Annotated in this window: 91 protein-coding genes and 3 pseudogenes (2 of these 94 only partly in view); 33 read left to right on the plus strand and 61 right to left on the minus strand. The window is 68.3% G+C overall.

Annotation, left to right across the window (positions count from 1 at the left end):
* From ACRSBM_RS16525 to ACRSBM_RS16590, 14 genes are all read left to right on the plus strand, one after another.
* A protein-coding gene (locus ACRSBM_RS16525) for an HAD-IIA family hydrolase (protein WP_434444288.1) crosses the window boundary here: on the plus strand, positions 1-32 show its 3' portion. Its footprint begins 772 nt before the window's first position; the window shows 32 of its 804 coding nt (coding positions 773-804); its start codon lies off the left edge, out of view; its stop codon occupies positions 30-32.
* A gap of 90 nt (positions 33-122) precedes the next feature.
* Positions 123-1,199, plus strand: coding sequence for a saccharopine dehydrogenase NADP-binding domain-containing protein (locus tag ACRSBM_RS16530; protein WP_434444289.1), 1,077 nt, complete (start codon positions 123-125; stop codon positions 1,197-1,199).
* A 50-nt stretch (positions 1,200-1,249) separates the two neighbouring features.
* Positions 1,250-1,453 (plus strand): MbtH family protein, encoded by a 204-nt coding sequence (locus ACRSBM_RS16535; RefSeq protein WP_434444290.1) that lies wholly within the window; start codon positions 1,250-1,252, stop codon positions 1,451-1,453.
* A gap of 94 nt (positions 1,454-1,547) precedes the next feature.
* The gene (locus ACRSBM_RS16540; protein WP_434444291.1) at positions 1,548-6,443 is read left to right on the plus strand and encodes an amino acid adenylation domain-containing protein; all 4,896 of its coding nucleotides are present in this window, start codon (positions 1,548-1,550) and stop codon (positions 6,441-6,443) included.
* Between the two features lie 115 nt (positions 6,444-6,558).
* On the plus strand, positions 6,559-7,191 hold the full coding sequence (locus ACRSBM_RS16545) for a hypothetical protein (RefSeq protein ID WP_434444292.1): 633 nt from the start codon (positions 6,559-6,561) through the stop codon (positions 7,189-7,191).
* Positions 7,192-7,230: 39 nt separating this feature from the next.
* Entirely contained in the window at positions 7,231-8,391 is a 1,161-nt protein-coding gene (locus tag ACRSBM_RS16550; RefSeq protein WP_434444293.1) for a threonine synthase, read from the plus strand.
* A 70-nt stretch (positions 8,392-8,461) separates the two neighbouring features.
* A complete protein-coding gene (locus ACRSBM_RS16555; RefSeq protein ID WP_434444294.1) occupies positions 8,462-10,009 on the plus strand; it encodes an AMP-binding protein in 1,548 nt (515 codons plus the stop codon).
* A gap of 43 nt (positions 10,010-10,052) precedes the next feature.
* Complete coding sequence (locus ACRSBM_RS16560; RefSeq protein WP_434444295.1) at positions 10,053-12,398, plus strand: FAD-dependent oxidoreductase; 2,346 nt, start codon at positions 10,053-10,055, stop codon at positions 12,396-12,398.
* Positions 12,399-12,403: 5 nt separating this feature from the next.
* Entirely contained in the window at positions 12,404-12,742 is a 339-nt protein-coding gene (locus tag ACRSBM_RS16565; RefSeq protein WP_434444296.1) for a chorismate mutase family protein, read from the plus strand.
* A complete protein-coding gene (gene pabB, locus ACRSBM_RS16570; RefSeq protein ID WP_434444297.1) occupies positions 12,739-14,835 on the plus strand; it encodes an aminodeoxychorismate synthase component I in 2,097 nt (698 codons plus the stop codon). The genes ACRSBM_RS16565 and pabB overlap by 4 nt, the downstream gene beginning before the upstream one ends.
* Positions 14,822-15,754: a prephenate dehydrogenase dimerization domain-containing protein gene (locus tag ACRSBM_RS16575; RefSeq protein WP_434444298.1), complete on the plus strand. Its 933-nt coding sequence runs from the start codon at positions 14,822-14,824 to the stop codon at positions 15,752-15,754. Before pabB ends, ACRSBM_RS16575 begins: the two co-directional genes overlap by 14 nt.
* 67 nt (positions 15,755-15,821) lie before the next feature.
* Positions 15,822-17,069, plus strand: coding sequence for an MFS transporter (locus ACRSBM_RS16580; protein ID WP_434444299.1), 1,248 nt, complete (start codon positions 15,822-15,824; stop codon positions 17,067-17,069).
* A 62-nt stretch (positions 17,070-17,131) separates the two neighbouring features.
* A complete protein-coding gene (locus ACRSBM_RS16585) occupies positions 17,132-18,274 on the plus strand; it encodes a 3-deoxy-7-phosphoheptulonate synthase (protein ID WP_434444300.1) in 1,143 nt (380 codons plus the stop codon).
* Between the two features lie 133 nt (positions 18,275-18,407).
* Positions 18,408-20,807 (plus strand): condensation domain-containing protein, encoded by a 2,400-nt coding sequence (locus tag ACRSBM_RS16590; RefSeq protein WP_434444301.1) that lies wholly within the window; start codon positions 18,408-18,410, stop codon positions 20,805-20,807.
* A 248-nt stretch (positions 20,808-21,055) separates the two neighbouring features.
* Here the strand turns inward: ACRSBM_RS16590 and ACRSBM_RS16595 are convergent, their stop codons facing one another.
* The 3 genes from ACRSBM_RS16595 to ACRSBM_RS16605 all read right to left on the minus strand — a co-directional run bounded on the left by ACRSBM_RS16595 (position 21,056) and on the right by ACRSBM_RS16605 (position 24,176).
* A complete protein-coding gene (locus ACRSBM_RS16595) occupies positions 21,056-22,414 on the minus strand; it encodes a hypothetical protein (RefSeq protein ID WP_434444302.1) in 1,359 nt (452 codons plus the stop codon).
* Positions 22,415-22,493: 79 nt separating this feature from the next.
* Complete coding sequence (locus ACRSBM_RS16600) at positions 22,494-22,874, minus strand: PASTA domain-containing protein (RefSeq protein WP_434444303.1); 381 nt, start codon at positions 22,872-22,874, stop codon at positions 22,494-22,496.
* A gap of 144 nt (positions 22,875-23,018) precedes the next feature.
* Complete coding sequence (locus ACRSBM_RS16605; RefSeq protein ID WP_434444304.1) at positions 23,019-24,176, minus strand: mandelate racemase/muconate lactonizing enzyme family protein; 1,158 nt, start codon at positions 24,174-24,176, stop codon at positions 23,019-23,021.
* Positions 24,177-24,248: 72 nt separating this feature from the next.
* Here ACRSBM_RS16605 and ACRSBM_RS16610 point away from each other — a divergent pair, with 72 nt between their 5' ends.
* The 4 genes from ACRSBM_RS16610 (at position 24,249) to ACRSBM_RS16625 (ending at position 29,845) form a co-directional block, all read left to right on the plus strand.
* On the plus strand, positions 24,249-24,992 hold the full coding sequence (locus ACRSBM_RS16610; protein ID WP_434444305.1) for a FadR/GntR family transcriptional regulator: 744 nt from the start codon (positions 24,249-24,251) through the stop codon (positions 24,990-24,992).
* A gap of 187 nt (positions 24,993-25,179) precedes the next feature.
* Positions 25,180-26,562 carry an extracellular solute-binding protein gene (locus ACRSBM_RS16615; protein ID WP_434444306.1) on the plus strand — a complete coding sequence of 461 codons (1,383 nt, stop codon included), beginning with the start codon at positions 25,180-25,182 and terminating at the stop codon, positions 26,560-26,562.
* Positions 26,563-26,564: 2 nt separating this feature from the next.
* Positions 26,565-28,568 (plus strand): ABC transporter permease subunit, encoded by a 2,004-nt coding sequence (locus tag ACRSBM_RS16620; RefSeq protein ID WP_434444307.1) that lies wholly within the window; start codon positions 26,565-26,567, stop codon positions 28,566-28,568.
* A complete protein-coding gene (locus ACRSBM_RS16625; RefSeq protein WP_434444308.1) occupies positions 28,565-29,845 on the plus strand; it encodes a mandelate racemase/muconate lactonizing enzyme family protein in 1,281 nt (426 codons plus the stop codon). The genes ACRSBM_RS16620 and ACRSBM_RS16625 overlap by 4 nt, the downstream gene beginning before the upstream one ends.
* 161 nt (positions 29,846-30,006) lie before the next feature.
* Here the strand turns inward: ACRSBM_RS16625 and ACRSBM_RS16630 are convergent, their stop codons facing one another.
* Positions 30,007-30,747, minus strand: a complete 741-nt coding sequence (locus ACRSBM_RS16630) for a ribonuclease activity regulator RraA (protein WP_434444309.1) — start codon at positions 30,745-30,747, stop codon at positions 30,007-30,009.
* A gap of 122 nt (positions 30,748-30,869) precedes the next feature.
* Here ACRSBM_RS16630 and ACRSBM_RS16635 point away from each other — a divergent pair, with 122 nt between their 5' ends.
* Positions 30,870-33,353 carry a M12 family metallo-peptidase gene (locus ACRSBM_RS16635; protein WP_434444310.1) on the plus strand — a complete coding sequence of 828 codons (2,484 nt, stop codon included), beginning with the start codon at positions 30,870-30,872 and terminating at the stop codon, positions 33,351-33,353.
* A gap of 45 nt (positions 33,354-33,398) precedes the next feature.
* On the opposite strand, the gene ACRSBM_RS16640 is transcribed toward ACRSBM_RS16635, so the two are convergent.
* The gene (locus ACRSBM_RS16640; RefSeq protein ID WP_434444311.1) at positions 33,399-34,607 is read right to left on the minus strand and encodes a fumarylacetoacetate hydrolase family protein; all 1,209 of its coding nucleotides are present in this window, start codon (positions 34,605-34,607) and stop codon (positions 33,399-33,401) included.
* 402 nt (positions 34,608-35,009) lie between these two features.
* On the opposite strand from ACRSBM_RS16640, the gene ACRSBM_RS16645 reads away from it, so the two are divergent.
* The gene (locus ACRSBM_RS16645; RefSeq protein WP_434444312.1) at positions 35,010-35,708 is read left to right on the plus strand and encodes a glycoside hydrolase family 11 protein; all 699 of its coding nucleotides are present in this window, start codon (positions 35,010-35,012) and stop codon (positions 35,706-35,708) included.
* Positions 35,709-35,986: 278 nt separating this feature from the next.
* Here ACRSBM_RS16645 and ACRSBM_RS16650 read toward each other — a convergent pair whose 3' ends face one another.
* Together ACRSBM_RS16650 and ACRSBM_RS16655 are read right to left on the minus strand one after the other, a co-directional pair.
* Positions 35,987-36,445: a helix-turn-helix transcriptional regulator gene (locus ACRSBM_RS16650; protein WP_434444313.1), complete on the minus strand. Its 459-nt coding sequence runs from the start codon at positions 36,443-36,445 to the stop codon at positions 35,987-35,989.
* A 73-nt stretch (positions 36,446-36,518) separates the two neighbouring features.
* Entirely contained in the window at positions 36,519-36,716 is a 198-nt protein-coding gene (locus ACRSBM_RS16655; RefSeq protein WP_434444314.1) for an ATP-binding protein, read from the minus strand.
* A gap of 23 nt (positions 36,717-36,739) precedes the next feature.
* On the opposite strand from ACRSBM_RS16655, the pseudogene ACRSBM_RS16660 reads away from it, so the two are divergent.
* Positions 36,740-36,862: pseudogene (locus tag ACRSBM_RS16660) on the plus strand (hypothetical protein); the annotation flags it as partial.
* 101 nt (positions 36,863-36,963) lie between these two features.
* Here the strand turns inward: ACRSBM_RS16660 and nhaA are convergent.
* The 9 genes from nhaA to ACRSBM_RS16705 form a co-directional block, all read right to left on the minus strand.
* Positions 36,964-38,295: a Na+/H+ antiporter NhaA gene (gene nhaA, locus ACRSBM_RS16665; RefSeq protein WP_434444315.1), complete on the minus strand. Its 1,332-nt coding sequence runs from the start codon at positions 38,293-38,295 to the stop codon at positions 36,964-36,966.
* Positions 38,296-38,429: 134 nt separating this feature from the next.
* Positions 38,430-38,726 carry a DUF3040 domain-containing protein gene (locus ACRSBM_RS16670; RefSeq protein ID WP_434444316.1) on the minus strand — a complete coding sequence of 99 codons (297 nt, stop codon included), beginning with the start codon at positions 38,724-38,726 and terminating at the stop codon, positions 38,430-38,432.
* A 46-nt stretch (positions 38,727-38,772) separates the two neighbouring features.
* Entirely contained in the window at positions 38,773-39,819 is a 1,047-nt protein-coding gene (locus ACRSBM_RS16675) for an SPFH domain-containing protein (protein ID WP_434444317.1), read from the minus strand.
* A 4-nt stretch (positions 39,820-39,823) separates the two neighbouring features.
* On the minus strand, positions 39,824-40,255 hold the full coding sequence (locus tag ACRSBM_RS16680) for an NfeD family protein (protein ID WP_434444318.1): 432 nt from the start codon (positions 40,253-40,255) through the stop codon (positions 39,824-39,826).
* Between the two features lie 132 nt (positions 40,256-40,387).
* Positions 40,388-41,512, minus strand: coding sequence for a PucR family transcriptional regulator (locus ACRSBM_RS16685; RefSeq protein WP_434444319.1), 1,125 nt, complete (start codon positions 41,510-41,512; stop codon positions 40,388-40,390).
* A 335-nt stretch (positions 41,513-41,847) separates the two neighbouring features.
* Positions 41,848-42,225, minus strand: coding sequence for a hypothetical protein (locus ACRSBM_RS16690; RefSeq protein WP_434444320.1), 378 nt, complete (start codon positions 42,223-42,225; stop codon positions 41,848-41,850).
* A 114-nt stretch (positions 42,226-42,339) separates the two neighbouring features.
* A complete protein-coding gene (locus ACRSBM_RS16695; protein WP_434444321.1) occupies positions 42,340-42,729 on the minus strand; it encodes an ester cyclase in 390 nt (129 codons plus the stop codon).
* Positions 42,729-43,148, minus strand: coding sequence for a Dabb family protein (locus ACRSBM_RS16700; RefSeq protein WP_434444322.1), 420 nt, complete (start codon positions 43,146-43,148; stop codon positions 42,729-42,731). The genes ACRSBM_RS16695 and ACRSBM_RS16700 overlap by 1 nt, the downstream gene beginning before the upstream one ends.
* Positions 43,145-44,257, minus strand: coding sequence for an MFS transporter (locus ACRSBM_RS16705; protein ID WP_434444323.1), 1,113 nt, complete (start codon positions 44,255-44,257; stop codon positions 43,145-43,147). The genes ACRSBM_RS16700 and ACRSBM_RS16705 overlap by 4 nt, the downstream gene beginning before the upstream one ends.
* Positions 44,258-44,337: 80 nt before the next feature.
* Here ACRSBM_RS16705 and ACRSBM_RS16710 point away from each other — a divergent pair, with 80 nt between their 5' ends.
* Positions 44,338-46,878 (plus strand): AAA family ATPase, encoded by a 2,541-nt coding sequence (locus ACRSBM_RS16710; RefSeq protein ID WP_434444324.1) that lies wholly within the window; start codon positions 44,338-44,340, stop codon positions 46,876-46,878.
* 307 nt (positions 46,879-47,185) lie between these two features.
* On the opposite strand, the gene ACRSBM_RS16715 is transcribed toward ACRSBM_RS16710, so the two are convergent.
* The 5 genes from ACRSBM_RS16715 to ACRSBM_RS16735 form a co-directional block, all read right to left on the minus strand.
* A complete protein-coding gene (locus ACRSBM_RS16715) occupies positions 47,186-47,902 on the minus strand; it encodes a spermidine synthase (RefSeq protein ID WP_434444325.1) in 717 nt (238 codons plus the stop codon).
* Positions 47,899-48,864, minus strand: a complete 966-nt coding sequence (locus ACRSBM_RS16720) for an ADP-ribosylglycohydrolase family protein (protein WP_434444326.1) — start codon at positions 48,862-48,864, stop codon at positions 47,899-47,901. The genes ACRSBM_RS16715 and ACRSBM_RS16720 overlap by 4 nt, the downstream gene beginning before the upstream one ends.
* On the minus strand, positions 48,861-49,148 hold the full coding sequence (locus tag ACRSBM_RS16725) for a hypothetical protein (RefSeq protein WP_434444327.1): 288 nt from the start codon (positions 49,146-49,148) through the stop codon (positions 48,861-48,863). The genes ACRSBM_RS16720 and ACRSBM_RS16725 overlap by 4 nt, the downstream gene beginning before the upstream one ends.
* A 127-nt stretch (positions 49,149-49,275) precedes the next feature.
* Positions 49,276-50,760, minus strand: coding sequence for a SulP family inorganic anion transporter (locus tag ACRSBM_RS16730; RefSeq protein WP_434444328.1), 1,485 nt, complete (start codon positions 50,758-50,760; stop codon positions 49,276-49,278).
* A gap of 470 nt (positions 50,761-51,230) precedes the next feature.
* Positions 51,231-51,602: a MerR family transcriptional regulator gene (locus tag ACRSBM_RS16735; protein WP_434453094.1), complete on the minus strand. Its 372-nt coding sequence runs from the start codon at positions 51,600-51,602 to the stop codon at positions 51,231-51,233.
* Between the two features lie 157 nt (positions 51,603-51,759).
* Here ACRSBM_RS16735 and ACRSBM_RS16740 point away from each other — a divergent pair, with 157 nt between their 5' ends.
* Positions 51,760-53,373 (plus strand): peptide chain release factor 3, encoded by a 1,614-nt coding sequence (locus ACRSBM_RS16740; RefSeq protein WP_434444329.1) that lies wholly within the window; start codon positions 51,760-51,762, stop codon positions 53,371-53,373.
* Between the two features lie 408 nt (positions 53,374-53,781).
* On the opposite strand, the gene ACRSBM_RS16745 is transcribed toward ACRSBM_RS16740, so the two are convergent.
* The 10 genes from ACRSBM_RS16745 to ACRSBM_RS16790 all read right to left on the minus strand — a co-directional run bounded on the left by ACRSBM_RS16745 (position 53,782) and on the right by ACRSBM_RS16790 (position 65,608).
* Complete coding sequence (locus ACRSBM_RS16745; RefSeq protein ID WP_434444330.1) at positions 53,782-54,777, minus strand: WxL protein peptidoglycan domain-containing protein; 996 nt, start codon at positions 54,775-54,777, stop codon at positions 53,782-53,784.
* A gap of 61 nt (positions 54,778-54,838) precedes the next feature.
* Positions 54,839-56,254 carry a choice-of-anchor M domain-containing protein gene (locus ACRSBM_RS16750; RefSeq protein ID WP_434444331.1) on the minus strand — a complete coding sequence of 472 codons (1,416 nt, stop codon included), beginning with the start codon at positions 56,252-56,254 and terminating at the stop codon, positions 54,839-54,841.
* Positions 56,255-56,336: 82 nt separating this feature from the next.
* The gene (locus ACRSBM_RS16755; protein WP_434444332.1) at positions 56,337-58,535 is read right to left on the minus strand and encodes a choice-of-anchor M domain-containing protein; all 2,199 of its coding nucleotides are present in this window, start codon (positions 58,533-58,535) and stop codon (positions 56,337-56,339) included.
* A gap of 204 nt (positions 58,536-58,739) precedes the next feature.
* Positions 58,740-59,612 carry an anchored repeat-type ABC transporter permease subunit gene (locus ACRSBM_RS16760; RefSeq protein WP_434444333.1) on the minus strand — a complete coding sequence of 291 codons (873 nt, stop codon included), beginning with the start codon at positions 59,610-59,612 and terminating at the stop codon, positions 58,740-58,742.
* Entirely contained in the window at positions 59,613-60,356 is a 744-nt protein-coding gene (locus tag ACRSBM_RS16765; protein ID WP_434444334.1) for an anchored repeat-type ABC transporter ATP-binding subunit, read from the minus strand.
* The gene (locus ACRSBM_RS16770; protein ID WP_434444335.1) at positions 60,353-61,258 is read right to left on the minus strand and encodes a TIGR03773 family transporter-associated surface protein; all 906 of its coding nucleotides are present in this window, start codon (positions 61,256-61,258) and stop codon (positions 60,353-60,355) included. The genes ACRSBM_RS16765 and ACRSBM_RS16770 overlap by 4 nt, the downstream gene beginning before the upstream one ends.
* 14 nt (positions 61,259-61,272) lie before the next feature.
* Positions 61,273-62,805: an anchored repeat ABC transporter, substrate-binding protein gene (locus ACRSBM_RS16775; RefSeq protein ID WP_434444336.1), complete on the minus strand. Its 1,533-nt coding sequence runs from the start codon at positions 62,803-62,805 to the stop codon at positions 61,273-61,275.
* A gap of 133 nt (positions 62,806-62,938) precedes the next feature.
* Entirely contained in the window at positions 62,939-63,574 is a 636-nt protein-coding gene (locus tag ACRSBM_RS16780; protein ID WP_434444337.1) for a choice-of-anchor M domain-containing protein, read from the minus strand.
* A complete protein-coding gene (locus ACRSBM_RS16785; RefSeq protein ID WP_434444338.1) occupies positions 63,571-64,218 on the minus strand; it encodes a choice-of-anchor M domain-containing protein in 648 nt (215 codons plus the stop codon). The genes ACRSBM_RS16780 and ACRSBM_RS16785 overlap by 4 nt, the downstream gene beginning before the upstream one ends.
* Positions 64,219-64,396: 178 nt before the next feature.
* Positions 64,397-65,608, minus strand: coding sequence for an IS110 family transposase (locus ACRSBM_RS16790; RefSeq protein WP_434444339.1), 1,212 nt, complete (start codon positions 65,606-65,608; stop codon positions 64,397-64,399).
* A 227-nt stretch (positions 65,609-65,835) separates the two neighbouring features.
* Between ACRSBM_RS16790 and ACRSBM_RS16795 the strand changes: the two genes are divergently transcribed.
* Together ACRSBM_RS16795 and ACRSBM_RS16800 are read left to right on the plus strand one after the other, a co-directional pair.
* On the plus strand, positions 65,836-67,116 hold the full coding sequence (locus ACRSBM_RS16795; RefSeq protein ID WP_434444340.1) for a choice-of-anchor M domain-containing protein: 1,281 nt from the start codon (positions 65,836-65,838) through the stop codon (positions 67,114-67,116).
* Entirely contained in the window at positions 67,113-68,702 is a 1,590-nt protein-coding gene (locus ACRSBM_RS16800; RefSeq protein ID WP_434444341.1) for a TIGR03773 family transporter-associated surface protein, read from the plus strand. The genes ACRSBM_RS16795 and ACRSBM_RS16800 overlap by 4 nt, the downstream gene beginning before the upstream one ends.
* A 278-nt stretch (positions 68,703-68,980) precedes the next feature.
* On the opposite strand, the gene ACRSBM_RS16805 is transcribed toward ACRSBM_RS16800, so the two are convergent.
* From ACRSBM_RS16805 to ACRSBM_RS16865, 13 genes are all read right to left on the minus strand, one after another.
* Positions 68,981-69,385 (minus strand): Fur family transcriptional regulator, encoded by a 405-nt coding sequence (locus ACRSBM_RS16805; RefSeq protein WP_434444342.1) that lies wholly within the window; start codon positions 69,383-69,385, stop codon positions 68,981-68,983.
* A 167-nt stretch (positions 69,386-69,552) separates the two neighbouring features.
* A complete protein-coding gene (locus ACRSBM_RS16810; RefSeq protein ID WP_434444343.1) occupies positions 69,553-70,128 on the minus strand; it encodes a GNAT family N-acetyltransferase in 576 nt (191 codons plus the stop codon).
* On the minus strand, positions 70,125-71,543 hold the full coding sequence (locus ACRSBM_RS16815) for an ABC transporter ATP-binding protein (protein WP_434444344.1): 1,419 nt from the start codon (positions 71,541-71,543) through the stop codon (positions 70,125-70,127). The genes ACRSBM_RS16810 and ACRSBM_RS16815 overlap by 4 nt, the downstream gene beginning before the upstream one ends.
* Positions 71,540-72,313, minus strand: coding sequence for an ABC transporter permease (locus tag ACRSBM_RS16820; protein WP_434444345.1), 774 nt, complete (start codon positions 72,311-72,313; stop codon positions 71,540-71,542). Before ACRSBM_RS16820 ends, ACRSBM_RS16815 begins: the two co-directional genes overlap by 4 nt.
* Positions 72,310-73,254 (minus strand): ABC transporter permease, encoded by a 945-nt coding sequence (locus ACRSBM_RS16825; protein ID WP_434444346.1) that lies wholly within the window; start codon positions 73,252-73,254, stop codon positions 72,310-72,312. The genes ACRSBM_RS16820 and ACRSBM_RS16825 overlap by 4 nt, the downstream gene beginning before the upstream one ends.
* Positions 73,251-74,780: an ABC transporter substrate-binding protein gene (locus ACRSBM_RS16830; RefSeq protein ID WP_434444347.1), complete on the minus strand. Its 1,530-nt coding sequence runs from the start codon at positions 74,778-74,780 to the stop codon at positions 73,251-73,253. The genes ACRSBM_RS16825 and ACRSBM_RS16830 overlap by 4 nt, the downstream gene beginning before the upstream one ends.
* Positions 74,781-74,791: 11 nt before the next feature.
* Positions 74,792-75,577, minus strand: coding sequence for a class I SAM-dependent methyltransferase (locus tag ACRSBM_RS16835; RefSeq protein ID WP_434444348.1), 786 nt, complete (start codon positions 75,575-75,577; stop codon positions 74,792-74,794).
* Positions 75,574-76,749 (minus strand): MFS transporter, encoded by a 1,176-nt coding sequence (locus tag ACRSBM_RS16840; RefSeq protein WP_434444349.1) that lies wholly within the window; start codon positions 76,747-76,749, stop codon positions 75,574-75,576. Before ACRSBM_RS16840 ends, ACRSBM_RS16835 begins: the two co-directional genes overlap by 4 nt.
* Positions 76,746-77,774, minus strand: a complete 1,029-nt coding sequence (locus ACRSBM_RS16845; RefSeq protein WP_434444350.1) for a dipeptide epimerase — start codon at positions 77,772-77,774, stop codon at positions 76,746-76,748. Before ACRSBM_RS16845 ends, ACRSBM_RS16840 begins: the two co-directional genes overlap by 4 nt.
* Positions 77,771-78,829 (minus strand): PLP-dependent cysteine synthase family protein, encoded by a 1,059-nt coding sequence (locus ACRSBM_RS16850; protein WP_434444351.1) that lies wholly within the window; start codon positions 78,827-78,829, stop codon positions 77,771-77,773. The genes ACRSBM_RS16845 and ACRSBM_RS16850 overlap by 4 nt, the downstream gene beginning before the upstream one ends.
* The gene (locus ACRSBM_RS16855) at positions 78,826-79,620 is read right to left on the minus strand and encodes a Rossmann-like domain-containing protein (protein ID WP_434444352.1); all 795 of its coding nucleotides are present in this window, start codon (positions 79,618-79,620) and stop codon (positions 78,826-78,828) included. The genes ACRSBM_RS16850 and ACRSBM_RS16855 overlap by 4 nt, the downstream gene beginning before the upstream one ends.
* Complete coding sequence (locus ACRSBM_RS16860) at positions 79,617-80,867, minus strand: ATP-grasp domain-containing protein (protein ID WP_434444353.1); 1,251 nt, start codon at positions 80,865-80,867, stop codon at positions 79,617-79,619. The genes ACRSBM_RS16855 and ACRSBM_RS16860 overlap by 4 nt, the downstream gene beginning before the upstream one ends.
* On the minus strand, positions 80,852-81,295 hold the full coding sequence (locus tag ACRSBM_RS16865) for a hypothetical protein (protein ID WP_434444354.1): 444 nt from the start codon (positions 81,293-81,295) through the stop codon (positions 80,852-80,854). The genes ACRSBM_RS16860 and ACRSBM_RS16865 overlap by 16 nt, the downstream gene beginning before the upstream one ends.
* Positions 81,296-81,299: 4 nt before the next feature.
* Between ACRSBM_RS16865 and ACRSBM_RS16870 the strand changes: the two genes are divergently transcribed.
* Positions 81,300-81,650 carry a hypothetical protein gene (locus ACRSBM_RS16870; RefSeq protein ID WP_434444355.1) on the plus strand — a complete coding sequence of 117 codons (351 nt, stop codon included), beginning with the start codon at positions 81,300-81,302 and terminating at the stop codon, positions 81,648-81,650.
* A 354-nt stretch (positions 81,651-82,004) separates the two neighbouring features.
* On the opposite strand, the gene ACRSBM_RS16875 is transcribed toward ACRSBM_RS16870, so the two are convergent.
* The 4 genes from ACRSBM_RS16875 to ACRSBM_RS16890 all read right to left on the minus strand — a co-directional run bounded on the left by ACRSBM_RS16875 (position 82,005) and on the right by ACRSBM_RS16890 (position 86,936).
* Positions 82,005-84,257, minus strand: coding sequence for a xanthine dehydrogenase family protein molybdopterin-binding subunit (locus ACRSBM_RS16875; protein WP_434444356.1), 2,253 nt, complete (start codon positions 84,255-84,257; stop codon positions 82,005-82,007).
* Positions 84,258-84,288: 31 nt separating this feature from the next.
* Complete coding sequence (locus ACRSBM_RS16880; RefSeq protein WP_434444357.1) at positions 84,289-85,263, minus strand: FAD binding domain-containing protein; 975 nt, start codon at positions 85,261-85,263, stop codon at positions 84,289-84,291.
* Positions 85,263-85,739 (minus strand): (2Fe-2S)-binding protein, encoded by a 477-nt coding sequence (locus ACRSBM_RS16885; RefSeq protein ID WP_434444358.1) that lies wholly within the window; start codon positions 85,737-85,739, stop codon positions 85,263-85,265. The genes ACRSBM_RS16880 and ACRSBM_RS16885 overlap by 1 nt, the downstream gene beginning before the upstream one ends.
* Before the next feature lie 207 nt (positions 85,740-85,946).
* Positions 85,947-86,936 carry an SDR family oxidoreductase gene (locus ACRSBM_RS16890; protein WP_434444359.1) on the minus strand — a complete coding sequence of 330 codons (990 nt, stop codon included), beginning with the start codon at positions 86,934-86,936 and terminating at the stop codon, positions 85,947-85,949.
* A 193-nt stretch (positions 86,937-87,129) separates the two neighbouring features.
* Here ACRSBM_RS16890 and ACRSBM_RS16895 point away from each other — a divergent pair, with 193 nt between their 5' ends.
* Positions 87,130-87,990, plus strand: a complete 861-nt coding sequence (locus ACRSBM_RS16895; protein WP_434444360.1) for a helix-turn-helix transcriptional regulator — start codon at positions 87,130-87,132, stop codon at positions 87,988-87,990.
* Positions 87,991-88,725: 735 nt separating this feature from the next.
* On the opposite strand, the gene ACRSBM_RS16900 is transcribed toward ACRSBM_RS16895, so the two are convergent.
* From ACRSBM_RS16900 to ACRSBM_RS16940, 9 genes are all read right to left on the minus strand, one after another.
* Positions 88,726-89,136 carry a hotdog fold thioesterase gene (locus ACRSBM_RS16900; protein ID WP_434444361.1) on the minus strand — a complete coding sequence of 137 codons (411 nt, stop codon included), beginning with the start codon at positions 89,134-89,136 and terminating at the stop codon, positions 88,726-88,728.
* Positions 89,137-89,577: 441 nt separating this feature from the next.
* Complete coding sequence (locus ACRSBM_RS16905) at positions 89,578-90,960, minus strand: aldehyde dehydrogenase family protein (RefSeq protein ID WP_434444362.1); 1,383 nt, start codon at positions 90,958-90,960, stop codon at positions 89,578-89,580.
* Positions 90,960-92,054: a phenazine antibiotic biosynthesis protein gene (locus ACRSBM_RS16910; protein WP_434444363.1), complete on the minus strand. Its 1,095-nt coding sequence runs from the start codon at positions 92,052-92,054 to the stop codon at positions 90,960-90,962. The genes ACRSBM_RS16905 and ACRSBM_RS16910 overlap by 1 nt, the downstream gene beginning before the upstream one ends.
* 33 nt (positions 92,055-92,087) lie before the next feature.
* Positions 92,088-93,317, minus strand: coding sequence for a cytochrome P450 (locus tag ACRSBM_RS16915; protein WP_434444364.1), 1,230 nt, complete (start codon positions 93,315-93,317; stop codon positions 92,088-92,090).
* Positions 93,318-93,349: 32 nt separating this feature from the next.
* Complete coding sequence (locus ACRSBM_RS16920) at positions 93,350-96,451, minus strand: cytochrome P450 (protein WP_434444365.1); 3,102 nt, start codon at positions 96,449-96,451, stop codon at positions 93,350-93,352.
* A gap of 90 nt (positions 96,452-96,541) precedes the next feature.
* The gene (locus ACRSBM_RS16925) at positions 96,542-98,029 is read right to left on the minus strand and encodes an HAL/PAL/TAL family ammonia-lyase (protein ID WP_434444366.1); all 1,488 of its coding nucleotides are present in this window, start codon (positions 98,027-98,029) and stop codon (positions 96,542-96,544) included.
* Between the two features lie 197 nt (positions 98,030-98,226).
* Complete coding sequence (locus ACRSBM_RS16930; protein WP_434444367.1) at positions 98,227-99,198, minus strand: aldo/keto reductase; 972 nt, start codon at positions 99,196-99,198, stop codon at positions 98,227-98,229.
* A 146-nt stretch (positions 99,199-99,344) separates the two neighbouring features.
* The gene (locus tag ACRSBM_RS16935) at positions 99,345-100,040 is read right to left on the minus strand and encodes an O-methyltransferase (RefSeq protein WP_434444368.1); all 696 of its coding nucleotides are present in this window, start codon (positions 100,038-100,040) and stop codon (positions 99,345-99,347) included.
* Positions 100,037-100,861, minus strand: a complete 825-nt coding sequence (locus ACRSBM_RS16940; protein WP_434444369.1) for a hypothetical protein — start codon at positions 100,859-100,861, stop codon at positions 100,037-100,039. The genes ACRSBM_RS16935 and ACRSBM_RS16940 overlap by 4 nt, the downstream gene beginning before the upstream one ends.
* 1,223 nt (positions 100,862-102,084) lie before the next feature.
* Between ACRSBM_RS16940 and ACRSBM_RS16945 the strand changes: the two genes are divergently transcribed.
* Positions 102,085-102,873, plus strand: a complete 789-nt coding sequence (locus tag ACRSBM_RS16945; protein ID WP_434444370.1) for an IclR family transcriptional regulator — start codon at positions 102,085-102,087, stop codon at positions 102,871-102,873.
* A 136-nt stretch (positions 102,874-103,009) separates the two neighbouring features.
* Here ACRSBM_RS16945 and ACRSBM_RS16950 read toward each other — a convergent pair whose 3' ends face one another.
* The gene (locus ACRSBM_RS16950; protein WP_434444371.1) at positions 103,010-105,892 is read right to left on the minus strand and encodes an ATP-binding protein; all 2,883 of its coding nucleotides are present in this window, start codon (positions 105,890-105,892) and stop codon (positions 103,010-103,012) included.
* 624 nt (positions 105,893-106,516) lie between these two features.
* Here ACRSBM_RS16950 and ACRSBM_RS16955 point away from each other — a divergent pair.
* Entirely contained in the window at positions 106,517-107,131 is a 615-nt protein-coding gene (locus ACRSBM_RS16955; RefSeq protein WP_434444372.1) for a TetR/AcrR family transcriptional regulator, read from the plus strand.
* Here the strand turns inward: ACRSBM_RS16955 and ACRSBM_RS16960 are convergent.
* The 3 genes from ACRSBM_RS16960 to ACRSBM_RS16970 form a co-directional block, all read right to left on the minus strand.
* Positions 107,121-107,597, minus strand: a complete 477-nt coding sequence (locus tag ACRSBM_RS16960) for a hypothetical protein (protein WP_434444373.1) — start codon at positions 107,595-107,597, stop codon at positions 107,121-107,123. The two genes, ACRSBM_RS16955 and ACRSBM_RS16960, sit on opposite strands and share 11 nt — an antisense overlap.
* Positions 107,598-108,268: 671 nt before the next feature.
* Positions 108,269-111,421, minus strand: coding sequence for an acyltransferase domain-containing protein (locus tag ACRSBM_RS16965; RefSeq protein ID WP_434444374.1), 3,153 nt, complete (start codon positions 111,419-111,421; stop codon positions 108,269-108,271).
* Between the two features lie 26 nt (positions 111,422-111,447).
* Complete coding sequence (locus tag ACRSBM_RS16970) at positions 111,448-112,785, minus strand: nucleotide disphospho-sugar-binding domain-containing protein (RefSeq protein WP_434444375.1); 1,338 nt, start codon at positions 112,783-112,785, stop codon at positions 111,448-111,450.
* Positions 112,786-113,126: 341 nt separating this feature from the next.
* Here ACRSBM_RS16970 and ACRSBM_RS16975 point away from each other — a divergent pair, with 341 nt between their 5' ends.
* The 4 genes and pseudogenes from ACRSBM_RS16975 to ACRSBM_RS16990 form a co-directional block, all read left to right on the plus strand.
* Positions 113,127-114,563: a DHA2 family efflux MFS transporter permease subunit gene (locus ACRSBM_RS16975; protein WP_434444376.1), complete on the plus strand. Its 1,437-nt coding sequence runs from the start codon at positions 113,127-113,129 to the stop codon at positions 114,561-114,563.
* 111 nt (positions 114,564-114,674) lie between these two features.
* A pseudogene (locus ACRSBM_RS16980) lies at positions 114,675-114,866 on the plus strand (transposase); the annotation flags it as partial.
* A gap of 47 nt (positions 114,867-114,913) precedes the next feature.
* Positions 114,914-115,018: a hypothetical protein gene (locus tag ACRSBM_RS16985; RefSeq protein WP_434444377.1), complete on the plus strand. Its 105-nt coding sequence runs from the start codon at positions 114,914-114,916 to the stop codon at positions 115,016-115,018.
* A pseudogene (locus ACRSBM_RS16990) lies at positions 114,988-115,343 on the plus strand (Gfo/Idh/MocA family protein) (its annotated part continues 181 nt past the right edge of the window); the annotation flags it as partial. The gene ACRSBM_RS16985 and the pseudogene ACRSBM_RS16990, both read left to right, overlap by 31 nt.

A 115,343-nucleotide genomic window follows, 5' to 3' on the forward strand; every position in this document is an offset into this window, starting at 1 on the left:
CGCACCTGCTCGCTGAATCTGCGGTCTTGTGACTCAGCCGTGGTGAGGCGCTGAGTGCATCAATCCTCGTAGAGAACGGTGAATAATCCGTGGCATCGTCGAAACTCCCGAGTCCTGCTCCTATGGGCACTGTGCTGGTCATTGGAATGGGCAACATGGGGGAGCGGCTCGCGTACCGTTTGGCAGAGAGCGGACGCGTGCGGCGCCTTGTGGTGGCCGGGCGGTCCGCCGAGACGGTCGAGGCCATCGCCGGTACCGCCGCCAGCATTTCTGATCGCGCGGTCGAACCGGTCGTGGTGAACGCGACCCGGCAAGACGAAGTCGCCGACCTCCTCGCCCGCACACGGCCTGACCTGGTGGTGCAATGCGCGGCTGTGCGTGGGCCCTGGGCGCTGTCGGGGCGGGACGACGCGGCGGCGTCGGCCGTTCTCAGTGGTGGTCTGGCGCTGCAGCTGCCGTACCAGTTGCCGGTGCCGCTGGCTGTCATGCGAGCAACCAGGGATGCCGGCTACCTGGGGCCGGTCGCGAACCTCTCGTTTCCTGACGTGACCGGACCGGTCCTCGCCCGTCTCGGGCTGGCCCCGACACTCGGACTCGGCAACGCCGCGATGATCGGGCTTCGCGTTCGCGCCGCGCTGCGTGCCGCCGGGGCTGACGCTGAGGCATCGCTCATCCGCGTCATCTGTCACCACTCCCAGCTGCTCGACGCGATGCTGTCCCGTGAACCGGCCGATCCCGCCGACCGCTGCATGGTCTTCCTGGGCGAGGACGGACGACGTGCGGACGAACTCGCCTACCAGGCGCCATCGATCATGCGGTCTCAGCGCTACAACGAGGTCACGGCCGCCGCCGCGATCCCGGTGCTGCTCGCTCTCCTGCCCGGTGCGGCACCTCTGCGCTGGTCGACTGCCTCCCCCGGCGGACTTCCGGGTGGCTATCCCGTACGGATCGACAACCGCGTCGACAACGGCCCGGTCACCCTCGACCTGCCGCCCGGCGTCGATCGAGCCGAAGCTGTGGCGTTCAACGAGAAGCAGGCGCGCGGCGACGGTGTGGAGCGCATCGACGACGACGGCACCGTTCATTTCACCGCGGCGGCTCGTGCCGCGGTCGCCGATGTGGACCCCGGCATTGCCGATCCGCTTCCGGTCGCCGATCTGGAGAAGCGCGCCAGGCGCCTTGACGACTTACTGATGTGATCAATGTCAGACCATGTTCAAAGGCACTTGAACAATTGCAAGGAGTCACCATGCCGGTTGACGACGCTGACTTGACCGCGCCCTACCGCGTGGTCGTCAATGACGAGGAGCAGTACAGCATCTGGCCTGAGGGCAGGGAGGTCCCTGCCGGCTGGCGGGTCGTCCGGGAGGCCGCCCCCAAAGCGGACTGTCTCGAATACATAGAAGAAGTCTGGACTGATATGCGGCCGTTGAGCCTGCGCCGGGGCGCCTGAGCGGAAATCCGCTGTCCGGACATCTTTTGCCGTAATCCGATGGGGGCAAGTCTTGAGTAGCGTTGAGGATTCCACCGAGTTGTTCCAGGCTGCAGTGGATCACACTTCTCTCTACGAACTGTTCGAAGCCCAGGTGGACCGCACCCCCGAAGGCACCGCACTGGTCTTGGGAAACGAGGCGTGGACCTACCGGCAACTCGACGACCGCGCCAACCAGATCGCATGGAGCCTGCTCGCGAAGGGGGTCGGACCGGAGCACATCGTCGCTCTGCACACCCGCCGCTCGCTGGCGGCGTTCGCGGGGATGCTCGGCGTCCTGAAAGCCGGTGCCGCCTACCTGCCCATCGATCCGGCGCTTCCCGCCGCCCGCATCAGCTACATGCTCGAGGACTCCGGCGCCGCGGTCAGGCTCGCGGACCACACCACCTCACAGCTGAGCAGCCACCTGGACTCCCTCGTCCTGGACGACGCGCAGACCTGGACCCGGCACCCCTCCAGCCGCCCGAGCGTCGCGGTCGGCCCCGGCTGTCTCGCCTACCTCATCTACACCTCGGGTTCCACCGGTCAACCCAAGGCCGTCATGGTTCCGCACAGCGCCATCGTCAACCACACCGTCTGGGCCGTTTCGGACGTGTGGCGCGGCAAGCAGCTGAAGTTCCTGCACCGCATGTCACTCAGCTTCGACGCCTCGAACCTGGAGATCTACGGTCCGTTGACGTCCGGCGGCACGGTCGTGCTCACACCGAGCCAGACCGGGATCGACATGGACGAGCTCCGCGAGCTGATCACCAGCGAGCGGATCGACGTGATCGGGGTGACGCCGCCGGTACTGCGCGAAGCCCTCGCTGTGCGCGCCCTGGCGGGGACGGGCCTGCGGTGGCTGATGTGCGGCGGAGAAGCGCTCGAACCCGACCTGGTCGCCCAGTGCAAGGCGCAGCTCCCCGGCATCGAGGTGGCCAACTTCTACGGCCCGACCGAGACCTGCGTCAACTCGACCTACTATCCCGCCCCCGAACACCAGGAACCGGGGCCGCTGCCGATCGGTTCGCCGATCCGCGGCACCAGCGCGTACGTGGTGGACGAGACGTTGAACCTGGTTCCTCCTGGCGTGGCCGGGGAGTTGCTGATCGGCGGGGCCGGGGTCACGCGCGGCTACCACGGCCGGCCGGGCCTGACCGCGGAACGGTTCGTCCCGGACCCGTTCGGCCCCGCAGGCGCCCGGCTCTACCGCACCGGCGACCTCGTCCGCTGGGGACCGGCGGGAGAGCTGGAGTTCCTCGGCCGGATCGACCAGCAGGTCAAGCTGCGCGGCTTCCGCATCGAACTCGGCGAGATCGAAGCGACCCTGGCCGGGCTCAACGGTGTCACGGATGCCGCGGTGACCGCGGTCGGGCACCCGACCGGCGGGACCCGGCTGATCGGCTACGTCACCGGAGGAGCGGACACCAAGGCGCTGCGCGACGAGCTGAGCGCCCGCCTGCCGGACTACATGGTGCCGTCCATGATCGTCAGCCTGGACAAGCTCCCTCTGACGGCCAGCGGCAAGCTCGACCGCGGCGCGCTTCCGGTGCCGGACCAGGCCGGAATCGGTGCGGGCCGGGTAAGTCCGCGGGACCCGGTGGAGCAACTCCTCGCGGAGCTCGTCGCCGAAGTTCTGGGCGTCGACCTGGCTCGCGTCGGCGTCCACGACGACTTCTTCGACCTGGGCGGGCACTCGCTCCTGGTCACCCGGCTGATCGCACGGGCGGGAAGTGTCCTGGCCGCGTCGCTGAAGCCGCGGGACGTGTTCGAGGACCGGACGGTCGCGAGACTGGCCGCTCGGATGCGTGAGTCCCGAAGCACAGCACCGTTGCAACCGATCCGTCCCGTCGAACGCGACGGCCACGCACCCCTGTCGCCGGCTCAGGAGCGGTTGTGGTTCCTGGAGCAGCTGCGACCGGGAACCACCACGTACACAGCCGCCGTGGAGTACCGCCTGCGAGGTGTTCTCGACGTAGCGGCGCTGAGGGCCGCACTGTCCGATGTGGTCGATCGCCACGAGGCCCTGCGGACCGTCTTTCCCACCAGCGGTGAGCGCCCCGAACAGGTCGTCCTGGAGCAGGTCGACGTGCCGTGGGACTTCCACGATCTGCGGGGCCGGGACGCGGATGCCGTACGAGCACTCGTGAACGACGTGGTGCGCGCACCGTTCGACCTGACCGCGGGCCCGTTGCTCCGCGCCCAGCTGCTGGGCATCAGCGCGGAAGAGCACCTTCTCGTGCTGACCGTCCACCACATCGCCTTCGACGGCTGGTCTTTCAACGTGCTGACCCGCGAACTCGCGCACTGCTATCGGGCACGGGTGAACCGGACCGCGCCGGACCTGTCGGCGATGTCGCTGCAGTACGTGGACTTCGCTGCCTGGCAACGGGACTGGCTGGGCAGCGGTCCGGCCGCCGAGCAACTCGAGTACTGGCGGGACCGCCTGGCGGACGCTCCGGCCGCGCTGAACCTCCCGGTGAACCGGCCCCGTCCGGCCGTCCAGACACACCGAGGTGGGTTCGAGCCGGTGGTGATCCCGGCGGATCTGGTGGAACGGCTTCGGAGCCTCGGCAAGCGCGAGGGCGTCACCCTCTTCATGACCCTGCTCGCCGGGTTCAAGATGCTGCTCGCTCGCCACGCGGGTGTCACGGACGTCGTGGTGGGCACCCCCATCGCGAACCGCAACAGGGTCGAGCTCGAGCAACTGATCGGGTTCCTCGTCAACACCCTGGCGTTGCGCACCGACCTGACCGGCGATCCCACCCTGTCGGAGCTGCTGGGCCGGGTGCGGGAGACCTGCCTCGGCGCGTACGCCAACCAGGACGTGCCGTTCGAACAGGTCGTGGAGGACCTGCGGCCGTCGCGGGACCTGAGCAGGTCACCGGTGGTCCAGGTGATGTTCGGGTTCGACGTCGCGGTGGCGCGGGCCGGCTCACTGCACGACGTGAGCCTGGACTTCTCCAGGCTGGAGAACGGTTTCGCCGTGTGCGACCTGGTGGTCGACCTCGTGGACGACCCCCGCGGAGTCGTCGGTGGCTTCACGTACGCGTCGGATCTGTTCGACGCCGCGACCATCCGCCGGATGATCGGTCATTACCTCACGATCCTCGACTCGATGACGCGGCACGATCCGGCGGCACTGCGGATGTCCCGGGTGGAACTGCTGCCCGCGGCCGAGCGAGCCGAGATCATCGCGGCCGGAACCGCACCGGAGGCGGAGTGGCCGGAGCACTCCGGCCTGCACGAGGACTTCGAGTCGCAGGTGGACAGGACCCCGGACGCGATCGCGGTCCGCTACGTGGAGCTCGCGTGGACGTACCGTCAGCTCGACGACCGGGCCAACCGAATCGCCTGGAGGTTGCGCGAGCAGGGCATCGGACCCGAACAGGTGGTGGCGCTGTGCACCCAGCGGTCCGCGCACATGGTCGCCGGGGTGCTCGGCATCCTCAAGGCGGGCGCCGCCTACCTGCCCATCGATCCCGCACTTCCGCCCGCTCGCATCCACTACATGCTCGAAGACGCGGCCAGCACCACGGTGCTGACCGACCACCACTCCGTCGCCCAGGTCGAAGACCGCGGCCAGGTGCTCCTCCTCGACGACGAGGACACCTGGAGCCCATACCCGGCTGATCGCCCGGCCGTCAGCGTGGACCACGACAACCTCGCCTACCTCATCTACACCTCCGGCTCCACCGGCCTGCCCAAAGCCGTGACGATGAGTCATCGGGGAATCCACTGGCTGAACGTGTCCCTGGCGAGCGAGATCATCGGTGCCGGCCTCTGGCCGAAGACGGTCGCGCTCAACTCCCCGATCTTCTTCGACGGCCACGTCATCCAGTTCGCCTGGATGGCAGGCGGAGCGAGCCTGGTGATCGTGCCCGAGGACGTCAGGCGCGATCCGCGGCTGCTCGTCGATCTCTTGATCCGCCACGAGGTCGATCTCATGGACGTCACTCCGTCCCAGCTGGACATGGCGACGAGCCTGGGCGTGCTGGGAAAGATCCCGGCCGGGACGAAGATGCTCGTCATCGGGGAGGCCGTCAGCGAGAAGCTCTGGCGCACGCTCGGCAACGGCCCTTGGCAGGCCTACAACCTGTACGGCCCGACCGAGACCCACGCCGCCACCATGACGATCATCGACCCGGCCGAGCCGCTGAGCATCGGTGTCCCGATGCAGGGGTATGACGCCTTCGTGGTCGACGCGTCCGGTGAGCTCGTGCCGCAGGGCGTGGCCGGGGAACTGGTCATCGGCGGCGGCCGCATCGCACGCGGCTACCACAACCGACCGGCTCTCACCGCCCAGCGCTTCGTTCCCGACTCGTTCACCGGCCGGGCCGGGCGCCGGTTGTACCGGACCGGCGACATCGTCCGGTACACCTCGACCGGCGCTTTGGAGTTCATCGGACGCCGCGACAACCAGGTCAAGGTGCGGGGCTACCGGATCGAGCTCGGCGAGATCGAGGAAGCGGTCCTGCGTGAGCCGGGCGTCACCGCCTGTGTGGCGATGCTGCGGGACGGTGCTGCCGGGGACAAGCGCATCGCCGCGTACTTCGTGGCTCCGTCGGCGGTGACGGAGGCGGATGTCCTGCGGGCACTGAAAACCCGGTTGCCGGAGTACACGATCCCGTCGTCCCTCCTCAGGCTCGACACCTTCCCGTTGACCAGGAACGGGAAGGTGGACAGGTCCGTGCTGCCGGAGGCGACGCCCGTCGGCTCAGGCGATGGGGATGCCACACCTCCTGGCGACGACACGGAAAGCCTGCTGACCGCCCTGTGGTCGGAGCTGTTGAACGATCAGAGCCTGGGCGTCCACAGCCACTTCTTCTCCAGTGGTGGCTACTCCCTGCTCGCCATCCGGCTGATCACCCGAATCAACAAGGAGTTCGGGGTCGACCTGCCCCTGCAGGCGCTGTTCCGCAACCCGACACCTCACGGCATGGCGACGGAACTGCGCGCACTCGCCTCGTAGACAACGACAGAAAAACTACTTCTGCGTTCAATCGGCAGTGGACATCTCTCCTGCTTTCATTAGGATGTGAGAAAACGTGGCGTTGAACTTTGTGCTGATGTTGACCGAAAAAGATGTGACAATTCCTGACGCGGTCGACGTGTACGAGAAGCTCTCGGTCGACGAGCTCCGGAACATCGCGTTCAAGGACGTGGGCATCGATCCGCACATGGCCAGGGACCTGACCGAGGCCGCGCACGCGGACGGCCGGTCGGTCCTGCTGGAGCTGGCCGACATGAGCGACGCCGGCCAGGAACGGGGCTACCGGTTCGCGCTGGACCTCGGCGTGGATCGCGTGATCGGAGCGTGGCGGCCGGAGGTGGCACAGGAGTTCGCGGGGAGCGGGAAGCCCGAGTACTGGCCGTTCGTCGGATCCCTGTCCGGCAGCCCGTTGGTGCTGGCCAGCTCGCCTGACGAGCTGGCAGCCGAGGCGGAGAGCCTGAGCGCGACGGACGGTGTGCGAGGCCTGTGCCTCATGCCGTACCGGCAGTCCTCCTACGACCCGGTGCTGCTGATGAAGCGCACCGCAGCCGCGGCGACCGTGCCATTCGTCATCGCGGGGGGCGTGCGCGGCGCCGAGCAGATCACCGACATCGCCGGTGCGGGCGCCTGGGGTTTCACGATGGGTGGCGCCGCGCTCGCGGACCGGCACGACGATCCGGCATCGGTGACCGAACGTGTCTCCGAAATCATTCGAATTTCCCGGTAAGCGGCCGACGCAAACTGAGTGTTTCATGGGAGCAATGAAATGAAGCTCGTCTGCAAGAACTGTTCTGATCTGCCCGGTGTCGGCTCTGTGGACGGCCCCAACGAGTGGCTGTGCACCCGCTGCGGCGAAGCGCTGACGGAGTCACTCCCCGACGTCCGGAGCTGGGCGGACGCGGTCACCGACACGCCGGGTGTCGGCCGCTACGCCGCGCTCCTGCCGGTGTCCGAGCCGGATGACCTGCGCAGCAACGAGAAGGCGCTGACCCCGGTGGAGAGCCCGCGGCTGGCCGAAGCGCTCGGCATCGCGTCTGTCCGGCTGATGCCGCAGACCCTGAACGACACCGGCACGTTCAAGGACAACGAGGGTGTGCTCCTGGCGGCCAAGTGCGTCGAGTGGGGGCTGTCGTCGGTGTGCATGCACAGCTCCGGCAACACGGCACGGTCCTACCAGTACTACATGGAACGGCTGGGCGTGGTGTGCACGGGGTTCGTGCCACAGCCGTCCGCGTACAAGTGTCCGACCACCTCGATGGGCAAGTCGCAGGTGGTGGCCGTGCCGGGCAACATGGTGAACGCGGCCGACGCGGCCATCGCGCACAGCAAGGAACACGGCGCGTTCCGGCTGACACCGAGCCAGTGGAAGATCGAGGGCAAGGTGCCGGTGGGACTGGCGATCGCGGAGCGGTGCGCCGACGCCACGATCATCGCGGTGACGATCGCCAGCGGCTACGGCCCGCTCGGCTTCGAGCGCGGCATCCGGCGCGCCCGAGCCGCGGGACTGCCGGCACCGGGCGAGTACACGTACCACCTGTTCCAGGCAGCGGACGCCGGGCTGCTGGGCGAGGCGTTGCGGGAAGGCCGCGACGAGATCGACCTGGGTGACATGGTGGCGCCGGAGCACGCCTTCGAACCCACGCTCCAGTCGACGAACCCGAACCGCACGTTGCCGTTGGTCCGTCAGCTGGTGGCGGACACCGGTGCCCGCATCGACCCGGTGGACCCGTCACGGGTGGAGAAGGAGTCTCAGCTGCTGATCGACGCATGCGCTGAGCTGGACATCCCGCTGGCATACGAGACGGAGAAGTCCGCCTTCATCTGCTGGGGCGGGCTGCGGCAGGCCGCCGAGTCCGGCCATCTGTCACCCGACGACCGAGTCGTCATGATCGTGAGCGGCTCCAGGCCGCTGAACCAGTTGCCATAACCAGCCGCCAGCGGCTGTTCGCGGCCGACGCACTGTACGGAAGCCCATTCGAAGGGGCAACGCAGCTGCAATGAACACAAAGAACATTCCTTTGTACGAGTGGTTCGCCGCGTCGGCGAAGCGCTGCCCGGATCAGCCCGCGCTGGAGGTCGCGGACCGGGTGGTCGGCTACGCGGAACTCGAAGGCATGGCCGAGCACCTCGCCGTCCGGCTGCTGGCAGCCAACGACGACGTCGCACCCGGGCGTGTCGGTTTGCTGGCTGCGGCAAACACGGTTCTCGCGTACGCCGGATACCTTGCTGTGCAACGGCTCGGTGCCACGGTCGTGCCGCTCAACCCGTCGTTCCCCGCCGCTCGCAACGCGGCGATCACTCGCGCCGCCGGGCTGGACCTGGTGTTGGGAGAACATGAAGGGATCGGCGCCGATCCGGCCACCCGAGTGGTCGCCGTGGATTCCGGCGAGCTGCTGGGAGTCCTGCCCGCAAACGTGGGTGAGCTACCCGGACTCGCTGCCCAGCCGGAGGACCTGGCCTACATCTTGTTCACCTCGGGCTCCACCGGTGAGCCCAAAGGCGTGCCCATCCAGCACCGCAACATCTCCGCGTATCTCAGTCACAGCATCGGGCACTACGAGCTCGAGCCGGGGTGCCGAGTACTTCAACCGTTCGAGCTGACCTTCGACGTGTCGGTGCTGGCGATGTTCGTCGCGTTCGGCTCCGGTGCCACGGTGGTGGTGCCTGGTCGCAACGATCTGCTTGCGGCGGCCCGGTTCGTGCAGCGCAGGGGACTCACGCACTGGTTCTCCGTGCCTTCGGTGATCTCGTTGACGCAACGGATCGACCCGCTCCGGCCGGGGTCGATGCCCACGCTGCGGCGCAGCATGTTCGCCGGCGAGGCTCTTACTCTCCAACAGGCGGAAGCCTGGCACGCGGCGGCACCTAACGGGGTGGTGGAGAACGCCTACGGGCCGACCGAGCTCACCATCATCTGCGCGGAGTACGTGCTGCCCGAGCAGGTGGCGGAGTGGCCGCGCACCCCCAACGGGACAGTGCCCATCGGGCCCGGTCTCAGTTCCCTGGAATGCGTTGTTCTCGACGCTGACGGCAAGCAGGCCGAGGAGGGGGAGCTGTGCGTTCGAGGCCCGCAGCGTTTCGCGGGTTACCTCGACCCGGCGCACAACGAGGGCCGATTCCTGGCCTATGACGGAGAAAAAGCGACGCCGTACGATCCGGCGACCCCGCTCACTGATGAGCACTGGTACCGCACTGGTGACCGGGTTCGTATCAGCGCGAACGGTTACATCTACTGCGAACGCCTGGACCACCAGGTGAAGGTGCGCGGTTACCGCGTCGAACTCGGCGAGATCGAAGCGGTACTGCGGGAACAGCCAGGAGTGCTGGACGCGGTAGTGGTCGCCCAGCCGGCGGTGAGCGGCGACGCGGTACTGGCCGCCGCGTACACGGGCCGGGTCAGCGACACCGAAGACCTGTTCCAGGCACTCCGGGAAAGACTGCCCTCTTACATGATTCCTGCCTCGCTGACCGCGTTCGAGGAATTCCCACTCAATGTGAACGGCAAGGTCGACCGACGGCGATTGGCCGAGGCGTTGTCGCGCTGAGCGGCCCAACTCCGAAGATCCGACTCTGAAAGGGGACGTGCTGATGTCCGAGGGCAACCACCCGTACGACGTTGTTGTGGTAGGCAACGGCTCGTTGGGACTCTCGCTCGGCCTGGAACTCGCCCGGCGCAAAGTGCGGGTGGCCGTGCTCGGTCAACCACACCGGCCGGGCGCCGCGTCCACGGCCGCGGGAGCGATGCTCGGCGCCTTCGGTGAGGTCACCGCCGACCTCATGAACAGCGAGTCCGGCCGGAGCAAGCACGAGCTGGCCTACCAGGCGAGCAAGCTGTGGCCCGAGTGGGTGAGCGAACTTCCCCGCGACTCGACCGACGCGGATCTGTTCACGGCCAAGGGCACCTTCGTCATGCTGAACGCCGTTGGCATGCCCGAGCTCGACACGCGGAACTACAAGGCCATCCGCGACTCGCTCGTCAAGTACGGCGAGAACTTCGAGGACGTGGATCCCGAGGACATCGACTGGCTCGACGCCGAACCCACGGCACGTCCACTGCAGGCGATGTTCCTGCCGGACGAGCACGCGGTGAACGCCACCGAGTTGGTCATGCGCCTGGAAAAGGCGTTCCTGGCGGCCGGCGGCATGCTGATCGCGGAGCGCGCGACCCGTGTCGAACACGCCAACGGCCGGGTGCACGGGATCGCGCTGGAGTCCGGCACGATCCTGCGCACCCACAAGACGGTGCTGGCCGCGGGGGCGTTCTCCCAGACCGTCCTGGACAGCGTGCCCGAACAGGCTGTGCAGATCCCCCGGCTCGTCAGCGGATACGGCGTGTCCGCCGTGGTGGACACGGTCGACGGCACCTGCCCGCAGAGCGTGATCCGCACGCCCAATCGCGCTTTCGCCTGTGGCCTGCACGTCGTGCCGCGCCCTGAAGGTCAGGTCTACGTCGGGGCGACGAACATCATCTCGATGGAGCCGCGGGAAACCGCGCTCATCTCGGACGTGCTCTTCCTGCTCAACTGCGGCAATCGTCAGGTTCGCCGAGGTCTGGCCGACAGCGGCCTTCACAAGATCCAGGTCGGCAACCGGCCGGTGCCGCTCGACGGGATGCCGCTGATCGGTGAGACGGGGCTGAGCGGCCTGTGGATGATGACCGGCACCTATCGGGACGGCCTGACACTTTCCCCGCTGCTCGCAAGGGAAATGGCCGCGCTCCTGCTGGAGGAGGAAGCCACCGCCGACCTGGCGCAGTTCCGGCCGGTCCGGCCTCCTGTGCAGCTCGCCAGCCGCGAGGAGGTGGTGGAAGCCACCGTCATGCACATGCTGGCGACCGGCTACGAGTCCAACTGGGACGTTCCCCTCTACTGGCCCTCCACCATCGAGCACTACCTGCGTGAGGCTTACACGCAGCGGGCGCAGGACCTGGATCCGGACTTCACGCCACCGCCGGAACTGCTCGCGGCAGTGCGCACGAACCCCGTACTGGAGAAGGGTCTGCGCGACTACTACGCCGCCAGCCGCACCGGGTCGACCGGTGTCTCTTCTCCTGTCTCTTCTTCTGCGGCGGTGCACACGGCCGACCGAGAAGAAACGGTCGAAGACCTTCTTCGGGAAGCAGTGGGCACGTTGACGAGCGGCGGCGTGCCGTACCCGCGACAGGACGCCAACGAGATCCTGGCCCACGTTCTGGGCTCACACGAGCCCGAGCGCCGGGTGTCCGGGAAGGAGGCGCGCGAGGTGCGCGCTCTCGTGGCCAGGCGAGCCGACCGGATCCCGATCGGCCACATCCTCGGGTACGCCCGCTTGGGCGGCATCGTGGTCACGGTCACCGAGGACGTGTTCGTACCTCTGTTCCCCACGGAACGACTGCTGGCATGGGGTCTGTCGACCATCTCCGAGATCGAGAAGCCCGTTGTGGTCGACCTCTGCACGGGTTCCGCGGCGGTCGCGCTGGCCGTGGCCCATGCCCGCCCCGATGCCCAGGTCCACGCGGTCGACGTGGACGAGAAGGCTCTGGAGTGCGCGCATCGCAACGCGGCGATGCGTTCGGCGGCGGGCGACACGCCGGTTGCCGTCCATGCGGGCGACGTCGCCGATCAAGAGTTGCTGAGCGACCTTCGTGGCCAGGTTGATCTCGTGCTCGCCAACCCTCCGTACGTGCCCGAGGGCACGGAGCTCGCGCCGGAGTTCGCGAAGCACAACCCGGCACGAGCCATCTTCTCCGGCACCGATGGTCTCGACGTGATCCGCCAGGTGATCGCCACCGCCGGCCGGTTGCTGCGGCCGGGTGGCGCGGTGGCGATCGAGCACGACGACCCGCAGATCGGGGTCGTACCGGCCTTGCTGGCGGAGTCCGGCCTGTTCGGCGCCGCCGTGGGTCACCGCGACCAGGAGGACCGTCCGCGCTACACCACCGCCTTCAGGAAGTGAATGCCATGACTGCAACGCCCAACGGTGACGACAACGGCCTGGCTCGGCTGCGGGACGAGCTCGACAGCATCGACATCCGGTTCCTGGACGCTGTGCGGGACCGCATCGAGGTCTGCGTGCGCATCGCACATCACAAGCGGGAGAACGCGGTGCCGATGATGCAGCCGCACCGCATCGACGCGGTCCAGCGTCGTGCTGCGAAGTACGGCGCCGAGAACGGGATCAGCGAGGCTTTCCTGTCCCGCCTCTACGACCTGATGATCGAGGAGACCTGCCGCGTCGAGACCGTGGTGATCGAGGAAGGAAGTCACGGCGAGGAATCCGTTTCCGGGGCCTCGCAATGAGTGGCCCCGTTCGGACACTCCTGGTCGACAACTACGACTCCTTCACGTACAACCTCTACCAGTTGCTGGGCGAGGTGAACGGGCAGCCACCCACGGTGCTGCGCAACGACGTGGACTGGTCTTCCCTGCACCTCGGGGACTACGACAACATCGTGATCTCGCCCGGCCCCGGACATCCCAACCGGCAGCGGGACTTCGGCATCAGCGCCACCGCGATCCTGGACTCCCGGTTGCCGGTGCTGGGCATCTGCCTGGGGCACCAGGGTGTGGCAGAGCTGTTCGGCGGATCCGTCCAGCACGCGCCCGAGCCGATGCACGGAAGAACCTCCAGCATCTATCACAACGGCGAAGACCTTTTCGCTGGACTCCCGTCACCGTTCTCCGCGGTTCGTTACCACTCTCTCGCGGTCACCGAACTGTCCGACGAGTTGATCGGCACCGCGTGGACGCAGGACGGAGTCCTGATGGCGCTGCGGCACCGCAGCAAGCCGATCTGGGGCGTGCAGTTCCATCCCGAGTCCATCTCGAGTGAGTACGGGCGCGAACTGCTCAGGAACTTCAGCGCGCTCACGTGGATGCATCGTGAGCAGGAGCGCGACACCCTGCCGTCTCCCCACGACCTGCTGCACGTTCGCCGGCTGGACTTCGCGCCCGACACCGCGACCGCGCACGCCGAACTCTTCTCCGGGAAGCGGTGCGGCTTCTGGTTGGACAGCGGCGCGGACGCCGAGGCGAACTCCCGCTTCTCGATCCTGGGCGACGGCACGGGTCCCCTTGCCGAGTACGTGACCTACGAGGTGGCGACTCGCACGGTGCGGGTGGAACGAGCCGATGGCGTGGTCGAGCATCGAGGCAGGGGCATCTTCGAGTACCTGGACGCGCAACTGCGCGCCCGGGAACTGCCTGCCGACAACGATCTCCCGTTCGACTTCAACCTCGGCTATGTCGGCTATCTGGGATATGAACTGAAAGCCGAGGTCGGGGCGCACGCCGAACACACCTCGGCCACACCCGACGCCGCACTGCTGTTCGCCGACCGGGCGGTAGTGGTCGACCACGTCGAGAACTCCACGTACCTGCTGGCGCTGGGCACGTCTCCAGGCGACCCGGATGCGGTGAAGTGGCTCGACCAGACCGCACACCGCCTCGAGCTGCTGCCCGCCGCGGAGACCGGCCGGCGGCATCCGCCGGTCATCCCCGCGGCGCTCGGGGAGAACTTCGTTCCGCGACACGATCGCGAGCAGTACCTGGCGCGGATCGACGAATGTCTCAAAGAGATCAAGAACGGCGAATCGTACGAAATCTGCCTCACCAACGTGTTCACCGCGAACGCGGTTCCCGACCTGGCGCACACCTATGGGCTGCTTCGGGACATCAGCCCCGTCCCGTACGGTGCGTTGCTCGATTTTCCGGACGTGGCCGTGCTCAGCGCGTCCCCGGAACGGTTCCTCGCCATCGACACCAAGAGGGTCGCGGAATCCAAGCCGATCAAGGGCACGCGACCACGAGGGGCAACTCGCGCGGAGGATCTGGCGTTGCGTGAGGAACTGCGCGACAGCGAGAAGGATCGTGCGGAGAACCTGATGATCGTCGACCTGCTTCGCAACGACCTGAACACCGTTTGCGAGGTCGGTTCCGTCCACGTGCCGAAGCTGTTCGACGTCGAGACGTACGCACCTGTGCACCAGTTGGTGAGCACTGTCCGCGGCCGGCTGCGGCAAGGGGTGTCGGCCGTGGAATGCGTCCGGGCCTGCTTCCCCGGTGGCTCCATGACCGGTGCGCCGAAGCTTCGCACCATGGAGATCATCGATCGGCTGGAGGGAGGGCCGCGCGGGGTGTACTCGGGTTCGCTCGGCTGGTTCTCGCTGAACGGGGCCGCGGATCTCAGCATCGTCATCCGCACCATCGTGGCCACACCTGAGGGCGTGTCCTTCGGAGTAGGCGGCGCGATCGTCAGCCTTTCCGACCCCGTCGAGGAGTTCGAGGAGACCTTGGTGAAGTCCCTCGCGATGGCGAAGGCGATCACCGGCTCTTCGTCCACCGGCTCCGCGTCACTGCTCGGCGAAGGCGAAGTGCGGCATGACAAGGACTGAGCTCGCGACGTCCCCCGGAGGCATCCGGCGCGCCGTCGTGGTCGGCGGTTCCGGTGCGGTCGGGCAGATGTTCACCGCGGTACTCGCTCGAGCCGGTGTCTCGGTGTGCGTGGTGGATCCCATCTCTCCTGCGTCAATGCCGCCGGGTGTCCGCTGGGTCGACGGTGACATCCGCGCACCTGGCGATGCCGTCAGCGCTGAGGTGGCGCAGGCGGATCTGCTGCTGCTCGCGGTACCGGAGCCGGTCGCGGTCGCGGCGGTACCGGTTCTGGCCGATTTGCTCCCCGAGAAGGCGTTGCTGGCTGACACCCTGTCCGTGAAGGAACGGATGGCGACCGCCATGCGCGGCTTCCCGGATCGTCAGGCCGTGTCGCTCAACCCGATGTTCGCCCCGGGACTCGGGATGCGGGGACGGCCGGTGGTGTCCGTGGTGTTCCACGGCGGCCCCTTGGTCGACGATCTGCTGGGTCTGGTCGAGGAGTACGGCGGTCGAGTCGTGCGAATGGAGGCGTTGCGGCACGACCGGCTGGCCGCCATTTCACAGGCGCTGACGCACGCCACTGTGCTGGCATTCGGGCATGCGCTGCACACTCTCGACGCGGACATCGAGGAACTGATCGCGATAGCGCCCCCGCCCCATGCGACACTACTGGCTCTGTTGGCGCGAATCGCCTCTGGTACCCCTGAGGTGTACTGGGACGTCCAATCCGGAAATCCGCTGGTATCGGACGCGCATGAAGCACTTGCCGGCGGGGTGGAGCATGTGCGGAACATCGTCAGGAGCAACAGTGGCGCAGATTTCGAACGACTGATGCTCGATGTTGGGGACGTCCTTGGCGGACAACTGCAACACTTGCAAGGCACGTGCGCCCAGCTGTTCGCGAGCACCGCGCTCGTCGCCTCCGAGGGGAGAGCCTGACCAGTAAAGAGTTGCGTGCTGTTCAGTGAGTGACGAGAACGTAATGGGAAGCCACGAGAAGAGACACATGGAAGCGTTGAAAACAACCCTGCGTGGTTCGGCCCGGACCCTCGCTGTGGGCCAACTGATCAGCAAAACCGGCGACGGCGCGTATTACGTGACGTCGGCGCTGTTCTTCACGCAGATTGTCGGATTGTCGCCGGCCGAGCTCGGCCTCGGACTGACCATCGCCTGGACTGTGGCGCTGGCAGTCGGCGTGCCACTCGGTCACCTGGCGGATCGCATCGGCCCTCGGGAAACCGCGATCTTCTTCTTCTGCTGTGCGTCCCTGGCCGCAGGCTCCTACGTCTTCGTTCGTTCTTTTCCGCTGTTCGTGCTGGCGGCCACGGTGTACGCCATCGGGCAGCGCAGTGGCTCCGCGGCCCAACAGGCGCTGCTGGCCGGGGTCGTGCAGAAGGACAAGATCACCACGGTTCGGGCGTTCCTGCAGGCCGCGAGCAATGCCGGGCTGGCGTTTGGCGCCGCACTAGGTGGCATGGTGCTGCTTTTCGACACCCGTGAGGCGTACCTGACAGCGTTCGCGCTCAACGCGGTTGTCTTTCTTGTGGCATCACTGGTGCTGACCAGGGTGCCCACGGTCGCCGCGACACCGGTCAGCTCGGAGGGCGAAAAGTCCCGGTCGGTGCTGAAAGACCGTCCTTACGTCGCCGTAAGTGTGCTGAACCTGATCCTGGTACTGCACGGTCCGCTGATCGACGTGGCTCTGCCGTTGTGGATCGTGACTCACACCGAGGCGCCGAAATGGGTTCTGGCGGCGATGTTCGTCCTGAACACACTGGCCGTCGTCGCGTTCCAGGTGCGCGTGGCGCGCGGCGTGACCGACCTGACGAGTGCGGGGCGGTACGTGGTGAAAGGCGGCCTGTTGCTCGGTCTGAGCTGTGTGGTCTTCGCCTACTCCGGGAGCGGTAGCTCCCTGTGGTCCGCGGCGCTGCTGCTCCTGACCGCCGCCGCGATTCAGACCGGAGGCGAGATGATGCAGTCGGCCGGCACCTGGGAGATCAGCTTCGGTCTCACCCCCGATGGCCGGCACGGCCAGTACCAGGCTTTCTTTGGCTCCGGCCACACCGTGGCGGAACTCATCGGCCCGCTCGTGCTGACCGGCCTGCTCGTCTACTGGGGACCACCCGGCTGGCTCCTGCTCGGCGCGCTCTTCGTCGCAGCGAGTTTCCTCATGGTTCCGGCAGCGAAGTGGGGGGAGCGCCGGTTGAACGCCGGGAAGGCGACGGCAGGAGCATCTCCATCGGGTGCGGAATAGGCACTCAGAATCGGGGGAATTGTGTCTTCAGGCAGCTTTTCCGAGACAGTCGGGAAGATTTCATGGCCGCAGTCCTGACTCATTCGGCACTGCAGCAGCCGGAGTGGGTTGACCAGGCAGCACTCGCCGACGTGACCGCCAGACTGGCGGTCAGTCCTCCGTTGGTGACCGCGACCGCCGTGCGAGAACTACGAGCTGTTCTCGCGAGCGTGGCGCTGGGCAACGGGGTGGTGATTCAGGCGGGCGACTGCGCCGAGGACCCGGCGGAGCGGACAGCCGCACATGTGCGCGGCAAGGTGGCACTGCTCAACCAGCTGGCCGATCGCGTCGCGGGCATCACCGGACTGGACGTCACCCGGGTAGGTCGCATTGCCGGCCAGTTCGCCAAGCCACGATCCCAGCCGACCGAATGGGTCGACGGCCGGGAACTGCCGGTGTTCCGCGGACACATGGTGAACAGTCCGGTACCGGATCCGCTGCTCCGGCAACCCCAGCCCCGGCGAATGCTGGAGGGTTACCGCGCAGCACGGGAAATCATGACCCACCTGAACCGGGACACTCAGGTGTGGACCAGTCACGAAGCATTGTTGCTCGACTACGAATCGCCGATGGCGCGGCGCGATGAGCTGGGGCACAAGTTCCTCGCGTCGACGCATTGGCCGTGGATCGGCAACCGCACCCGTAGTCCTGAGGGTCCTCACGTCGCACTGTTGGCGGAGATCGTCAATCCGGTGGCGTGCAAGGTCGGTCCCGGCATCGCCGAGAACGAGTTGCTGGCCTTGTGCGAGCGACTGGATCCTGATCGCGTACCTGGCCGGCTGACCCTCATCGCGCGGATGGGCGTGGGCAGAGCCACGGAACAGCTGGCGAGTTTGGCCGGCGCGGTACGCGTTGCCGGCCACCCGGTGATCTGGTTGATCGACCCGATGCACGGGAACACAGTGAGCACCCCCGGTGCGCTCAAAACGCGATTCATCAAAGACGTCACCTTGGAAGTGCGGCAGGCGGTGGCGGCCATTCGCAGTGCCGGTGGAGTGGCTGGTGGCCTGCACATAGAAACCACGCCGCAGCACGTCACCGAGTGCGTGTACGACTCAGGACAGCTTGATCTGGTGGGGGAGTGCTACACGACGTTCTGCGACCCCCGGCTGAACCCCGGCCAGGCGTTGCTGGTGGTGACCGAGTGGGCAAGGTGCCTGATCTAGTGGCGCGGCCCGGAACGTGGGCTGGGTAGTTCACGCTCAGCAGGGCGCCTGGCGGCACCACGATGCACCCGTCTGACCGCGAATTCGCCCGGCAACGTTCCGAGCCACACCACTTGACCCGCGGAGGAATGTCATGACCCGCCATGTCTCGGCACCGCAGCAAGAGGCGCTGTGGTGGATTCAGCAACGGTCGTCCTGCAAAGATCTTTACAACCTGACCTGGCGGATGTCCGTCGGCAGTCTGGACGAGGCCGCGCTCGGCAGGGCGTGGCAGGCCGTCGTAGACCGATATGAGGCCCTTCGGACGGCGCTTGTGTACCAAGACGGCGCGGTCTGGCAGGAGATCCTCGAGAGAGCAACGGTCACCCTCAACGTGATGAGGTGGCCACCAGAAGCCCAGGACGCGGTGTCGCCAGGACATGACCTCCTCGACGAGGTGGTCAAACAGGTCCACAAGACACCGTTCGATCTGGGCAAAGCTCCGCTCGCCCGCCTCTCCCTGATCACCGCGGGCGAGCTCAGCGAGTTGGTGCTGACCGTCCACCACGCGGTGGTGGACGGCTGGTCGATGCAGCTACTGGTGCAGGACCTGGCCGAGGCTTATCACGCTGAACTGGCGCAACCCGGCAGCACGACTTTTCTCGAACCCCCAGTGCAGTTCACCGAATACGCGATCAGGGCTCGAAAGGCCATGGCCGACGGCAGCTGGCAGGAGGACATCGCCTACTGGGTGCACACCTTGGCCGGTGTGGAGAGCGCGACACCGATGCCTGATCGCGCGCGGCCGCCGCAGGTTCCTGGCACGCCGGGTGCCGTACTGCGTTACCCGCTCAGCTCGAAGGCATCCGGCGGCGTGGCCGCGTTGACCGACCGCGGTGGCATGACCCCGTTCGCCAGTTACCTGGCCGCTCTGTACGCCGTTCTCGGCCTCGGAGGTGTCCGCGGGCGGTTGGCAGTGGGCGTAGGGGTGGCCAATCGACTCAGCGAGCGCGACGCTGCCTGCGTCGGCTATCTGACCAATGTCGTCGTCGCGACGGGGGAGCTGCGTGCGGGCGACACCCTGGACGACGTGGTCGGCAGGGCACGCGACGGTTTCTGGGACAGCCTGCCTCACCAGCACGTCCCGTTCTCGTTGGTGCACAACGCGATGCCTGTCGCGGACAGGAACCGGCTGGGTGCGACGCCGGCTGTGCTGCTGACCTACCACGGGAAGATCGGTGCCGGTGTCCTGCTCGGGGAGCGGGAGACCCGGTTGAAGGCCAGCCCCAACACGAGTGCCGTCAACCACGTGACGTTGGGCATCTACGAAGAACCGGACGCGACCGTGATCGAGGCGGGGTACGACACCAGCCGTTTCGATGAAACCACTGTGTTCACCCTGCTCGCGGACCTCGAACGGGTGTTGGAGTCGGGAGTACGGGCCGAAGTGCCGGTCAGCGCCCTGCACGTCCGGTCTCGCACCACTACCGACGTGGCCACGCAGACCGGTCCTGCGGACGAGAAGCAGACTTCCTCGATCGAGGACGCGGGAATACCGGGGGCTGTCCGCGAGATCTGGTGCAGGACGCTCAGGCTGCCCACGGCGGAGACGGGAAGTGACTTCTTCGCGGCCGGCGGCCACTCCCTGCAGGTGTTCGACCTGTTCGGGGAGGTCCAGAAGGTCGCGGGGAGCCAGCTCGACATGATGGACTGGCTCGACACTCCCACGCTCGGCAAGCTGGTCGAGCTCACCGGGCAGACAGTCGCGACAGCACAGTCGAGTCTGCACAGCGTGCTGCTGAGGCAAGGCGAGCCGGACGAGCCACACCTGCACCTCGTTCATCCAGCGGGTGGTGCCGACCAGGCCACCTACAAAGACCTGGCGAACGCGCTGCCGGCGGGCTGGACGGTGACCATGTCCCCCGACGGGGATCAGGAGACCCTGGTGGGGATGGCCGACCACCACCTGGAGAACCTGCGCACCGGCCGGATGCCCGACGTGCTGGGTGGCTGGTCACTCGGCGGCTTGATCGGCTACGTCATGGCCATGCGCATGCGACAACTCGGTGAGACGCCGCCACCGCTGTTGCTGATCGACCCGCCCGCCCCGGACGGCAGCTCAGCAACCGAAGCAGAGCGCGAGCTGGATACGTTCATCTACACGGTTCTGCGCGCAGTGGATGCGCCGGCACTCGTGCCAACCGAGTTGCGGCTGTCGCCCGAGGACGTCGAGCACGGTCTGGGTGTGTTGGCGGCACTGCTGAACGCCGCGGGTTCCTCGCTGTCGATCGATGCCCTGCGGAGGCGTTTCGACGCGATCCGGAGGCACTGGACGGCCGTGGGTGAGTACGTCTCGGACGAACCGGTCGATGTCGCATCGGTGCTGGTGGCCGCCGAGCTGCCGGAAGAGGCTGTCGCACATTGGAAGTCCCTGCTCGGACCTGGCATGGTGCTGGTGGACGTGGATGCCGACCATTACGCGGCGGTCAGGGATCCGTTCGCGGCGCGGATCGCCGAAGCGGTCGTGGCGTGCCTGGAGGGCCGGGCCGGTTAGCCCATCATCAGCGTTGCCCCGGCAGCGATGGTCCACCCCGGCGGCAACAACACCTTCACCGAGCGTCTCCGGGCGGGGTTCCCGCGGTGGTGTTGCCGTTCTCCAGCGGCCAGTTCGCGCACGACGCCGAGCGCGCGGGAGCGGGGGTGTGCCGCGACCCGAACACGGCCGCGCCCGCTTTCGCCGTGTTGCGAGACGCGGTGCGAGCAGCCGGTCCCGCCCGGGGCGCTGCACGGTCTGGGAAAGCGTCAGTGGTTGTACATGGCTTCCAGCTTGCTGCGGCGGGAGGCGACGTCATCGGGATCATCGCCGAACACGATCAGGTGCACCGTGGTCTGCTTGATCGGGTTGTCGGTGCGGCGGGTGTCGTGGCCGCCGGTGACGAGGAGCCCTCCCTGCAGCAGTGCGGGCCGCAGGGCCGCGAGGAGGGCGGCGATGGGGGCGGCGCTGGTGAGTTTCGTGGACTCCGACGGCCGGTCCAGGGCGTCCGGGCGGACGGTGTGCAGCGCGAGCAGCGGGATGGAGCCGCTGGTGATGCGGAAGTTCAGGTCGAGCATGACGAGTCTGCCGTCGTGCGTCTGGGCGCAGTCGAGGCTGCACATGCCGCGGTAGCCGACGTCGGCGGCGCGCTGGGCGATCGCCAGGCATTCGGTGAGCAGGTCGGCGGGGAGGGGGACGACGAGCCCGAAGCGGCCACCGGTATAGACGCCGTCGGCGTCGATGCGCTGGTCGGTGACGGCGAGCAGGCGGGCCAGCCCGTCGGCGGCGACGTAGAGCTGCACGCCCCAGTTGCGGTGGATGTCCAGGTACTCCTCGACGACGACCTCGTTGAGGATGTCGGTGAACGCGGGCAGTGCCACGAGGTCTCCGGCGCGGTGCAGGTAGACGTCGAGGCTGGCGCCGTGGGCGGCGTTGGTGGCCGCTTTGAGAACCCAGGACTTCTCGGCAGGAATGGCCTCGGCGAGCTCGTCGATCGCGACGATCTGGCGGCGGGCCTGGAAGCGCGGGTCGACGAAGGTGCTGATGCTGGCCTTGTTGTTGAGGTAGCCGACCAGCTCGGCGCTCTTCACGGAACGTTCGTCGGGGCCCAGGCCGGCGGGCTGCGGGTATTCCATGGACAGGCGCAGGCCGTCACTGAGGGCTTCTCTGACGCGGAGGGCGAACTCGGCTTCGGTGCGGAACTCGCGCGCATCCGTGCTCACGGGCAGGCCGCCGTCGCGGAGGGTGGCGATCAGGTTGGGCTCGGTGCCACCGGCACTGCTGATGACGGGGGTGTCGGCGGCGACGGCGAGGGGACGGGCGGACAGGACGTCACGGGTGTTGCGATGCCTGCTCGACGGCACCGCCGGTTCCTGCGCGGGTCGTGCGCAGACGGCGATGTCGGGACCGTAGATGTCGGTGAGCGTGCGGGGTGCGGCCGTGGCCGACGAGACTGCCGAAGCGGTGATGGGGTGGTCTCCCTTGTGGGGGTGGTTCGTGAGCCTGGCGACGACGTGAAGTGGAGCGAGCTCTCCGGGAGCGGTAAGACGCGCCTGGACGAGGCGGTGTCCGCTGCGGGATGAAGGCCCGTCTCCCGGTGCGGATCGGGAGACGGTGCGGACCTCCACTGTCTCACGTTTCGACGGAACCTCCACCAGCGAGACCGACCAACACGTCGTGGCGGCGGTTCTTGCGTGGAACTGGCCGTCAGCCGTCGATCTTCTCGGCGGACAACAGGATCTTCGTGTCGCAGTCGACGACCGTTCCGGCCGCGATGCTCTGTCCCGTGGTCTTCCAGTTGCGGTCGTTGATGAGCAGTCGGCCCTGGCCGCCGGCGTCCTCCTCGGTCAGGTGGAACAGGCCGGCCTTCTGCATGGTGTCCTGCGCGGTCTGGTGGATCAGGCCGACGACGTTGGGCACCGTGCACGTTTTCACCGCCGGCGCGGCCGGAGGGGGCGTTGTCCGGGCCGGCGCGGCGGTGGTGGTCGCCGCTGACGGCTCAGGAGTGCCCGCGGCGGTGGTGGCGGGCTGCGGGGTCGAGCAGGCGGCGGTCAGCAACAGCAGAAGGGCGGCAACGGCGATGCGCATGACTGCCTGTCGCAGTACCCCCGGACATCTGTTACCGAGAGTCACCCGATCGGTCGCGCCGGAGCCGGGAACTCGACAAGGGGCCGCCGCCTTCGTGGCAGCGGCCGAGGCGGCGATGATCGGCGGAGGCTCCTCGTCGCGGCCCTACTCGAACACCCCGTAGCCCGCGACGGCGTGTGCCCGCACGCCGTCCATGTCGAGCTCCACGCCGATGCCGGGGGTGTCGGGCAGCGTGATGTAGCCGTCCTTGACGATCGAGCCGCTTCCGTCGGGAGCGCGGACGTAGCTGTCCCACACCTCGCGTTCCTCCAGAGCGTGCCATTCCTGGACGTAGAAGTTGGGGATGGCCGCGCACTGGTGCGACGTGGCCATCGTGCCCAGCGGCGTCGACACCAGGTGCGGCGCGAAGGGGATGTAGTGGAGCTCCGCGAGGTTGGCGATCTTCTTGGCCTCCGCCAGTCCGCCGCACTTCGGCACGTCCGGTTCGATCACGTCCACGGCGCCGCGTTCGAGCAACTCGCGGAATCCCCACCGCAGGTAGAGGTTCTCGCCCGCGCAGATCGGCGTGCGGGTCTGCTCCCGCACCCGCACCAGCGCGTCGACGTTCTCCGCCGGCAGCGGCTCTTCCAGCCACATCAGGCCGAACGGCTCGAGCTCCCAGGAGATCCGGCACGCGCTCGGCACGTCGTAGCGTGCGTGCAGGTCGATGGCCAGGTCGACGTCCGGTCCGATCGCCTCCCGGACGGCGGCCACGCGTGCGACCATCGACCGCAGCTCGGCCGCGTTGATCGTGTGGTTGAAGTCGTCGAACTTCGCGGGGTGGCGCAGGTCGTCGATGTCGAACTTGATCGCGGTGAAGCCCTCGGCGACCATCCGCTGTGCCCGGTCCACGCACCCGGAGACCGAGCCCGCCGGGTCGTCGCCGTCGCCGCAGTCGGCGTACAGGCGGATCCGGTCGCGGAACTTGCCGCCGAGCATCCGGTAGACGGGCTGCCCCGCCGCCTTGCCCGCGAGGTCCCACAGCGCGAGCTCGATCCCGGACAGGGCGATCACGAAGACCCCGCCCTGCGGCCCCGCGAAGACCCTGCTGCGGCGCAGCTTCTCCCAGCACCGCTCGACGTTGCGCGGGTCCTCGCCGATCAGCAGCGGCGCCAGGAAGTTGATCATTCCGACGACGCCGCCCGCGCCGGCGTCGGGATTGGCCTCGCCGAACCCGCTGAGACCCTCGTCGGTGTCGATCCGGACCAGCGTGGCCTCGCCGTGGTAGGCGACCACCGCCGTGGTGACGTTCACGATCCGCATTGCTCTCCCGTCGCCGGGTGGTGCAGGTGAACGGACTGTTGTGCTGCCCAACTTGTCCTATAAGCTGATGACATGCAAAGGGGACAAGAGTCTCCGGACGTTGTCAAGGTCCGCACTCTGCCGGTGCAGGTGGCCGCACACCTGACCAGGCGCATCGTCAGCGGCGAGGTTGAGGACGGCCGGGGACCGTCGGAGCTCGACATCTCGCGGGAGTTCGGGGTGTCCCGCGTGGTGGCCAGGGAGACGCTCAAGATCCTCGCCTCACTCGACATCGTCGACGTGGCGCAGGGCCGCCGGGTCACCGTGCGCTCGCCGGCGGAGTGGGACTACCTGAGCCCGTTGCTGGTCGAGTGGCTGCCCGCCGAGATCGTCGGCGAGCTGCTTCAGGAACTCGACCAGATGCGCATGCTGCTGGAGCCCGAACTCGCCGCGATGGCCGCGGCCAACGTCACGGACGAGACGCTGGAGCGGCTGCGGGACGAGCTCGGCCGCATGGCCGCGCTCGAGGCGGATCCCAACGCCTACCTCGAGGTCGACCACGAGTTCCACATGGAGATCTGCCGGGCGGCGAACAACCGCATCCTCGACCGGATCATGTACTCCGCCCGCTGGCTCGGCACGGCCAGCCGGCGCATCACGAACGAGGCGCCGGCCGCGCTGTGCAAGGCCACCGCCGACCACACGGAGATCTACGAGGCGCTCGTGGCGCGCGATCCGGAACGTGCCCGCGCGGCGATGCGCAAGCACCTGTGCAACAACTCCATGCTCCTCGCGGAGAAGGAGCGGCAGACCAAGCGGTCCTCCAGGCGGCGCTAGCGCCGCACGGTACCGAGCAGACAAGTTCGTCGAATTCACAACATGCACGACCCGGCAGCAGGGCGTGAGCCTCGCTGTCCCGCCGGTTGCAACGTCGCCCCGTCGGTACACGTCCGCTCGAGCGGACGTGAGAGGAGTTGTTGTCATGGAAGAGAAATCGGACTTATCGAGGCGCACCTTCCTCGGGATGAGCGCGCTGGGCGTACTCGGTCTCGCCGGGTGCGGGGGCGGCGGCCCCACCACACCGCAGGTGGACGTCCAGGTGCCCCAGGCGCTGCTCGACCAGGCGGCCTCGCTGCGCGGCGGATCGGTCGGGATGCTCTCGCAGAAGCTGTACTCGGAAGCCGCCAACCAGGCCCTGGACAGGTCGCTGCAGGCCTTCGCCCAGGCCACCGGCACCACGATCCGCAACGACCTGGTCTCCGGGGACGCCGGTGACATGGTCGCGAAGATGGACGCCGAGGTGAAGGCGAACACGACCCGCGACCTGGCCTTCGTGAGCGATCTGCGGTTCGTCGGCCAGCTGCACAACCTGGGCGACCTCACCGACGTCACCGACGTGGTCGAGGAGATGCGCGAGCTCTACGGCGAGCCGGCGACGGAGGCGACCAACTACTGCGTGTTCGGCGGCCGCTGGTTCGCGATCCCGTACCACTTCATCGCGACCGGGATGTACCTGCGCAAGGACTGGTACCAGGAGAAGGGACTGCCGCTCAAGCCGCACTACACGTGGGAAGAGCTGCGCGACAACGCCTTGGAGGTCTCCGACCCGGCGAAGAGGCGCTTCGGCTGGGGTCTCACGGTCAACCGCTCCGGTGACGCCAACGGTTTCATCGCCAACGTCATCAACTGCTACGGCGGTGCGATCGCGGACAACACCGGCACGAAGGTGGTGCTGAACTCACCGGAGACCGTCGCCGCCGTCACCTTCATGGGCGACATCTACACGGACCCGAAGTACGCGCCGATGCTGCCGCCCGGGATCGGGAGCTGGACCGACTCGAGCAACAACGAGAACTGGCTCGCCCAGATCCTGGGCCTCACGCTCAACCAGTTCAGCGTCTACGCCGACTCCAAGACCAAGAACAACCCGGTCTACGGCAACACCCACCCGTTCAACGGCGCCACCGGACCGGCGATCGACCAGCCGATCGCGTACGGCCAGTCCAACTCGTTCGTCGTGTTCAAGGGCGCGAAGAACCCCGATCTCGCCAAGCTGGTGGCGAAGTTCATGGCCAGTGGCACCGCACTGCTCGGTGTCGCGAAGGGAGCACCGTGCCTGGTGAACCCCGCGTGGGACAAGGTGTGGGACTCCGATCCGTACTACACCAGTGGTGACCCCGCGTTCGCCGCGCTGCGGGAGCAGACCCGCACGAAGCTCCCGCTGAAGTCCACGACCGGCTTCACGTTCCCCCAGGCACCGAGCCCCGGCGAGCAGGCCGCCACCGCCGCCTACCTGCTCACCGACATGATGCAGTCGGTCATCCAGGGCACCCGGCCCGCGGACGCCGTCGCCGCGACCCACGCGCGGATGGTCCAGGTCTTCGAGCAGCAGGGCTACCGGCAGTGACGGTGCTGCGCACACCTCCGGCGCCGGTTCGTCCGGCGCCGCGGACGTCCGCTTCGCTCACCAGGTCGCAGCGGCTGCTCGGGCGCGACTGGCGGCTCGCCGCGGTGTTCGTCGGGCCGACGCTGGTCCTGGTCGCGGGTCTGATCCTGGTCCCGATCGTCAGTTCGGTCCTCACCAGCGCCACGGAACGCCACGGTGCGGAGACGGTCTTCGTCGGGCTGGACAACTACACCGCTCTCGTCGGCGACACGTTGTTCCACAAGGGAGTGCTGAACTCCTTCGTCTTCACGGCGTACGCCGAGATCTTCAAGGTGACCCTCGGGCTCATCGCGGCGTTGATGCTGCACCACATGCGCCGCGGCCGCGCGATCATCGCCGGGGTGATCCTGCTGCCGTGGGTGGTGCCGACCGTCGTCACGGCCTTCACCTGGCGGTCCCTGTTCGCCCCGATCTTCGGCAGCGTCAACATCCTGCTGACCGACTCGGGGATCGGGCCGGCCCTCGCCGCGATCGGGCTCGTCGACCGGTGGCCCGCGGAGTGGCTGTCCGATCCCGCGCTCGCGATGCCCTCGGTCATCCTGGTCAACGTCTGGAAGGGCATCCCGTTCTTCACGGTGACGTTCCTCGCCGGGCTCAAGGCGATCGACGGCCACCTGTACGAGGCGGCCGTGGTGGACGGTGCCTCGCCGTGGCAGCGCTTCGTGCACATCACGCTGCCAGGGCTGCGCCACATCATGATCGTGACGGTGCTGCTGTCGTCCATCTGGACGTTCAACAACTTCGACCTGATCTGGCTGATGACGCAGGGCGGGCCGGGGGACGCCACCGCCCCGTACGTGATGGTGGCCTACTCGAAGGCCATCCAGCAGCTGCAGCTGGGCGCGGGCGCCGCGGTCACGCTCGTGATGCTGCCGATCATCGCCGTGCTCGTGGTGATCCTAGTGCGGATGATGCGGCGCAACGACCTGCCCGGCGCGGCCGACCTGGGCCGCCGGCGACTGACTCCCGGTCAGCGCAAGGCGATGCCGTGGGTGGTCGTCGCCGTCTCGGTGCTCGTGCTGGCCTGGGCGTCGCCGCACATCGTGTGGAAGGCCGCGCTGGTGCTCGGCGTGTTCGTGGTGCTCGCGGCCGCTGTCGGACGCGTCGTCTCCGTGCTCGCCGCGCGGGGCAACCGGCTGGCCGCACGCCTGGTCGGCGGCACCGGTTCGGGCATCGCGCTCGTGGGCCTGCTGGGGTTCGTGCTCGCGCCGCTGTACTGGATGACGGTCACGGCCTTCAAGTCCGACAACCAGATCGTCGCCAGGACCGACGACCTCTGGCCGACCCCGTGGACCACCGAGCAGTTCACCAACCTGTTCACGGGCAGGGCGTTCGGCACCTGGTACGTCAACACGATCCTGGTCTCGGTGGCGTCCACGGTGATCGCGTTGGTCTGCGCGGCGCTGGCCGGCTACGCCCTGGCGCGCTTGAAGTTCCGGGGTTCGGAGAGCTTCACGGTGACGATCCTGCTCACCTACGTGATGCCAGGCGCGCTGTTGTTCATCCCGCTCTACCAGCTGATGAGCGGGATCGGGCTCAACGACTCGTTGTGGTCACTCGTGCTCGCCTACCCCACGTTCACCCTGCCGTTCGCGACGTGGCTGCTCGTCGGGTACTTCAAGTCGATCCCGGCCGACCTCGAGGAGGCCGCGCTGGTCGACGGGTGCACGCGGTTCGGGGCGTTCCTGCGGATCGTGCTGCCGCTGGCGAAACCGGGCCTGCTCGCGGTCGCGCTCTTCACGCTCACCAACGCGTGGAACGAGTTCCTGTTCGCGTTCGTGTTCATCACCAAGGACGACTACAAGACGCTGCCGGTCGGAATGCAGTCGATGATCTTCGGTGACGTCGTCCCGCAGGGACAGCTGGCCGCGGCCTCGCTGTTGATCAGCATCCCGGTCGTGACCATGTACGCGTTCGGGCAGCGGTTCCTGACCGAGGGCCTCACCGCGGGAGCGGTGAAGGGATGAGCGCCGAGACCCCGGCGATCACGGAGGAGCACGTCGCGACGGCGTCCCGCTCGAGCGACCTGCGCATCACCGACCTGCGGGTGGCCAACCTGACCGGCGTGCCGTTCCGCTCGTCGATCATCAGGATCGACACCAACCAGGGCCTGGTCGGCTACGGGGAGGTGCGCGACCAGGCCAGCGCCACCTACGCCCTCATGCTCAAGAGCCGGCTGGTTGGCGAGAACCCCTGCAATATCGGCAAGATCTTCCGCAAGATCAAGCAGTTCGGGCACCACGGACGGCAGGGCGGCGGCGTCTCCGGCATCGAGATGGCGCTGACGGACCTCGCCGGCAAGGCCTACGGAGTGCCTGCCCACGCGCTGCTCGGGGGCCGGTTCCGCGACCGGATCCGGTGCTACGCCGACACTCCGTCGTCGCCGGACCCGCATGACATGGGCGCCCGGCTGCTGGACCGCAGGCGGCGCGGGTTCACGATGCTGAAGATGGACGTGGGCATCGACCTGCTGTGGGAGGTCCCAGGGGCGCTGATCGCACCGCCGGGTGCCCGCGAGGACCTGAGGACGATGCACCCGTTCACCGGAATCCAGGTCACGGCGAAGGGTGTCGAGCACCTGGCGTCCTATGTGGACGTGGTCCGCTCCGTCGTCGGCTACGACATCGCGCTCGCCGCCGACCACTTCGGCCACATCGCCCTCGACTCCTGCATCAGGATCGGCCGCGCGCTGGAACCGTTCACCCTGGCATGGATCGAGGACCTGATCCCGTGGCAGCTCACCGACCAGTGGCGTCAGCTGACCGCGGCCATCGCCATCCCCACGTGCACGGGGGAGGACATCTACCTGCTCGACGGCTTCCGCCCACTCCTGGACACCGGGGCCGTCCGCGTCGTGCACCCGGACCCCGCTACGGCAGGCGGCATCGCGGAGACCAAGCGGCTCGGCGACTACGCGCAGGAACGCGGAGTTTCGATGGCGCTACACCTCGCGGCGTCACCGATCGCGACGATGGCGTGCGTCCACCTGGCCGCTGCCACGGAGAACTTCCTCGCGCTCGAACACCACGCGGCCGAGGTGGACTTCTGGAGCGACCTCGTCACCGGCCTGCCCCGCCCGTTGATCCAGGACGGCCACATCACCGTGCCGGACACGCCGGGACTGGGTTTCGGCGACCTCGACGAGGAGTTGCTGCGATGCCACCTCGACCCGCGCGATCCGGTCTTCTTCGCCGAGACGACGCACTGGGACGGCGAGTCGAGCCACGACCGGCTGTGGAGCTAGGGCCTGTGTCGAAGTCCATGTTCGCGACAGCCGGGCCTGAGGCGGCCCCTGGCGGCACGGCCGGACGGCCCACATACAACACCGGTATGCGGGCCGCCCGGCCGCACCACCAGAAACCACCTCAGGCGCGACTCTCATCGAACGGGACCTCGATACAGGCCCTAGGCCCTGCCCTGCTCGGCACGCCACCGCTCGTACTCGGGCCGGGCCTCCTCCGACAGCGGATAGTACCGCCGCAGGTCGCCGCCCTCGGCCAGCCGGATCCGCGAGAACTCCTCCCACTCCGCGTGTTCTTGAGCGACAGCGACCAGAGCGGGCGCGAGCTTGACCGGCACCACGACCGCCCCGTCGTCGTCGGCGACGACGATGTCACCGGGCTCGACGAGTGTGCCGCCGCACGCCACCGGCACGTTCACGGCGGTCGGGACGATGCCGGTCTGGGCGTGGAAGTTCGGTGTGGCGCCGCGGATCCACAGCCCGAGACCCAGCTTCTTGGCCTCACCGACATCACGCAGGCACCCGTCCACCACCACACCGGCACCGCCACGACCCTTGAAGTACGTCAGCATCATCTCGCCGAACACACCGCTGCTCATGTCACCGCGCGCGTCCACGACGATCATGTCACCGGCCTGGGCGTGGTACATCACGTGCCGGTGCAACTGCTTCTCCGGCTCGGCGTACTCGTCGACGGGGTAGAGGTCCTCCCGTTTCGGCAGGAACTGCAGCGTCAGCGCCGGCCCGGCCACGCGCACACCCGGCGTGGCCGAGACCGGACCGCGGATGAACGCGCTGCGGATGCCCATGCGGCTGAGCTCGGCGCTGGCCGTCGCGCTGCCGAGGACCGCGAGGGCCGCGCTGAGTTCCGCGGGCGGGCGAACGATGTCGTGCGTCTCGACCACGTCGGTAGCTCCCTCGGATTCGCGATCACCGCGACTGCCGGTGAATCTCGATGAGACGTCGGCTCGAGCCTATCCGTAGTAGAACCCGAACCCAGGCCCCGATTTCACCCGGGAGACTTCACGTGCCAACACGTTCGTCCACACGCCGAGCACTGATCCTGATGCTGACCGCCATCACGGCGGGCGCACTGATGTCCCCGCCGGGCACGGCCGCCGCAGCGGACAACCCGTGGACCAGAGCGGACAGCGGCGTCGTCGCGTCCCAGCAGGGGAAGGGCCGCGCCGCGGTGTTCGCCGGGTTCACCCTCGACCGGCCCGCGATGGCCGCCACCCTGGCCGGAGCCGGCCCGGTCGAAGCCGTGCTGCCGACCCCCGCGGGCACGTTCGAGCGGTTCGCACTGGTGGACGCGCCGGTGATGGAGCCGGGGCTGGCCGCGGAGCACCCGGAGATCAGGACGTACGCGGGCCGGGGCCTGGACGACCCGACTGCGTCGGTCCGCGCGGACCTGACACCGCTGGGCTTCCACGCCTCGGTGCGATCGCAACGGGGACACTGGTTCGTCGCCCCGCACTCCCACCGCGACCAGAGCCTCTACGCCAGCTTCTACCGCCGCGACCTGAGCCCGGCTGATCCGCTGCGGGAAGCCGGTGCCGAGTACACGTCACGACGGCCGCACCTCACGGACACCACCGCCACAAGTCCGGTCGTGCAGGTCCGCACCTACCGCCTGGCCATCCTCACCGACCCGTCCTACGCGCGATACTTCGGCGCGGAGAACGTGACCGCCGCCAAAGCGGCCCTGGTCAACCGGATCGCGCAGATCTACGAGGACGAGATCGCGATCCGGCTGCTGCTCGTCAACGACACCGACAAGACCAGCCTCAACACCGACGCCGAGGCGACCGGGCCGAACGGCCCGTGCGGCGCGGCCCCGTGCTTCCGTCCCGACGAGCTGGAGGGGTGCGTGACCGGGACCCTCGGCCGCGCCGCGACGGTGCTGGGCCAGCTGATCGGTGCGAGCAGCTACGAGATCGGCCACGTCGCGCTGGGTGTCCGGGGCGGCGGAGCGGGAGTGCCCGGCGTGGGCGGCCCCCACAAGGCCGCGGCCTGCACCGGCCTCGCCACCCCCACCGGTGACTACTTCGCCGTGGACTACGTGGCGCACGAGATGGGACACCAGTTCGGCGCGGAGCACACGTTCAACGGCAACCAGTTCGGCTGCGGCCTGGGCCAGCGCGTCGCCGAATCCTCCTACGAACCGGGCAGCGGGTCGTCGATCATGTCGTACGCGGGCATCTGCCAGCAGGACAACCTCCAGCGCCACAACGATCCCTACTTCTCTCACCGCACCCGCACGGAGATCACCGCCTTCACCACCTCGACCCAGTGGGACGCGGACGAGGTGCAGAACACGTCCCTGCGCGACTTCGACAGCGGCGACTCGTTCACGCTGACCTACAACGGCCGCACGTCGGCGCCCATCACCCACGCCGCCTACAGCCAGGAAGCCATCAAGGCCGCCGTGGAGGCGATCCTGCCCACCGGCGGGCAGGTCGAAGTCGCGGGCCTCGGCGACAACGTGAACCGGCCGACCCCCTTCGACACCACCGGTTTCCAGATCACCTTCGCCGGAACCTTGAAGGGGCGGAACGTGGCCGCGCTCGGCATCAGCGCCACCGGAGCCTCCGGATGGGTCGGCGAGACGGTCAAGGGCGGCCCTCACGACAACGCCGGCCACCGCGTCGAGTCCACCGGCAACCACGCGCCGATCGTGACCGCGCCCGCACGCCGCACCATCCCGGCGCGCACCCCGTTCGCCCTGACCGGCAAGGCTTTCGACCCCGACGGCGATCCCGTCACCTACCTGTGGGAGCAGAACGACCCAGGCGGCGAGAACGCCACCGCGCTGGTGGACAACACCAAGACCGACGGGCCTCTGTTCCGGGTGTTCGGCACCGCCGCCGTCATCAGCGACGAGGACAAGCTGAAGTACCGCTCCCCAGGCGCCAACACCGCGACCACCGACCCGAAGCGCGTCTTCCCCGACCTGGCGCAGATCGCGGCGAACAACACCAACGCGGTCACCGGCAGATGCCCCGCGGCGCCGCCACCCCCGGCCCCGGAAACCGGCTTCGACACGAACGTGCCCGCCCCCGTCGTCGACTGCTACTCGGAGTTCCTGCCCACCGCCGACTGGGTGGGCGTGGACGGAGCACGCACCCTCCACTTCAAGCTCACCGCCCGCGACGGCAGGCAAGGCGTCGGCAGCGCCGGCACCGAGTTGGTGATCGCACCGAACGCAGGCCCGTTCCTGGTGACGTCACACGGTTCCCGCGCGTCGTACCGCGGCGGTTCGCGCCAACAGATCACGTGGGACGTGGCCGGGACCGCGACGGCACCGGTGAGCGCGAACACCGTCCGAATCACCTTCTCCACCGACGGCGGACTGACCTTCCCCCACCTGCTCGCCTCCCACACGCGCAACGACGGGACCGAGACCGTGCGGCTGCCTCGCGTCCGGACGGACAAGGGCCGGATCAGGATCGAGGCCGTCGGCAACGTCTTCTTCGACCTGACCGACGCCGACCTGACCGTCACCGGCTGAGCGACCTCCCCGTCGATCTCTGGGAGCAGTGCAGCCTGAGCGTGCTCAGTCCGGGAGTCGCTGCACGATCCCGCCTCCGTGCGAGCTCAGCAGACCGCGGGCGGCGAGGTTCTCCATCAGCGCGGTGATGCCGAACGTCCAGTCTTCCGCGTCCTCGGCCGTGTTCACGACGTTCGTCAACGCGCCCAACCTTGGCGACGAGATGCGAACGACGTCCCCGACCTTGTGGGTGAACCCTTCGCCGGGCTGGTCCCTGTCCTCGGTCGGAGCGAACATCGTGCCGGTGAACAGGACGAAGCCGTCGGGATAACGGTGGTGGGCGCCGAAGGCGTGGGACACGAGGTCCTCGAGCTCCCGGCTGATCTCGGCGACAGGATTCACGCCGTGCAGCTCGAAACCGTCGGGGCCGGTGATGTCCAAGGCGATCTCGGTGGCTTTGGCGTCCGCCAGGGTGAACCCGTCGTCGAACAGCCGCAGAAACGGTCCGATGGCGCAGGAAGCGTTGTTGTCCTTCGCCTCGGTGAGCAGGAGAGCACTGCGGCCCTCGAAGTCGCGCAGGTTGACGTCGTTGCCGAGCGTCGCCCCGACTGGGTTTCCGTGCGAGTCCACCACCAGGACGAGCTCGGGCTCGGGGTTGTTCCAGGCGGAGCGGGCGAGAACGCCGATGTCGGCTCCCAGCCCCACCGCCGAGAGCACCGGGGCCTTGGTGAAGATCTCAGGGTCCGGGCCGATGCCGACCTCGAGGTACTGCGACCAGAGGCCCTCGGCCTGAAGAACCCTCTTGACCTCCGCGGCCTCCGCGGAGCCAGGTTTCAGGTTGGAGATGTGGCCCTGGACGATCGCACCCACCTTCGCGCGAACCTCCTCGGCCCTCGTGGGATCCCCGTCGGCGCGCTCCTCGATGACCCGCTCGAGCATGCTGCGGACGAAGGTCACGCCGGCGGCCTTGAGCACCTGCAGGTCGACCGGTGCCAGAAACCGGGGAACGGCATCGGCCGGGTTCGTCGTGGCGGCCAGAACCTCCGCGAGCGGCCATGACGTGCCGCCTGGGTGGTTCTGGACGATCTCCAGCGCGTCCGGCCGCTCGAGCAGTGACGACACGGTCGATGTCAGCGGCGACAGGTCCACGACCTCGTCGCCGCGGATCGTCACGACCGAGGGGCCGCCCGCGGACGGGTCGAAGACCCTCGCGACAAGTGTGGCGTCCGCCGCGTCCTGGGGGAGGACGTCGGCGGCATCGAGTGAGATCCCCATGCAAATCCTTCCTGCTCGCACCGCAGACCAACTCGCGGTGGGACTGCCGTGTCGCGAACTCGGCAATTCTCGCCGGCCGAGACCCGGAGGTCACGGTGTCGACGAGGCGGAGTGTGCCTGTGCGGAGAGGCCACAAGTATGACGGGGAATCAGTTGCATGACCATCCACGAAGATTCGGCGTCGGCCAGCGGCTAAAAGTTTAGCCCGAACGGTGAAACCGGAGAAGTTTCGAAAAGTCTCAGCGACCTTACGGGCTCGGTGCGGCGCTGCTACGGTTGGAAAAGGTCTCACTGTCGACCGGAAGATCGTCGAATCAGATCGACGGATTGCAAACTGAACTCTCACGGGTCGCATAGTGCTGCCTCGCCGCCGCGCTGATCTCGATGATGAGGAGCACGCACATGGTCGAAGGCGCTGTCCGACCGCGGAACCGCAGGCGCGTCCGCATCGCACCAGGTGTCCGCGGTGCCTGCATCGCTCTGGTCATGGCGTTGACGCCCGGTGTCGCCGGAGCCGACGTGGGTATCGCAGCCACCTGTTCGAGCCAGACGGGCAACAACGGCGGTTACTACTACTCGTTCTGGACCGATGGCGGTGGCCGGGTCTGCATGGAGTTCGGAGGAGGTGGCAACTACAGCACCTCCTGGAGCAATGTCGGCAACTTCGTCGGCGGCAAGGGCTGGAGCAACGGATCACGGCGCACCGTGAACTATTCGGGCAGCTTCAACCCGTCCGGCAATGCCTATCTGACCCTCTACGGCTGGACGTCGAACCCGCTCGTCGAGTACTACGTCGTCGACAACTGGGGCAACTACCGGCCCACCGGCACTCACAGGGGCACGGTCACCACCGACGGCGGTACGTACGACATTTATCAGACAATGCGTTACAACGCGCCGTCCGTCGAAGGCGACAACAAGACCTTTCCGCAGTTCTGGAGCGTCCGGCAACAGAAGCGGACCGGTGGGTCCATCACCACCGGCAACCACTTCGACGCGTGGAACCGAGCCAACATGCGACTCGGCAACTTCAGCTACTACATGATCCTCGCGACCGAGGGGTATCGGAGCAGCGGCAACTCCAACATCACCGTGAGGTGATCGCCGCGACGGCAGCCTCCGATCCAACTGTCCTAAGTGGACGCAGTCGTCGGTCGGGTGCTGGAGCCGCTGGCATCAAGCTGCAGGCGTGCCTGCAGCTTGATGTCCGCCGAGGCGCTGGCGGCTGTTCGGTGTTGAGGCTTTCCGCACAGCCAACGAGCGCACCAGAGAACTGACCGTGCTCGAACGGTAGCTGTCGCAACGGAGATGGTGCAGCAGGTCGAAACGCGCAAGGAGTGTGCGAACTTCGCCTGCCCGAGTCCGGTTGTCGGTGCGCCCTACCGTTCGGTCCCGACGCGTAGCGCGGGCAGTTCCCGGAGCTGTCTGCGCGAGGTGATGCCGAGCTTGCGGAAGATGTTGCGCAGGTGGGCGTCGACGGTGCGCGGGCTGATGAACAGCCGTGCCGCGACTTCCTTCGACGTCGCGCCGGCGGCGACCAGGCGGGCGATGTGCGTTTCCTGGCCGGTGAGCTCGTCGGCGCCGCCCGATGCGCGGCCGCGGATGGCGTCGCCGGTCGCGCGTAGTTCGGCGGTGGCCCGATCGGCGAACGCCGTCATGCCGATTGCGGTCAACTGCTGGTGTGCGGTGCGCAGTTGTCTGCGGGCATCGCGTCGCCTGCCTTTGCGGCGTAGCCACTCACCGTAGAGCAGGTGCGTCCTGGCCAGGTACGGGGCCATAGGACTCATCTCGAGGTGTCCGACGGCCGCCGGGTAGTCGGCCAGGCCGTTGCTCAGCACGACCGTGGCCCAGTGATGTTGGCTATCGTCTGCCCGGCGCCGTCCGCGATCGCCTCCGCGGTGAACAACTCGGTCATCGCCCGCGCCTGCGCCGCCTGGCCACGCAGTGGGCCGCGCGCCGCACGTGGCCGAGCAATGCGCTCTTGCCGATGCCCGCCTCGCCCCGCAGCACGAGCACCCCGCCCTCGCCGTTTCCGGCTCTCGTGATCAGTGCCTCGAGCCTGCGGCGTTCGGCGTCCCTGCCGACGATCGTCCGGACCGGTGTCCCCACGGCGGCACCGTACGTCCGGTGTCGTGACCGCACAGGACGGCGACGTCCTCGTACTGCCGCTCGCCCTCGCCGATTCCTACGTCCGGTACGTCATCGGGCTGACTGACGTGGACGCGGGCTCGCTCACGTTCCTCGAGACGCCGGAGGCCCCGCCGTACGGCGCCGAGATCCGGCTCGAGCCGGTGAACCTGGTGTCCACGTGGGGTGGTGGCGCACTGCGGTGGGGGAGAAGGAGTGCCCCGGCTTGTCAGTCGTGCGTGGGCCCACTCTTCCGCGCCGTCGTGCCGCTGCTGGTGGGTGCTGTCTGCTGGTGCACGTCTGGGATGCCGTCGTTGTCCGCGTCGCGGGTCTCTTCCTCGTGGATCCGGCGGTACACCCGGTTGCGCACGCGCAGGATCACCGTCGCGATCAGCGCGGACAGAATGGAACCCAGCAGCACTGCCACCTTGGCGTTGTTGTAGTCCGCGCTGCCCTCGCCGAACGACAGTTCGCTGACGAGAAGCGAGACGGTGAACCCGATTCCGGCGAGGATCGACAGGCCGACCACGTCGATCCACGCCAGGTCGTCGTCCAGGTCAGCTTTGGTGAACCGCGCGACCAGGTAGGTGGCGGCGGTGATGCCGATCGGTTTGCCCAGCAACAGCCCGAGCACGATGCCGAGCGTGACGCTGTCCGTGAGCGAGGTGACGAACCCGCTCAGGCCTCCGATCGAGACGCCGGCGGCGAAGAAGGCGAAGACCGGGACGGCCACACCGGTGGACAGAGGCTGCCACCGGTGCTGGAAGATCTCGGCCAGGCCGGGGCCCTCGCCGGACCTGCGGATCACCGGCACGGCGAACGCGAGCAGCACGCCCGCCACGGTCGCGTGCACTCCTGAGGCGTGCATCAAGGCCCACGTGGCCACTGCGAGAGGGATGAGCAGCCACCACGACCGGACGCGTCGCTGCACGAGCACGGTGAACAGCGCCAGCGGGACGAACATCAGCAGCAACGGCAGCAGCGACAGGTCGTCTGTGTAGAACAGGGCGATGATCACGATGGCGATCAGGTCGTCCACGACGGCGAGGGTCAGCAGGAACGTCCGCAGCGCCGCCGGGAGGCACCTGCCGATGACCGCGAGCACCGCGAGCGCGAACGCGATGTCGGTCGCGGTGGGGATGGCCCAGCCGGCGAGCGTGGGGCCACCGCCGAGGTTGACCGCGGTGTAGATCAACGCCGGAATGAGGACGCCGCCGAACGCCGCCGCGATCGGGACGGCGGCGCGCCGGGGATCGCGGAGGTCACCGGCGACGAACTCGCGTTTGAGTTCGAGGCCCGCGACGAAGAAGAAAATGGCCAGCAGGCCGTCGGAGGCCCATTCGGCGAGGCTGAGTCGCAGGTGCAGCGACTCGGGACCGACCTCCACGGCGCGCGCGGTCTCGTAGATCGACGCCCACGGTGAGTTGACCCACACCAGGCCCACCACTGCGGCGACCAGCATGATGACGCCGCCGACGGTCTCCAGGCGGAGCAGGTCGGCGATGCGCTTGGCCTCAGGCCAGGACGCGCGGCTGAACAGCCGGGTCTTCACGGGTTCCAAAGCACACTCCGGGTGTCGTCGGCCGCAACGCCGACCAGACTTCCCGGCACACCATGCCGCTCGTCACGGCAACGGTCCGACCGTACCTCACGACCAGACGACGGGCCTGCCGATGTGATCTTGCCCGGAACGGATCAGGTTGACGTTCCGCGGTTCCGCCATGTCTGGACGACCATGGCCACCGGGCCGAACGCGGCCACCGCCGCACCGAGCGCGATCAGCACGATCGACGACAGCGACACGCCCGTGACGACCACCACCAGACCAACGGCGTAGGTCAGCAGCAGGCCGATCCACCTCAGCACGCGTGGAGGCAACCGGTGATGCGGTGGTGGCGTCCTGGCGAGTTTGGCCGCGAACGTGGGATCGTCCTCGGCAAGACGTTGCTCGATGTCGTCGAGCTCGCGCTGCTCGTCCTCAGGCAATCCCACGTTCCCGCACCTCCCGGGCTCGTCGCACCGAACTATCCGCGTTCGCTCACCGATCTGCTGGTTCCGGTCGCAGCACGGACGGCCGTGCGGTCACCGGTTCGGCGGCGTCGGCCGCGTCCGCGACCGCTTCGGCGGCTGCCTCGCTCGCCTGGGCGACGTCCTTCTCCGCCTGTGCCGCGGCGGCCTCGACGGAGTTGTCGGTCCTGGCGGCGGCCGACCGCGGCAGCACCTCGGAGAACGCCTTCGAGACGTCCTGCAGTGCGGTGGTGACCTCGCTCGGAATCACCCAGAACGTGTTGCCGGGCCCTTCCGCGAGCTTGGGCAGCATCTGCAGGTACTGGTAGGCGAGCAGCTTCGGGTCCGGGTCATTGCGGTGCACGGACTGGAAGACCTGGTCTATCGCGCGGGACTGCCCCTCTGCCTCCAGGATCGTGGCGGCTCGGTGCCCCTCGGCGCGCAACACGGCGGCCTGCTTGTCACCCTCGGCCGTGAGGATCTGGGACTGCCGCTGTCCTTCGGCGTTCAGGATCGCGGCCCGCTTGTCGCGTTCGGCCCGCATCTGCTTCTCCATCGCCTCCTTGATGCTCTGCGGCGGGTCGATGGCCTTGATCTCGACCCGGTTGACCCGCAGCCCCCACTTGCCGGTCGCGTCGTCGAGCACACCGCGCAACTGGTTGTTGATCGTGTCGCGAGAGGTGAGGGTCTTCTCGAGATCCATGGATCCGACGACGTTGCGCAGAGTGGTGACGGTGAGCTGTTCGACGGCCTGCAGGAAGCTGGCGATCTCGTAGGCGGCGGCACGGGGATCGGTGACCTGGAAGTACAGCACCGTGTCGATCTGCACGACCAGGTTGTCCTCCGTGATCACCGGCTGCGGCTGGAACGACACCACCTGCTCGCGCAGGTCGATCGGTGGGTAGACGCGGTCGATGTAGGGGATCACGAAGTTGAGACCGGGTTTGAGGGTGCGCTGGTAGCGGCCCAGACGTTCGACGTTGCGCGCTCGGGCCTGCGGCACGATGCGCACGGCGCGCAGGACGGTGAACGCGGCGAAGATCGCGAGCACGAGTCCGGCGACGAGCAGTGTGGACATGGGCTCACTCCCGTGGGTAGACGACGGCGGTGCTGCCGTCGATGTGCAGTACGTCGACCGTGCGCCCGGCGGGGATGACGAGAGACTCGTCGATCGGGCGGGCCGTCCAGTCCTCGCCGCGGATGCGCACCAGACCCTCGTGGTCGTTCACCTCGCGCAGCACGTAGCCGGACGCCCCGACCAACGCCTCGATGCCGAACCGTTCGAGCCGCGGCTGCAGCGTCATTCGCCGCGCCCAGGGCCGGATGAGCACCACACCTGCGGCGGACACGACGCTGAACACCACGAGCTGGCCGAGAACCGGCAGGCCGATCGCCGCCGTCCCCGCCGTGGCGATCGCGGCGGTGGCGAGGATGCCGAGTGCCGCGGTGAGAGTGAAGATCTCGGCGATGGCCAGCACCAGCGCGATGATCAGCCAGATGAGCCAGGGATCCATGGTGCGACCCTCCCTCGGTGGAGGTACGCCTCGAACGTGCGACGTCTCGCTCCAATGGTCTGCCCGATGTCGCCCGGCGGACAGGCGTTCGCCCGGCCAGTTGGGGTGCCGTTACCTGCCGGTGCCCGGCAATCAGGGGACCGGTGCAGCCCAGGGCCAGCCGAGCAGGCGCGCACCGAGCACCGCCACCTGAAGAGTGAACGCCTGGGCGGGATCGTCGGCGCGGTAACCGGTCAGCTCGCGGACCCGATCGAGGCGGTAGGTGACCGTGCGCACGCCGACGCCGAGGGCCTTCGCGGTAGCGGTCGTGACCCGCCCGGAGGCGAAGTAGGCGTCGAGCGTGCCCATCAAACGTTCCGCTCCTCCGCGTGCCCCGCGCAACGGCTCGAGCACGGCGGTGACGAGTTCGCCGAGCGCCGCGCTGTCCCGCAGAAGCACTTGGTAGACCAGGAGATCCGCGGCTTTGACGAGCCGTTCGCGCAGATCGAGACGTTCGGCGAGGTCAAGGGCGTTGCGTGCCTGTTCGAAGGAACGGACCGCGCCGCCAGGACCGGACTGCGGCTGGCCGAGACCGACCCGCCAGACAGTGTTCCGTCCCACGACCTCACCGACCTGACGCGCGAACTCCTCAGGCGCGCCGCCGAGGTCGTGCGGGACCACGCACACCAGCAGACCCTCGCGCGCGGCCACGAGCACGTGGCGGGAGCTGAACCGCAGGCTCATCGCGGCCTGGACGCTCGACGTCGCCGCGCCCGAGCCGAGGAACGGCTGGGACGCCGATGCCGCCGCGACGACGTTCGTCCCGGCGAGCTGCAGCCCGTACCGCTCGGCGCGTTCCGCGAGCTGGCCGAGATCGCGTCCGGTCAGCAGGTCGTCGATGAACTCGTGCCGCAGCGACTCCTCCCTGCGCACCGTCCAGCGCTGGCTTTCCTCGTACCCCTTGGTCAGCTCGCCGACGGCGTCCTGCGCTGCCAGGAACAAGGCTTCACCGGTCCGCTTCAGGGCGTCGGTGCTCGCAGCGGCGTCCACGCCGGGCAAGTCCGCCCACGTTCGCCTCGCCTCCCCGAGATGCCGCTCGATCAGCTCGCGCAGCGGCACACCCCGTTCCGCGGCGTCGGCACCCAGGTCGTGCAGGTCGCGCCTTTCCTTGGCCGACAGCGTCCTGCCCGCCAGGCTGATCGCCCTGAGTGCCTGGACGAACACCGGCACGTCGGCGGGCACGTCGCTCGGTGCCGGTCCGGTCGACCGCTTGGCCATGTGACCTCCGCAGAGTCAGGTGCGAGTGAGCTCAGCGCGGACCTCGTCCGCCAACGCCGGCAACGCTTCGTCGGTCCATGCAGCGGGTATCGGACGGTTGCGGGTCAACTAGTCAGACTCCTTTGTGGACCTTTATCTCAGGTGGCGAGTTTGGGCACCTGTCGTGCCAGAGCGGGCAGCTCCATTCTTCTTCGGCGTTGTGGCGTACCGCTCGACCTTGAGATGTTGAGCCTACTTGCGGACAACCCTCTGCGCCTCGTCGATGCCGTCGTCAGTCGACGTCGTCTTCCGCAGGCGCAGCGCCCGCACGCCGCGGCAGCCTCGCCGGGGGACTTTCAGGTCCCTGTCGAGGTGTGCAGCACCAGGGCAGGCGGTGTGTCGCTGCTCGTGTCTCCGGGGTTAGCGACAGGTCGTGGAGGTGGTGGAAGGGCACCCTGCGTCGAGCCGGCCACCCGTGGTGCGAAGGTCCAGTCGACTCGGCCGGTGCCACCGGCGATGCCGGTAACGAACGGCACGCACGCCGGGCGATCGACCACATCGTGCCCGCTCAGAAATCCGAGGGCGAGCAACGACTTCATGACCACGGCGGTTCCGATCGCCGACCGCACCGCGATGCGGAATCTCGGAACCACACCGAACGCCAGGTGACTGCTGGCCGTCAGCACCGTTGCTGGGAACAACGAGGCGGGGTCGGTGGTGTCGGTGCGACGCAACGCATGGATCGAGACCTGGAACGACGAACCACGGCCCTACGTCTGGACCACGACCGCCGCCCAGATCCTCGACCCCATTGCACGCCACAGCACAGAAATCAATAACTCAGGACACTAGAGCTGTACGACGCCCAGTTGCTGGGCGGCCCACAGGCTGTCGGCGTTGGCCCAGTACTCGGCGACGAGACCGTCCTGCAGTCGCAGGATGTCGGTGCCGTAGAAGGAGATCGGACCGGCCTCGGGGTGGTCGGCGGTGGCGTGCCAGCGCAGCACCAGGAGGTCCCCGTCGGTGATCGGTCCGACCTGGACGGTGAACCGCAGCCCCGGCAGCAACTCGCGGGCGCCGCTCACCCAGGTGTGCAGGTTCGCCCTGCCCACCGAGTCCTGTGGCGGGCCACCCAGCAGCGGGGCGGCGTGCGAGGTGAAGTCCTCGTGGATCGTGCCGTCCACGAGGGACAGGTCACCGTTCCAGATGTCCTTCCAGGCCTCGGTGATCGTGGTCATCACGCGTCACCGTGCTTTCCGGGAGCCGCGGAGCCGCTGTACTCGCCGAGGTCGGACACGAGCTGGGTGAGTTCGGGGTCGCTGTCGTAGCGCTTCTGGTGCAGTGCGGCGATCTTGGCGCCCATCTCGGGGTCCTGGTCGTCGGTGATGTCGAACGAGGAGAACTTGTCCACGAGCGGCAGGCCGACCCGGTCGGTGTTGCGGTGTGCGGGGTGGATCAGGTATTCCCAGTACCCGTCGAGGTCCTCGATGACGAACGTGGCGCCCCACTCGTACTCGCCGCCGAAGTCGCGGCCGACGACGAAGTGCTTGACGGACGGGATCACGCGGCCCTGGTTGCGCAGGCTCTCCAGCGCCTCCTCGACCTGGTCGGGGGTGGCGTCCTCGCGGAGCGTGAAGCGGTTGCCGTGGTAGATCATTTCTTCTCCTTGGTGACGAGGGCGGCGATCGCGCCCAGAGTGGTGACCGCGCCGGCCCAGGCGAACGCACCGGCGATCCCGGTGAGCTCGACCAGCGGCGCGACGACGAGGGGTGAGAGGAACTGGCCGAGGAATATCCCGGCCACCAGCCCGCTGAGCACGCGGCCGCGGTGCTGCGGTGCGGCCATCCCGGCGAGCTGGACGTTGAGGTGCGGCACGACGATCCCGACGCCGACGCCGCCGATCAGCAGCCCGCCGACGACGCCGGGAACGGTCCCCGTGCCGGCCAGCAGCCAGCCGAGGCCGAGCAGTCCGGTGCTGATCGCGATCGGTTCGCGCGGCGGCTTGAGCAACGCCCCGATGGCGCTGGTGACCGTGCTGCCGGCGATGACGACGCCGATGAGCGCGGGACTGACGTGCAGCTCGGTCAGCAGGAACGGCAGCTGGGTCGGCGCCATGTAGAACACCAGCGTTGCCGCCAGTGCGAGCACGTAGATCCGGATCGCTCGGGTGGGCGGCTTGAACCTCTCGGTGGTGACCGCGTGGGGTCGTGGTTCGTCGTGCAGAGCCGCGATCGCGGCCAGCGCGACGACAGCGGCCACCGAGTAGAGCCAGAACGGCGCGCGCCAGCCGATCTCGGCCAGCACCCCGGAGAGCGGCAGGAACACCACCCCGCCGAGGCTCGCGAAGGCCTGCTGCAACCCGAGGAAACGGACTCGCCGCGGTCCGTCGAACCAGTCGGTGACCACTGCGCTGACCGCCGTCATCACGCCGCCGACCGCCAGCCCCAGCAGGGCCCGGCTGGCGAGCAGTACGGTCAGGTCGCTGATGAAGAACCCGGCCGTCCCGCTGACCGCGTAGAGGATCAACGCGCCGACCAGCAGCGGCTTGCGGCCGATCCGGTCGGCGAACGCACCGGACAGCGGCGCGCTCACCGCGATGGCCAGCGAGGTGATGGTCAGCGCGAGCCGGACCAGCACGCCCGCTCCATAGACGTCGCTCATCGCGGGCAGGCTCGGCGCGATGATCGCGGCGGCCATGATCGTGAGCGTCGCCGCACCGAGCACGGTGCCTCTGGCGAAGGTCGTAGGCGCAGTTCGTGTGGTCACACGACAAACCTTCGTCGCGGGGGCCCGTCGTTCGCGTCGGCAGGAATTACGTAGGTGGCCGGTTTACGTAGAGTTCGGTCATGCCCCTGCTGCTCGGCCGCACTGACGAGATCCGTTGCCTGGACGGCCTGCTCGCCGCCGCTCGGGAGGGCAGTGGCGGAGTGCTGGTGCTGCGGGGCGAGGCGGGGATCGGCAAGACGGCGTTGCTCGACCACGTCCGGGGCGCGGCGGGGTTCCGGCTGGTGGAGGCGTCCGGGTCGGAGTTCGAGACGGATCTGCCGTTCGCGGCGCTGCACCAGCTGTGCGTGCCGGTGCTGGGCCACCTCGACGAGCTGGAGCCGCAGCGGCGGCGCGCGCTCGAGGTGGCGTTCGGGATGGCCGAGGGTGCGCCGGACCTGTTCCGGATCGGGCTCGCGGCGCTCGACCTGCTCGCCGCCGCCGCGCGTGAGCTGCCGCTGCTGTGCGTGGTGGACGACGCGCACTGGCTGGACACGGCGTCGGCGAAGGCGTTGTCGTTCCTGGCCCGCCGGATCGCCGCCGAGCCGGTGGCGATGGTGTTCGCGGCGCGGGCGGGGCTGACCGAGCTGCCGTCGCTGGAGCTCAGCGGGCTGTCCGATGCCGACGCGCGCAAGCTGCTGGGCGGCGTGCCGGACGACCGCGTGCTCGCCGAGGCGCGCGGAAACCCACTGGCGCTGCTGGAACTTCCCAAAGCCGGGTTCGGTCTGCCTGATTCCTCGTCGGTCGTGCAACGGGTCGAGCGCGGCTTTCAGTCCAGGTTGGACGGTCTGCCCGGCCGGCGGCTGCTGATCCTCGCGAGCGCCGACGCGACCGGTGACCCCGGACTGCTCTGGGCGGCCGCCGAGGTGCTCGGGCTGGCCACCGACGCCGACACCGGTGATCTGGTGACGATCTCTACGAAGGTCCGCTTCTGCCACCCGCTCGCGCGGTCCGCCGTCTACCGGGCCGCGACCGCCGCCGAACGCCGGGCAGCGCACCGGGCGCTGGCCGAGGTCACGACGGACCCCGACCGCAGGGCCTGGCACCGCGCCGAGGCGACCACCGGGCCGGACGAGGAGGTGGCGGCCGAACTGGAGGCCGCCGCGGGCCGGGCCAGGGCGCGCGGCGGGCTGCGGGGGTCGGCGGCGTTCCTGGCACGGGCGGCGGCGTTGTCGCTGGACCCGGTGGCACGTACGGAACGCGCGTTGCAAGCGGCTCAGGCCGAGCTCGACGCCGGTGCGGCGACCGCGGCCGCCGAGCTGCTGTCGTCGGTGGAGCCGCAGGACGACGTGCAGCACGCCCGCGCGGACCTGTTGCGCGGCCGGATCGCGTTCGTGCGGCAGGACGACGGCGCCGCGCTCATGCTCAGCGCCGCGCACCGGCTCGCCGCGATCGATCCGCGGTGGTCACGGGAGTGCTTCCTCGACGCGCTGGAGATGGGCCTGGTCGTGGGTCGCGCGGCCGGCGTGATGGACACCGTTCTCACCGAGGCCCGCTCCGCGCCGCCTTCGGAGCAGCCGGACGTGCTGGACGCGTTGGTGCTGCTCACCGGCGCCGGTCACCAGGCGGCGGCGCCGTTGCTGCGGCGGGTGCTCGCCGAACGCGCGCTGTGGACGCGCCGGCCCGCGCTGGCATCGATGATCGCCGGTGAGCTGTGGGACCTGGACGCCCACGTCGAGATCACCCGGTGGCTGCTCACGACCGGCCGCGACACCGGCTCGCCGTGGGCGCTGCGGCTCGGGCTCGCGCAGGAGGCGGTCGCGGCCGCGCACCGGGGCGAGCTGGCGGCGGTGACGACCCTCGTGGCCGAGGAGGAGGCGATCGCGGACGCGTTCGGCGACCTGCCGATGACGTACGCGCGGGTGCACCTGCTGGCGTGGCAGGGTGAGCTCGGGCCGCTCGACACGGCGCTGACCGAGGCCGGCGCCCACGGCAAGGGCCAGCTCGTCGCCAACATCCACTGGGCGAAGTCCGTGCGGTACAACGCGCGCGGCGACTACCCCGCCGCGTTGACCGAGGCGCGGGCCGCGGGCCAGGCCGGTGACCTCTACCTGGCGGGCATCGCGTTGCCGGAGCAGATCGAGGCGGCGGTGCGGTGTGGTGAGGACGCCTCCGCTGCGCTGGCCGAGCTCAGTGCGCGTTCATCGGCCAGCGGTACCGCGTGGGCTCGCGGTGTCACAGCGTGCGCACGGGCGTTGGTGTCCGGCGTTGAAGACGACTACCTCGAAGCGGTGGGGACCGGCAGTCCGGCGCCTTATCGCGCACGCGCGCACCTGCTCTACGGCGAGTGGTTACGACGTGCGGGTCGTCGCAAGGATGCGCGCGAACACCTCCGCACCGCACACGAGTCGTTCGCGGACATGGGCGTGCTCGGGTTCGCCCAACGCGCGGCGGACGAGCTGAAGGCGACCGGAGAGGTGGCGCGGAGCCGTTCCGCTGACGCCTTCGAGGCTCTGACCGCCCAGGAGGTCCACATCGCGCGCCTCGTCGCGACCGGCGCCACGTCGAAGGAGGTCGCCGCGCGCCTGTTCCTCAGCCCCCGCACCGTCGACGCCCACCTGCGCAACGTCTACCGCAAGCTCGGGATCCACTCCCGCCGCCAGCTCCGCACCTCCGTCGGCTGACCGCACGCGGGGCCGACATAGTCGTGCCCTACCTGCATGACGAGCAGGTTCGTCGAAGGTGATGCGCTGGGTGGCGTTGGACCGCGGTCAAGCTCGCCGGCCAGCTCGGTTCGCCGTCCACGCTGAGGTGGAAGTGCACGGACGACGCGCCCGGAAACGGCTCGACGCGGGAGGCGGCGTCGGCGAGCGCGCCCACGATGTGGCGCTGCCGCTCGGGGCCGTCGACGTCGAACGTGGCGGTGATGACGCAGCCTGGTTCATCTCTGGTGTCGTTCATGCTGCGGTACAACCGGTAGGCCGGCGACGGTCAACCGAGTTTCGCGAGATAGACGGTGTTGGTGGAGTCGTTGCCCTGCAACGGGTTGGGAAAGCTGACGACCTCGGCCCGTACTTCGGTGAAGACGGCCGCGAGAGTCGCGGTGAACTCGTCGTCGGGCGGGTCGTTGGACCACAGCGCGAAGACTCCGCCGGGGCGCAGCAGTGCGGCGAGGCGGTGCAAGCCCTCGGGCTGGTAGAAGTCGGCGTTGCTCGGGTGCAGCAGGTGGCGTGGCGAGTGGTCGATGTCGACGATGATGGCGTCGAACTTGCGGCCGGGAGTTGCCGGGTCGAAACCCTGTCCAGAGCGGAGCATGGCGAAGAAGTCACCGTGGACCAGGCGGCAACGCGGGTCGGCGACCAGTGCTTTCCCGGCGGGGATGAGTTCCTGCTGATGCCATTCGATGACCTCGCTGAGGGCGTCGACGACCAGCAGCGAACCGATGTTCGAGTGCTCGAGCACGGTTTGCGCGGTGTAGCCGAGTCCGAGGCCGCCCACGACCACGTCCAGAGGTTCCGGTGGCGTGCCCGCCAGCGCCAGGCGGGCCAGTTCGACCTCGGCGACGGTGAACAGGCTGGACATCAGGAACTCGTCGTTGAGCTTGATCTCGTGGATTTCCTTGCCACTGCTGGGGTCAAGCCGGCGGCGCAGGGTGAGTTCACCCAGCGGGGTCTGGCGCCAGTCGAGTTCCTGGAAACGAGCACTCATGCGTTGGTCAGCTCCATGGCGGCGGGTCCTGCGAGTTGGTCGGCGAGACGGCACAGCTTGCCACTGGTGTGGAACCGGCGCAGCCAGGACCGAGGCAGTGCGCCGATCCCGGTGCGGGCGCCGGCGAGTGCGCCGGCCATGCCGGCGATGGTGTCGGTGGCACCGCCGGCCCGGACCGCGTAGCGGATCGCGTCGGCGGGGTCGTCCGGGTTGCGCAGGAACGCCAGCAACGCGAGGGGAACCGAGCCGAGAGCCGAGTTGTCGTTGCCCAGGACTTGGGCGGCGCGGACGGGGTCGGCGCCGTCGGTGAGATGGCTGACGCGGTCGAGTTGGTCCCGCCACAGCTGTGACGGCAGCACTTCGGCGATGTCGCGGAGGAACTGGTCTCGGTCCAGAGGGTGGGCGGGATTGCTGTGCAACGCGAGGTGAGCCGCGACAGCCTGGCATTCGGCGCCGTGCCTGCCGTGGGCGTGGGCGTGGGTGACAGAGGCGCTGCGGAGCGCGAGCTGTTTGGTGTGCGGCACGCTCGTTCCCACCAGTGCGACAGGTGCGACACGGCCGGCGGCGCCGTTTCCCTGGGATGACTGCGTTTGCACGAACGCCTCGGCAGCGGCGCTCCACGCCACGCCCGCGTGGAGCAGGCCGAACATCTGTGGTGTGCCGGATTCGAAACCCCGCCATGGTTCACGCTGCCACGCCGCGGCGAACTCGCGGGCCAGCGCATCCTCGTCGAGGACGTCGGTGTCGCGCCGGGCGGCCAGGTGTTCCGCCAGCACGAGAGTCAGCGCGGTGTCGTCGGTGTGCACCAGCAGGCTCGGTGCGCGTTCCTCCGCGGTCAGCGTGTCGGCGTCCACGGTGACGCGGCCGTGGAACGGTGCGCCGAGTGCGTCACCGAGCCCGGCGCCGAGCAGAAGCCCACGGCATTTGTCCGTGCGAGTGACGGTGTTGGTGGAAGCGGTCATTGAAGATCACCAGATTTCCGTGCGGCGGTGTCGAGCACGATTCGGTAGAGCGGCCGGGCGGGGCCGATGCGGTGCGGTCCTGCGGGGAAGAGATCGGTGATGCCGTCCACGGTCGCTTCGTGCGCGAAGACGCCGGAGACGGTCGCGCGGTCGACGCTTCCGGCGAAGGGCGCGGCCAGTAGCACCGTGCAGGTCCTGCCATCGTCGAATGCGACGGTCAGAGCCGGTGCCGGCCGCAGCAGCCGCAGAGACTCGTCCGGGTTGATGACGTCGGGCGAGACCACCGGAGCGACCGAAATCGGGGGCGGGGACGATGTCGGGAGATCGAGTCCGGCGTCCTCTGCCAGAGTCCGCAACCCGTGCTGAACCTCCTGGCTGCCAGGATCAGTGCCCGAACCCCTGTCGGGCGTGTCAGTGTGATCCGGCGAGCTGCCCTGACAGCTTGGTGTGCAGTTGCTCGCTGTGCGGGTTGAGGCCGATGATCTCGGCCTCGATGCCGCGTGAGGTGAACTTCGCGGTGACCGCGTCGAGGGTGGCGACCGCGGAGCTGTCCCACACGTGGGCGTCGGACAGGTCGATGACCACCTTCGACACGGTGTCGGTGTAGTCGAAGGAGTGCATCAGCTCGTTGCTGGAGGCGAAGAACAGCTCACCGGTCACCGCGTAGACACGGATTTCGCCGTCCGGGTCGAGCACGCTGGAGACGTCGACGAGGTGCGCGACGCGGCGAGCGAAGAAGATCGCCGAGAGCAGGGCGCCCGCGATGACGCCGAGGGCGAGGTTGTGGGTGGCGACGACGGTGCCGACGGTCACGACCATCACGGCGGTCTCGCTCTTGGGAGCGCGGCGCAGCGCGGCCGGCTTGATGCTGGTCCAGTCGAAGGTGCTGATCGACACGAAGACCATGACCGCGACGAGCGCGGCCATCGGGATCAGCGAGACGACCGGGCCGAGGGTGAAGACCAGGATCAGCAGGAACACACCGGCCGCGAGGGTGGACAGCCGGGTGCGGCCGCCGGACTTGACGTTGATGATGGACTGGCCGATCATCGCGCAGCCCGCCATGCCGCCGAGGAAGCCGGTGGCGATGTTGGCGATGCCCTGCCCGCGGACCTCCATCCCCTTCTTGGACGGGGTGTCGGTGAGGTCGTCGAGCAGCTGGGCGGTCAGCAGCGACTCGATCAGGCCGACGACCGCCAGCGTCAGCGCGAAGGGCGCGACGATCGCGAGGGTTTCCAGCGTGAACGGCACCATCGGCAGCCCGAAACCGGGCAGAGCGGTGGGCAGTTCACCCATGCCGCCGACGGTGGGCACCGCGATGTGCAGGAACACCGTCAGCGCGGTGATCACCACGATGGCCACCAGCGGTGCGGGGATCGCCTTCGTGAGCCTCGGCAGCAGGTAGATGATGCCGAGACCGAGCACCACCAGTGCGATGACCGGCCAGCCGCCGCGCGTGATGTGCGGGATCTGCGCGGTGAACAGCAGGATCGCGAGAGAGTTGACGAAGCCGACCATCACGGTTCGCGGCACGAACCGCATCAGCTTGTGCACGCCCACCAGGCCGAACACGATCTGGAACGCGCCGGTGAGGATGGTGGCGGCGAACAGGTACTCGACGCCGTGGTCACGCACCAGCGGCACGAGGACCAGGGCCATGGCGCCGGTGGCGGCGGAGATCATGCCGGGACGGCCGCCGGAGAACGCGATGATGATCGCGATGGTGAAGGAGGCGTAGAGACCGACCTTCGGGTCGACGCCCGCGATGATCGAGAACGACAGCGCCTCGGGGATCAGCGCGAGCGCGACCACCAGGCCGGACAGCAGGTCGGCGCGAGGGTTGGCGAACCAGGTCGTGCGGAGCCTCGACAGCAGTGTTGGGCGCGGCGCAGCCACGTGTGAGGACAATCGACACCTCAGGGTTTGTGCGCGCGAGCAGGCAGAGGCTCGCGCGGTGAACAAAGTTTCAGGGCCGCGCGCCCCAGTGCACGCGGGAAGGGCCGGCGCTGACGCCGGTGGACGTGTGCTGTGGTCGGTGCCGCGAACAGCTGCGGGTCCGCAGAGCGTGGTGCTGGGCCCTGCGATCCTCCCTGGCGGTACTCATGCGTCGGGTGCCTCTCGAAGTCCGACGGACCCCGCTACGCCTTGCGTCCGCAAGGGATCGGGATCACGTGACGGGCCGCGGCATCTCCGGCGCAACCACAGTGGACTCTACCCTGACGTGACGGTTGATCCCAGGCCGGACGGACTGATCGTGAGCAAGCTCTCCGGATGGCCGTGGTGATCGTCCCGCATCCGGGTGTGGATCACCTCGTGGCCTGGTCGAGAACGTCGGGTGTGAAGGGGCGGCCTCGCGGCGGCGGTCGTCAGTCCGCGGGCAGGTGGGAACGCAGGGTCGTGGCGAAGTCCTCGGCGATGCGCAGCTCCGCGCGCAGCCGCTGGCAGCGTTCGTCGGCGGCGGTCCAGAACTGCGAGAGGCGGTCGAGGTTCTTGTCGCGGTCGGGATCGTCGCCGGCGGACAACGCGTCCAGGATGCCGAGCAGCTCGCGCATCTCGTCGAGCTGGAAGCCGAGCGGTTTCATCCGCTTGATCACGTCGAGGCGTTGCACGTCGGGCTCGGTGTAGAGGCGGAACCCGCCCTGGCTGCGTGCGCTCGGCACCACCAGGTCGACCTCCTCGTAGTACCGGATGGTGCGCAACGACAGACCGGTCCGCTCCGCCACCTCACCGATCTGCATGTGCTCGCCCACAACGTCCCTTCCCGAATCGCGCCACGATCACCGGCCATTCTGTCATCACGTCTCGTGCTCGTGCTTCACTCGCGCCACCGGGCCAGCCTCAGATTACCGTGACGTGAGGGTAGGGTTCGGGTGTCGTCTACCTGAAGGATCACGAATGACCACCGCCACCCCGGCGACCGTCTCATCCGCAGCCGTGCCCGCGGAAGCCGAGCGCAGGCGCACCTTCGCGGTGATCAGCCACCCCGACGCGGGCAAGTCGACCATGACCGAGGCACTCGCCCTGCACGCGAAGGTGATCTCCGAGGCAGGCGCGGTGCACGGCAAGGCCGGGCGGCGCGGAGTGGTGTCGGACTGGATGGAAATGGAGAAGGCGCGCGGGATCTCCATCACCTCCGCGGCGTTGCAGTTCTCCTACCGCGACTGCGTGATCAACCTGCTGGACACCCCTGGGCACGCGGACTTCTCCGAGGACACCTACCGGGTGCTGTCGGCGGTGGACTGCGCGGTCATGCTGCTCGACGCGGCCAAAGGCCTGGAGCCGCAGACCCTCAAGCTGTTCGACGTCTGCCGGTACCGCGGCATCCCGGTGATCACGTTCATCAACAAGTGGGACCGCCCCGGCCGAGACGCTCTGGACCTGTGCGACGAGCTCGTGGAACGGATCGGGCTGCAACCGATGCCGCTGACCTGGCCGGTCGGCGACGCGGGCCACTTCCGCGGCGTGCTCGACCGGCGCGGCGGCCACTTCGTGCGCTACCAGCGCACCGCGGGTGGCGCCACGGCCGCTGGTGAAGAGCATCTGGCGTCTGGACAGGCGGAGGCTGAGGAAGGCGCGGAGTGGACGCGGACCTGTGAGGAGGCCGAGCTGATCGCGGCCTCTGGCGGCGAGTTCGAGCTGGAGCGGTTCCTCGACGCCACGGCCACGCCGGTGCTGTTCGGTTCCGCGGTGCTCAACTTCGGTGTGCGGCACCTGCTCGACCTGCTCGTCGACATCGCGCCGCGCCCCACCGCACGGCCGGACATCGCCGGCAATCCCCGCGAACTGGACGCGCCGTTCTCGGCGTTCGTGTTCAAGGTGCAGACCGGCATGGATCCCGCGCACCGCGACCAGGTCGCGTTCGCGCGCGTCTGCTCGGGAGTGTTCGAGCGCGGCATGGTCGTGACCAACTCGGCCACGGGCAAACCGTTCGCGACCAAGTACGCGCAACAGGTCTTCGGTCAGCAACGTTCCACATTGGACACCGCCTTTCCAGGTGATGTGATCGGACTGGTCAACGCCACCGCCCTGCGTGTTGGCGACACCCTGCACGCGGGCAAGCCCGCCGTGCGGTTTCCCGGCCTGCCCAGCTTCGCGCCGGCACACTTCGCCGCGGCCCGGCCCGCGGACCTCAGCCGCTCCAAGCAGTTCCGCAAGGGCATCGAACAACTGGAGTCCGAAGGCGTCGTGCAGGTGCTGCGCTCGTTGCGGCGCGGCGACGGCGCGCCGGTGGTCGCCGCGGTCGGCCCGATGCAGTTCGAGGTCGCCGCACACCGCCTGGACGCAGAGTTCAAGTCACCGGTGCGGCTGGAACCGTTGCCCTACACCGTGGTGCGCCGCCTGGCGGACCCGAGGCAACGGTCCCTCGTGGACGGCAGCCGCAGCGAGGTGCTCACCCGCACCGACGGTGTCGACCTCGCCCTGTTCGTGGACTCGACCGCGCTGGGAGTGCTGCGGCGGCTGCATCCCGAGGTGCGGCTGGAGTCTCTTGTCGCGGGGACCGACGACTGACCGTTCGTCACCTGGGTAGAAGTCCTGATCTCGTTCCGCTCGCCCACCCCGTCCGGATGGGCTTCCACGTCACGCAACCGAGAGCTTGTGAAGTGGCAACGCGGGTAACCGCCGCTACTGTCGGCTGTGTGCTTGATCCACGCGACCGAGAAAACGGCTCCGCAGCGACCGTACGCCGCTAGGCCTCGCCCAGTTCGCGTAGGCCGGCACCACAAGGTGTGGAAGCAGGAGATCGCCGACCCGTCGCAGAGCGCGGAGACTCCGCGGACGACGTTGCGGAGGGCGCGCTCTCGTTGATCGAGCAGTCCATCCGCAGCGCCGCCGGACGCATTCCGGAGGACCGGTTCGAGGACGACGTGGCGGGGTTGCCGGTTCTCCGGCCGATCCGACGCGTGCGAATCGAGGCGCTCAGTTCGGTGTTGCCGGCTGTTCAGCGGTGCCGGCGGCTTTGGTCAGCCGGCGGATGCGGCGGCGGACGCGCCACAGGGCGACGAGGATCGCGGTCAGCAGCAAGAGGGCTCCGAGTGCGCTCCAAGGGATGGCCCAGAGAGTGGTGTCGGCTGTGGCGGTGGCGACCACGCCGGCCAGGTCCTGAGGGCCTGAGGCGACCGGTTCGGCCTCTCCGCTGACGGTGAGCGGGCCGAGTGGCCACACACCCGTCAGGGTGTGGTTCAGGGTGATGGCACCACCCGGCAGGAGTTCGGTCGGGGTGTCGCTGGTCCATTGGGTCGTGCCGAGGCCGAACAGGCCCTCCACGCGCACCGACGGCCGGAACGCGAGGCGGACGTTGCCGTCGTTGACCACGGTCCAGGTCACGTCGGCTTCGCCGGGGGCTGCTGGGTTGACCGTGCCCCGATAGGCGGCGGTGGGCTGGTCGACGCGCAGGTTCGGGGTGACCGGGCCGGCGACCCGGACGTACAGGCGGGCACCGACACGTCGTTCCACCTGAACCTGGGCGCCGGTGGTGAGGGCGGCGACCAGGCCGCCCGCGTGGTCGCCGGGTTCGGCGTCCTGGGGCACGGTCAGCCGGAAAGGCACGACGGTGGTCGAGCGAGGTTTGAGGATGACCTTCGGTTCGGTGATGGTGATCCAGGAGCCCATGGACGGCGAGGGTTCGTCGCGGGCGAGCAGGTCGAAGCCACCGGTGCTGGTGTTGACGGCATCCGCTGCGTAGAGGTCGACGTTCAGTTCACTCTCGCCCAGGTTGCGCACGGCGATGTGGTCGTCGTAGCGCATGCCGGGCTCGACGACGTACTCGAACCGCGCGCGGCCGTTCGGACCAGTGGCGTCAGCCGGGGCGACCGACCAGGTCAGCCTCGCGTCGTCCTGGACGGGTTGCGCCGTTGCGGGCGTAGGGGAGACGAGCCCGAGCACGACGATCAGGGCTGCCAGCGGTCTTCTCACGCGGGGCTCCGTAATGGAACAGGCGGGTGCGGGAAGAGCCCGCACCCGCCGTGCTCCGGACTCAGATAGCGGTCAGGATCAGCATCGCCTGGTAGGCGCCCGGCGCGGTCTCGACCGGGGCCTCCAGGGTCAGGCCGGCACCGAGCTGGGCCGTGCCGCGGCCCGCGCCCGAGGCGGCGGTGGCCAGCTGCGACCACGTGGCCAGACCGTTGCCGGTGGTGAAGCCGGACGCGACCTGCGGGCCGGCGGTCACCGTCTGGCTGGTCGAGGCGGACACCACGTTCGGCGCCCAGCCCAGGTACTTGCCGCCCAGCTGGTTGCCGTCGACCGTGGTGAACGCGCGCACGCGTCCGGACGCGGTCCAGCCGGGGTTGTCGGCACGGGTGTCGGTCACCGTGATCGGCTTGAGCGCACCCGCCGCGGTGTACCGGTCGGCGGCCGGGTTGAGCGTCAGCGCGCCCAGGTCGACCTCGCGGTTCTCCGGGGCGACGCTGATGGCGAGCACGCCCTGCTCCGCCGACAGCGTGGTGGTGATGGTCGGGCCGTTGACCGGGTCGTTGCCGTGGTCGTCGACGACGACCACGACCGGTTCGGACTCGGCGATGACGACGTGGTCGTGGTTGTAGAGCACGGCCTTCACCTGACGGCCGTTGTCCGCGGTGCGCACCACGAAGCCGTACTTCCCCGTGAGCGCACCGGAGACGACCGACCACTCGGTCGCGCCGGCCGCCCTGGTGAACCAGTGGTAGTGGTTCTCGTCGGTGACGGGGTTCTGCACCGCGGTCAGCGCCGCGAGGCCACCGGCGTGGTAGTGGGCCGACAGGCCGGTGATCGACAGCTGGGTCGCCGGCGTGCCGGGGTCTGACGGCAGCTGCTCGCCGACGAAGAACGTGTACGTCACCGGCGGGATCGCCACCGGGGTCCCGCCGGGCGGGGTCGCGGTGGCGCTGACGGTCAGCGCGTACTCGCCCTGCTCGGTGAAGCCCCAGTTGCCGTGCTCGTGGTCGGCGGCACTGGTGAACGACTTGGGGCCGCCCTCCGCGGAGGCCAGGAAGACGTTCGGCCCTTCCTCGCCGTTCTGCCACAGCGCGAACGCGCCGGGGCCCTGCAGCGAGTCGAGCGTGTAGGTCACCGACGTGCCCTCGGCCACGGCCGAGCTGTAGCCGAAGCCCGCGAACACCTGACCGGGCTGCGAGTTCTGCGGCAGCAGGTAGTAGGTCTCACCCTGCGCCTTCCAGCCCGGCAGGGTGGCGATCGAGGCGCTGACGGTCCGTGCGGCCACCGAGGGCTTGGCGTGCACGGTCAGGTCGCCAGGGGCGACGTTGCCGCTCCCGGTGTGCGCCGTGAGCACGTGGGCGGAGTTCTGGACGTCCACGTAGAACAGGTCGAGGTGGCCTTCGGAGACGACCACCTTGTCCTGGGCTGCGGCGGTCCCGGCCAGCGGGCCGGCGACCATCCCCAGGGCGGCGAGCGCCACGATGGCGGCTCGCGTTCTGGTTCTTGCCTTTGTTGCGGTCACTGCGTTCTTTGCCTTTCTTCGGGGACTGGAGAGGCGGTGCTCAGCGCCGGCGACGAACGCCGGCGAGGGTGGCCAGGTTGGTGAGCAGGAAGCCGAGGGGGATGAGCAGGGCCGCGGCGACCACGAGGCCGGCGACGGCCGAGCCGTCGAGTCCGGTCGAGGCCAGGCCGGACGGCAGCGTGCACTCCTTGCCGTCGGCCGTGCGGCCCACCTGTTCCACGACCGGCGTGCCCGTACGCGCGGCCTTCGGGTCACCAGGCCCGACGTGGAAGGCGAGCGTGGTCTTGGCGGCGGCCTGACGGCCGTCGATAGAACCGCTGACCGAGAACGTCGCGGAGTAGCTGCCGGGCTTGGTGAACGCCCACACCGCGTGCACGTGCACCCCGGACTGTCCAACCGGGACGGTGGTGGCGCGGGGGAACCCCGCGACCGTGCCGAAGTAGCGGTCACCGACACCGCCGAACGGGTCCTGTCCGTAGACGGCCAGCTCGCCGGGGCCGTCGAGCTTGTCCAGCGTGAGCGTGACGTTGCTGTCCACGGCGGCGAGCACGGAGGGGTGCTGGGTGTTCCAGCCCAGCCACGGCACGCCGGAACGCTGCGTCAGCGGAATCGTCCACACTGGACCCGAACCCAGGAAGTCCAGACCGGAGCCCGGCGGTGGCGTCGCCCGTGTGGCGTCTCCGAGGTGGAAGACGTAGCTCGCCGGATCGCGGTAGGCAGGGGTGCCCTGGCGGTCGTCCTTGACCCGAGCGGAGAACGCGCCACCCTCGACGATGGGTCCGAAGTCGAAGTGGCCGTCCGTGACGACCTCGACCTCGCCGGGCGGCACGGTGCGGGTGACCGTCGTGGGCACGCAGGCCTGCGTCGTCGCGGTCGCCGGCGACGCGTCCTTCGGCGGTGCGGCGGTGGTGGTGCCTGGAGGAGTGGTCGTCGGGGCGGGCGGGGTCGTGGTGGGGACACCCGCGCGGACGTCCAGGACCACAGGCCGCGCCGAGACCACTGTCGTCCCGCTTTGATCGCGGACGTCGAAGGCGAGTTCGGCGCCGTGCAGGTCGAGGCTTGTGGTCAGCGCGAGGACTTCGCCCGTTCCGCGCTCGGTGGTGACGCCGGCCTTCCGCGTCCACCAGGTGACGGTGTGGCCGGGTCGTTGCGGGGTGACGAGTGCGGTCGCCGTGATCTTCTCGCCCTGCGTGTAGCTGTTGCGGACTCCGGTCACCACCGCACCCGAGGGCGCTCCGGGGTTGGCCGCGGGCGGTGACTGCGACCGCGCGACGAGGTCACCTGCCGCGGGGACGAAGTGGGCGGTGAACGCCAGTGCCTCGGCGTCCACCGGCAGTGCCAGGCTCGCGGAGCCGCCGCGCAGCGCCTCGTGGGCGACGACCTCGTCTCCCGCCGCGGTGTGCCGCACGAACTCCACCCAGCCCTGGGGGACGCCGCCGTCGATGCTCTGCGGCCCGCCGGTGACCGTGCTGGTCAGCTCGATGCCCGCCGGTGTGCCGGTCGCCGACAGCGTCGTGGTCGTGGCCACCGCGCTGTGCGGCCCGACGACGACCGCGTACCGGGCCGGAGAGGAGACCAGGCGCGCCCCTGACGCCGAGGTCGCGGATGCCTGGAACTCCAGCTCGTAGACGCCGGGCGCGGTGAACGCCCAGTTGGCGTGCGCGTGGGTGGGAACCGCGACGCGCGCTGTGCGCACGGCCGGATCGTGCGAGCTGAAAACGCGCTCGGGACCGTCGGTCCCGGAGACGTAGACCTCGACGCGACCGGGTCCCCGCGCCGCCCGCAGCGTGAGGTCGACAACGTTGTCCGCGAGCGCCCCGCGCGGCACCGACTCGGTGTTCCAGCCCGCCCACAACACATCCGGCTGGAAGGTCTGCGGGATCACGTGGATCGGGGTGCCGCCCGGCACGCCGAGGAAGCTGTAGGCGGGGGAGGAGGGCGCCGGCCGCTTGGCCGCGTCGGTGACGTTGAGAGTCGTGGCCGCCGGGTCGAACGGTCCGGAGTCGCTCTTGCCCCTGACGACCAGCGCGCCGTTCTCGAGCAGCACGGTCACCAGGTCGACGTGGCCTCCCGCGACGAGCTGCCGCTGCGGGGGCGTGGGTGCCGGACCGGGCGCGGCCACGGCTGCGGGAGCCGCGACCACGGCGACCACCGCTGCCACCACAGCGGCGACCGCACCCCGTCGCTTCGGGTTTCGATCACCCGCGCCGATTCGCATGCCGATCCCTTCGAGTGTCACGGCCTGAACGTAAGTCAAATGATTGTCATTTTCAATAAGATGCCGAGGCGTCCTCGGTCGGGAAGGTCACACGTCGCCGGCGGGCTAGTGGCGCGGCTCGGAACGTGGGCTGGGTAATTCACGCTCAGCAGGGCGCCTCGCGGCACCACGATGCACCCGTCTGACCGCGAATTCGCCTGGCAACGTTCCGAGCCACACCACTATCTAGCTCGCGGTGCTCTCGGCCCGGCGTCCCGGGGCACGGGCGAGCAGGCCGTGCTTGGGCGCCAGAACCCAGGCAGTGAGGAACACCGCGGTGAGAACGAGGACGATCGTTCCGCCGGTCGGGAAGTCCCACGACCACGACACGTACAGGCCGGCCAGCGCACACAAGCCGCCGATCACGGGTGCGAGCAGCATCATCACGGCGAGCCGGTCGGTCAGCAGGCGCGCGGTCGCCGCGGGCGTCACCAGGAGCGCGAGCACCAGGATGTTGCCGATGGTCTGCACCGAGATCACCACCGCGAGGGTGACCAGCACGTAGAGCACGATGTCGAGCCAGAACACCCGCAGGCCCGTGGCCCGCGCCATCTCCCGGTCGAGGGTGACCGCGACGAACTCCTTGTGCAGCAGGAACACCGCACCCAGCACGAGGATGCCGGTCACCGCGACCGTGTACAGGTCCTCGTCCGGGATGCCGGTGATGGAGCCGAACAGGAACTGCTGCAACGATCCCGCGTAGCCCGGCGCCCTGGAGATCACCACGATGCCCAGCGCGAACGCGGCCACGAAGAAGATCCCGATGACGGAGTCCTCGCGGAGCCGCCGGTTCTGCGAGAACACGGCGACCAGCACGGCCGTCGCCACGCCGGCGAGGGTCCCGCCGAGGATCAGGTTGCCCGACACCGCGAACGCGATGGCGAGCCCGGGGAAGACGGCGTGTGCGACCGCGTCGCCGATGAACGCCATTCCCCGAAGAACGACGTAACAGCCCACGACGCCGCAGACGATCGAGGACATCACCGCGACCAGCAACGCCTTGGGCAGGAACGCGAGGTCTGGGTTGACCAAGTCGCGGAGGAAGTCGATCGGGGACATTCAGACCGCCTTGAGGATCTTGAGCAGCGGGCTGCCCTCGCTGACGCCGAAGGTGTCCATCCACGGCTGCTCGTCGCGCAGCTGGTCCGGCTTTCCCGCGGCGACGACGGTGCGGTTGAGCAGGATGAGCCGGTCGCAGGTGTAGAGCGCGCCGGGCAGGTCGTGGGTGGTGGTCAGCACGGCGTGGGAGTCCCTGGCCAGTGACAGCAGCAGGTCCGAGAGCAGTTCCTGGGTGGGCATGTCCAGACCCGTGAAGGGTTCGTCGAGCAGTAGCGCCGACGGCTGGAGGGCCAACGCCCTCGCCAGCAGCACGCGCTGACGCTGCCCGCCGGACAGTTCGCCTACCGGGCGGGTCCGCAGATCGGCCATGCGCACCCGGTCCAGCGCCTCGACCACCGCGCGCCAGTCCGCCGCACCCGGCCTGCGCAACAGGCCGAGCCTCCCGGTACGGCCGGTCATCACCACGCCCTCCACCGAGAGTGGGAAGTCCCAGGCGAACTCGTGCCGTTGCGGCACGTAGCCCAGGCCGGTGCCCGCGCGGCGCACCGGCTCCCCGTCCACCTCCACCTGACCCGCCCTGGGTTTGAGAAGGCCCATGAGGCTGCGCAGCAGCGTGGTCTTGCCCGCGCCGTTCGGCCCGACCAGCCCGACCAGTTCGCCCCGGTCGACGGTGAGGTCGACGTCGGTGAGCACCCGGCGCCCGCCCAGGTCCACGGCCAGCCCGCTCACCCGCAGCGCGTTCACCCGGACGTCCCCTGCCGCTTCGCCGCGCGGCCGCGCACGACCACAACGACGATCAGCCCCAGCACGGCGACGGCCGCGATCAGCGCGATGACACCCAGCGGTGGTCCTGAACCGCGGTCGTCCCCGGCAGTGTCCTTTTCGGACGCCGCAGCGGGAGGTGAAGTGCTCGCTGATGTTTGGGGTGCGGCCGCGAGGGCCGCTTTGGTGTCGGTCGCGTCACCGACGGCGAAGCGCAGCGTCGCGGTGTTGCGAGCCTCCTTGCCGTCCACCAGTTTCGCGTGCGCCTCCACCTGGACGAGGTAGACGCCGGGAGTGGTGAAGACCCAGTTGGCGTGGGTGTGCGTGTTGGTGTCGACCCAGATGTCCTGGCGTTCGGCCTTGGTGGAGTCCCAGAGCACGTCGGCCGCGCCGAAGTTGCCGGCCTGCAGGTAGACGAACAGCTCGCCGGGGCCGTCGACACTGGTGAGGGTCAGGGTGACCCCGCGGTCGACGACCTCCATCACCTCGGGGTCCTGGGTGTTCCAGCCGACCCAGGTCACCTCGGGGTTCTGCACCTGCGGCAGCACGTGCACCTTCGCGCCGGGCTTGCCGATGAAGGCGTAAGCGGGGTTGTCCGGCACGGTGAGCAGCGCCTTGTCCGAGACTTGGAACGCCGTGCGGTCCAGGTCCCGCCACACGGCCGGATCGCCGGTGTCGTCGTGCACCATCAGCTTCCACGCGCCGTCGACGTAACGGGGGCCGATGTCCACGTGGCCGCGCGCCAGCACGGCCTCGTCCACCGCGATCCGCTGGCCGGGGGCGATGGTCTGGTCCGGACCGTCGCTGGGCGGCTGCGCCAGGGCCGCAGCGGGCATCAGCAGCGCCGCCACGACCAGCAGGGCGCTCGGCAGGGACCGTCTCATGTACTCCTCTTTCATCAGCGCAGGCAGTCGCGCAGCGAGTCGGCGTTGAACCGCATCATCCGGACGTAGGTCGTGACCTCGCCGTCGAAGGTGTCGCCGTAAATGGGGCAGACCCGGATTCCCTGCTCGTCTGCGACCTGGGTGAGCGTCGACGAGCGGGCGGCCAGGTTGGGTTCGAGGAACACCGCGGGCACCGCGAGGTTGCGGATCGTCTCGGTGAGCTTGCGGCGATCTGCCAGAGAAGGCTCGGTGGCGGGATTGGGCGTGACGAACCCGGCAACGCTCATGCCGTACGCCTGGGCGAGGTAACCGAACGCGTCGTGGGTGGTGATCAGATGACGGCGCGGTGCCGGGATCTCGCCGATCCGCGCGCGCACGTACCGGTCGAGTGCGTCGAGTTCGGCGAGGTAGGCCTCGGTGTTGCGCCGGTACTCCCGCGCGCCCTCGGGGTCCTTCTCGATCAGCGTGTCGCGGATGACCTGTGTGTAGGCCATGGCGTTGCGCACGTTCTGCCACAGGTGCGGATCGATCTCGCCGTGCACGTGCTTGCCGAGCACGGCCTGGGCGAGCTGGTAGACCCGCTCACCGGGCCTGCCGAGGAACCCGAACCCGGCGGGAATCTCGCTGAGCGCCTTGCTCGGCACCACGACGACGGCATCGGACGCCGGCACGACCTGCTGCGCCTTCTCCCCGCCTCCCTGCGGATCGAAGAGCGCGTACACCTGCTCGCGGTCCAGATCGACCGTGAGGTCGGCATGTCCCCGGTCCACCGGCACAGGACGGTTCGGGGGCTGCACACCGACCGCGAAGGTGAACTTCGACTCGCCGAGCGGCACCGGTCGTGACCGTTGGTCCACCCGCAACCGGGCGGACAGGGTCACCTCGTAGACACCGGGTTCGGTGAACGCCCAGGACATGTGGGTGTGGGCGTCGGCGGGCAGGATCGCGGTGTCCTCGCCGTACCCGTCGCCGGGGTTGAAGCCGTCGCTGGAGTCGAAGTAGATGTCGGCGTCACCGAACGACCCGGTGAGGTAGCCGTAGACGTTGCCGGGGCCGCTGGCGGCGGTCATGCTCAGCAGGACCTCCGACGCGCGGTTCGCGCCGTGAGTCTTCCCGTCGCCCTTGGCCCGCAGCCCGAGCCACACGGTGTCCAGCGTGACGTCCTCGACCAGCGGGATGATCTCGGCCGCGTACTTGACGGCGTCCTCGGCCAGCGAGACGTTCGCCGCGTCCTTCCGCAGATTGGCATCCAGGGCTCTGATGATGGAGTGCTCCTCCAGCATCACGTAGTTGCTGAACGCCACGTCGGCGTACACCACGTTCCGGACGTCGCGCAGGCTCGGTTCGTAGGAGTGCGGATCGGCTCCGTCGGGCACCAGCGAGGTGACGTTGACCCTCGACCCGCCGACGTTGCGCACGAGGTCCTGCAGCAGTCCGGTCGTGGTGACCACCTGCAAACGACCGTCGCGATCGCTCAACGAGGCAGGAGCGGCGCAGCCCGAAGCTCCCACCATGACGATCAACCCGACCAGCAGGCGTCGGCGCAAGCCAGGAAGCACGTCGTCACGCCAATCTGTACCCGAGGTAATTAACAACGATAACCATAATCATTAAGTCGCCCCGGAAGCCAGGTCTCCGCGACCGCCGTGGCCTACGCCACTTGACCGCGGAGACCGGCGATCACGGCTGAACGGTGAAGGTGTAGGTCTTCTGACCCGTGGTGACAGTGCCGCCGGCGGCCTTGGTGGCGGTCACTTCGAAGACGGCGGTGTAGGTGCCGGCCGCTTCGAACGCCCAGTTGGCGTGGGCGTGGGTGTTCGCGGCGAGCGTGCGGGAGTCGGGCAGGCCGTTGCCGCTGTCGAACCACACGGTCGGCGTGCCGAAGGAGCCCGTGGTGAAGACGCTGAAGCCCGCGGGCCCGGTGACGGACACCAGCTTCACGGTGAGGTCGTTGCCCTGCAGCACTCCCGTCGGCACGCCCTCGGTGTTGAAGCCCGCCCACAACACGCCGCTGGCCTGGCTCTGCGGAAGGATCCACACCGGTGAGCCGGGGGAGCCGAGGAACGCGTAGGAGGGGTTCGACGGCACCGTCGTGCGGCTTGCCGGGACGGCGTTCAGCGTCACCGTGGACGGGTCGCGGTCCGCGCCGGGGACGACGGTGTCGTCGCGGACGTCGAGCGTGAGGGCGCTGCCGGTCCAGTCGACGTCGATGGCGTCGGCGTGGCCTGAGGAGAGGGTCACCGCGGCGTGTGCGGTGCCCGTGGTCGCCAGGGCGAGCCCGGCGGCGAGTGCGACGGCGGCGAGGCGGCGGATCATCGGTTCACCTTGAGACGGTAGGTGGCGGACTCGGAAACGACCTTCTGTCCGGTGGCGGCGAGAGTGCCCGCGGCGCGGACGGTCACGGTGTAGGTGCCGGCGGCCTCGAACGCCCAGTTGGCGTGCTGGTGCTCTCCGGCGGTGAGCTCGATCCGGTCGGGCAGGCCGTCGCCGCTGTCCACCAGGACGGACGGCGCACCGACGGCGTCGGTGGTGAAGATGCTGAAGTCGCCGGGGCCGCGCACGCGCTCGACCTTGAGCTTCAGCGATCCCTCGGTGAAGGTTCCCGGCTCGATCTCCTCGGCGGCGATGCCGGGCCACAGCAGGTCGGGATCCTGCACCTGGGGCAGCACCCAGACTGGCGAGCCAGGCGCTCCGAGGAACGCGTACGCGGGGTCGGCCGGCACGGAGGTCCTGGCGGCGGACTTCGCGACCAGCAGCACCTCCGAGGGCTCGTACTCGGCCTCGGCGGCCTCGTCGTGGACGTGCAGGTGGAACGCGCCGTCCTCGAAGGCGACGCCGAAGACGTCGACGTGACCGCTGTCGATGGTGGTGATCGTTCCGGCGGTGGCGGGTGCGGCGGTGAGGGTGGTCAAGCCGGTCGCTGCCGCGAAGAGCAGGGCGATGTGTGCAGTGGTGCGCACGGACGTGGACTCCAATCGTGCGGTGGTGCGGCCCGAGCGGGCCGCGGCACACGTCGCAGTCTTGTCAATGGAAATCGTTGTCAACAGGGCTGAATGGTCTATTGGAAACGATTGTCGTTTGGAATACGGTCGTACCGCATCGCCGATCCGTCGGCATTGAGGAGTTTCAATGATCAGGTCAAGCGGCCTGGGCTGTGAGTGGTGAGCGATGAAACTCCCGGCCGTCACGCAGCAGTGCCCAGATGACGTCGACCAGTCGGCGTGCCAGTGCGATGAGCGCTTGGGTGTGACGCTTGCCCTCATCTCGTTTGCGCAGATAGAAGCGTCGGGACGGGCCGTCCTGGACCTTGATCGAGGACAGGGCGGCCAGGTAGAAGACGCGGCGCAGGCCGCGGTGGTAGCGCTTGGGCCGGTGCAGGTTGCCCCGCACTCGCCCGGAGTCGCGTGGTACCGGGGCGAGTCCGGCGTAGGCGGCCATGCGGCCGGAGTTGCCGAACGCCGCGCGCAGGTCGCCGCCGGTGTCGGCCAGCAGCTGCGCACCCAGGATCGGTCCGAACCCGTCGACGCTGGTGATCGGACCGGCATGCGGATGTTCACCGAAGCGCTCGGTGATGTGCTTGTCGAGATCCTTGATCTCGCGATCGAGCTCGAGCAGCTGCCGGGCCAGTCTGATGATCAGTGGCGCGGTGATGGTTTCTGTCGGCAGGGCAACGGTTTGCTCGGCCGCAGCGGCAATCGCTTTGTCCACCATGGACGGAATTCCCTTGGGCCACGCGCCACCGGCACGCAGATGCTCGGTCAGGCCGCCCGCGCCCGCGTCCCGGATACCGGCCGGGGTGCAGTAGCCGGTGAGCAGGACCAGTGCCGAGCGGGTGGAGTAGTCGAAAGCGCGTTCCAGGGCGGGGAAGATCGAGGCGAGCAGCTCACGCAGCCGGTTGACCCCACGCACCCAGTCGGCCATCAGGTCCTCGCGGCGCGCGGTCAGGATCTGCAGGTCGGCCGCGATCTCGTCCGGGTTGCTCACCTGAGTGAGGTCGCCTCGCAGGCGGGCGGTCTCGGCGATCGTGCGGGCGTCCTTGGCGTCGGTCTTGCCCTCGCCGGGAAACGCGCCGGCCATCCGGTTGACCAACCGGCCCGGCACATACAGCACCGGTTGTCCCGTCTGCAGCAGCAGCGCCAGCAGCAACCCCGCCGTGCCCGAGGTCATGTCCACCGCCCACACCACCTCGCGGGCCTTGCGCCCCGCGCGGGCGATCAACTCCTCGATCGCCGCCTGGCCGTTGACCACCTTCTGGCTGAACACGACCTTGCCGGAGTCGTCGACCGCACACGCGTGGTGACCGGCCTTGCCGACGTCGATGCCCACCCAGATCCTCTCGCGCACCGCCATGCGGTCCGCCCTCCCCTTTCCATCGCTCAACCCCGTGGACGGCCCCGCCAGCAGCTCCATAAACAGCGACCACACGCACACTTTTCAATCAGCGGCCAGGGCGTCCAGAACAGCGAGGCGGCCACTCCCGGAGAGCCACCCAGCGGCAAGCAGACATCAGCCACACCCCGCCGTCCTGGGCATCCAGAACACCTCGTCCTGGACATCAACAAGCTTATGGAGCAGGCATGACCGAAGTACGGACCGGCGCGCTGGTCGGCGTCGCCGCCGCACTGCTGATGAGCGCGCCCGCCGCGCTCGCCGAACCGGTTGCACCCGTTGCGAACGCCGTCCTGGACGTGGCCGGAGATCGGTTGGAGATCACCGTCGCGCAGCAGCGGGTCGAGACGCTGGACCCGGCCCGGCCGGTCGAGCTGACCTGGGACACCACCGCCATCGAACCCGGCACCGTCTACGGTGACAGGGTCGCCCTGCGAGCGTTCGTTGTGGACAGTGGCGAGCAGCCGGAGCCTGTCGAGGTTCCCGTCGCGTCCACCGGAACGCTCGAGGTCGATCGGCCGGGGACGGATGGGCACGAGGTCCGCCTCCAAGCCACCGCGCACGCTCTCGACGGGCGGCCGCTGGCCGTCGAGAGCGTCTACACCCTGTCGGTCGCCGAGGCGGCCCGCCCCGAAGTGGCGCCGCAGGTCCTCCCGCCGGCTCCGCGGCCCGAGGTGGTCACCGCGCCGAGCCCCCAAGTCCGTGCCGCCGCGCAACAACCACCGACGGCCACCGGTCGCGTCGTCCTCGACAAGGGGCACGTCGACGCCGTCGCTCTCCGGTTGCTGCCGGACGGACTGCACATCCAGGTCAAGGACGGCACGGTCGCCGGCGCCACGACGTGGCGCGAGCCGGCCGACGTGGAACTGAAGGTCACCTCCGCCTCCCGCACCGCATTGCCCCCGAGCCCGGAACTCGCGTTCCTCGGCGCGGCAGGCGAACAGGTCTTCCTGCTGCCGCAGACCCAGCGGCCCGACGTCCTGTGGGCGGGCTGGTCCACCGAGGAACTGCGCCCGGCCGACGTGTCCGGACCGGTGACGTGGTCGCTGACCGTCGTCGAGGGTCCCGGTGCTTTCGGCCTGTTCACCACCGGCTCGTTCGGCGAGCCGTCGGTCCTCTTCGACAGCACCGACGGTCTCCCGGACGCGCAGTCCGTGCCACTGGGCACACACGCCCACGCCAACTGGGCATTCGCCGAACCGGGCCGGTACCGGCTCACGTTCACGGCCACCGCACCCGGCGTCGGCGGACCGCTGACCGACACCGAGACCTACACGTTCACGATCGGGGACGGCACGTCGTCGCCGGTGCAGCAGCCCGGCGCCGTGAACCGCGATCCCGCCGCCACTCTCGCGTCGACCGGTCCCGCCGGCCTGCCGGCCGTCACCGGCCTGGGCCTGGCTCTGCTCGCCTCGGGTGTGGCCGCGCTGGTCGTCACCCGTCGCCGCGTCCAGGAGAAGACCTCGTGAGCACCCTGAACCGCGGCTGGGCCGCGCTCGCCACCGTGACGGTGGTCGCGCTCACCTCGCTGTCCCTCGCCACGGCGTTCGCCCAGGACACCGCGACCGTCGTCGACCAGGGCCACGTCGATCTCCTCGCACCGGTCGTGACGGATGGCGTCCTGGACGTGCGTTACAAGGACGGCAACACCACGCCGCCGACGTGGCACGCTCCCGAGCAGGTCGTCACGCATGTGAAGCCGGAGTCCCGCATCCAGGTGCCCGACCTGCCCGAGTACGCGTTCCTGGGGCCTGCGGGCAGCGACCTCTGGCTCATCCCAGAGGTGCAGGACCCCAACGTCGTCTGGGCGGGCTGGAACACCGAGTCCCTCACCGCGGCCCAGGTGGATCCGGACTCCGTGCGCTGGACGCTCGACTCCGTCTCCGGTGACCAGCGGGGTGCCCCGGCACCGGGCAAGCTGACGGTGTTCCAGTCCGGTCCGTTCGGCGAGCCGCTGCCGCGGGTCTTCGACACCGCCCAGCCCCTGCCGCAACTCCACCCGCTGTCGCTCGGCACGCACGCCCATGCGAACTGGACGTTCTCCGCGCAGGGCGTCTACCGGCTCACCTTCACCGTCGAAGCCACGACACCTGCCGGCGCGCCGCTGCGCGACACCGCGACCTACACGATCGCTGTCGGCGACGTCGATCCTCACACGGTTCAGCCCGGTGTGCCGACCACGACAACAACGACGACGACCACAACGACGACGACCACAACCACGACCACGAGCACGACGACATCCAGGACTTCGACCACGACCACCGCGCCCCCGGCCTCGTGCGTCGTGCTCAACAATGGCCATGTCGACCTCATCGCCCCACGTCTGCACGACGGAACGTTGCGCACGGAGGTCAAGGACGGCACCGCTGGACCGGACGCCGCGGTGTGGCGTGATCCGTCCGACGTGGTGCTGCACCTAGTTCCCGCCGCCCGCAACACCGTGCCGACTGACCCCGCCTACGGCTTCCTCGGCACACCGGGCGCACCAGTGTGGCTCATCCCGCAAACCCAGATCCCCGGCATTGTCTGGGCGGGCTGGAACACCGAGTCCCTGAGCGCACAGGACGTCTCCGGCGACGTCGACGTCCGAGTGTCCGCAGTGGACGGACCTGGCCGCATGTCCGTGTACCTCACAGGCCTCCCCCCGACCGTTCTGGTCGACTCGGCCAACGGCCTTCCGGACGCCATCACCGTTCCGCTGGGCACCCATGCCCACGCCAACTGGGCGTTCGGCGCGGAGGGGACCTACCGCGTCACGGTGGAGGTCTCCGCGACTCTCGCCGATGGCCGCACGGTGACCGACAGCGATGTCTTCACCATCGCCGTGGGAGCCGTGGACCCCACCGCCGGACGCTCGTGCGCACCTCCGGCCTCGACGACCACGAAGGCACCCGGCACGCAGCCGGCGACCACCGCACCGCCGCCCGCACCCGGCCGCAGTGGTCTGGCCTCGACCGGTGTCGGTGGTGTCGGCACGGCAGTGCTCCTGGCTGCTTTGCTCACCATCGGCGGAGTCGCCGTTCTGCTGCTCAGCCGTCGGCGCCGCCACTGAGCGCCCGAACACGGCGGAGATGGTCTGTGACAAGAGCATGCGCGCCGCTGATGATCTGCCGCTGTTCCATGGCCGCCGCGGACTTCACCGGCACACCGCGTTCCGGCGTTGGTCATCGCCCGCAGCAGCGTCGGCTCCAGCGCCGCGCCGAACAGCAGCGGTACCGCCAACAACGCAAGGGTCACGGCCACCACGCCAACGAGTAGCGCTGCTCGACTTTCTCGATGAGCAGCTGTGTCTTCGCCTTGGTGGCGGACGCCTGCTCGACCATTTGGTCGTCAGCCGCAGCTCGAGGGGGTTTGTGCGCATTGGGCGCAGATACCCGTGATGGTCACTCGTACGAACACGTCGGTGAAGCCCGAAGCCTCCACTGGTGCCCAGGCTGGGAGAGACGACGAGTGAGCCTCGATCTCGACCGTTGCGTGGCAGGTCGAGCAGACGAGGTGGTGGTGGGGACGGGGTGAGCAGCGGCGGTACCGGCGCTGGCCGTGCTCCTCGACGATGACGTGAACGACCCTCCGCTTCACCAGGTCCTTGAGCACGCGGTACGCCGTGGAGATCGCCATCGGGTGTCCAAGGCTGTTGACCCGCCGATGCAGCTCGTGAGCTGTCACGAACGCTCCGTCAGGTCCGAGTGCGGTCAGCACGAACTCCGTGTGGCGGCGCGGCAAGTCCTGGTCCATCTGCGGAACTCCCGTGGCAGGTGATGCGGTGCCGGAGCTCGTGGTGGCGGTTACCTCGAAGGTCGAGCGGCCGTGCTGCTGCGGCGCCGATCCTGTTCCAGCAGCCGAGGTGCCCGCGGAGGGCCGGCGCGTCTTTCCGCCGGCCCTCCGCGGCTGACCGCATCACGTCATCTCGGCTCGACCGAACCGGCGAGGGCCGGGACCGGAATCTCGAAGTGCACGGTCTGGTTGCGGTTCGGGTCGCCGTCGCGGGCGTCGCACACCTCGGTCGCGACCGAGCGCCAGAACGCCTCGGCACCGGGCACGCGGGTGTCGGTGTGCAGGTAGATCTGCTCGTAGCCGGGGGTCTCCGCGATGAACCGGACAGCGGCGTCGACGAGTCCCCTCGCCAAGCCCCGCCGACGGTGCTCCGGCCGGATGTACACCCGGAACAGCTGCGCGGTCCGGTCGCCGGAGTAGCGCTCGGCGAGCCAAGCCGGGTGGGGCGGACTGGTGGGCCCCTGCGCCCTCACCGCGGTGGTTCCCACGACCTCGTCACCGTTGACCGCGACGAACAGCGCATGCCTGGGAGTGTCCAGGTAGGTGCCGGCCAGGTCGATCACGTCGGAGTGCCACTGGGGGCGGTAGCCATGGCCGAACTCGCGGTAGAACGTGTCCAGCATGACGCTGCGGGCTCCCGGCAGGTCGGCGTGGGTCGCCAACCGCACCTCGTAGGAACCCACTGCCTGGTGGTGCCTGTTCACTTCATCCTCTCTTTCGCGCCGTCCAGTGTCGTCGCGACCGGACCCTGCATGACGACGCGTCCTTCGTGGAGTACGACTACCCGGTCGGCCAGCCGCGCCACGACGTCCAAGTCGTGGCTGATCAGCACGAGCGCGCACGGCACGCTCGCGAGCAGTTCGAGCAAACCGGCGCGAGTCACCGCGTCCAGGCCCGAGGTGACTTCGTCGCACACGAGCACCTCGGGTTCGGCGAGCAGGGCGCGCACGAGCGCGGCCCGCTGCAGTTCGCCGCCGGACAGGCCGCGCGGCCGGCGCAGCACCGTTTCCTCGTCCAAGCCGACTCGCTGCAGGGCGGCGAGCGCCGCGGCACGGGCGGCTGCGGGGCGCACGCCACGCAGCCGCACCGCCGTCCTGGCGACCTGGTCCAGCACGGCGCGGTGCTCGTCGAACGACCCCCGCGCGTCCTGGAACACGTACTGCACGGCGGCCAGGGCGGTGCGCGACCTGCGGCGCAGTGAACGGGCGAGTGGCTTGTCGTGGAGCAGCACCTCACCGGTGGCCTGCTGGTGCAGACCGGCGAGGCTTCGGCCCAGGGTGGTCTTGCCACTGCCGGAGCGGCCGACGACCGCCAGCCGTTCGCCGACCTCCAGATCGACCTCGTGCAGGACGGTGGCGTTGCGGTAGCGAGCGGTCAGGCCGCGGACCCGCAGACGCGGCGGCCGCTCGGGCACCTCGGGGGGCACCGGTGGCACGGTGTCGAGCAGCGCGCGGGTGTAGTCCTCGCGAGGACTGGTCAGCAGCTCGCTCGCGGTTCCCGCCTCGACGACGCGTCCCGCGCGCAGCACCACGATCTCATCGGCGAGTGCCCGCACCACCTCCACGTCGTGGGTCAGCAGGACCAGTGCGACCCCTTGGGAGACAACGGCGGCGAGTTCGTCCACCACCTCGGCGCGGGTCAGGGCGTCCTGTCCGGTGGTGGGTTCGTCGGCCACCAGCACCGCCGGGTCGCCGACCAGTGCCTGGGCGAGCACGACCCGCTGCTGCTGACCGCCGGAGAGCTGGTGCGGATAGCGCCGCAAGAGGTCGGCTGGTACCCGCGCCCGATGCAGAGCCGTGTCCACGAGTTCGCCGGGATCGCCGTCGTGCAGTGCCGCGATTTCTCGGAACACGGCATCCAGCCTGCGCACCGGGTTGAGCGCGGATGCCGGCTGCTGGGGCACGAATCCGACGCGTCCGTGCACCTCGACGCCTCCGCTCACCGACACACCGGGAGCGTGCTCGCCGAGCAGGGCGAGGCCGGTGGTGGTCTTGCCGCTGCCCGAGGCGCCGACCAACGCCAGGACCCGGCCCGCGGACAGCGCGAAGCTGACACCGTCGAGCAGCACGTGCCCGCCCGCCTCGGCACGCAGGTCTTCCACGTGCACGACCGGGGTCACGTCCGCACCTGCCGCAGTGCGCGGTCGAACACCAGGTTCACCCCGACGGACAGCGCGATGATCAGCAGTGCCGGCACGACCACGGTCAACGGCTGCAGGAACAACCCGCCCCGGTTGCGGTCCACCATCACGGCCCAGTCCGCCGCGTCCGGAGGCACGCCGACACCGAGGAAACTGGCCGATGCCACCAGGTACAGCGCGGCGGTGAGCCGGACGCCCAGGTCCGCCGCGAGCGTGCGCAGCATCGACCGTCCGGTGTAGACGATCGAGGTCTGCCACCACGACTCGCCCTGCATGCGCATGGCTTCCAAAGCAGGCCTTCCGGAGATCTCCAGTGCCGCCGCGCGGGACAGGCGGGCGACGTCGGGGAAGTTGACGAGGGTGACGACGGCGATGAGCACCAGGAGGCCTTGGCCGGCGATGGCGGCGACGAGGATCAGCACCAGCAGCGACGGCACGGCCAGCAGCACGTCGAGCGGCCGCATCAGCACCTCGTCGACCAGACGCAACCGTGCGGTGGCCGCGACCACGCCGTAGGGCACACCGACCACGTAGGAAAAGGCGGTGGCGAGCAACGCCACCAGCACGACAGTCTGCCCACCCGCGAGGACCTGGTACCAGGCATCACGGCCGACGAAGTCGGTGCCCAGCGGACCCAACGGCATGAAGGGGGCGCTGCGCGGCTGCTGCTCCGGTACGAACAGCGGTCCCAGCAACGCCAGTGCCAGCGGCACGGTGATCAGCAGCCAGCCGATGCCCGCGCGCCTCACGCGATCACCTCCCTGCGCGGTGCCAGGCGGAACGCGACCAGGTCCGCCAGCAGGTTCACGGCCACCGTCGTGACGGCGAAGACCACGGCCAATCCCTGCACGACCGGCAGGTCGCGTGCGGCCACGGAGTCCACCAGGACGGTTCCGAGTCCGGGGATCACGAACACCGCCTCGACGACGATCACGCCGCCCAGCAACCAGTCCGTGGTCCGCGCGACCTGCTGCACCGCCGGCGCCAGCGCGTTGGGCAGCGCGTGGGCGAACCGCACCCGCGTCTCGCCGATCCCCAGACGGCGGGCATGACGCACGTAGTCCGACGCCAGCGCGTCCACCATGCCCGCACGGACCAGCCGGCTGATCGAGCAGATCGGCCGAGCCAGCAGCACCACCAGCGGCAGTACGAGCACGGCGGGCTGGGCGAACAGGTCCGCGCCCACCGCCGTCGGCGGCAGCCAGGCCAGCTGCACGCCGAAAACCGCGATCAGCAGCACGGCGAGCGCGAACTCGGGGATCGAGTGCAGCGCCACACTGATCGACGTCAACGCCCGGTCCAGCAGGCTGCCCTCGCGCAACGCGGCCAGCACGCCGACCAGCACCGAGATCGGGACCAGCAGCACCAGGGTCAGCGCCGCCAGCGCGACGGTCGGGCCGATCCCGCCGAACAGGAAGTCCGCGACGGGCCGGCCTGACACCAGCGACACACCGAAGTCCAGCTGTGGCAGCCCGACGAGCCACTCCGCGAACCGCTCGGCCGTCGGCCGGTCCAGGCCCATGGCCGCGCGGATCTGGGCGATCCGCGCGGGGTCGGGGTTGTCCCCGGCCAGGGCCACCGCCGCGTCCCCGGGCAGGGCCTCGACCAGGAAGAACACCAGGGTGACCACGGCGAGCACCTGCACCAGCCCGAGCGCGGCTCGCCGGGCCGTGTAGGAAACGAGACTCACCCCAGCCACACCTTGTCGAAGCGGGCCCAGTCCAGCGTGTTGGCGGGTGCGGTGGAGATGCCGCCGACGTTCGGCTTCGCGCCCACGATCCAGTCCGCGAAGCCCCACATCAGGTAACCACCCTCGGCGTGCAGCACGCGCTGCATCTCTCGATACGCCTCGGTGCGCGCGGCCGGGTCCGAAGTGGACACCGCCTTCTCGTAAAGAGCGTCGAACTCGGGCCGGGCCCACTTGGTCACGTTGGTACCCGATCCGCTGAGCAGGCGCTGCGCGACGTGGGTCTCGATGGGCATGGCTCCGGAGCGGAAGCTCGACAGAGAGCCGTTCTTGAGCGTGTCCGCCCAGTAGCTGTCCTTGTTGCCCTGGACGACCTCGATCGTCAGCCCGGATCCCTTCGCCTGGTCGGCGAACACCGTGGCGGCCTCCACCATGCCGGCGGCGGCCGTGGAGGTGTCGAGCTTGACCACCAGGCCTTCCGCGCCCGCCTTGCGGATGAGGAACTTCGCCTTGTCCAGGTCGCGCTCCCGCTGGGGGATCTCGTCGGCGTAGTGCTGGTAGCCCTTGCCGAACAGGTCGTTGCCGACCTGCCCGCTGCCCGCGAGCACCGACTCCACCAGCTGCGGCCGGTCGGCGAGCAGGAACAGCGCCTCCCGCAGATCGCGGTTGTCGAACGGCGCCCGGTCCACCTTCATGGCGAACGCCTGCACGGCGCTGTTGGGTGAGCGGTGGATCGTCATCCGGTCGCCGGCGGCGTTGCTGCGCGCGGTGGTCGGGGTGAGGTCGTGCGCGTACTCGACCTGTCCGCCCAGCAAGGCGTTGGTGCGCGCCGACTCCTCGTTGGCGATCACGAACTCGACCTCGTCGAGCAGCGGCGCACCCTCCCAGTAGTTCCGGTTGCGCTTGAGCAGCACGGACCTGCCCGGCTCGAACGACACGAAGCTGAACGCCCCGGACCCGACCGGCTTGGTGAAGTCCTCGGCGCCCTCGGGCACGATGTACGCACCGAACGCCGCGAGGGCGTTGGGGAACTCGCCGAAGGGCCGCTTCAGCGCGAACTCCACGGTGCGGTCGTCGACGGCGCGGCTGTTCGGCAGGTCGATCAGCGCGAGGCTCGACTTGGCGCGGAACGCGCGGTTCGGGTCGAGGATGCGCGCGTAGCTGGCGAGCACGTCCTGGGCTCGCACCGGTCTGCCGTCGTGGAACGCCGCCTGGCGCAGGGTGATCCGCCAGCGCGTCAGGTCGGCGTTCGGCTCCCACTTCTCGGCGAGACGCGGCTGCGGCGCCACGTCGCCACCGAGGTCGGCGAGCTTGTCGAACATCGCCTTGGACCGCGCGGCTTCGACGAACAGGTTGGCCAGGTGGGGGTCGAGGACCTCCTTGGCACCACCACCGGCGAACGCGGCGCGAAGCCTGCCGCCGGTGCGCGGCGTGGAGGAGGCGGAGGTCGCACCGCTGCCGCATCCCGCGAGGGTGACGACCGCCAGACCGGAGGTGAGGCCGAGGAAATCGCGGCGGTTCAGGGACATGCTGGTTCCTTTCACTGGCACCCGTCTCGGCGGAGGCGGGCCACGACGTGGAGGCGGTCACCGGACAGCGCGCCGCTCAGCGGGGCGTCAGCGGACCACGGCTGGCCGGTGCGCGGGCCGGGGGAGTCGAACAGGGCGAGGACGTCGAACCCGGCGAGGTCGAGCAGGTGGCGCAGTTCCTGAGGGAACAGCAGACGCCAGGCAGATCGCTGCACGAGCGGTTCACCGCGCCCAGCCCATTCCCAGGTGCGGCGGCGGCGCAGCAGTTGGGCGGCGTGGTCGATCCACAACTCGGTGTGTGAGGTGTACCTGGTGCCCCGCCACGTCACCGAACGGGTGCGCACGCCGTCCAGGAGTTCGGTGTTGCCCAGGAAGAACGCGCCGTTGCGCATCTCCGCGACGAGCAAGCCGCCGGGCACCAGGTGCTCGCAGCACCGGCTCAGGAAGGCGCCGAGGTCGGCGTTGGTGTGGCAGTACAACATCGCACTGTCCAAACAGGTCACGACGTCGAAGCGACGATCCAGGTCGAACGAGCGCATGTCGGCCAACGCCACGTCGACCGCCGGGTGGTGCTCACGCACGTGCGCGAGCATGTTCTCCGAGCTGTCCAGGCCGGCGACGCGGTAACCGTTGCGGGACAACCAGCCCGCGTCGCGACCGGTGCCACAGCCGATGTCGAGCAGATCCCGTCCACCGCCGAACCGGGTCACCACGTCGTGTACGAACCGGGCGGCGACGTGCTCTGGATCGGGGAACTGGTGCTCGTAGAGCTCGGGGTTGTCGGTGAGCAGGTTCATCGGGCGAGGCCCTCCGGTTGTGCTGGTGTGAGCGCGCCGCGGTGGTGCAGCAAGGCCACGCCTCCGGCGCCGGCGAGCCCGATCGCGACGCACAGCAGTGCCGCCGGCCGGTCGCCGAACCCGCTCACCCAGCCGATCGCGGTGTTGCCGAGCGCGGCGGCGAGCCCGGACCCCAGGTAGAACACGCCGAAGTGGGTCCCCGCCAGGCTGTCCGGGCCGAACGAGGGGATCAGGTCGTAGACCAGGGGATGCGCGATCATCACGCCGACCGCCAGCGCGAGCGTGGCCACCAGCACCGGCACCAACCCCGACCACAGAGCCGGGACGACGAAGCCAGCACCCATGACGGCCAGACCCGTCGCGATGACCGGACCCCGCGCCCGCCGGGCCAGCACGCGGGTGATGCGGACCTGCAACAGCAACGTGGCGACCGTGGAGACGATGAACAGCGCGGCGACCACGCCCGCGGACCCGGTCGCTTTCTGCGCCTGGATCGGCAGCAGCAGGTAGAGCTGGTTCTGCAGGACGAACATCGCGCTCAGCACGCAGGTGAACGCCACGAACCGGCGGTTCGCCAGGCACTCGCGCCAGTCGCCGAGCACCGACCCGCCCTGGCGGGCGGCCGGTCGTGCGGGCAGCACGACGGCCTGCGCCACGGTCAGCACCGCGAAGATCCCGGCCGCCACGATCGCGGAGATCCGGAAGTCCCACAGCAGCAACACGCTGCCGAGCAGCGGACCGAACAACGCGCCGGCCTGGGCGTAGACGTTGAACCTGGCGAAGGCGTCGGTGCGGGCCTCACCCGCCTCCAAGGCGATGTAGGCCCGCACCGCCGGGTTGAACAGCGCTCCGGCCAGTCCACTGAGGACGGATGCGGCCAGCACGACGGTGAGCGAGTCGCCGATCGCGAACAGCCCGAACCCCACCACGCGCAGCCCGCAACCGGCGAGAATCGTGGCCCGCGGCCCCAGCCGGTCCGACGCCGTTCCACCCACCAGGAACAGGCCTTGCTGGCTCAGCGTTCGCACGCCGAGCACCACGCCGATCACCGCTGCGGACATGCCCAGGCCGCCCAGGTGCGCTGCGAGGTAGGGGATGAGCAGGTAGAAGCCGGTGTTCACGGCGAACTGGTTGACCAGCAACAGCCGCACCGGCAGCGCGAACCGGCTCATCGCCGCACCACACCCAGGCCTGGTGCCCCGGACAACCGCAGCGTGCCGTCCTCACCGCTGATACCCGTCCACGGGTCGTGGGCGAGCAACAGATGTCCGTCCAGGTCGACCCACTTCGCATGGCCGGAGAGATGGACCGCGGGGGCGATGCCGAGCGAACTGGCCACCAGGCAGCCGAGCATCACGTCCAGTCCGCCTGTGCGGGCGGCTGCGATGATGTCCAGCGCCGGACGCAGACCACCGCACTTGGCGAGCTTGACGTTGACGCCGTCCACCGCGCCCGCCAGTTTGCGCACGTCGGCGAGCGTGGCGGCGTCCTCGTCGGCGATCAGCGGTACCGGGCACCGTTCGCGGACCCACGCCAGTGAGTCCGGGTCGCCCGGTGGGATCGGCTGTTCCACCGCGGTGAGCGCGACCCCGGTGGCGGTGATCCGGTCGATCATCCGCACCGCCTCGTCAGGGCTCCAGCCGCCGTTGGGGTCGAGCACCACACAGGCATCCGGGGCGGCGGCCAGGACAGCGGCCGCGGTGGCGACGTCGTGCTCCGGTTCGGCGCCCGCCTTGAGCTTGAGCACGGAGAACCCGCGCCCGGCCAGCGCCGCGGCCCGGACCCCGGCGTCTTCAGGTGTGGTGATGCCGATCGTGTACGCGGTCGGGGTGTCCTGCCAGCGTTCGATGCCGATAAGGGTGTGCACCGGAACACCGCGGTGCAGACCGAGCAGGTCGTGCAGCGCCGCGTCGACTCCCGCTCGCACTCCTGCCGGGATCACCTCGTCGGCGTGCAGGGCGTCGAGCGCGGTCTCGGGCGAGTCCGCGCCGGCGAGAACCGGCCGCAGCCGGTCCAGCAGCGACGTGATCGCTGCCACGTCGAGCCGGTAGTACGTGCTGGTCACCACTTCGCCGTGGCCGCGCAGTCCTTCGTGCTCCACGACGACGCGCACCGCGTCTCGGCGGGACATCACCGACCGCGAGATCTGCAGCGGCGTGGCCAGTTCGAGGCCGTGGACCTCCCATTCGATCTTCACGCGAACACCGCCGCCCTGGGCGCGACGACCGTGCGGCACCGCGTCCAGCCGGTCGCTTCGACGTGGTGCGGGTCGCCGATCTCCACCGGCCGGTCCGCGGCTCGCCCGAGCAGGCCGCGGGCGTGGCAGAAGTCGTCGTCGAAGATCGTGCCGAGGTACCGGTGCGGGCCGTCGGGAAAGATCGTCGCCACCGACGCGCCGGGCTCGACCCTGGCCGCCCAAGCCGCCACCAGCGCGACGGCGCCGCTGCTCCAGCCACCGGTGACGAAGGCGTCCCTGGCGAGTCTGCGGCAGGCCTCCACCACCTCGACCGGGCCGAGCCAGTGCACCTCGTCGAACTCGGCGTAGGCGACGTTGCGCGGGTGGATGCTGCTGCCCAGCCCGCGCATGACCCTGGTCCGCGCGGGCTGCCCGAAGATCGTGGAGCCGACGGTGTCCACACCGACCAGGCGCACACCGGGCCAGTAGCGGCGCAGTTCTCGGACGATGCCGGCGCTGTGGCCGCCCGTGCCCACGCTGCACACCAGCACGTCGACCCGGTCGAGTTGCTCCACCAGTTCCCTGGCGAGCCCCACGTACCCCTTCGGGTTGTCCGGGTTGTTGTACTGGTCGGGCCAATAGGCACCCGGGAACTCGCGCAGCACCGCCTGCAGCCGGTCCAGCCGCGCCTGCTGCCAGCCTCCGACCGGGTGCGGCCGGTCGACCACCTCCAGCCGGGCGCCGTGCGCGCGCAGCATCGCGCGCATCGAGGGCTCCAGTTCGCTGTCGACCACTAATACCACCGGATGACCGAAAGCCTGGCCGGCGAACGCGAGACCGAGACCGAGCGTGCCGCTGGTCGACTCCACGACCACCGCACCAGGACGGAGGTCACCCCGTTCCTGAGCGGCGCGCAACATGGACACGGCGGGCCGCGCCTTCATGCCGCCGGCGCTCAGGCACTCCAGCTTGGCCCAAAAACCGTTGTGCGGAAGGGGAAGCGGCGTGTCGATGCGAGCGACCGGGCTCTGGCCGAGGAGCCCGAGCAGGTGGCGGTTCTGGCGCGGGATGATCACGACGGGCGCTCCGTGTAGTGGTGGATCGTCGTCGGCCCGCCGTCGAGCCAGAAGAACGGGTACGGCTCGGCTGAGACCGCCCGCACCCCGCTACCGATGAACCACGGCAGAATCGCGCCGGCGGTCTGCGCGAACAGGACCACCGGTTTTCCCGCCTCGGCAGCGTGTGCGAGCAGCGGCCCGAACGTTCCGTTGCCGACTGTCATCCCGGAGGCGAGGACCAGGTCGCACTCGTCCAGCGCGGCCTCCGCGTCGGAGGTGATCGGCTCGTCCCACTCGGTCTGGCCGCCCTTGAGGTCGCAGGGCACGTAGGTCGCGCCTCGCTCGCGCAGGTGGTGCAGCAGCGAGTTGACCACGCCGACCACCAGCACCCGGTCGCCTGGCGCGGGGGCCAGGAGAGACACCACGGCGTGCGCTCTGGCCATGGACTTGGTCAGGGAACTGCCGGGTCCGATGGTGATGGACTTGGTGGCGGACAGGTGGTGCGGGCGTACGTGCGCGAGGTACGCGTCCAGCGCGGCGGTGCGGATGGCAGGGTTCGCATGGTCGAGCAACTCGAGCACCGTAGTGCCAACACAGCTGTGCACCTCGTCGTCGGCGATGTCCTCCACCGCGCAGGAACCGACTGCTTCCTCCACCCGCAGACTGACCACTGTGTTGCGGTAGGACTGCCCGCGGGTGGCGTGCTGTGCGCCTTGCCTGGTGGTGAACCCGACGCTCACGGAGCACGTCGCCGGGTCGGGACCCAGCCCTGCGCCGCGGACGAGCTCCACGAGTTCCGTGAGCGTCACGCGGACTCCTCGGCGTAGTCGACGCACAGACCGCCCACGAGCTGCTCAGCGCGCGCACGCGCCCCAAGGCCGGCCGGGTCGGTCACCACGACGTGGCCGAGGTAGCTGTTGTTGCTGGTCGGGTCACCCGCGCGGTGACCGGGTTGCTTGACCACCCAATCCACCACGTCCGGTGCGGCGCCGAGCACCTCGGCACCGCGGACGGCGGACACCAGCCCGGAGCGCCGGGGGAGCAGGAAGGAGATCGCGGCGCTGCGCACACCGGTGTCCGCCGGGCGCAGGTGCGGTCGTTCACCCACGGCCAGCTGCGCGTACGCGGCCGGCAGGTCGATTCCGGTGACACGACGGACCAGCTCGGTGATCTGGTTGCCGGCGGGGCGTGGGTTGACCTCGACGAGCTTCGGTCCGTCGGAGGTCAGCTTGACCTCGGTGTGCGCGACGCCGCGGTCCAGACCGAGTGCTTGGATCGCAGCTACGGCAACGCTTTCTGCCTCACCGGCGGGCAGGTCGGCGGGGAACATGTGCCCGCTCTCGACGAACCACGGGTCGCCCGCGATGCTCTTGTCGGTGACGCCGACGACCTGCGTCACACCGTCCACCGTGACGGTCTCCACGCTCACCTCGGGACCGGTCAGCAGCTCCTCCACCAGCACGGTCCGCACCCTGGGCTGGTTGCGCGCGTTGACCGGAAACGCCTCCAGCGCGGCGAACGCCTCGCGCAGCGCCAACTCGTCGGCCACCTTGCGCACGTGCATCCCGGCGCACAGGTCGACCGGCTTGACCACCAGCGGATAGCCCAGCTCCGCGGCGGCCTTGGCGAGCGAGGGCCAGTCCTCAGCGAGGGCGAAACGAGGTCCAGGCACCCGTGCCTCGCGCAGAGCCGTGCGGGTGAGGTCCTTGCGGCAGGCTCGTTCGACGGCGAGCGGGTCCGGGCCGGGCAGGCCGAGGTGCGCGGCCACCCGCGCGACGGTGGGGAGGTAGTAGTCGCAGGAGGAGATCACGCCGTCGAAGCGCAGGACCGCGTGCAGACGCTCGATGTGCTCGAGCAGGGCAGTCACGTCGTTGGTCTCCGCGGTGAGCACGTTCTCCGCCGCCAGCAACGGGTGCGGATGCGCGGGGGCAGAGCGCAGGTAGTGGTGCAGGTCGCGGGTCATGAAGGTGAAGCGGTGCCCTGACTCGTTGATCGCCCTGGGCAGCAGCGAGCTCATCGCACCGACCCAGCTCTCGATCATCAACAGGTGGGCCACAAGTCCTCCTCCTCGGCCGCGAGGCGCGGCGCAACGTAGGGAACATGGTAATCATTATCGATCTGAGCGCTACACCGCCTCCTGGGGGCGCGAGACTGGATCGGTTGGTGGTGCATCTCCGCTGTCCCGGCAACCGGGGCGGCCCTCAGCTGCTTCGCCGGCTGGAGGATGAACACCGCGGGCTCGACCACGTCAATCTGCTGCACAACCGGACCGCGGTGCTCGACGGAGAGATTGTGGCGCTGGACGAGCACGGGCGCCCGAACTTCGGGTTGCTGCAGCAGCGCAACAAGGTCGCTACTGGCGTGCGAGAACTGCGGCCGAGCCGACGGGCGGTCACTGGTGTCGAAGCCGTACGACGTGCGGCGGGCGACACTGGCGTAGCTGTTACAGTCCCCGGCCGCGTTCGTGCGCAACGATCCCGGCACGGCGTTGTCACCGCTGCGCGATCTCCTGCGGGAAGACGCCGATTGGAATCTCCTGCTGCGTGACGTCACCGAGCGGTCGTCTACGGCCGCGGAGGAGATCACCGAGTTCGACACCTCGTTCAACCGGGGCCCGGACGAGGTCAGCACCCCGTCGTTGAAGCCCAAGATGAGCGCGATCGCTCATCGCGCACCCATCACCGATCTGTCCGGCACCGATCGTGTCGATGCCGGACGCGGGCGAATGGGCGCGGCACACCACTGGATCTTTCATCCTGGAGGAGCTGCCAGGGGGGCCACTTCTTCCCCGGTGAGCCAATGGGGGACGGTCGCCGATCTCGTGTGGCGCGAACTCTGACGATGGAATGTGGCGCCGTGTCGCAAGACAAGTGCTCAAGTGGACTGGTTCACCGATCCGTCCGGCGGCATCCCGAGGCCAGATCGTCTGCAGCGCCACGGGATTGACCGGGTTCGCCGGGCTGGCGGCGTGGCCGCGCATGGTGGTGGCGTCGCAGGTGTTCGTGGCCACCGGCGACGTGGACCGCGTTGCGGAGGCGGGCGTTGACCTCGCGGGAGATGTCGGCCTCCGCGGATTGCTTCCACGCCCTCGGTACCGAAGGCCTCGTTCTGCTGCGCGGGGGTCATCGCGTCGAACAGAACACTCGCGTCACTGTTGCCAGGTGACGGCTTCATCTGGCAGTCGTGCCGGGCTTTACAGCAGCTTGTCGAGGGTGATGGGGAGCTCACGTACCCGGATGCCGGTCGCGTTGAAGACGGCGTTGCCGACCGCGGCGGCCGAGCCGACGTTGCCGATCTCCCCGAGGCCGCGGGCGCCGAGGGTTCTGGTCCCGACCTCCCCGCCCTCTCCGCCGAGGGGGCCGGTGAGGACCGGGTCGGGCCGGTCGAGCAGGTGCACGTCGATGTCGGGGATGTCGGCGTGCACGGGCACCAGGTAGTCGGCGAGAGTGCTGCCGGCCAGGCGCCCGGTGCCGAGTTCCAGCGGGTTCTCCTCCAGCAGGGCGTGTCCGATGCCGAAGATGACGCCGCCGACGAGCTGGCTCCGGGCGGCCTGGGCGTTGATCACGCGACCGACGTCCGCAACCGTCGTGAACCGGGTGACGCGGGTCTCGCCGGTGAACTGGTTGACCCGCACCTCGCAGAAGTGGGCGCCGAAGCTGTGGTACGCGTACCCGGCGGGAGCGCCGGCGGGCGCGGCGGCGGTGGCATCGACGCTAGGCGATCCGAGGTCGGTGAGCAGGCGGCCGAAGGACATCGAGCGACCGTGCGCGTGCAGGTGGCCGTTCTCGTAGCGCAGGTCCTCGGTCTTCGCTCCGTGCCACGGCGACCGGGGATCGGTCACCGCGAGCTGCTTGAGCGCGGCGATCGTGTCGCGTGCGGCGGCCACGACCAACGGCACGGTGGAGTGCGTGGCGCTGGAGCCTACGGCGGGTGCGCCCTGGGGCAGGTCAGTGTCACCGATCTCGGGCGTCACCCGCCTCAGTGGTAGCCCCAGGGCGTCGGCGCCGGCGATCGCCACCATGGTCCAGCCGCCGGTGCCCAGGTCCGACATCGAAGTCGACACCACTGCGGTGTCGTCGTTGAGCAGCCGGATCCGGACGCTCGCGGGGTGGCGGGTCGCCGGGTACACGGCGGAGGCCATGCCGACGCCGAACAACCACTGCCCATCGACGCGTGCGCGGGGTGTGGGCTGGCGGCGGGACCAGCCAAAACGCCGGGCACCGACGCGGTAGCACTCGTCGAGGTGTTTGCTCGACCACGGCAGGCCCGTGGCGGGACTTTCGGTGGCGTAGTTGCGCAGCCGCAGCTCGACCGGGTCGACGCCGGTGGCGACAGCCAGTTCGTCCATCGCCGTCTCCAGTGCGAACGCCCCAGGGGACTCGTTGGGCCCCCGCATCGCCCGGCTCCCAGGCAGGTCGACGACGACGTAGTGCGGGTTGGTCCGCAGGTTCGGCGTGCGGTAGAGCGTGTCCACGGTGGCGTGGGCGGGGGTCATGGGAAAGCCGCCGACGGCAGGCATCTCGGCGTCGCTCTCATGGCTGACGGCGTTGAGGACCCCGTCGCGGAAGGCGCCCAGCCGGACAGTCTGGGTAACGCGTGGGCGGTGGCCGACCAGGGTGAACATCTGTTCCCTGGTGAGGACGAGCTTGACGGGGCGGCCCAACTCGCGGGCCGCCGCGGCGGCGAGAGGAGTGTCGGTCCACAGTACGACCCGGGCGCCGAAGCCGCCGCCGACGTACTTCGTGATCAGTCGGACGTTCTGCGGGGGAACGCCGAGCCGCTGGGACAGCACGAGCGCGTACGCCGCCGGTATCTGCGCACCGGCGTGGATGGTCACCCGGTCGCCGTCCCAGACGGCCAGTGTGGCATGGGGTTCCATCCCGACGTGGTGCTGGACCGGCTGGTGGAACTCGGCCGCCACGACGACCTCGCTGGCGGCGAGCGCCGCGTCGATCGAGTCGATGCCGGGGGCGAGGAGCGTGAGTTGGCTCGGCGACCCGCTGACCGTGGAGCCCGCCGGGACGCGGGGCTCGTCCGTGAGGGAGGTGCGCGGCGGTTGCGCGTCGTAGGTCGCGGTCACCAGCGCCGCTGCGTCACGCGCCTGCTCGACGCTCTCGGCGACGACCATGGCGATGACCTGGCCGTGGAAATGGACGGTTGTGTCCTGCAGGGGGACGTAGTTCTCGACGAAGCCACGAAACTGGGCCGCGACCGGGTGCAGCTTCAGGCGCGGGTCCGGCGCGGCGTACACGCGCAGGACTCCGGGAGAGGCCAGCGCGGCCCCGGTGTCGATCCCAGTGAGCGCGCCTCTCCCGATCGTGCTGGTGACGACGTGGGCGTACACCGTGCCGGGGGCCTGGTAGTCGCCTGAGTACTCGGCGGCGCCGGTGACCTTCAACCGGCCGTCGACCCGCTCGATCTCGCGTCCGACTGGGGAATAGGTCATCGTGACTCCTGACAGTCATGCCGGTCGTCCATCAGCGTTCCTGCAGTACGGTGAGGGCCCGGACCAGCGTGCGTCGCAGCAGCGCGGGCTTGAAGGCGTTGTGCGCCAGCGGCCGGGCACCGTCCGCGGCGGTGGCGACCGCCGACTCGAACGTCTCGGTGGTGGCGGGCCGGCCGGCCAGAGCCCGTTCGACTGTCGTCAGCCGCCACGGTGTGGTCCCCACCCCGCCCACCGCGACCCTGGCCTCCTTGATGGTGCCGCGGTGCAGCTCGAGCGCGACGGCCGCCGAGGCGAGCGCGAACTCGTAGGACTGCCGGTCGCGGATCTTCACATAGGTGGAGCGTGCCGCCCACCGTGAGCCGCGAACGGAGATGCCGGTGACGAGCTCGTCCGGCCGCAGCACGTTCTCGACATGGGGTGTGGTGCCGGGAAGGGTGTAGAAGGCGTCGAGTGGCACGGTCCGGGTGCCCCGCGCCGAGGCCAGGTGCACGTCGGTGCCCAGCGCCAGCAGCGCGACGGCCAGGTCGCTGGGGTGGGTCGCCACGCAGGCGTCACTGGTGCCGAGGATCGCGTGGCCGCGGTTCACCCCGGTCAGTGCCGAGCAGCCACTGCCGGGCTCCCGCTTGTTGCAGGCCGTCGTGACGTCCCGGAAGTAGCCGCACCGGGTGCGCTGCAGCAGGTTCCCGCCGATGCTCGCCATATTGCGCAGCTGAGCGGAGGCACTGAGCTCCAGCGCTTGGGCGATCACTGGGAAGTGCCCGCGCACGGTGTCGTCGGCGGCGACGTCGCTCATCCGCTCGAGCGCGCCGATGTGCAGCCCGTCGCGGTCGAAGGTGATGCCACGCAACGGAAGCCGGTTGATGTCCACGACGTGGGCCGGGACCATCACATCGAGCTTCATCAGGTCGACCAGGGTCGTGCCGCCGGCCAGGAAGGCGGTGTCCGCCCCGGCGTGGACGAGGGCATCGCGCACGGAGCGCGGCTGGGTGAAGGCGTAGGCACGCATCAGCGCATCACCTTCTGCGCATCCCGGATCGCGGCGACGATGAACGGGTACGCACTGCACCGGCAGAGGTTGCCCGACATGCGTTCGCGGATCTCGTCGTCGGACGTCGCGCGTCCTTCACCGACCATGGCGACCGCCGACATGATCTGCCCGGGAGTGCAGAAGCCGCACTGCAGACCGTCGTGGTCGAGGAAGGCCTGCTGGATCGGATGCAACCGCCCGCCCTGTTCCAGCCCCTCGATCGTAGTGACCTCGTGCTCGTTGGTCGTGGCCGCCAGCGTCAGGCAGGACAGCACACGCCGGCCATCGACGTGCACTGTGCACGCCCCGCACTGCCCACGATCACAGCCCTTTTTCGTCCCAGTGAGCTTCTTCCCGCCGAGTTCCACCCGCTCGCGGAGCGTATCGAGCAGGGTGGCCCGCGGGTCGACCCGCACCGTGACCGGTTCGCCGTTGACCTTGACCGTGATGGTCACGAGACCGTCGTCCGCCGAGGTGAGAACCGGCGCGGCCGCCGACGGCGCCGCATTTGACGCCGTCGCCAGCAGTGGCGTCGCTGCCGCAGCGGCCGCGACGCCGCCCAGAAAACCTCGCCGGGACACGTTCGACCGCTCGTGGTCCGCGTCATCACGTGGATTCATGGTGCTCTCCCGTCGTCCGGCCACCCACTCTGATCACCGGCCTCAACGGCTGCCAGGGCCTGTCGATCCCAGGCTGGGGAGGGCACGCTCGACGGCTGGGAAGGTGGTGTGGGTGAGGTTCTCGGAGATCTGCCAGATGCGCTGGGCATCGTCCTCGCTCCGGAGCCGGGTGTAGAGGGTTTGTTCGGCGGGTGGGCCCGAGAGGTGGCGGAGTCCGCTGGGACCGTACAGGCGGGCGCCGTGCGCATCGGCTGAGGTGGCGGCCAGCAGGGCAGGGAGCAGGGCGGTCTCGACGGTGCCGGCGAGGATGCCGTGGCGGGAGAGGGCGCGGATGGCGCGTACGGCGGCGGTGTCTCGTGTCCGGCCGACTTCGGGTCGGGCGGCCAGGAGACTGGTGGGGGCGATGCCTGGATGGGCGAGGTTGCTGGTGATCCCCCAGCCGCCGGCCCGGCTGCGCCGGTCGAGTTCGAGTCCGAACAGGCCGAACGCGATCTTGGACTGGCTGTACGCGCGGCGGCCGTGGTAGGACCGTGTCCAGTTCAGGTCGTCCCAGTTGATGGCGTTCTCGTTCGCGGCGACGCTGATCTGCGAGGTCACCCGCGCCCGCCCCGCGCGCAGCAGGGGCAACAGGTGGGCGACGAGGGCGAAGTGTCCCAGGTGGTTGCTGCCGAACTGCAGCTCGAACCCGTCGGCGGTGGTCTGCCGGTCGGGTGGGGTCATCACGCCGGCGTTGTTGACGAGGATGTGGATCGGGCGGTTCTCCTCGCGCAGCGTGGCTCCCAGTGCGGCAACCGAGCCCAGCGATGACAGGTCGAGGTCCCGCAGGGACAGGACCGCGCCTGGGTGCTGCCGCGTGATCGTCGCGATCGCCGCTTCGCCCTTACGACGGTTCCGGACGGGCATGACGACCTCGGCGCCGGCGCCGGCCAGCCGAGCCGCCAGGGCCAGCCCGACGCCGTCGCTGGCGCCGGTGACGACGGCGAGTTTCCCGGAGAGGTCGGGAACGGTGATGTCCGGGCGAGTGCGTGCCATGGGCTGCTCCTGGGTTTCCTGGACGGTGGGTGTGCTCTCCAGGCTGCGCCCGGCCACAGGGGATAGCCACGGCCTCTCAATCCCAGGCAGACCGGACGCAGCCGTGACCGGAAAGGGGGATCACCAATCCCAGGCAGTCGGCCGGCGGCGAGGGCAGACTGGGAGCGCTCCGGAACCAGGGGAGGACGCCACTGTGATCGATCGAACTGGGCTCGCCGACTTCCTGCGCCGCCGCCGGGAGTCACTCCAACCCGAGGACGTCGGTCTCCCGCGTGGACAACGGCGCAGGACCGCCGGTCTGCGCCGCGAAGAAGTCGCCACGCTCTGCCACATCTCCACCGACTATTACAGCCGGCTCGAGCGAATGCGCGGGCCACAGCCGTCCGAGCACATGATCGCCTCGATCTCGCAGGGCCTGCACCTGTCCCTCGACGAACGCGACCACCTGTTCCGCCTCGCCGGGCACAACCCGCCCGCCAGAGGCCCGGCCAGCGAACACATCAGCCCCGGCCTGCTCCGCATCTTCGACCGGCTCACGGACACCCCCGCCGAGATCGTCACCGAGCTCGGCGAGACACTCCGGCAGACCCCGCTCGGCGTCGCACTCACCGGCGACCTCACCGGCTACACCGGCCCAGCACGCAGCATCGGCTACCGCTGGTTCACCGACCCCGCCACCCGCGCCCTCTACCACCCAGACGACCACGAACTGCACTCCCGCGTCTTCGCAGCCGGACTACGCGCCATGGTCACCCTTCGCGGCCCCGACTCACGAGCCGCGCACCTCATGAACCTCCTGCTCGCCAGCAGCGCAGAGTTCCGCACCGTCTGGAACGAACACGAGATCGGCATCCATTACCACAACGTCAAACGCTACGTGCACCCCGAGCTCGGCGTCATGGAACTGACCTGCCAGACACTCCTCGACCCCGAACAGTCCCACATTCTCCTTGTCTACACCGCCGACCCCGGCAGCGAAAGCCATGAAAAACTACAACTCCTCTCCGTCATCGGAACCCAACGCATCACCCTGCAAACGACTCCGGACGTCTGACCGCCGCATCTGTCGACGAGCGGTCTAGTTCAGGTTGACCTCGCCGAATTGCCCGGTTCCGGCGGCGGCGCCGGTGCGTTCCCCGACTGTGGACGCCCGTGACACGCGATCGAACGACCTTGGAATATTAAGGTCCTCGTGTCTCACGTTTCTGGCCGGCTCGGATGAGTTCGAGGTCACTTATGGTGTCGGTTTCGCAGGCAACAGCACGCACGCGGAGAGTGCTGGAGGTCTAAGATGTCGCCCGTGGGCACGCGGCGGTCCTGTGGAGACCGGACTTCTTGGATCGGGGCAGCTACGCCCTCCCGGTTCAGTCGCCGGACGGCGTTGCCCAAGACGACAGTCACTGTTGCTGGCGGCGATGCAGGCGCACAAAATGGCAACAGGTAGATAGCAAATATTCTCCCCTTGGTAAGCAGTCCAGTGCTCCAACCCCAATCTTGGGCGCCTCACAGCTTTTGTCGCTGCTAGGTGAATCAACGCGCTTCTTGGTCGACCTGCGCAACACAACGTGCTCGACAGCTGCGGTCAGCGTGCTGATCGATGGCGTCGTGCGTCACGTCAACTGTGTTCGGGCGCAGGGGATCCGGGTCAGCGCGTCGACATCCGCGACATACGTGAAGGCCCTGAAACAATTCTGCGTGCTACGGTGAGAGGCCCGGATTCGCGTGCCGGATCAATCCGGCCAAAAGGATGAGCCTGTCTTGCAGAGAGCGAACGGGCGACGTGCGCCCTCTACGGTCTATCAGTCGACTTGTCCAGCAGGATACAAGTGAGCCTGGAGGTGCACGTGCGCCTGCCGTGCTCGTCGTTGATCACGATCTCAAGGGTCACCGTTGTCCTGTGCTGAGTGATGGGCCGGCACACCCCGGTCACGAGCCCCTCCGCCACCGACCGGTGATGCGTGCAGGACAGCTCAAGTCCGACGGCCACCTTGCCGATCGTGTCGGCGTACAGCGCGGCCGACAGGGACCCCAGCGACTCGGCCAGGACGGCATTGGCGCCGCCGTGCAGCAATCCATAAGGCTGCAGGTTGCCCTTGACCGGCATGGTTCCGATCATCTCGTGCATGTCCCATTGGGTGATCTCAACGCCCATGCGGACTGTCAGCAACTCGCCATCGGACACCGCCGAATCGAAGATCATTACGCCTCCCGCCCCTCACGAGCTTTGATCTCTGGCACGTCATCGCGCAGTGCGCCGTGACCGCCGACCGCTCTACCGAACGGGTGGTCAGGGCAAGGCCGGAAGGGACAATGCCGCGTGCCGGACGTGTTGCTCACAACCGGTTCACCGCGGTTCTGGAACTGCACGATTCGCAGCACCTGGGTATGCATCGGCACTCCGGTCGTCAGCGGCGAACCAGCACCCTGAGCGCCGAGCGGGGAGGCTGGTTCGCAATCTGGGGAGCGCCGCGACGTCGACCACCGCGACCAACACCCCGGCGCTTCCACGGCGAGCGGTCACAGCGGAACCGGGACCGTGGCGCGCGAACCCCCAACGGGAAGCCGCCTGCTTGATCACGCTTCGGTGGTGCGGTGTGTTGTCGCACCTTCCAGCCGCGCGGACGGATTGCCGACATGACACTCACCTGCGGGCCACCGCCTTCGATCGCATCAAGAACTCACTCAGATAGCCGTCGTGGGGAAGCCCTGACCGGTACCAGTACGTCGGCAGGTCGCCGATGTGCACGTTGCTGATCGTAGGATCCCGGACTGCCGCGTCGATGAGGTCCTCGCGCTTCGTGATCACCGTCAGCACCAGAGACCCTCGTGCAGGCGTGATTCCGTCGGCCGGACTCCATGGCGCGATCCAGACGCACGGGAAGGGCAACTCGATTCCGGCTTGGCTGGCACGCGGATGGTCCACGACGTGCACGCTGGGCCGGAGCGCAGCGCTGCCGTCTCCGAGGGGCGCTACGACGTCGTCGGCTCCGAGCACCGCACGGGTGCCGCGAGCCTTGCCTCGGAGGAAGGCCGCGAGGCTGCTTGCCGCTGCTTCCACCGCGACCGGAAGGGTTGCGTCAGGGTTTTCCGGTGGCAGCGTGGCGTGCAGTGCCAGCCGGGAAGCGAGGGCGTCGGCCAACTCGGCAGGGTTGTGCTCGGTCAGCACCGCGGTGGTGTTGATGCACGCAGTGCCGGCGTGGTGCGTGATCGAATCGAGTACGACGTCGAGGTGCGGTTCCCAGGGTTCGTCGCGGGTGAGAAGGATTTTCGCCCTGCCCGGCCCCTGGACCAGGACTCCCGGATGGGCGGAGTACTTCCGGACCACGTCGTCGCCACCGTAGACGATGCTCAGGTCGGCCAGGGCGAGTTGTTGGTCGACCTGAGCATGTGTCGTCGGTAGGAATGCCAGCCGGTCATGGTCGACACCAGCGGCGTGCAGTGCGCTGACGAGCCTATGCGGTGTGAACGGCTCCCTTGTGGACGGTCGCACCACGACCCGGTATCCGAGGGCCAGAGCCTCGAGCCAGAACACGTGGATGGCCGGGTGGTTGCCTGCGGCGACTACGGTCAGCAGATCACCTCGACGGCACCACAGCGGCCCTTCTGACCCGATCCCGATGCCGCGCCAGTCCGGCACGGCACCGAGCGGGCATCCGGCGCGTACCGACCAGGAGAGGTCCGCGGCGGCGCGTTCAACAAGGTGTGCCGCGTCGGTGACGACCGAGAGGGGCAGACCGGCGGTTCGGCTCACCATGTGCAGGTAATCCGCAGGAGACAATCCGGCCACGGTTTCGTGCGCGAAGATCCGCCCTGCGTGTTCGATGGCGGCGACCAGCTCCGCAGCAGGCATTTCGGGTGCTGACCGCAACGCGGCCATTGTGCGGTTGACGTGTGCTTGTGGCACCAGGCTGAGCGCGGCCACTGGACGATCCGACACGTCCCGGACGATCAACGGGCGCAATGTGCGGCATGAACCGTTCGGGCCGGTGGCGTCCAAGGGAAACAGGTCGTCAAGTCCTGCCATCAATAGACCCCTTCGATCACGGCTTCATCCTCGAAGGACTCAACCGGCGCCACGTCGGCCACGGCGTCGCCGGGCTGCCCTGGCAGCGCCGCGACTCGTAGTGCCGTGTCGCGTTCGAGGTTGTTGGGCAGCAACAGGCCTCGGCTCACGTGGTTGACCAGGACTCGGCCACGTTGCCCGTACTCGACCGGCTGTTCGCTGCTCGGGTCGACCACGCTGAACGTGAGGTGCAGACTGCTGCTGTCGAACACGCACGGATCGGAATCGGGCAGATCGGGTCGTTCCTTGGCTGCCACCAGAAACGTGGTGCTGCCGTACGCGCCGACGATCTTCTTGCCGGGAAAGAGTTCCGTGCGGTAGTAGTGCCGGCTTTCGGCGTCCATGTGCGTGCCGCCCCAGAGGATCGCGGAGATCTTCTCCTGGAGCAGTTCCACGAACCGCGGCCGGCCCGCGATGCGGTCGAGCACCGGCGGAGACAGCAGAACCACGCTCACGTCTTGGCTTTCCAGCACGTGCTCGGCCTGATCCACAAGGTGTTCCGAGTACTCGGCCGCACTCGCCGTGTTCCCGGCCGCGATCAGCTTCTTCACCCAGCGCGGGTCCATGTCGATGGAGAACTTGAGCCCGCCCATGTTCACGGCCTCGTAGTCGGTGAACCCGCCGATCATGTGCGGCCGGCCGGGCATCATCGCGAGCCAGTTGCCGCCCGGTCCGATGCCGTGGCCACCCAGATCGGCCTTGGCGATCGAGAGTGCTCGGATGAGCCAGTCGCGGAAGAAGAGGATGCGTTTGGGGGCGCCGGTGGTGCCGCCGCTCTCGAAGACCCCGACGATGTCGGGGTTGCCTCCGTACCCGCGCGGGACGAGGTCCTTCACCGGGACCGTGCGCAAGTCGCCGGCGACGTTGGGGAACAGCCGCAGGTCTTCGAACGACTTGACGTCCCGCAGCGGATCGAAACCGAGTCGCGGAGCACGGTCGAGCCAGAAGGGTGATCCGGTCTCAGGGGAGAAGTGCCATCGCATGGCGGCGCGAATGAACTCGTCGTGGTTCGGGACCGTCTCAAGCGGATAGTCAAGCAGGTCGGTGGTCGACATGTGTCTCCGTTTTCGATCAGATGGGGTTCTCGGTCAGCGCAGGACGACCGTGAGGCTGCCGAGACGGCGCATGAACTTGCCCGGGCGCCAGTCGGCCAGCTCGGGCAAAGTCGCCAATCGGGTCTGCGGGTAGCGCTGGAACAGCAGGCGCAGCGCGGTGGCGGTTTCAAGCCTGCCCAACTCCGCGCCGAGGCAACGGTGTGCGCCGTGCCCGAAACCGAGGTGCCCGGTCGTGGCACGCAGGACGTCGAACACGTCGGGCTGCTCGAACCGCGCCGGGTCGCGGTTCGCCGCCGCGGGGGAGATCAGCAGCAGTTCGCCCGCGGGGATGGTGACTCCGTCCAGTTCTAGTGGAGCCGATGTGTAGCGCGGCGGCACGAACCGGAACGGCGACTCGTAGCGGATGATCTCCTCGACCGCCGCCGGGAACTGTTCGGGCCGGTCAAGCAATATCGCCAGTTGGTCGGGATGGGTCAGCAAACTGAACGCGCCGTTGCCGATGGCGCTGGCCGGCTCCATCCCCCCGACCATCAGCAGGATGTAGGTGGAGACCAGTTCCTCTTCGGTCATCTTCGCTTCTTCGTGCAGGCGCAGGAGCCGCGTGCACAGGTCGTCACCGGGGGCGGCACGTTTGGTCGCGGCGAGATGCTTCGCGAACCGGTGCAGTTCTTCCGCCGCCCGCTCGATCTCCTCGATGACCGGCGATGTGATCATTTCCGACTCGGTTGCGGCGAGCAGGTTCTGTTCGTCGGCAGGGATTCCGAGCAGCTCACAAACGATCGTGCCCGCGATCGGACGGGCCAGCTCGGCGGCGAGGTCGACCGGGCGTCCGACCGGTAGCGTGTCGAGCAGGTCGCCGACGAGTTTTTCCACTCGAGGACGCCACTCTGCCAATCGCCTGGGCGTGAACACGTTGCCCACCAGCGAGCGCAACCGATGGTGATGCTCGCCGTCGCGGTCGAAGAAGCTGCGCCGAGACCCGTGCGGAAGGTGCGCCCGGCGCTGCACTCGGATGAGGCAGTGCGTGTTGATCTCGCGGCGGTGCTCGACGAGGTCGCGCAGCACGGTGGGATCGGCGAGGATCCGGCGCACGTCGGCGTAGCGAGTGATCGCCCACATCCGGTAGCCGTTGTTCTCGATGGCGAAGGCGGGGCCGGACTCCCGCACTGAGGCCAGCGTGCCGTAAGGGTCCGCCATGAGATCGCTCATCTTGATCCGGCCCAGCTCGGCGGGGATGCCGCTGTCCTCACGGGTGGGGATCATCGGAGTGCCTCCTTGTCGTGGGGTGGAGGGTTTCACCAGGTGACGGGCATCGACCGCGGTCCGCGCATGACCTGGTCTTTCCAGCGCGGCTCTCCGGCGAGCCGGAGCTGCGGCAGGTTCCGCAGCACGGCGGCGAGCGCTTCCTGCAGCTCGACGCGGGCCAGCGACATACCGACGCAGTGGTGCGCCCCGTGCCCGAATGCGAGGTGGCCTCGGTTGCGTGGACGGTCGAGGTCGAAGCTGTGGGGAGCCGGGAACACCGAGGCATCCCGATTGCTCGCCCCGAGCGAGACGATCACCGGATCACCCGCTCGCACGAGGGTTTCGCCAATCACGACGTCCTCGAGCGCGTAACGAGGCATGGTGCCGGCCCCGGCCATGAGAGGGACGAACCGCAGCAGTTCGTCGACAGCGGCGGAAACCCGGTCCGGCCTGTCGCAGAGCTCGTCCCACAGCGCGGGCCGTTCGAGCAGGAACAGGATGAAGTTCGGAATCTGGGTCGAGGTCGCCTCGTAACCCGCGAACACCAGGTTCGCGGCCAGCTGGACGAGCTCGTCCGTGCTCAGGCGCTGCTCGTGGTCGCGGGCCCGCAACAGATCGCTCAGCAGGTCATCTCCCGGCTGGAGTTGACGTTCGTCGATGAGGCCGGCGAAGTAGTCCTTCAGCCTGGCGTTGCGTCTGACGACCTCTTCGGGCGGCAGCACGGTGGTTGACAGGTGTGCGTCGCTCCACTCGCGGATCTGGCGCCGATCCTGCGCGGGCACGCCGAGCAGTCCGGAGATCACACCGAACGAAACCGGAAGCGCGTACTGCTCCACGAGGTCGGCGGGCGGTCCGGCGTCGATGAGCGAACCGGTCAGTTCCTCACACAGCGTTCGGACTCCATGACGTTGTTGTTCCGCACGGCGCATGGTGAGTGCACCCGAGATCAACGAACGGAGTCTCGTGTGGTCAGGGGGATCCAGGGACAGCAGGCCCGCCTCGTTCACCGACTCGGACTGCCGGGGGATGTCGCGCCCCTTCGCCGCGGCGCGGCTGAACCGCGGGTCGGAAAGGACGAACCGGGCTTGGTCGTGGTCGGCGACCAGCCAGGCCGGCGCGCCGAACGGGAGCTGGACCTGAGTCAGTGACGGCTCCGCGCGTATCCGGTCGTACTCCGCCGACACCGTCAGTGAGGTCCTGCTGTTGAAGGGATAGCGAATGGGTGGTGGCAACGGGATGACAGGGCGCAAGAGCCCCGAGTCGACGTCTTCTGGACGTACCAAGCCTCCAGAGAGGTGGTCCGCAGCGCCTGTGACTACGGCGGGCAGCAGCGTTGCGACGTGTTTGACGCCCGCATCGACCGTGACCACCACGACGTCCGAGGATCGAACCTCCGCGGCGAGGCGGGCGACGGCACAGTGGTGGCTCTCGGCGTCCGCTGGTTCCCAATCATGTCCGAGCACGCCGATGAGCCGGCCACCGGCACCCAGCGTTTCCTGGACCAGCCTGCGGACAAGAGCTTCTGTACGGGGGAATGGGGTGGCGTAGACCACTACGTCGACGCCGACCCAGCGGTCTTTGATCGCGGCGAGAGCGTCGGCGTGGTCAGGATCGACTACCGCTGTCTCGAACTCTTCGCGGTCGAGTCCGAACCGCCGCAGGACCAACTCTCCTCGTTGAGAACTGAGCAGGAGCACGCGCAGCGGTTCGGGCTTACTCGCCTTACCCGTGGCGGATCGCGGGATTTCCCGGACGCGCTGGATCAACCGGATCTTCTCGTACGGCGCGACACGCTCGGCAACGTGCGCCGCGAGAACACCTAGCGGTAGGTCAAGCGGGGCCACGACGAAGGCCTTCGGCAATTCACCGGCTACGGGATCAGGTTCACCCACCACGAACACGTCCACCACCGCGGGATGGGCGATCAGGATCTTCTCCAGTTCCGCGGGGGAGACCTGGTGCCCCTTGTACTTGATCAACGACTTGAGCCTGCCGACCACGTGCAGGAAACCCTCTTGGTCCAGGACAGCGAGATCGCCGGTGCGGAACCACCCGTCGCCGGAGGCGTCCAGGCAATCCGGTGACACCTGCGGGCTGCGCAACAGGAGCTCACCCACGGTCCCCGCGGGCACGTCCTCGCCAGAAGCTGGGTCGGCGAAGCGGGCGTCGGTGCCGGGAAGGACGATTCCCACTGACCCCGCAGGGGTGATGCGGTCATCCGGTGGGAACGAAACGCACCCGGCTTCCGTCATGCCGAATCCCTGCACGACCGGGCGACCGAAGGCCCGCGCGCAACGGTCCGCGGCTGCCGGCGCCAGTGGAGCACCGCCAGAGACGATCAGCCGCAACGCGGGCAGCCGAGGATGTTCACGCAACGCCGCGAGCTCACCGATGACGCTCGGCACCAGGTAAGCCACGCCCACGTGCTGGTCGCGGAGAAGTTGAACGTAATCGGTCGCACAGAACCGCGACTGACCGATCAGCAATGTGCCACCGGCGCGCAAAACCGGGTTGAGTGCCATCTGCATGCCGTAGATGTGACGCAGAGGACCGACGCATGTCACGACCTCGCCTTCTCTGAGGCGATGGACCGCGTCGATTTGTGCCAGACCCGCCACGAGATTGTGGTGGGTCAGCACAGTTGTCGTGGGCCGCCCAGAGGTCCCGCTGGAGGACAGCAGAACCGCCGGACGTTCGCCTCCCAACGCCGGCGTCTGATCCGTCGCGGGCACCAGAGAGGTGGTCCTCTCCCACTGCACGGTGCCAGTGGGAGACGTCTGTCCGATGCAGATCGTGACCGCGATCGACTTCGGTGGCTGGTGCCACAGCGACGTGTCCACGATCAACGCCTGCGCGCCGTGCTCTTCCAGTTCATCGGTCCAAACCGGAACGGTGGCCAGCGGAGGCAGTGGGAGTACCAGCCCGCCCGCGGCGAGCACACCGAAGTAGGCGATGACGAACTCCGCGCTGTTTTCGGTCAGCACAGCCACGACGTCGCCCTCGCTGACGCCTGCTGACCTCAAGGTCGCGGACAACGCGGAGACGGCGGAACGCAGTTCGTGGTAGGTCCACCGGCGCTGGACTCCACTTGAAAAGTCCACAATGGCCGTACGCTCTCCCGGTGTTCTTGTCCCGAGGACGTAATCAGCCACGGAGATGTCACCCGGATCGACGAAAGGGATCGCGAGTTCATCTGTCGCTGATCGCATCGAGCACCACGTCCTTTCCTCTCGACGAGATGGTCAGGCCAAAGGGAGCTCGGAGGTCACGACGACGTCCAGTGCGTCAGCGGCTGCGCGGACGTCCTCATCGAGCGGCCGGTCCTGGATGAGTGGCGGTACCACCTCGGAGATCGCGCGCACCAGGGCGGAGCATCGGGGGGACAGCGCCCTGTCCGGCCGAAGGTGCGCGGCTTGACGCAGGGCGACAGCAAGACTGCCTTGCAGCCAGCGCAACGACCTCGCCTGCTCGAACGCAGTCAGCGCGGCCTGGGTGCCGAAGGGAACGATGTCCTGGTTGTGCAGGTTCGTGGGAAGGCTTTGGATACTCGCGGGAACACACGCTCGGCGCATCGCCGCTACAGTCGCGGTCGCCACGAGTTGCACCCCTTGAACCCCGTGCTGTTCGCCCGGCCGGGGCGACAGCATCGGTGGCAGGCCGCTGTTGCGCACGGGGTCCACCAGCAGGTCCAGCTGCCGCTCAGCCAGATTGCCAAGTTGAGTGGCGATCATCGAGAGCAGGTCACCAGCGAACGCCGACGGCTGTCCGAAGAAGTTCCCGCCGTGCCCGACCAGTTCATGATCGGGGAAGAACAAAGGGTTGTCGCTCACGCCGTTGAGGTCTCGCAGCACCACGGTTGTGGCCCAGTCCAGCGCTGAACTCGCAGCGCCCGCCAGCTGGGGCACGCATCGGATGCTGTACGGCTCCTGCAACGGCCGGTCACCGGATGGTTGGGAACCCTCGAGCCAGAACCTTTGGCGTGCTCCGGCTTGTTCGGTTTCCGAGTGGCCGAACGCGGCCAGTAGTGGCGGAGCGAGGAAGGTCGAGTTGGCACCTAGGGTGTCCGCGAGCAGAGCGCTCAACGCGAGCGTGTTCTCGTAGGAGCGCCGCAACGATGCGGCAGCCAGGCCTGCCGCCGCCGCGGTGACCGATGTTCCGTTCACCAAGGACAACGCGTCTCGCCCGGTGAACGCCAGCGGCTCCAGATCCGCTTCGGTGAGCGCGACATCCGCTGGCAGTTGCTCCTCGCCGACCCATGCCTTGCCTACCCCGCGCAGGCATTGCGCGATATAGGCCATCGGAACCAGGTCACCGCTCGCGCCCACCGACCCGATGGCCGGCACCACTGGGGTGAAATCGGCCTGCAACGCGGCACGCAGTGCCGCCAGGGCCGTCGGCGAGATGCCGGACAGTCCATGCGACAACGACCAGACCCTGGCCAGCATCGTCGCCCGGACCACCTCACGGGGCAACTCCGGACCCTGCCCGGCGGTCAGGTGCTGTAGTGCGTTGTCGCACTGATCTTCGGCGGTGGCGCGTCCGGTGAAGGTGACGAGTGGGCCAAAACCGGTGGTCGCGCCGTAGATCGGGAGATCGCCGGTCAGGTGAGTGGATACGAAGTCGTGGCTTCGGGATACCCGCTGCGTCGCCTCGCGGTCCGGCGCCAGGACGATCGGCCACCAAGCGCTCTCCAGCAACTCGAGCGACAGGTGTCCGTTCGTGTTGACCACGGTGGTTGCTGGGCCTGGAATCATCGCATCTACCGATCTTGATTGGCTTTGATCCGCCGGCGGGATGGACGGTCTTGTCAATACCGCCGTCATGTCTGTGCACGCCTGCGCCCGAGGACGTGGGTTTCAAAGGAGTTCAGCGCGTGAGAGCATTGCAGGCACATTCTCGGGCGTGAGCGCGACCATTTGCCGAGTCATCAGTCGAGTCCCCGCTCGGGATAGCCCATCCGCACAGCGGACACCTTGTTGAGTCGATCTGTGATCTCAGGAGGAAGGTCGAGGGACTCAGAGGACAGCGACGCGGAAAGTTGTTCCGCCGTCCGAGCTCCCACGAGCGGAGCGCACACACCGGGCCGGTCACGTACCCAAGCGAGCGACACCTCGGCGGCGCTCGCGCCCAGTTCTTTCGCGCACTCCACGACCTCGGCGACGATCCGCGCCAGATCGGGATTCTCGGCGTAGCCCTGCACGTACCACTGGTAGAAGCGGCTGTCCTGCTTGCTTTTCGGCACACCGTCCAGGTATTTGCCGGTGAGCACCCCCCTGCCCAGTGGCGCCCACGGCAACACAGCCATGCCCAGATTCCTCACAGCCGGTCGTACCTCGCGGTCGATTCCTCGTTGCACCAGCGAGTACTCGACCTCGACCACCGAAATGGGAGTAGCGCCGCGGAGCTCCTGGATCGTTGCCGCCCGCGAGGTCTGCCAGCCTGAGTAGTTGCAGACACCTGCCGCCCGCACCTTGCCTGCGGTGACCGCCGCATCGATCGCCGCCAGCGTCTCCTCGACAGGTACCTTTCGATCCCAGGTGTGCACGAGCCACAGGTCGACATGATCGACTCGCAGGTTGCGAAGAGATTCGGTGAGCTCCGTCAGCATCCGCTCTTTTGAAGCGTCGACGGAGGGCGGCTTCCCTCTCACCATGCCGGCTTTGGTGGCGATCACGAAGTCGTCGCGGCGGAGGTGCTGCGTGAGTGCCCGGCCGATGATTCGTTCACTCTCGCCGTCACCGTAAATGTTGGCAGTCTCGATCAACGTGCCACCCGCGTCCGAGAACTTCCGCAACTGCGCAACTGAATCACTGTCGTCACCACTGAAGCCCCAGGTGGCGGTGCCGAGTCCGAGTCGGGAAACCTGAATGTCGCTGTTGGGAACCTTTCGCTTCCGCATCTCGCTCCGTTCGTCATGTCGATTCGCGGGCACGATTGGTCGCCCGCTGAAGGAAGAGGAGGGCTTCCGTTTCGACGGGTGAATCGTGACGCCGTTGTCAAGGGCTCGCGAAGATTCTGATCGTGCGACGTTGGTTTCGGTGTCGTTCAGCTGGTTGTGGGACGCTTTCGTGCCACTGTAAGTCCGTCCGCAAAAGGCAGAAGCACGGCCTCGACGCGATGGTCGTTGTGTACCAGCTCGTTGAACTCGCGAATCGCCTTGGCGTTGCCCTCCGCCTCCGGGTGAACAGCTTCGCCTGCGTAGAGAACGTTGTCGGCCAGAATGAGCCCGTTGTCGGCCATCCTCGGCACCAGCAGGTTCCAGTACGAGGTGTAGTTGATCTTGTCTGCGTCGATGAACGCCAGGTCCACCTGTGAGGTGATGGGCCAGTTGGTGAGCAGTTGGGCAGCTCGCCCGATGTGCTGACGAATCCGGTCCGCGACTCCCGCAGCGCGCCACGCCCGATCTGCGGTGGCGGCCCACTTGGCGCTGATGTCGAACGTGTGGACCGTGCCGCCGTCGGGCAAGTTCCGTGCCATCGCCAATGCCGAGTATCCAGTGAACGTGCCGATCTCGATGACCGTTCGGGCGCGCATCGTGGCGGTCAGAAGCCCGAGCAGCACAGCTTGCTCGTGTGGGACCTGCATCTCTGCGACATCGCCAAGCGCCATCGTCGTGTCGATCAGCCATCGCTGCGCCGCAGTCGGGGGAGTCGTGTGTGCGAGTGCGTAGTCGACGACGTCCGATGTCAGTCGAACCCTCTTGTCCACTTGGGACGAACTGTAAATCGTCGTACTGGTCATCTCGGAACTCCTGTGCGGAGAGGAGTAAAGGCGAGCACCATGTCGCGGAAGACGGTCGTGATGTCGTCGGGCAGCATCGTGAGCACCGATGCGTACTCGGCTCGCTGGATGGGATGCTGTTCGAGGTCGAGTAGCGCCGTCTTGGCTCGGAAGACAGCTTGAAAAGCGAAACTGTTCTCGGTCACAGCAGTGCGTTCGACGAGGAAGTACTTGTCGAACAAGTCTTCTTGTTCTGGCAGAGCGCCCTGTCCCGCCCGTTGCCCTGACGCCTTGAGCAGTGACTCTCCCTCAGGCACCAGGATTTTGGCGATCCGCATGTGGACGGTGCGGTTGGTCTTGACCGCCTGCTTGAGCGAACTGCCAGGCGGAATCGCGAGTTCGTGCAGCAGCCGCGACACTCGCGTGTAGTCGCGAGCCCACACGCCGCTGAACCCCGGATGTGCGTGCGCCATGCTGGGGCGGATGATGGCGCTGTAGAGATTCTCGCCGCAGCTGCCCGCATAGATGAACAGTGCCGTGTAGCGGTGGTACCAGCTGGCGGCTTCAGCCAGATCCTTGTCGGTCGTACCTTCGCGGGCCATCCGCCAGAGGACTCCCGCGAGCCGGCGCCACACGCAGTAGGCGATCTGGTGACCGAGCAGCCAGCGCAGAAGGGCACGATCTGCCTTGGTGTCCGGCAGCTGCAACGAGTTGCGCTCGATCGCGGGACGTCGGTCGCTGGTGGCGAACGGTTCATCATGCTGAGGCACGAAGAGTAGGCCCAATGTTCGTCGCACCGAGGTTTCGGCCGGGACGAGCATGCTTGCGCTCATGGGCGTCATAAGCACTCCCGATCCTGTTCAATGGCGGAGGTTGGGATGGCAAAGCGCTCGCTGTGGTCGGAAATGTTGCGTTCTAAGGAGATGAGCCCTGCAGTCAGCTCCGAACCTGTGACACTTCGGTCAGAGGCCGGCCAGCGCCAAGTCGTAGGTCCGGGTCGTCACTGTCGTCAGTGTGCGAGTTGTGCCTGCCCGCAGTCGCCGAGTAGTCAGGGTGGCTGGCGCGTTGCTGATGTCGGACACTGTTGCGATGAGGGAGCCTCACAACAAGCGTCCGTTCCGGCTGCTGGAACGCACTATTGGCAGCGGGTGCGGTGGAATTTTGTGAACCCACGGCGAGCGCGGTGCAATTGATCAGGGATGTTGGCGGCCACGGATGACGGCAGCGTTGCTTGCTGGTGGTGGCTCTTCAAACCGCTATGGGCGGCTGCGTATCTGGGCGATGCCTTGGGTGGCGTGCCAGACGTCGTCGCGTTCGCAGCAGAGTTGTGCAGAATGTTTCATGGCTCGCAGTCCGCAGAAGCGTTGGACTGGTTGCGGGCGGCGTGCCCTTGGCCGTGAAGCTGACCGGAGCCAACCGCAACGACGTCACCTCGCTGATACCACTGCTCGGACCGTCCCGCCGGTACGTGGCCGCCCCCGGTGCAGGCTCGACCGGCTCTACGCCGACCGGACTACGACCTCGGTAAGTACGGCAAGCAGCTCCGCGCCAGGGCATCCAATTCGCTCAGCACCTGCGCCACGGCGTCGAGCAGGGGGCGTACGCCGCTGGGGGTCATCGAGCACCCTGTCGCTGCTGCGCTGGCCCCGCCGCCCGCGGATCCGCTCGGAGATTCGCGACGACGTCCACGGAGCCTTTCTCAACCTCGCCTGCTCGATCATCTGCCGGCGGCGCCTCCACGCCACCAGTCATCGCGTCAGGACTTCCGAGGCTCGATCGACAGCGACGGCGACGTGACCTGTAGTGGCTGCTCACACCTCGTGGTGACCAGGGATCCCGTTGTCAAGATTCCCAGAAGTCACTGGTCAAGCGTCCGGGCTGTGGACTGGACCGTCTAGTTCCACAGGCACTGCGGACCTGTGGAGCACGCAGGTCTGCGGAGTTCCGCAGTTACACCAAATGTTCCTCTTCCTACGCTCGCAAGACGCGATCACTCAAATGGAATAGGACTGACGAGATGACTGAGGAGCAGGCAGATAGGTCACCAGAAGCCGAGGTGAGTGCTATGACTGATGCTGAGCGTCCGGCACCATACTCGGCGGCGACGAAAGTGCTGTCGGTTCTGCAGGGGTTCGCCAGCCATGACGGAGCGATGTCGCTCGGTGCGCTCGCCCTCCAAACCGGGCTTCCCAAGACAACGGTCCACCGCATGGTCGGGTTCTTGCGGTCGGCAGGGTTCGTCGTGATGGTTGACAACAGGTTCCTGCTCAGCTCGAAGGTGACGGACCTGTCTGCTGCGGTGCCGGCCGGACTCACGGCGAGTATGCGGGAAATTCTTCTGCCAACCTTGACAGAGCTCTACGAGCTGACACGAGAAGCGGCGCAGCTCGCTGTTCGCTGCGGCAACATGGTTCGCGTTGTGGAACGGGTGCACGGCCGTAACTCCACCGGTGTGGCGTCCAGGTTCCGCACCCCGCTGCCCCTGCATTGCACCGCGCCGGGAAAGGTCCTCCTCGCAGGTTCCAAGGAGCTGACGGCCGCCGCGTGCGCAGGTGGACTTGAGCCTCACACGGCCGTCACCATCACGACCTCAGAGCGTTTGTGCGCCGAACTCGGCAACGTGCGCAGGTACGGCGTCGCGTTCGACCGCGGTGAATGGTGCTCGGGAGTAACCGGTGTAGCGGCGCCGATTTGGGGTCCCGGCCGGGTACTCATGGGTGCGATTTCGGTGATGGGCCCCGCTGACAGACTGCGAGCCGACGCTGTCGCCCCAAAGGTCAGCAAGGCGGCCGGCAACGCCTCCAAGGAGCTGCAGGCAGCCAAGATCTTTTTCAAGCAGTGGATTGCGAGCTGATCGTTACGGGCTCGGACAAGCCTAAGCACAGGGACTCTCAGAAGGGGCGGTACGCTGCGCAGTCGATTGATCGCACCGCACGCGAGGCGCACCCGTCGGCTGGTTCGCACGATCTGTTCCCGGCGGATTCTGGCGGTCAGCACCCGGTCGCGTTTTTGAAGAGAGTGGACGATAGTTGAGTGCGCCTACGCACACCCAGCTTTCGGTAGATGTTCGTGAGGTGGAACTCGACAGCTCTCCTGGACACAGAGAGCTTCACCGCGACCTCATCGTTGGAGTTGCCGGCGGCGACGAGCTCGGCGACCCGGAACTCGCGTGGCGTCAGCGGGAGCGCCGTCGCGGCGGGAAGAATGCCAAAAGACTTGGACTGGCCTACCGCTTCCTCAGGAAGTTTCGCGAGTGCAGCGAGTGCAGGCATCGCGCCGCATTGCTCGCCAAGCAGCTTCGCCTCCAGGAGATTTTCTCGCGCAGCCTCACGATGCCCGTGCTTCCACCTGGCGGCGCCGAGTTCGACGAGCACTTGACACCGCAGCGACCTGGCCGGCGAGTTACGCAGGATCTCCTCTGCCTCCTGAAGCCAGGGGATGGCAGCAGGCCCGCCTGTCACAAGGCCAACGGACAAGAGGGCGCGCGCAATGCTCGATGGGGAGGTCCAACGTCTGGCCAACTCGAGTTCCTCCAGGACCAAATCGAGCGCTTCCTGCCTGCGGCCCAAGCGGAGCTGAGCGAGCGCAGCATAAGATCGCCACGGGAGAAAAGCCGGGTTCGACACCCCCCATGAGCTCAGACGTGCACCGCACTCGAGTTGATCAGTCAGAGCGCCATCTACATCACCCAGCTGCAGGCGCAGGATCCCCCGAGTATGCAGCAGAAAGGTGTGTTGCCAGCTGCGCGGAAGTGGGCTGACCAGACCTATCGGCTCGAACAGGTCGCGTGCTTCTCGTAGATCCCCACGATCGATCAGCGCACGGATCAGCACTTCTGTCGTGAAAACCACAAGGCAATGCTGAGGACGCGTGTAGGAATCTTGACATGCAGCCACGGCAATTCGTGCATCAGAAACAGCTTCCACGATCAAGCCGCGCTGCCGGTTGATTTGCGACCGCATGGCGCGGCTCAGTGGCGACATCAAACCGAGCCCCAGTCTGTCGGCCTCGGCCATGGTCTCATTGCAGTAACGGAGCGCAAGGTCGAACTCATCAGCGCAACGGAGGGCGTCAATTGTCGCGACGATGCACCCTGGATCATCAATTGTCTGCCCGACGCCACCCGAGAGAGCCACGAGAGCAGCCCTCCGGCTCAGATCGAGATACTTTCCCCTGATCATTGCCACCTGGGCAATCAGCGAAGCGTGCTTGGACGCGTGTGCACCGCCTTCCTCTTGCACTGCGTCGAGGTCTTCGGGTTCGACCTCGACTTCAGCGGGTACTGGCGCTGGCGCAGTCACGCGCAATGCGAGTCTCAGGTGATGCGCGATTCTCGGGTTTGCCGAATCCATCTCGGCAATGGCCTTGGACAACACCTCATTCGCTTCGTCATAACGATTGTCGATATAGAGCAACTGGGCGCGCCGACACGCAACCTGTGTGAAAGCATCAGGATCGCCGGGATCCCCCGAAACACGGTCGAGGTGTGCCAGGGCTTGGAGGGGATCTGAATAGTCCTTAGTGATCCCCAGTTTGGCCAGCAGATCGTTTCGCAGGGCTGTAGGGATGTCTTCGTGTAGCGCACGCGAAAGGAGTCCTGCTGCAATGGCTGGATCACCTGCGGCGATTGCGCTTTCCGCCGCTTTTTGCAACACCAGGGCGGCCCAGACACCCAGGGATTCAGTGGTTTGTTGGATGTGCTTGGCCATCAGAGCGTCTGGTGCCTGCATTTCACGCAGGTAGCGCACCGCTCGGGCATGCATTTGATCTCGTTCCTCATGCCCGACGGCGCTAGTCACCGCTTTCTGAACGAGCACGTGCTCGAAAGCCGGATTGTCACTGTCTGCATTGAGAAGCCCCATGTTGATCAGCTGCAGCACGTCGTCTGCGACCTCGGGAACACTCATCCCTCCGACGGATGCGGCCAGATCAAGCGCGCACGGCTCCAGGACAGCGATAGTCTTGGCGAGTTGCACGAGTCGCGCCGACTGACGATTGAGCCGGGCGAGAACGCATTTTCCCAACCCTTCGAGTGTGAACTCCTGAAGATTGCTTGCTGTCGCGGTTTCCGGCGCAGCGGACTTATGGAGCATCGACCGGAGCAACTCGCTCAGAACGAAGGGATTGCCGCCTGTCGCCCTCTTGCACGCCTCGACGAACTCCGCAGTTGGCGCCTCGCCGAGCAGATTCTTAACGTGCGATTCGATCGTCTCGGGAGTGAACTCCGCCAGTCGCACACGGTCAGCGTGCATTTCAAGCTCAGCAACCAGGATCGGGTCTTCCGGCTGCGCACCTGACATGCGGCTGATGACCACGACAAGAGGAAGCCGGGTTGGCCGTCGTCGCGCTAGATAGTTCAGCCAGCGGACGGTAGGAAGATCAGCGCACTGCAGATCGTCGAGTATCAGACAGAGCGGCCTGCGGCTGGCCGCCGCGACAATTAGCCTAAGTAGCCTTTGGAATACTCGATGATCCTCCATCTCACCACGAGCATCCAGTGGATCAACGGCGGCTCTGGCTACCGGTTCGTAAGTCAACGGGCTGACAACACTTGGGTGGTCCTCCGTTGTTCTTTCGCTGAAGTCGGCAAACGCTCCTTCGAAGAGTTGCTGAGCCACGCCGTAAGGGATCTGCCTTTCGGCTTTGGAGGCGGACGCTTTGCCGACTTGGAATCCTAGACTTTCGGCCATCTCGGCGACTGCGTCGAGCATTGCGGTTCTGCCTATTCCGAGTGCGCCCTCAAACAAGACGAAAGCAGGCTTTCCTTTGCTTGCGAGTTCCAGCAGATGACGAACGCGATCCAATTCCGCTTCTCGTCCGACCAGACCGGGTGCGTTCGCGGACGTCTGAGGTTGGTTGGCGTGCGAGGTCACTGCGCGCTCCGGCTGTCGTTGGGCTGTTCAAAATAGGGGTAGTTAGGTAGGCGGTTTCGTGGTCGTAGACAGTTGTGCAACACCAAAGGCCGTGTTGATCATCTCCTGTTCCGCTGAAGGGAACGACTGACGGTCTGCTTCGCCTGGTCCGTGTTTCGCTTCCTGGCTCGGTCGCACAACACATCCTCGAGCTGGCGCCGCGATCTTGCAGACCGGGCTGTGCAGACGGGCTCGAGAGAACCGTGTCGGGTCGGATGCGTCAGGGGTCGGCAGCGGCTGCTTCCTCGATGGGCCGCGCCGGTCTTGCTTCCACGGCGATATCGCAGCTCCGTTGCGCCCATGTGACAGGTGCTGCCAGGCAGGCGGCGCGCGGCCGGCGGCACCACCTCGATCGTCGCGAGGTCGGCCGGCCCGGTGCAGGAGGGCCACGGCAGGCCCTCGTCGCTGTTCATCCGGCACTCCTTTGTGATCTCACTTCATAGCTGATGAAATAGTCAACACCGGGTCGCGGTGTGTCAACTGGCCTTTAGGCTGGGATTCAGTACAACGTTGATGTATTCATCAGTGTTGTGATGCTGTATACTCTGTTCTGTGGTAGCTCCTGAAGGCACTCAGGCATCCCGGATGGACCGGCGGAAAGCGCGTACTCGCAAGGCGCTCGTCGACGCCGCGCGTGCGTTTCTCGCTGAGGGGTGTCGTGAGGTCAGCATCCAGGAGATCACCGACGCCGCGGACGTGGGCTTCGGCTCTTTCTACAACCACTTCACGAGCAAGGAAGAACTGTTCGCGACCGCCCTCGTGGACGTGCTAGAGGAGCACGGCAGGCTCGTGGACCAGGCGACCTCGGAGATCGACGATCCGGCCGAGGTGTTCGCAGCGTCGGTTCGGCTGACCGTGCGGATGGCCGACACACACGTCGGGCTGGCCAGGATCCTCGCCGGAACCGGAGTGTCCTATCTGGATTCCGAGCAAGGACTCGCTCCGCGTGCGCTCCGCGACATCCAGCACGCCATGGACGCGGGCCGCTTCCGGGTCAGCAACCCGTACGTGGCCTTGGCGAGTGCGGGTGGCGCGTTGCTCGCGCTGCTTCACCTGCGGCTCGCGCATCCGGACCAGGTGCCCGCCGACGCGGGTGACGAACTCGCCGAGCAGTTGCTGCGGACGTTCGGGATGTCGAGCCGCTCCGCGCACGCTGTCGCGCACCGGCCATTGCCGGAGTTCTCGCCGCTCACCGTCTGAACCAGCGCCGTCGTCCGGGATTGTCGACGAGGGTCGCGATCGTCGTGCCGGCCACCGCTGCCGGAGGACCGGCCAACATCACGGCGGGACCGGTATGGCAGGTGTGGTAGGGGAAGTGTCCTCGCCGCCACAGTTCGCCGATGTCGGTCAGAAGCGTCGTTATCGCGAATCCGAGCAGCAGCGGCAGCATCGCTGAGAAGATCTTGACGTAGCCGTGCGGGTCATCGTCGGCGCGGTCGGGCAGGTGCCGGTCGGCGGCAACACGGCCCGGATGGCTGATCAGCCGCGGTGGTGATCCCCGGCGAGAAGGAGACCGTGCCGGAGCATCAGGAGCCATGGCCCATTCAGAGGCGGCAGCGTGCAAGATCTCCCAGACCGTTGACGTCAAGCGATGAACCTGCGATGCCGGCCTGGCAATGCGCCAGACGTGACCGGAGAAGATTTCGCACCACCACGAACGATGCATCAGCCCGGGTAGTGCGGCGAACCAGAACCGGTCCGGCGGCTCCTAGCGGACCGAGCCGACCAGTTGGCGGCGAAGCGCTGAGCTTCTCATGCCGCAGCACGAGAAGCTCGTCCGTCTCTGCTTGCCACGGAACAGCGCCGACGTGGTGGGCAGCAACTTCCAAGTCGCCTTGTACAGCAGGGACACGAGTCACCTGAGCATGCTCGCCGCCTGGGAGAGACACGCCGCCACGCTGCGGTGACGACTTTCGAGCGCCACAGGATCCTGACGGGCGGCTGCGCGGCATCCTGAAGCGGTACGCACGGACCTCGTCGAAGACGATTTCTTCGAAGGCGGGCCAGCAGCGCTCCAGCGTCGCCCGTCTTTCCTCCGGATCGCAGGAGATGGGGTTGTAGCTGGAGCCTCAGCCGGGAGCGTGACCGGTCCCCGACACCTCGAGGCCGTGATCGTCAAGCAGCCACTGGACCGACCCGCGGCGAGCCTGTGTCAGGAAGAGCGGATAGCGCGCGCCGTGATCCCGATTTCGATTCGTCGAAACCCAGGGGAGCAAGGCACTTCATGGCTCCGTCGAGCGTGTACAACGGGATTCAGCTGCCGAAGCTCGGGCAGAATCAGCTGTGGGATCCGAGCTTGATCACCGCGCGGTTCCTTCGCGAAGATCGAGTGTGTGATCAGGCCGGGTGGTGCCCGAGTAACCAGCTGAGGTGCCGGGCGACCGGGGCGATGTGCGGCGGATCCACCACGGACAGGTGGTGTGCACCCGCCACGGGCACTACCTCCAGCCGCGGGCAGAGCACGTCCCAGCCCGCGCCCAGATCGGATCGGGCGTAGCGAGGTTCCAATTCCTGCGCGGGGCCGAAGGGCTCCAGAGCCCGGTACAGCACGACCCGGCCGTCGTACGGCCCCGGCGGCGTGAGCTCTTTGGCCAGCGAGTCGCGAAAGAATTGCTCTTGGTGGCGCAGCGAACCGGCGGGCATGACACCGGTGTCGGCCAGCCTCCGCACGGTCAGCTCAATCTGGGCCTCCTCGGTCAACGAGGCGAGTTCATCGAGGGACAGCTCGACCGACGTGCCGTAGGTCTGCTCGATATGACGCGAGAACCTCAGGAACCTGCGAGCAGTCGACACGAGCGGATCGCCCTCGTGCGACAGCGGGATCATCGTGTCCAGCAGCGCGACAAGCTCGACCTCCTCGCCCCCGGCCATTAGTGCGGTCGCAACCGCGTATGCCGTCGCTCCTCCGAACGACCAGCCAGCCAGGCGGTAGGGACCATGCGGTTGTGCGGTACGAACCAGCGGCAGTAGCCGCGACACCCGTTCGTCGAGGCTGGTGCCAGGCACTCTCTCGAAGCCCAAGACCCGCAATGAGGCGGGCAGAATGTCCACAAGGGAGTGATAGGCCGCGCACGTTCCCCCTCCTGGATGGAACAGGAGCAACGGAGCCGGGTCTTCGCCGCCTTCCGTGAGCACCCGCACGGGGTTGTCCTCGTTCTGCTGGTGCGACTTCTCCCGCACCAGGTTCGCGAGCGCGGACAGGGAGTCGTGCTCGAGTATCTCCGCTCCGTCCAGGGCGCCACCGAATGCGGAGTTGAGGCTCGCCGCCAGCCGCTCTGCCAGCCGGACCTGCCCGTCCTGACCACTCACCCTCGCCGACAGGTCCGCGGCCTCGGCGCCGGTGTGCTCGCTCCACAACCGCATGATCAACCGATCGGTCTCGTCCAGCGCCTGCGGCCTTGCCGGTGACCTCGTCGCCGTACGAGTTCCACCAACCAGGTCGGAGAGCGAGGCGCCGCGCAGGAGCTCGGCCGACTCGACTTCAAGCCCGAAGTCGCGGTGCAGTGCGGTGCTGATCTGCCACGCCATCAGCGAGTCCAGACCGAGGTCGATCAGGGCGACGTCACGACGCACAGCCTCGATCGGCAGGTCCATGACAGCGGCGATCGTGTGGACGACATCTGTGGTCGTGGCCACTGTGTTTGCCTCCGACCGCACCGGTGCGTATCGCCAGGACGCGGGAGGCAGGTCCACCAGCTGGCCGTGCCGATCTCCCGGCGCCACCTGCACTCCCGCGCAGTACAGCGTCGCGAGCGCGGCGCGCATCGCCCTGATCTCGTCCCTCTCCCGGCACAGTGACCCTACGACCACGTGGTCGTGCACTCCCGCCTTCCGCAGCGTGAGGGCGACCGAGCTGCGGAGCACCGAATGAGGTGCGATCTCCAGGAATACCCTGTGACCGTCGGCCGCGGCCGACTCGACCGCGGTGCACAGCAGGACGGGACGACGCATATGGGCGGCCCAGTACTCCGGGCAGAAGGTCGGCTGCTCAGCTGGGTCGGTCCACACGGTGTCGTACCACCGGACAATAGGAGCGGATCCGCGCAGACCCTGCAGCACGGCGGGAAGCCGCGCCGCCGCCGGTTCCACCGCGGAGGAGTGCGCGGCGAAGTCCGCGAGCACCCTTTGAGCGCCGCGTCCGCGTCCCTGCAGCTCCGTGACCAGGTCGTCAAGTCGATCCGCCGAACCGGACACGGTCACCCTGCCCGGCGCCAGGTCCACGGCGAACTCGACGCCGAGGCAGTCCTCTACCTCCTCCCGGGTCATCTCCACCACCGCCAGTGCGCCCATCGGCAACTCGCTGATCAGATGTGATCTCGCCGCGACCACCGCGACACCCTGTTCGACGGTGAGGCCTCCGCTCACGACCGCCGCGGCGACCGAGCCGAGCGAGTGCCCGATGACGGCGGCCGGGCGGACGCCGAGCGCCTTCCACTGGGCCACCAGAGCGAGCTGGAGGCCGAAGATCGCCGCCTCGACCTCCTCCAGGGACCACTCACGGGACGTGTTGATCAGGTCCCTGAGCGTGCGTCCGAAGTGCTCGCTGAACAGGCCGCCGAGCGCGTCCACGGCATGGGCGAAGACCGGTTCCGACGCGAGCAGGTCCCGTCCCATACCGTGCCATTCGCTGCCGTGGCCGGAGAAGACGAACACCGGGTCGGCCGGGCGGGCCGTGAAGCCGGTGATCTCGTTCGACGTGAGTCCGGTGGCGAGCTCGGCGACGTCCGACGCGAGCACGGCCATCCGGTGCTCGGCGCCCTCGTCTTGGCGCACCAGCGAATGCGCCACATCGGCCACATCCGCCTGCTTCCCCGCAGGCGATCGCAGCCAGTCCGCGAGTTGGGCCGCGCGGTGCAGCAAATCGTTCTGTGACGGTGCGGACAGCACCGCGAGCCTCGGACCTCCGGTGTACGGCTCTTCCGGCTCTTCCAGGATGATTTGGACGTCGGGCTCGCCGGGGGAGGACACCACGGCGGTGGCCCGGCCGGCGTGACGAGGCCAGCCGGCGCCCGCGCGGCTCAGCTGCAGGACGATCGCGGTGAAGCCGGCCAGATCGGTGCTTTCCCGGCGGTCGACCTGCGCGGGCGCGGCACTGGTGACGACCGCCAACACGCGGTCCTCGTCACGACGCGCGTCCGCCCACCGTTTCAGGAGAACGACGTCCGCGCCGGCCCCCGTCATCTCCACCCCGATGACGACTGCCACGTCGACCACACCCGCCGCGAGCGCGTGAATCGCATCTTGAGCCGTCGCCAGCCCGGACCGGCCTGACAGGAACGTTCCACCGTCCCACCCGTGCTGTTTGGCCAGAGCTTCGACGAGACGGACTCCCGCAGCGAAGGACGCGTCCGAACTCCCGACAGACGTCGAGATAGCGGCGAACACACGAGCGCCTTCAAGCGCGCTGGGCTCCGCCGAGGCGATGTCGAGCGCCGCCGACACCGCCTCGGCGATCTCCGACCGCCGAGTTCCCACTCCCAGTACGGCCACCGGAGCGAACATGTTCGTAGGTCCCATCACACGTACGCGCGTTCCTGCGCAGGGGATGCGGCCGCGAGGGCGTCGACCTCGTTCTTGATGCGCGTCAACGGATCCGCCGCCTTGTACTGGGCGCGGAGCACTTCGGCCCGTTTGCGGAAGGAGTCGTCCCGCAAAGTGCGCTCGACAGCGGCGCGCACGGCAGTAGGCTCGGGCTGTCCGGTGCGCAGGTTCACCCCGGCACCCGAGGCCGCCACCCGTGCAGCCACCTCGGGCTTGTCCTCGGTCTCGCCGGCGACGACCACCGGAATGCCGTGCATGAGCGCCGTCTGCACGCCGCCGTACCCGCCGTTGGTGACGAACACGCTGGTATACGGGAGCATCACATCGTAGGAGAGGTACTCGGCGACACGTGCGTTCGGCGGTACGACGAGACCGTCAGGTACAGGCCTGCCGCCGAAGGTCGCCACCACCAGCACGCCGGAGTCCGCCAGCGCCTCCAGAGTCGGTCCGATGAGCGCGGAGTGGTTGTCGTTGTTGAGGGTTCCCTGCGTCACGAACACGACGTCGTCCGCTTCCAGCACGTCCCCCCACCAGTCCGGTGCGATGAACTCAGCGAGCTGGGACGGAGGTTCAGGCCTGCCGATCACCTCGATGTGGCCGGGCATGGCGGCACGGGGGTGTTCGAGACCCTCCGGCGACAGCTGGAAGTACCTGTCGCACAGCAACGAGTGCGCGTCCCAGTAGTACGGCGGCCTCTCATCTGTTCCTAGACCCGCCATCAGTTCTTCGAACTGATCCTGAGTGGGCGCGAACTCGGAGCGCATCTGGACGTCGAGCTCGCGGTTGCGCCGCACACCGGACGGGGTCGCGTCAGGTTCGAGCCCGTAGCCGAAGGGGGCCACGTCGTCCCCTCCCAGCGCCAACACGGACACGCCGATCCCGATGGCGCCGGCCGGGCGGAGCCCAGGTGCGCCGAGCATCAACGGCCAGGTGCCGTGGAAGAACGCGTCGTGGACGACCACCGCGTCTCCGGCGTCCTCCACCGCGAGAACCTCTTGCACCGCCTGGAACTGGTCCGCGATGGCCGGGATGAAGATGTCGCGGGCGGCCACCTGCACCTGCCGGTGGCCGGGTGGTGTGGTCTTGAGCGCAGGGAAGGTCTCGAGCGTGCGGTTCCCGTCGAACGCGGCCGCGCCGCGCAACGGGTGGAACCGCACACCGGCCGTGCCGAGGACCGACCTGAACAGCGGTTCGAAGGTGGCCGCGCTGATGACGGTCAGGCGGTGCCCGGCATCGAGCAGACTCCTGCCGATCGGCAGGAGTGGGATTACGTGACCGGGGAACGGCGCGGACGCCAGGACGACGTGTGCCATTTGATTCCTCCACTGCGAACGAGACGAAAGCAAGACCAGCCCGCCCCTGATGAACGACAGCTTGTACGAAATGTTCAGGTCTTGTCCAAGACTGTTTTCTGCTAATTAATGCTATTCATCGAGAAACTGCTCACTTCCGCAGGTTCCGCGCGGTGGAGCGAAGCTATACAGACTCGCCTGGTCCAGTAAAGCTTCGTTCCGTACGGTGGAACGAAGCTTTACCGGACCAGGCGGAGTCGGTAGGATATCGAATTCCGCCTCGCGTGAATATTGCAATCGCAGGCAGTTGGCGACGAACTCCAAAAGGCACTCGTCGAAAATGCCGTCGGGAGGATTTCGGGATGACCGCGCAGGCCGTGCGACGGCCATGGGCCGCCCTGTCGGCGCTGTGCATAGGGGCGTTCATGACGATGCTGGACGCCACGGTCGTCACCGTCGCGATGCCCACCATGATCGCCGACCTTCACGCAAGCCTGAACCAGGCCATCTGGGTCATCGGCGGGTACACGCTGACGTTCGCGGTGCCCCTGCTGCTCACCAGCCGGCTCGGCGACCGGCTTGGCCGCAGGGCGATGTTCGCCGCCGGCCTGATCGTGTTCACGGCAGCTTCGTTGGTGTGTGCCGCGGCGGAAACGGTGGAAGTGTTGATCGCGGCGCGGGTCGTGCAAGGTCTTGGCGCGGCGATGATGACCCCTCAGCAGATGGCACTAATCGCCGACCTTTTCCCATCGCAGCGACGCGGCATCGCCTTTGGCGTGTGGGGTGCGGTGGTCGGCTGTGCGACCGTCACCGGTCCGATCTTCGGCGGCCTCATGGTGCTTTGGGCAGGCTGGCGGAGCATCTTCCTGGTGAACGTGCCGGTCGGCATCATGGCGCTCGTGCTCACCGGTGTGTTCGTACCAGGTGGGCGGTCCCGCGCCGAACAGCGGTTCAACCTGTCTGGAGCGATGCTCTGCGGTCTGGGCCTGTTCCTGATCGTGTTCGGCGTCCAGAACGGCCAGCAGTACGAATGGGGCGCTGTGGCCGGCCCGATCACGATCCAGGGACTGATCGGATCCGGATCGGTGTTGCTCGTCGTGTTCCTCTACACCCAGCGCCTCAACCGTGAGCCGCTGCTCGACCTCTCGCTGTTCCGGTACCGCACCTTCTCCGCAGCGAGCACCGCGAACGTGGCCCTGGGATTCACCCTCGCGGCGGTTTTCGTCCCGCTCATCATCTACCTGCAGACCGTGCGCGGACTGTCCCCTTCGGACTCCGGACTGGCGACCATGCCGATGGCGGTGACGTCCGTTCTTCTCGGACCGCTGGCCGGTCGCCTGTCCGACCGCTTCGGCGGCAAGCTCGTCGCGGTGACCGGGTTCGTGATGTCAGCCTGCGGGCTCGCCGTCGTCACCGCGCAGATGCGGTCGGACACCGACCCGTGGATCTTCGCTCCGGGACTGGTGGCCATGGGAGCCGGTGTTGCTTGCCTGTTCGCCTCACTCGCCAGTGAGGCGACAAGAGTCGTGCCGACGAGCCTCGTCGGTGCGGCGTCCGGAGTGTTCAACACTGCCAGGCAGGTGGGTGCCGTGCTCGGTACCGCCGGCATGGGCGCGCTCTTGCAGGCAAGAGTCGCCACCGCAACCTGGCCCGACTTGGAGCACGGCCTCACCAAGGCCGTCAGGGAAACGCTGATGTTGCCGATCGGCGTTCTGGCCGCCGGCGCACTGGTCTGCGCGTTTATGGAGAACAGCGTTCGATTGAAGCGACATGACACGCGCCAAAGCGTGGAGAGCTAGTTCCAATGCCGTGTAGTTGGGCGTTCGTCGTTAGCTGTCAAGGTTCTGGCAAGACCTACTACTACGCCGAGGCGGGAGTGCGCACACTCGTGACGAGCACTGCCGTGGTGTGGCGGTGACCTGCGTGCGGTGTTCGGCAACTCCGGGCGGTTGGCCGCCTACGCCGGACTCGTCCCGGTGCCGCGTGACTCCGGCCGGGTGCGGGGCAACCTGCATAGGCCCAAGCGCTATCACCGCGGCCTGCGCCGTGTCTTCTACCTGGCTGCCCTATCCTCGACCAAGGTCCAGGACGGACCACGGTCACCTGCCCGGCGATCTGGACGCGCCGGTGGGGCGCCGGGAGGATCGTGGTGACGACGCCGGGACACAGCCTGGACGTGCTGGAGCACCCCAGTGTCCGAGCCGTCATCACGAGGGGGATCTCGTGGGCGACCCGCACCGCGTCGGAATCGTAGGTACCGGGTTCATCTCCCGTGCCTATCTGGACACGCTCGGCAGCCACCCCGCGGTGTGCGTCTCCGCGGTCGCTGACCTCGACGCCACCCGCTCGGCCGCGTTCGCCGCCGAGCGCCCCGGCACCGAGGCGGTCAGCGTCGAGCGCCTGCTCCGCGGGGCGGACGTCGACACGGTGCTCAACCTCACCGTCCCCGCCGCCCATGCCGAGATCGCGTTCCGCGCGATCGACGCCGGCAAGAACGTCGTCGGCGAGAAACCGCTCGCCGCCACGTTCCCGGACGGCCGAGCGATCATCGACCGGGCCGCCGCGGCCGGTGTCCTGGT

The organism is Lentzea xerophila (assembly GCF_051094245.1).
In the GTDB taxonomy this organism is placed as follows: Bacteria; Actinomycetota; Actinomycetes; order Mycobacteriales; family Pseudonocardiaceae; genus Lentzea; species Lentzea xerophila.

Excerpts from the sequence above, each read along its gene's own strand:
- ACRSBM_RS16530 (WP_434444289.1), top strand. The coding sequence starts at position 123 with ATGGGCACTGTGCTGGTCATTGGAATGGGCAACATGGGGGAGCGGCTC.
- ACRSBM_RS16535 (WP_434444290.1), top strand. The coding sequence starts at position 1,250 with ATGCCGGTTGACGACGCTGACTTGACCGCGCCCTACCGCGTGGTCGTC.
- ACRSBM_RS16550 (WP_434444293.1), top strand. The coding sequence starts at position 7,231 with ATGAAGCTCGTCTGCAAGAACTGTTCTGATCTGCCCGGTGTCGGCTCT.
- ACRSBM_RS16555 (WP_434444294.1), top strand. The coding sequence starts at position 8,462 with ATGAACACAAAGAACATTCCTTTGTACGAGTGGTTCGCCGCGTCGGCG.
- ACRSBM_RS16560 (WP_434444295.1), top strand. The coding sequence starts at position 10,053 with ATGTCCGAGGGCAACCACCCGTACGACGTTGTTGTGGTAGGCAACGGC.
- ACRSBM_RS16565 (WP_434444296.1), top strand. The coding sequence starts at position 12,404 with ATGACTGCAACGCCCAACGGTGACGACAACGGCCTGGCTCGGCTGCGG.
- pabB (WP_434444297.1), top strand. The coding sequence starts at position 12,739 with ATGAGTGGCCCCGTTCGGACACTCCTGGTCGACAACTACGACTCCTTC.
- ACRSBM_RS16575 (WP_434444298.1), top strand. The coding sequence starts at position 14,822 with ATGACAAGGACTGAGCTCGCGACGTCCCCCGGAGGCATCCGGCGCGCC.
- ACRSBM_RS16580 (WP_434444299.1), top strand. The coding sequence starts at position 15,822 with ATGGAAGCGTTGAAAACAACCCTGCGTGGTTCGGCCCGGACCCTCGCT.
- ACRSBM_RS16585 (WP_434444300.1), top strand. The coding sequence starts at position 17,132 with ATGGCCGCAGTCCTGACTCATTCGGCACTGCAGCAGCCGGAGTGGGTT.
- ACRSBM_RS16590 (WP_434444301.1), top strand. The coding sequence starts at position 18,408 with ATGACCCGCCATGTCTCGGCACCGCAGCAAGAGGCGCTGTGGTGGATT.
- ACRSBM_RS16600 (WP_434444303.1), bottom strand. The coding sequence starts at position 22,874 with ATGCGCATCGCCGTTGCCGCCCTTCTGCTGTTGCTGACCGCCGCCTGC.
- ACRSBM_RS16605 (WP_434444304.1), bottom strand. The coding sequence starts at position 24,176 with ATGCGGATCGTGAACGTCACCACGGCGGTGGTCGCCTACCACGGCGAG.
- ACRSBM_RS16610 (WP_434444305.1), top strand. The coding sequence starts at position 24,249 with ATGCAAAGGGGACAAGAGTCTCCGGACGTTGTCAAGGTCCGCACTCTG.
- ACRSBM_RS16615 (WP_434444306.1), top strand. The coding sequence starts at position 25,180 with ATGAGCGCGCTGGGCGTACTCGGTCTCGCCGGGTGCGGGGGCGGCGGC.
- ACRSBM_RS16625 (WP_434444308.1), top strand. The coding sequence starts at position 28,565 with ATGAGCGCCGAGACCCCGGCGATCACGGAGGAGCACGTCGCGACGGCG.
- ACRSBM_RS16640 (WP_434444311.1), bottom strand. The coding sequence starts at position 34,607 with ATGGGGATCTCACTCGATGCCGCCGACGTCCTCCCCCAGGACGCGGCG.
- ACRSBM_RS16645 (WP_434444312.1), top strand. The coding sequence starts at position 35,010 with ATGGTCGAAGGCGCTGTCCGACCGCGGAACCGCAGGCGCGTCCGCATC.
- ACRSBM_RS16675 (WP_434444317.1), bottom strand. The coding sequence starts at position 39,819 with ATGTCCACACTGCTCGTCGCCGGACTCGTGCTCGCGATCTTCGCCGCG.
- ACRSBM_RS16680 (WP_434444318.1), bottom strand. The coding sequence starts at position 40,255 with ATGGATCCCTGGCTCATCTGGCTGATCATCGCGCTGGTGCTGGCCATC.
- ACRSBM_RS16685 (WP_434444319.1), bottom strand. The coding sequence starts at position 41,512 with ATGGCCAAGCGGTCGACCGGACCGGCACCGAGCGACGTGCCCGCCGAC.
- ACRSBM_RS16695 (WP_434444321.1), bottom strand. The coding sequence starts at position 42,729 with ATGACCACGATCACCGAGGCCTGGAAGGACATCTGGAACGGTGACCTG.
- ACRSBM_RS16700 (WP_434444322.1), bottom strand. The coding sequence starts at position 43,148 with ATGATCTACCACGGCAACCGCTTCACGCTCCGCGAGGACGCCACCCCC.
- ACRSBM_RS16710 (WP_434444324.1), top strand. The coding sequence starts at position 44,338 with ATGCCCCTGCTGCTCGGCCGCACTGACGAGATCCGTTGCCTGGACGGC.
- ACRSBM_RS16715 (WP_434444325.1), bottom strand. The coding sequence starts at position 47,902 with ATGAGTGCTCGTTTCCAGGAACTCGACTGGCGCCAGACCCCGCTGGGT.
- ACRSBM_RS16720 (WP_434444326.1), bottom strand. The coding sequence starts at position 48,864 with ATGACCGCTTCCACCAACACCGTCACTCGCACGGACAAATGCCGTGGG.
- ACRSBM_RS16735 (WP_434453094.1), bottom strand. The coding sequence starts at position 51,602 with ATGCAGATCGGTGAGGTGGCGGAGCGGACCGGTCTGTCGTTGCGCACC.
- ACRSBM_RS16740 (WP_434444329.1), top strand. The coding sequence starts at position 51,760 with ATGACCACCGCCACCCCGGCGACCGTCTCATCCGCAGCCGTGCCCGCG.
- ACRSBM_RS16760 (WP_434444333.1), bottom strand. The coding sequence starts at position 59,612 with ATGTCCCCGATCGACTTCCTCCGCGACTTGGTCAACCCAGACCTCGCG.
- ACRSBM_RS16770 (WP_434444335.1), bottom strand. The coding sequence starts at position 61,258 with ATGAGACGGTCCCTGCCGAGCGCCCTGCTGGTCGTGGCGGCGCTGCTG.
- ACRSBM_RS16780 (WP_434444337.1), bottom strand. The coding sequence starts at position 63,574 with ATGATCCGCCGCCTCGCCGCCGTCGCACTCGCCGCCGGGCTCGCCCTG.
- ACRSBM_RS16790 (WP_434444339.1), bottom strand. The coding sequence starts at position 65,608 with ATGGCGGTGCGCGAGAGGATCTGGGTGGGCATCGACGTCGGCAAGGCC.
- ACRSBM_RS16795 (WP_434444340.1), top strand. The coding sequence starts at position 65,836 with ATGACCGAAGTACGGACCGGCGCGCTGGTCGGCGTCGCCGCCGCACTG.
- ACRSBM_RS16805 (WP_434444342.1), bottom strand. The coding sequence starts at position 69,385 with ATGGACCAGGACTTGCCGCGCCGCCACACGGAGTTCGTGCTGACCGCA.
- ACRSBM_RS16830 (WP_434444347.1), bottom strand. The coding sequence starts at position 74,780 with ATGTCCCTGAACCGCCGCGATTTCCTCGGCCTCACCTCCGGTCTGGCG.
- ACRSBM_RS16835 (WP_434444348.1), bottom strand. The coding sequence starts at position 75,577 with ATGAACCTGCTCACCGACAACCCCGAGCTCTACGAGCACCAGTTCCCC.
- ACRSBM_RS16840 (WP_434444349.1), bottom strand. The coding sequence starts at position 76,749 with ATGAGCCGGTTCGCGCTGCCGGTGCGGCTGTTGCTGGTCAACCAGTTC.
- ACRSBM_RS16875 (WP_434444356.1), bottom strand. The coding sequence starts at position 84,257 with ATGACCTATTCCCCAGTCGGACGCGAGATCGAGCGGGTCGACGGCCGG.
- ACRSBM_RS16880 (WP_434444357.1), bottom strand. The coding sequence starts at position 85,263 with ATGCGTGCCTACGCCTTCACCCAGCCGCGCTCCGTGCGCGATGCCCTC.
- ACRSBM_RS16890 (WP_434444359.1), bottom strand. The coding sequence starts at position 86,936 with ATGGCACGCACTCGCCCGGACATCACCGTTCCCGACCTCTCCGGGAAA.
- ACRSBM_RS16900 (WP_434444361.1), bottom strand. The coding sequence starts at position 89,136 with ATGATCTTCGATTCGGCGGTGTCCGATGGCGAGTTGCTGACAGTCCGC.
- ACRSBM_RS16905 (WP_434444362.1), bottom strand. The coding sequence starts at position 90,960 with ATGGCAGGACTTGACGACCTGTTTCCCTTGGACGCCACCGGCCCGAAC.
- ACRSBM_RS16910 (WP_434444363.1), bottom strand. The coding sequence starts at position 92,054 with ATGTCGACCACCGACCTGCTTGACTATCCGCTTGAGACGGTCCCGAAC.
- ACRSBM_RS16915 (WP_434444364.1), bottom strand. The coding sequence starts at position 93,317 with ATGATCCCCACCCGTGAGGACAGCGGCATCCCCGCCGAGCTGGGCCGG.
- ACRSBM_RS16930 (WP_434444367.1), bottom strand. The coding sequence starts at position 99,198 with ATGCGGAAGCGAAAGGTTCCCAACAGCGACATTCAGGTTTCCCGACTC.
- ACRSBM_RS16935 (WP_434444368.1), bottom strand. The coding sequence starts at position 100,040 with ATGACCAGTACGACGATTTACAGTTCGTCCCAAGTGGACAAGAGGGTT.
- ACRSBM_RS16940 (WP_434444369.1), bottom strand. The coding sequence starts at position 100,861 with ATGACGCCCATGAGCGCAAGCATGCTCGTCCCGGCCGAAACCTCGGTG.
- ACRSBM_RS16945 (WP_434444370.1), top strand. The coding sequence starts at position 102,085 with ATGACTGATGCTGAGCGTCCGGCACCATACTCGGCGGCGACGAAAGTG.
- ACRSBM_RS16955 (WP_434444372.1), top strand. The coding sequence starts at position 106,517 with ATGGACCGGCGGAAAGCGCGTACTCGCAAGGCGCTCGTCGACGCCGCG.
- ACRSBM_RS16960 (WP_434444373.1), bottom strand. The coding sequence starts at position 107,597 with ATGCATCGTTCGTGGTGGTGCGAAATCTTCTCCGGTCACGTCTGGCGC.
- ACRSBM_RS16970 (WP_434444375.1), bottom strand. The coding sequence starts at position 112,785 with ATGGCACACGTCGTCCTGGCGTCCGCGCCGTTCCCCGGTCACGTAATC.
- ACRSBM_RS16975 (WP_434444376.1), top strand. The coding sequence starts at position 113,127 with ATGACCGCGCAGGCCGTGCGACGGCCATGGGCCGCCCTGTCGGCGCTG.